Genomic DNA, 106,028 nt, shown 5'->3' on the forward strand with positions numbered 1-106,028 from the left:
CAGTCACGTCCCCCTGGTGCGCGACGTGAAGGCGAAGATGCGGGAGGCGGGGCTCGACCACGTACCCCTCGTCGTCGGCGGCATCATCTCGCCGGAGGACGAACTCGTCCTGAAGAATATGGGCGTCACGGCGGTCTATACGCCCAAGGACTACATCCTCGACACGATCATGATCGGCATCGCGAAGGTGGTGGGTCGCGCCCTCGACAAGCGCGCCGCCGAAAAAGCCGATGCCGCCGCCGGAATCGGCGGCTCCTCCGTCAGGAGTGGTGGCGAGACGGTATTCTAGCGCCGCATATCCCTGTTAGATTCGGGAGAGGGTGCCGGCGAAACGGGTGGAGGAGAGGTGCCGTTCCCGAAGACAGGGCACTTCTCTCCCGCGGTGAGGCGAAGTACGGCGTCCGTACGACCGGTCGACACCAGCGGAACCTCACACGACAATGCCCTTTGCGCCGCTCGTCGCCGTACCGCTGGCCGCCGGCCTCAGCGCGGTCCTGATCGTCCTTCTGAAACCGCTGCTGCAGCGATACGCGCTTGCGCGGCCGATCGCTCGGTCGAGCCATACCGTCCCGACGCCCCAGGGGGCGGGCATTGCCATCGTGCTTGCCATCCTCGCTGCCTGCGGGCTCCTTGCATCGCTGACACCGCCGATGCCGGACGCGATGGAGGCGCTCGTCCTCGCTCATGCGACGCTGATCCTCGCCGTGGTCGGCGCCGTGGACGACATCCGTCCGCTGCCGGCCTCCCTCCGCCTCGGTCTTCAGACGCTCGTCGTCGCCGGTCTTGTCCTGTCCGTGGATGGCCGGCTGCTTCCGGATGTCCCGCTCGCCGCCGAACGGGCTTTCGCGGTCCTGGCCGGCGTATGGTTCGTGAACCTGACGAACTTCATGGACGGGCTCGACTGGATGACGGTCTCCGCCATGGTGCCCGTCACCGGCGCGCTCATGCTCTTCGGGCTCATCGGCGGTCTGCCGCCGCTGCCGACCCTCGTGGCTGCATCCCTGCTCGGTGCACTGATCGGATTCGCGCCGTTCAACCGCCCGGTGGCCCGCCTGTTCCTGGGCGATGTCGGCTCCTTGCCCATCGGCCTCCTCGTAGCGTGGCTTCTGTATCGGTTGAGCCTGCAGGGCGGACTGGCGGCTGCCATCCTGCTTCCGCTCTACTACCTCGCTGATGCCACGCTGACGCTGGTGCGCCGTGCCGCAAAGGGCGAGCCGGTCTGGCAGGCGCATCGCAGCCACTACTACCAGCGCGCCACCGCGAATGGCTTCTCGGTGATGCAGGTCGTCACCCGGGTCTTCCTCCTCGACATCGCCCTGGCGGTCCTGGCGGGGGCGACCTTGCTTTGGCCGTCCTGGCTCGTCACGGTCGCGGCGATGGGGGCGGGAACGGCCCTCGTCGCCCTGGTCCTGCAACAGTTCTCGACGATGCGAAGAGGAAATGCCCCTTGAGCGGAAATGTCATCGCGCTCACCGGTGCCACCGGCTTCATTGGCCGCCATCTGCTGCGCTCGCTGTCCGACGACGGATATCGGGTCCGGGTACTGCTGCGCCGCCCGGTCGAGTTGCCACCCGGCGCCAGCGGGGCCGTGGTCGGGGATTTGAGCCGTCCCATGAACATGGCGGCGGCGTTGTCCGGCGTCGACGCCATCGTCCATTCCGCCGGCCTCGCCCATGCCATGTCCGGCACGCCGGAGGACGATTACCGTTCTTCGAACATCGACGCGACGCGACGTCTCGCCGAAGCCGCCGCCAAGGCGCGGGTCGGGCGCTTCGTGTTTCTCTCCTCGATCAGGGCGCAGACCGGAATCAGCGCGCCCGGCCCCGTCACCGAAGACGACCGGCCACATCCCACCGATGCCTATGGCCGCTCGAAACTCGCCGCCGAGGAAGCTTTGGCCGAGATTGGGATAGACTGGGCCGCCCTGCGCCCGGTCCTCGTCTACGGGGCGGGCGTGAAGGGCAACATGGCCGCGCTCCTGCGGCTCGCACGCACGCCCTATCCGCTGCCGCTCGCGAGCCTGACGGGACGTCGGTCGCTGATCTCGGTGGAGAACCTGTCGGCGGCCATCGTCACGGTGCTGCGCCATCAGGGGCCGCTCGGCCGTCCCCTGGTGGCCGCCGAACCTGACGCGCTCAGCTTGCCCGAGATGATCGCGGCGTTGAGGGCCGGTCTCGGCCGGCGCGCCGGCCTCATCCCGTGTCCATCGAGCCTGTTCGGCCTCGCCTGCCGTGTAACGGGTCGGAGGGAGGTCTTCGAGCGCCTGTCGGGCGACCTCGTGGCGCGTGCCGACGGGCTTTCGGCGCTGGGCTGGTCACCTACGCTGACATCCTCCGAAGGTCTCGCGGCCCTCGCCCGCATGGAGAATGCTGGCTAAGCGGGTACGGTCACCGGGTTAGGCTTCGGCCCGGGGACGCATTTCGGCCGGTTGCGATAATCCGGGATGGCGGTCTCGAACACCAGATCGGCAGCGGCCCTGTCATGGGTCTCCACCGCCCGCTTCAGCGCCGCGATCCAGGCTTCCAGCACGGACCTGTCGGCGAAGACGGGCTTGGCCGCCATGACGCCGTCGATCCCGTCGAGGGCGACACGCGGCTCTTCGCGGGCGAACAGGATCTCATTCAGGCGCTCTCCCGGCCGTGAACCGGTGAAAACCAATTCGATATCCTCGCCCGGCTCGAACCCGGCAAGGCGGATCATCCGCTCGGCGAGGTCGAGGATCCGCACGGGCTGGCCCATCTTCAGCACGTAGACCGCCGCGCGCTGGTCGGATTCTGGGGTGGTCAGGGAGAGGGAGCGTCCCTCGCGGTCACCGTGGGAGGCGGCGGTGAGAACGAGGTCGGCGGCTTCTCGCACGGTCATGAAGTAGCGAACCATCTCCGCATCAGTGACGGTGACCGGGCCGCCCCGCGCAATCTGCGCCTTGAACACCGGAACCACCGACCCCACCGAGCCCAGTACGTTGCCGAACCGCACGGCGATCAGCCGGGTCGGCTTCTCCTGCGGAGCGGCGGCCTGCTCGGCATCGAGAGCCTGAGCCACCATCTCGGCCAGACGCTTGGTGACGCCGAGTTGGGAGACCGGCTCAATCGCCTTGTCGGTGGAGATCATCACCATGGCGCGGGCGCGAGCCGCGACCGTCGCATCCGCCACGTTGATGGAACCGAGGACGTTGGTCTTGATGCCCTCGGACCAGTCCCGCTCCAGATACGGCACCTGCTTCAGGGCGGCAGCATGGAACACGTAATCCGGCCGGAAGGCGGCGAAGACGCCGTGCAGGCGTTCCCGGTCGCGGATGTCGCACAAGGCGCCGGTCACGTCCGCTGCCGCAATGGCGGGCTGGCTCAGGATGCCATGGAGGGCCGGCTCCGAATTCTCCACGACCAGGATCGATGCGGCACCGAAGGCGACGGCCCGGGCAACGATCTCTGAACCAATCGAACCACCGCCGCCGGTGACGATGACGCGCGTTCCCTTCAGAAAGCGCTCCAGACGCGGCCGATCGATGGAGACGGTAGGCCGAAGGAGCAGGTCCTCGATCTCCAGGGGCGCCAGTTCGGCATCGCGCATCCCCTCGCCGAGACTGGTGACCCGCGAGAGCGGAACGCCGAGGCGCCGGGCGCGGGCGATCAGGTCGTCGGGTCCGGCCTCGGGCGTCAGGGCGTTGGGCACGGCCACGAGACGCCGCACGGGGGTTCCCTCGGCAGAGAAATTCGCGACGACGCGTTCGAGATCCGAAAATCCACCCAGCACGGGGATTCCGCGCATGATCTGGCCGGTCTCGTTAATACGTGGCGACAGGATTCCCTTGGGGGAAAGCCGCCGCACAGAGCCCGCTTCGATGGCGCGGAGGAGGAGTTCGATATCCCTGCCGCGTCCCAGCAGCAGCGTCGGGGTCGTGGCGCTACGAGCCTGGCTCTGCCGCGAACGAGAGTATTTCAGGTAGCGAAAGGCGAGTCGGGTGCCGCCCAGCAGGAAGATCTGCAGCACCCAGTACAGGGCGATGGCGATCTTCCCGAAGAAGTAAAAGCCGTACAAGCTCGCGGAAACGAGTACGTAATCGACCACGAGGAGCGTCAGGGCGAGCACGCTCGCGGCCTTCACGATTCCCGCGAGGTCGGGAAGCGAGGCGAAACGCCACTTGGTTCGGTAGAGCTTGAACCAGCTGTAGATCAGCGCAGCGAAGGCGACGAAAGGCGGCAGAAGAATCGGGAGCGCGTGCAAACGCTCGGTGAGCAACTCACCGTTGAACCGAAAGACGAAGGTGAGGGTCACGGCCAGGACGGTCGCCACGCAATCGTGGACCACCATCACCGCCGACTTATAGATACGCTGCTGCATGGGCTCCGGGCCGGGCGCGGTATCGGCGACGGGATGCCTCTCTGTCAACGCGTCCACGGACAGCGAGGCAGCCCATCAGGTCAGGGACTGTACCGCCCGCCTAACCGCATCGTCGGTTTCGTCGAGGTCCGGCGCGTCGATGCGCCGATACCAGGCCTGGATGAGGCCGAACACGCCGAAAGCGAGATGCCCCGCCGCGACGATTCCCAGGAGAGCCGCGCCGTAGGTCTGAGACCGAAGGGCGGAGAAGGCGCCTGCGAGTCCCTTCACCTCCGAAGAGGCCTGGTACCACGCGGCAACCATCACGAAGCTACCGATGATGACGAACGCGATCCCGCGCGCAGCATAGCCGAACTGGCCAAGCGGCTTGACCCATCGGCAATGGGCTTCGTCGAGGGCGAGCCGGTCCGTGACATCACCCTTCCAGGCCTTCACGAGGAAGGCGATTCCTCCGCCGATGATCCCCAGGCCGATCAGGCCAACCAGCCACGGGCCGAAGGGCTTCGCCAGGAGCCAAGCGGTCCAATCCTGCAATCCGTCGCCGCCACCGGCGCGTCGCCCAAGGCCGAGGGCGAGGCTCGCCGCCGTGATGCCGAGGCCGACGGCGACGATGCCGCTGCCGAAATGCGCCAGTCGAACGGCGAGCCCTTTTGCCGAGGTGCCATGACGATCGGCGTCGGTGATAGATTCGACGAAGCGCCAGGTCGCGAAGCCGAACAGACCCAAAGCGATGAGGCCGACGAGGATCGCCCCGAACGGGCCGAGGAAGACCCAGCGGATCGCGCTTTCGCTGTCGCCCGCCCGACCGCCCTGACCCAGCGCAGCGAGAAGCGCCAGCCCGCCGACGATGCAGTAGACGATGCCCCTGGCACCGAACCCCATGCGCGCGAAACGCTCGATGGTATTGCGGCCCAGTCGCTTCACGAGGAGACCTTCACGATGGCATGCTTCGGAGACGGCTCGTTGTGCCGCGCCATCCCCAACGCCGGTGGGCCCGGACGGCTCCGGCATGGCCCTCACTTCATTGCCGACACAAGATCCGCTCGTCCTATTCGTTGGACCGCGTCGTCTTGCCGGCGAGGGCCACATAGAATCCCAGGCCGTCGCCAGCGGGAAGGGTCTGAAGCCGGTCGACAATGCCCTTGCGCTTCGCGTCGAGCAGCAGCCGCCCAACAGGCTGGAACAGGGTCTCGCCGCCCCCCTCCGGCGGGGGATCGAAGCGGATCGCCACCGTCTTGCTTTTGCCGAAGCGGCTGCGTTCGAGCATGTCGTTCAGGGATGCTTCGGCCGTTGGACGGTTCGTCCCGCGCAAGTCGAGAACGGATTCCGCATCAGTGACTCCCAGAGAACCGCGCAGCTTGTCGGCGTAGAAATCTTCAAAGTGGGGCAAGGGCGGGACCTGACGCGGCGAGGGCGATGGGAGGCTCAGAGGGGCAGTCCGGTATAGAGGGCGCCGACTGGCACGGCGCCACCGAGTTCGGGAAGAACGAGACTGTCGTCGCGATACAGGGCCTCCACCGTCCAACTCCCCGCCTCGGTCCGGCGCCAGGCCTCGACCCTGACCTCGTCCTGGGAAACGATCAGGAAGGTCCGCAGGCTCGGCACGGAACGGTAGAAATCAGTCTTGCGGCCGCGATCGAGACTCATCGTGCTGGGGGACAAGACCTCGGCCACAAGCAGGGTGTCGCTGGCATAGCCGTCCGGGCCGAGCGGGCCGCAGGTCACCACGATGTCGGGAATCGGCGCGAAATCGTCGACGGCGGCGCTGAGCACGCCGAGGCCGGGAAGCGCATTGCAGCCCCAACCTTCGGCGAATTCGTCGAGGCGTCTGATCAGGTTGGAGACGATGCGCTGGTGGCGCGCGGAGGGCGGCGACATCAGCAGGGGTATGCCGTCGATCAGTTCCCAGCGCTCCTCGTCGGGCCGGGGCTCGGCCCAGGGGCGGAACTCGGAGACGGTCATGCGGGTATCGCGGCGCGCGGCGACGGCCATGGCAGGGGCTCCCGATCGGATGCGGGATGGTAGCATCCCGCCGGGGGCCTGCAACATCCGTGCAGAGCGAGCCGCTATGCAGTCGTGCTCTGACAGCATCCCGGGTTCCGCAGCGCGGCCTCGGGACAGACGTGGCTTCGGTCCTCGCCGATCGTGGCCCGACGCTTGACATCAAGCAGAGGGCACGGAGCGCGGGGAGTACGATCCCGCGCTCCGTTCGTCGACTCAGCTCTGAACGAGGACGTTCCGGAACTGCCAGGGGTCGGTCTCGTCGATGTTTTCCGGGAACAGACCCGGACGGCCGGTGAGCGGCGTCCAGTCGGTGTACACGCCGACCACGGGGCCGAGATACGGCATCTGCACTTCGAGGCAGCGGCGGAAATCCATCTCGTCGGCCTCGACGATGCCGGCCTCGGGGTTCTCCAAGGCCCAGACCATGCCCGCGAGCACGGCCGAGGTCACCTGAAGGCCGGTGGCGTTCTGGTACGGCGCGATGCGGCGCGTCTCCTCGATGGAGAGCTGCGAGCCGAACCAATAGGCGTTCTTCTCGTGACCGTAGAGGAGCACGCCGAGCTCATCGATCCCGTCGACGATCTCGTTCTCGTCCAGGATGTGGTGCTTCTCCTGCACCGCGGCCGCCTTACCGAACATCTCGTGGAGCGAGAGCACGGCGTCGTTGCAGGGGTGGTAAGCGTAGTGACAGGTCGGGCGGTAGGCGGCGCGCTCGCCCTCCAGCACCGTGTAATAATCGGAGATCGACACGGCCTCGTTATGGGTCACGAGGAAGCCGAACTGGCCCTGGGCGGTCGGCGTCCAGGACCGTACGCGGGTGTCGGCACCGGGCTGGAGCAGGTAGATCGCGCAACGCGAGCCCTTCTCCTGATCGCGGGCATTGTCCGGGCGCCAGGTCTCATGGGTACCCCAGCCGAGCTCGGCCGGCTGATTGCCCTCGGAGACGAAGCCTTCCACCGACCAGGTGTTGACGAAGACGCCCATGGGCTTCGGGCCCTTGGCACGCTGGGTGTCGCGTTCGGCGATATGGATGCCCTTGACGCCAACTTCGCGCATGAGGGCGGCCCACTCGTCGCGGGTCTTCGGCTCCGGCGTGGTCAGGCCGAGATCGGAGGCGACGTTGAGGAGCCCCTGCTTCACGAACCACGAGACCATGCCGGGATTGGCGCCGCAGCACGAGACGGCGGTGGTGCCGCCGGGATTGGCGGACCGCGCGTCGAGGATGTCCTGGCGCAGGGCGTAGTTGGTGCGATCACCCTGGCTCTTGGACTTGTCGAAGTAGAAGCCGGGCCAGGGCTCGGCGACGGTATCGATGTAGAAGGCGCCGAGCTCACGGCACAATTCCATGATGGCGCGGGAATAGGTGTCCACCGAGACGTTCACGCAGAAGCCCTGGCCGCCGCCCTCGGTGAGGAGGGGGGTCAGGATCTCGCGGTAATTGTCCTTGGTGAGCGCCACCTGCTCGAAGCGCAGGCCGTGCTGGTCGGCAAGAGACTTATGGGCGTCCGAGGGCTCGACCACGGTGAAGCGCGTCTTGTCGTATTCGAAATGGCGCTCGATGAGCGGCAGGGTGCCGCGACCGATCGAGCCGAAGCCGATCATCACGATAGGACCGCTGATGCGGCCGTGGACGGGCCAAGTGGTGACGGCTTCGGTCATGCGGGCATTCCTTCTTCTCGGCCCCGCTCGAACTCAACGAGCGAGGCACGTCCTTAGTCGGCGGAAATGACGGTCAGGCGACGGGCTAGTGGCGGGTTGAGGGCGCGCGGTCAACCATATCGCTGCCTCCCGCCTCATGGACCACGAGTGGCCCAACCGAAAAGACCGTTAACATGGAGTTACGCCGACGCATGAATCATACGCGGGTCGGCTTCCCGATGGACGCCGTTGCGAACGGTACGCACCGCGCCGATATTGCAATGCAACAAATATGGTATCGACACGTTCAAGGGACGGGAAACGCCAGAACGCCATATGACGGAGTTCCGATGTTATCCTTGTTTATCGCCAACACCCCCGCGCCGGCCGAAGAGCCGATCGATCGCGATCCGGGCGTCATCACCCTCGCTGCGGCCCTGATCCGCGCCGTGCGCCGCCAGCACGATGCAGCTTTCCGCCGCCGTTGCGATCAGGCGACGACCACGACCGCCGTCTAGCGCTCATGCAGCCTGTCGTCGTGCACCCAATCTCTCCGAACAGGCAGCCTCTTCGAGGGTGCCTGAAGCGGAGAGAATGCCGGTGGCCCCATCCAGCGCCCCTCTGCGGAGATTGAGCCCGAGGAACCGGGCCCGTTCGAACGGACCGGGCATCGACAGCCCGGTCATGAGATCACCGGAAAAACCGAAGCGGGCATAATACGGCGCATCGCCGATCAGGACGATGGCGCCGTGACCGAGGGCACGTGCCCTGCCGATCGAGGCCCACATCAGGGTGCTGCCCAGGCCGTGGCCCTGAAGCAAGGGATCGACGGAGAGCGGCCCCAACAGCAGGGCAGGCCGACCGGGCCCCGCCTCCACGTGCCACAGACGAACGGTACCGACAACACGGCCGCTCAGTTCAGCGGTCAGTGACAGACCGTTGGCGGGCATGCGTCCCTCGCGCAGACGCTCGGACGTCTTGAGGAATCGCCCCGGGCCGAAGCAGGTATCGAGCAGTTGCTCCCGTGCCGATAGATCGGTCGGCCGTTCGTCACGAATTTCGATCAAGGCCGTGCCCTTTCCCAGGTCCTGCCGGGTAACCCGACTGACGTAACGGCGTGCGGTTCTGCGCCGGGGATGGGCGACGGAACCGTCCGCGTCCGCTGCCGAACGGCCGTGAAGCCGTTCGGCCGACGATTATATCGCGGTCAGATGACGTATTGCTGAAGAGGCGGGAAGCCGTTGAACGCCACCGCCGCATAGGTGGTGGTGTAGGCCCCGGCCCCTTCGATCAGCACCTTGTCGCCGATGGAAAGCGAGACGGGGAGCGGGTAGGGCACCTTCTCGTAGAGCACATCGGCGGAATCGCAGGTCGGCCCGGCGAGCACGCAGGGAGACATGCGATCCTCGTCGTGCTCGGTACGGATCGCGTAGCGGATCGACTCGTCCATGGTCTCGGCGAGACCACCAAACTTGCCGATATCGAGGTAGACCCAGCGGATCTCGTCCTCGGCATCGGACTTCTTAGAGACTAGGATCACCTCGGCCTCGATCATGCCGGCATTGCCGACCATGCCGCGGCCCGGCTCGATGATGGTCTCCGGCAGCTGGTTGCCGAAATGCTTGGTGAGCGCGCGGAAGATCGCGTCGCCGTAGGATTCGACCCCCGGAACGGCCTTAAGATACTTGGTGGGGAAACCGCCGCCGAGATTGACCATGGACAGGGTGATGCCCCGATCCGCACATTCGCGGAAGATCGTGGAGGCGGAGGCGAGCGCACCGTCCCAGGCTTCGGTGTTGCCCTGCTGCGAGCCCACATGGAACGACACGCCATAGGCGTGCAGGCCCTGGCGGCAGGCATGCTCCAGCACGTCGACGGCCATCTCCGGCACGCAGCCGAACTTGCGCGACAGCGGCCATTCGGCTCCGGCGCCGTCGCACAGGATGCGGCAGAACACCTGGACCTCGCCGGCTTCGATCCCGACCGCATCGGCCGCGCGAGAGATCTTCTCGACTTCGGCTTCGCAATCGACGGCGAACAGGCGCACGCCGAGCTTGAGTGCGCGGCCGATACAGCGCTCCTTCTTGATGGTGTTGCCGAAGGAGATCCGGTCGGCGGTGGCTCCCGAGGCGAGCGCCATTTCCACCTCGACCACGGAAGCCGTGTCGAAGCAGGAGCCCATCTCGGCGAGCAGGCGCAGCACTTCCGGAGCCGGGTTCGCCTTGACCGCGTAGAAGACGCGGGTATCGGGCAGCGCGCGGGCGAAGGCGGTGAAGTTGTCGCGCACGACATCGAGGTCGAGCACCATCACCGGGCCTTCGTCCTGGCCCATGTCACGGCGAGCGCGCAGAAAATCGCGGATACGATCGGTCATGGTCGTTCCAACCCACAGGTTCGCAAGCGCCCGGTCGCGGGGCGCGCTGTCGAAATCAGGACGGCGATCAGCCGTCCGGCGTCTGGGGGCGATGCGACGCGACAGGCGGCGTGCTTTGGAGACACGTCGTCGACCGCGGGCGCATCAACACCCGGAAGCTGCCGTGGATTGGAAGGGGGATCCCCACCGCACGCCGGGCAAAGAGAAACAAGCCTCTTCGGTGCCGGCCTTTGGAGGGCCGACGAGACCAAAAAAGCCCGTTCGTCGTTGCTTTAAGCTGCGTCCCCCGTGGAGAGCGGGGTTCGCCGGTTTCGCCTCCGGCTGCCGGTTGTTGTCGGGGTCCGGTGTTGCCACCTGGATGCCGGCCGGAGGGAATCCACCCTGTCGACCATCGATCCTTTAAGACCCCTGGCGGCTGTCCGGCAGTTGGCCGGATGCCCACCAACCGACACGCGGCCACAGGCACGTGCGAAATTGGGCAAGGCGCGTATACGTCTCATGCGCCTCCGCAACAAGGAAAAACGGTCCCGAGCCCGCAAAAAACCGGCCGTTCCCCGCCATTGTGACCGCGAAGGCTCACACGAGTTCGGAGGCCCTTTCCAATGCGTGACGAACGGGTCATTGAGCAGGCGGTTTTCATGCTGATCGAACCAGTCCAGTCCACCGCCTCATCCTGAGGTGCCGGAGCGTCGTGGAGGCCTCGAAGGAGGGCTCCAGCACGCATGGCGGCCTCTGGAGGGCTCCTTCGAGGCCCGCCGAGGCGGGCACTTCAGGATGAGGTGGTTGGATGGGACCGTGCGGGGAAGCCCGATCGTCCCTCACCACCGACCAGAGCCGCAGGATCATGACCGAGCCCACCCGCCGCGCGCTTCTCACTGCGATCGCCGCCCTGTCCGTCGCCGGCACCGCATCGACGGCGCAGGAAGGGCGCGCACCCAAACCCTTCGATTTCGAGGAGGTCGAGCGTCGCGCCGGAGAGCTTGCCAAGGTCGCCTACGATGCCCGCGTGCCGACTCTGCCGGCGCCCATCGCCAAACTCGATTACGATGCCTGGCGTGACATCCGCTTCCGACCGGACAAGGCCTTTCTCGGGGGCGAAGGCAGTCCGTTCCGGCTGCAGCTCTTCCATGTCGGCTTTCTCTATACGCGGCCCGTCACCGTGAACCTCGTGCGGCGCGGCATCGCGACGCCGATCGCCTATCAGTCGAGCCTGTTCGACATGGGACGGACGAAGCTCGACAAGCCGCTCCCGGTCGATCTCGGCTTCGCCGGCCTCCGCTTCCATAGCTACCTCAACAAGCCAAACCTGCTCGACGAACTCATCGTCTTCCTCGGTGCTAGTTATTACCGCTTCCTCGGCCGCGATCAGCTCTACGGTCTGTCGGCGCGGGGCCTCGCCCTCAATGTTGAGGGGGACGGTGCTCCGGAGGAATTCCCGGTCTTCCGCGAGTTCTGGGTGACGATGCCGGAGACGAACGCCGATGCCCTGCTGGTCCACGCCCTGCTGGACAGCCCCTCGGTGACCGGCGCTTTCGCCTTCACCGTGAAGCCCGGCGATGAGACCAGCGTCGCCGTGCGCTCGACGTTGTTCCCGAGGGTCGCGCTCCCCTCCGTCGGGCTCGCGCCGCTGACCTCGATGTTCTTCATCGGCGAGAACGACCGGCATCACTCCGACGATTACCGGTCGGAGCTCCACGATTCCGACGGGCTCCAGATCGCGGCCGGATCGGGCGAATGGCTTTGGCGCCCCCTGGACAATCCGAAGGCGCGACGCATCTCGTCCTTCGTCGATCGCGATCCCAAGGGGTTCGGCCTGATGCAGCGCGACCGTGCCTTCGAATCCTATCAGGATCTGGAAGCCTCCTACGACCGGAGGCCAAGCTATTTTGTGGAGCCCGAGGGCGGCTGGGGCGAGGGCGCCGTCACCCTGATGGAATTGCCCACCGACACCGAGGTCAACGACAACATCGTCGCCTATTGGCGTCCAAAGCAGCCCTATCCGGCGGGCGAACCGGTTCGGCTGTCCTACCGCGTGCGTGCCCTGAGTTCGGGGACTGACCTGCATCCGGGGGCGCGCGTGGTGAACACCTTCCTGGCAGCAACGAGCGCCAGCGGCGCCGCCAAGGAGGAGGAGCCGAAAGGTGCGTTGAGCCGACGCTTCCTCGTCGATTTCGCCGGTGGCGAATTGCCTTACTACCTGCCCGACCCGAGCAAGGTGGAGGTCATTGCCGGCGCGTCGCGAGGGCGGATTACCGCGACGTCGCTTACCCCTAACCCGCATACGGGCGGGCTGCGCGCGGCGATCGACGTCACCCTCGACACGGCGGACCCATCAACCGACCTGCGCGCTTTCCTGCGTGCCGGGGGCCGCACCCTCTCGGAGACCTGGCTCTATCCCTGGACCGCAGCGTGAGCGCCCTGGCCCGCAAGAGATCGACGGTCACCCCGGTCACGATCCGCCCGGCGACGCTGGGTGACCTCGACGCCCTGGTCGCCCTCGAACACGCCGCTTTCTCGGGAGACCGCGCGGAGAGGAGGGCGATCCGCCACGCCATCGGCTCTCCGTCGATGTCGCTGCTGGTGGCACTCGATGCCGAGGACAAGTCCATCCTGGTGGCGGCGGCGACGCTGGAGCGCCGCAAGGGAAGCCGAAGCTGCCGGCTTTCGTCCATCGCGGTGTCCCCGGGGCGCGCCGGCCAGGGGCTCGGCGGCATCATGCTGGACGCAGCGGAGGCCGATGCAAAAGCGCAGGGCTGCACGATGCTGCGGTTGGAGGTGAGGGCCGATAACGGCGCTGGCATCCGCCTCTACGAGCGCCATGGCTATGCGCGCTTCGCCGTCCTCGAAGGCTACTACGAGGACGGCATGGAAGCGTGGCGCTACGAGAAGGCCTTGTAGTTGGGCGTCACGGGCACCGACGATGTGCCTTCCTAGAAAGTCGTTCCGAGCCACATGGCGGGGCTCGGAACGACCGGCAATGGTTCGGTGTCACATCTGGGACGGCGAACGGTCCTGTGGCGGATCAGTCGCAGGATTCGCGGGTCACTGTCTTGCGGTCGCCTTCTTCGTTCTCGCGGGTCACCGATTTCACCCGGCAGCCGTCGCGCGTCTCACGGGTCTCGACGGTGCGGGTTTCGGATTCCGGCCGCTCGATGATGACGCGCTCGGGCACCTCACGTTCGATGATCGTGGTCTGGGCCTGGACCGCCGAGGCGCCGAAGAGGGTCAGCAGCGCGGCGGTGGTGAGGATCGATTGACGCATGGACATCTCCTTCGAAACCATGCGCCCCAACGACGGGGCGAGCTGGACCGTTCCCGTCCTCGATCCTGAATTGCCAAATTCTCCCACCCCCCTCACGCGAGGCTATCCTTCGATCTTCGAGAAGTCGGCGACTTCGCGGGTAGCTGCGCGCAGGGCGTTGAGTAGAGCGAGGCGGTTCTCGCGCAAGACCGGATCGTCCGCATTGACGATGACCTTCTCGAAGAACGCGTCCACCGGCGCGCGCAGGGTCGAGAGCGCCCGCATGGCCCCCGAAAAATCCTCCGCCGCCACGGCTGCCGAAACGGACTGACGCGCGGCCACGAGCGCCTGAGACAAGGCCTGCTCCTCTGGCTCGCCGGAGGCGGCGATGGCGGCGCGATCCGGCTCGGCCTCGTAGGAGCGCCCGTCCTTCTTCTCCTCGATCCGGAGGATGTTGGCCGCGCGCTTGTAGCCGGCGAGCAGGTTCTTGCCGTCGTCGGTCTCGAGGAACTGGCCCAGGGCCTCCACGCGGCGGACGACCATGAGGAGATCGTCCTGGCCGGGCAGGGCGAAGACGGCATCGATCAGATCGTGGCGGGCGCCCTGGTCGCGGAGATAGACTTTGAGGCGGTCGGCGAAGAAGGCGAGGAGATCGCCGGGAAGGGGATCTTCGAGACTCCCGTGGTTCTCCAGCGCGGCCAAATCGCGGTCGTCATCTCCGGAAAAGGTCATGATGACGACGTGCCGGTTCTTCTGGACATAAAAAGCGTCCTCCAACACATCCTCTCGGAGATTCAGACGCAATCCGTTCTCCAGAATCAGTCGGACCACCCCAAGGGCTGCCCTTCTGAGCGCATAGGGATCCTTGCTGCCGGTGGGCTTCTCATCGATAGACCAGAAACCGGCAAGGGTATCGAACTTGTCCGCCAAGGCCACAGCGATCGAAACAGGATCGGCCGGCACTCGGTCGGATGGACCGACGGGTTTGTAGTGCTCTTCCACCGCCGCACAGACGCTGGGATGCTCGCCTTGAAGCGCCGCATATTTGCGACCCATGAGGCCCTGAAGCTCCGGAAACTCCCCGACCATTTCCGTGACGAGATCGGCTTTCGCGAGCTGAGCGCCGCGACTGGCGAGTTGTACGTCGGCGCCAATAGTGGGTGCGATGCCACGCGCCAGCGACGCGATACGCGCCACCCGCTCACCCTGTGTCCCGAGCTTCTCGTGAAAGACGATGCTGTCGAGTTTTGCCAGACGGTCTTCGAGTCGGATCGCCTTGTCGGTTTCCCAGAAGAACTTCGCGTCCGAGAGGCGAGCGCGGACCACGCGCTCGTTTCCGCCGGTGATGGCGATGCCGCCATCGCTGGCGACGAGGTTCGAGACGAGGATGAAGGCGGGAGCCAGGGTGTCGGAGCCGGACTCGCGTAGCACAAAGCACTTCTGGTTGGCCCGAATGGTGGCGCGGATCGCCTCGGCCGGGATGTCGAGGAAGCTCGGATCGAAGGTCCCGAGGAGCACCACTGGCCATTCCACGAGGCCGGCGACCTCGTCGAGCAGGCCCTCGTCCTCCACGAGTTCGAGGCCACGCGCGAAAGCAAGATCGCGGGCATCGTGCAGGATGATGTCCTTGCGCCGATCCGGGTCGAGCACGACCTTGGCACGCTCAAGCGACTGGACGTAATCGTCGAAGCGGCGAACCTCGATGGCGTCCGGGGCCAGGAAGCGGTGGCCGTAGGTGGTGGTGCCGGCGGTGATCCCATCCACGGAGAAAGGCACGATCTCGGGCGTTTCGGTCTCGGGGCCGAAGGTCGCCACGATGGATTGCAGCGGTCGCACCCAGCGCAGGCTTCCCGGCTGGACCGAGGCCGCGCCCCAGCGCATGGATTTCGGCCAGGGGAAGCTCTTGATGATCGCCGGCAGGATTTCGGCCAGCACGTCGATCGTGTCCCGGCCGGGACGCTCGATCACGGCCACGTAGAACTCGCCCTTCTTCGGGTCGGTGACGGTGGTCGCCTGATCGAGGCTCGTCAGACCCGCGCTCTTGAGGAACCCTTGGATCGCCCCATCCGGTGCGCCGACGCGAGGTCCTTTACGCTCCTCGCGCACGTCCTTGCCGCGCGGCGGCAGGCCGGCCACGTGCAGGGCAAGCCGGCGCGGGGTGGAGAAGGCCTTGGCGCCCTCGTAGAGGAAGCCGCGCTCCACCAAGGCATCGGTGACGAGCTTCCGCAGGTCGTCCGCCGCGCGCCGCTGCATGCGGGCGGGAATCTCTTCGGAGCGCAGTTCGAGGAGGAGATCAGGCATGGGGTCAGGTCGCGTCCGAAATGATAGTCAGGATGTCGTTGGCGCGACTGTTGCGGCCATCGATTTTTAAGTGAGGATATAAAACTCAACGGGCATTTTACAGGAAATGACCGATCTCTATGAATTGCCTATCCTTTCAAACCACGCCGCCACCCGCCGTCTTCAGCCACGCCGCGCCACAGGCCTTCGCCAATTCCCGCACCCGGAGGATGTAGCTCTGGCGCTCGGTCACCGAGATGATGCCGCGGGCATCGAGCAAATTGAAGACGTGGCTCGCCTTGATGCACTGGTCGTAGGCCGGCTGCGCCATCCTGTGCCGGCCCGCGTCATCTTCCGGCGCGCCGGCAACGAGATAGGTGCGGCAGGCCTTCTCCGCGTCGGTGAACTGGCGGAACAGCATCGCAGTGTCCGCCGCCTCGAAGTTGTGGCGCGAATATTCCTGCTCGGCCTGGAGGAAGACGTCGCCATATGTGACCTTGTCGTCGCCCGTGCCACCGTTGAAGTTCAGGTCGTAGACGTTCTCGACGCCCTGGACGTACATGGCGAGGCGCTCAAGACCGTAGGTGAGTTCGCCGGCGACGGGTGAGCACTCGATCCCGGCGACCTGCTGGAAATAGGTGAACTGGCTCACCTCCATGCCGTCGCACCAGCACTCCCAGCCAAGCCCCCAGGCGCCCAATGTCGGGCTCTCCCAATCGTCCTCGACGAAGCGGATGTCATGGAGGCCGAGGTCGACGCCGATGGCGGCGAGGGAGGCTAGGTAGAGTTCCTGCAGGTTCGGCGGGTTCGGCTTCAGAATCACCTGAAACTGGTAATAATGCTGCAGCCGATTGGGGTTCTCGCCGTAGCGGCCATCCTTCGGGCGTCGCGAGGGCTGGACATAGGCTGCCTTCCAGGGCTTCGGGCCGAGTGCCCGCAAGGTGGTGGCGGGATGGAACGTGCCGGCCCCCACTTCCATGTCGTAGGGCTGGAGGATCACGCAGCCCTGTGCGGCCCAGAAATTCTGCAGCGTCAGGATCAGACCCTGGAACGAGGTCCTGGGTGCGAGATCGACAGCGCTCGGCAGGGCTTGTGCGCTCGACATGGGGAAGCTTCCGGTCAGCGGGAAAGGGCGGCAGCGTTTAAGAGGCGGGCTTGCGGAGTCAAGCCGAGCCGTTCCCCGAAAGCGGGTGCGCGGCGGCACACATTTTCGCCACGATTGAGTTTATCGCCGGAACTGTCCCGCTTGTCGCTGGTTCTAAGCACAAATCAAGGGATATGCCGGCTCACAAAAGAGCGGCGAGCATTGCGGAGGCCGGACCATGCGCAAGTCGATCACTGTATTCGCCGCACTTTTTGCAGCATCGCTGGCCGCCACGCCGTTCGTCGTCGGCGCCTCGAACGCACTGGCCACCACCGACAGGGCCGACATCGTCGCCATGCCCGCCCCGGTGACGGCGATCGAGGTTTCCTCCGTGCCGGCCCCCGCTGCGACGGAGACCTGCACACGCAAGGTCCGGGTGGTCTATTCGGGCTACGGTGCCCCGTCTTCGGCTTGCACGGTCGCGCTCCGCTGAGGTCTCACAGTCCGTAGCGCGCCCAGGCTCCCCGCTCCTCGATCGCGGCGAGGGCGTCCGCGGCAAGACTGGTGCCGGCAAGGGCGATCATCGTCGAGCCCGGCACGGCCCGCCGCAGCAGCCTCCCGACGAACGATCCCTGCTTCTCGGCGACGAGCTTTAGCACGACGTCGTCGCCGAAGCGGGCCCTCAGGGTCGTTCGCACATCTCCCAGCGCGTCGATGAGACCGAGGGGCAATGCTTGGCGACCCGTCCAGACGGCGCCAGTGAACAGGTTATCAGCGCCCGCCCTCACGGCGGGCCTGCGCTCGTTGACGAGCGAAGTGAAGAGATCCTGCACGTCGGCCTGGATCGCCTTCAAGCGCACGATGTCTTCTGGATTCTCAGGGCGGAACGGGTCGAGCATGGCCTTGGCCTCACCCTGGGTATGGACACGACGCTCGATGCCGATCCGTTCGATGAGCTTGTCGAAGCCGAAACCGGCGGAAACCACCCCGATTGACCCGATCAGCGACGTCGGATCGGCGACGATCTCATCCGCCGCGCAAGCGATCATGTAACCGCCGGAGGCGGCGACATCCTCGACGAAAGCGTAGACGGGCAGCTTCTTCTCCACAGCGAGCGCGCGGATGCGACGGTGGATGAGGTGGGATTGCGCCGGCGATCCGCCGGGCGAGTTGATGATGAGCGCCACCGCAGAGACGCCCGCCATCCCGAAGCCGCCTTCCAGGCTGGACGCCACCGTCGCCATGGAGAGACCGGACCGCAGAGGCGACACGGCACCGATGACACCGCTGAGGCGGATGACCGCCACGGTGGGCTTGCGGCCGCGCCACGCCTTCGGAACGATCGGGTGAAGGAAGCGCGGCAGGGCGAGGGGCATCGGTTTCGTCTCGGCTGAATGGGGAAGTGGCCAGCCCGGTCGCGAGGGACTGACCTCGTGTCCAAACCGGACATCACGAAATGGCGACGATCGAACCGTTTTACAGGCTTTGCCGTTTCACTCTGCCGGTATCGCAGCACTCGGCCGCAGGTCTGCGGTCGCCGAGATGCGATCCGCCGAAACAGGGAGACTGACCATCATGCGTATCGTGACGTGGATGATCGTTCTGGTCGGGGTGCTGGGAGGGGCCTACGGGTCCCTGTCCCAGGCACGCGCGGCGCCGCTACCCGTGGCCGCCGTCGCGGGCACCGCCGGAACGGAACTCGTGGAGAAGGCGCATTGGCGTCGGCACCACTGGCGCCGCCGGCATCATTGGCATCGGCGCCATTACTGGCACCGTCCGCATTACGGCTACCGCCGGCACTACTGGCGGCCGCGCTACTACCGTCCGATCTACGGCTACCACCGTTCGGCCTATGGATGGCGCCGGCCCTATTGGCACCGGCGTCATCACTGGCATCGCCATCACTGGCACCGCCGCCATCATCACTGGCGCCGGTTCTACTGAGCGGTCGATTCGAAGCGTATCCGTTCGCGGCGAGGACGCCCTTCCTCGCCGCAAAAACCTTCACGGTGGCCAGGACAGCCCGCGGTGAAGCGCGTCGGCCTCCGGCGTCATCGTTCCGTCGGCTCCCTGCAGGATGAGGGAAGGCGCTAGAGTGAACGGCGCGCGGCTCCCCTTGATGCCCGTCACCAGAACCCGGATCGCGGGCCGCTCGCTCCGAGCCTGGACCGGTCTCGTGACGATCCGGCCGAAACGCTTCCGCAGGGCGGCCAGGCAATCCGGCAGGGCATCGGCGCGATGTATCAGGCCGAGCGTCCCGCCGGGCTTCAGGAGGTCGAGACAGGCTTTGAGCCAAGATTCGAGATCGCCGCCGGAAAACGTATGGGCCGAGGCCTTTCCCGGGACGGGCGATGACCTGTGGCGCCCCGATTCGAAGAAGGGCGGATTGGTGAGGACCAGATCCGCCATGTTCGACGATAGTCCGGCCGCCCTCCGGCTCTCGACCGAGAGAATATCGGCGGCGGTCACCACGACCCGGCCATCGAGGCCGTTCCCCTGGATGTTCCTGCTTGCGAGGGCGGCGAGGTCCGGGTCACGCTCGACCAGGATGACCTTTGCCGTCGCCTCGTAGGTGGCCACCGCCAGCCCCACGGCCCCGGTGGCCGCGCCGACATCGATGATGACCGCCCCCGGTGGCGGCCGCACGGCTCGGCTCAGGAGCACCGCGTCCGTGCCGGCGCGATGGTCCCCGCGCGGCGGCTGATACAGGCGAAGACGGCCGCCGAGCCACAGATCGGCGGTCGCAGCCTCGGTGACCGCCTCCTCGGCGCTCACATCACGCATCGCGCAGTTCGTGCGCCAGGCCAGCATCCTCCAGAAGCCGTCGCGCATCGGACGCGTGATCGTCCGGAACGAGCAGCCGGCGGGCGAAAGCGCCGATCGAGCCTTCGAGCAGGCTCATATGTGTGTCGGCGATCAGGACCGGGATATCCGCCCCCTGCAGCAGCGACTCGGCAAAGCCCATCAGGACGATGTCGTTGCTCCGGATCAGCTCGGTCATGCGTCCACCCGCCCCATCGGCGGCCCCCTGCCGCCGCCCTTTGTATACAGGGAGAAACGCGGGATGTTGCAGCGCCTCGGCGCGCATGCGAAGGGGTGCCCGCGTGGATGTTGGTCACGGGAGATTGCCCGGTCGAGCGGATCGGCCCGAGCGGCGGGTGCGCCGCCGGAATCTGCCCGGTGTGAAAAAGCTCGGGAGGCATCGCGTTTGGGTGTCGTCGTTTCCTTCGATGAGGGCCGCTCCGATCCGGAGTCGAGTCTGAACGATCTTGTGGCCCTGGTCGCCAAGGGCATGGAGCGCGTGAACGCGACCATCCTGTCGCGGACCGGGTCCGACGTCGCGATGATTCCGGAGGTGGCTAACCACCTCATCGCCTCCGGGGGCAAGCGCTTACGCCCCATCCTCACCCTCGCCACCGCCGATCTCTGCGGATACGGAGCCGGGGAGGGGGCGGTGAAACTCGCCGCCAGCGTCGAGTTCATGCACACGGCGACCCTTCTCCACGACGACGTGGTGGACGAGAGCGACATGCGACGGGGCCGCGTGGCGGCACGGATCAAGTGGGGCAACGAGGCGAGCGTGCTCGTCGGCGATTTCCTCCTCGGCCAAGCCTTCCGCATGATGGTGGAGGTCGGCTCGCTCCGCGCCCTCGACATCCTCTCGGCCGCCGCGACCGTCATCGCCGAGGGCGAGGTGATGCAGCTCACCGCCGCCAAGAACACCGAGACCTCGGAGGACGAGTATCTCGCCGTCATCCGCGCTAAGACCGCGGAATTGTTCGCCGCCGCCTGCGAGGTGGGACCGGTGATAGCCGACCGTCCGAGAGCGGAGCAGGCGGCGTGCCGTTCCTACGGCATGAATCTCGGCATCGCCTTCCAGCTGATCGATGATGTGCTGGATTACGGCGGCACCAGCGCCTCCATGGGCAAGAATGTCGGCGACGATTTTCGCGAGGGCAAGATCACCCTGCCGATCGTCCTCGCCTTCCGACGGGGCAGCGAGGAGGAGCGGACCTTCTGGCGTCGCACGCTCCAGGACGGTCAGGTCGAAGAGTCCGATCTCGACAAGGCCCTCGCTATTCTGCGGAAGCACCGGGCTCTCGAAGATACGATCGACCGCGCACGCCATTACGGCGCCATCGCCCGCGACGCCTTAGCACTGTTCCCCAACGGGCCGATGAAGTCGGCCCTGCTGCAGGTCGTCGATTTCTGCATCGCCCGCGCGCATTGACCCGATGGCGGCCTACCGATCCCGGCTCGTCAGGCGAGCCGGGCGGGGGAAGGCGATCACCGCAGCAAGGCGGTCCGGACCCACCAAGATGGCTGCGTCGCGCGGATGGCAACCGCCGCCCGAACCGCATCGGATCGCGTGGCGAATAAGCCGAACACCGTCGCGCCAGAGCCGGACATGCGGGCAAGACGGCATCCCGGCCGGTCGCGCAGGGCCGAGAGCGTGTCGGCAATGACGGGCGCGACCGTGAGCGCCGGTGCTTCCAGATCGTTGCGAGCCGGCGTCACGGCGGCCAGGATCTCGCCGAAGCCGAGTCCCCGCGCAAGGATCGGATGGACCTCTCCGGCATGGCGCTGCCCCACCGTCAGCCCCAGTGCCTTGAAGACCGGCGCGGTGGCGACCGGTACGCCGGGATTGATCAGCACGGCCGGTAACGGCGCGAAAGTCAGCGCCGGCCCGACATCCTCTCCGGCGCCGCGCATCATCCGGCCGCGCAGATCGAGGCAGACGGGAACGTCCGCCCCGGTGGCACGGGCGGCCTCAACGACGGCGGGGTGATCGAGGGGAAGGTCGTTGAGACGCGCCAGCAGCCGCAGGGCGGCGGCGGCATCCGACGAACCGCCGCCGATCCCTGCCGCCACGGGCAGGCGCTTGATGAGGTGAAAGCGACCGAGACGTAGACCGGGGATTGCCTTTGCGAGCCCTCGGGCCGCGCGGATCACCAAGTTGTCGTCGAGGGGACCGGCCGGTCCGGCGGTGGGTCCTGACACGTCGAGAGTCAGCGCGCCGCCGGGCGCCAAGCTCAGCGTATCCCCCGATCCGGTGAAGGCAACGAGACTTTCGAGCTCGTGATAGCCATCCCCCTCACGACGGCCGAGGACGTGGAGGGTCAGATTGATCTTCGCCGGAGCGCGGGTGACAAGGATGGGCACGGCTTGCTCTGTCGAAGAGAGGCGGGTCTGTCGACCACGGGAACGCGCGGCCGGTCTGGCCCCGCGATCCCCTGCCCGTCAAGCCGGGTCTCAGCCGCCGGTCTTCTTGTCGGCCGCGCCGGGGGGCTCGCTCGGGGCCGGAGCACCCTTCGGCAGATCGGGATTCACCTTTTCCGCCTCGGGAGGATTCTCGGCGGTGGCGGCGGGCTTCTCGAGTTCCGGCAGGCCGTCCTTGAGCTTGGCGTTGATCTTGACGAGATCGTCCGGCTCTGGGTTCAGGTCTTTGGCGTGCTGCCACTGGAACTTGCCCTCGAGCCGCCGTCCCGAACGCCAATAGGCATCGCCGAGATGGTCGTTGATGGTCGGGTCGCCGGGCTTGAGCTCGATGGCCTTCTCCAGCTCGCGCACGGCATCGTCGTAGCGGCCGAGGCGGAAATAGGCCCAGCCGAGGCTGTCGATGATCATGCCGTCACGCGGACTCGCATCGACGGCCTGTTTCAGCATGGTGAAGGCCTCGTCGATATTCATGTTCTGGTCGACCCAGGAATAGGCGAGGTAGTTGAGCACCTGCGCCCGGGCCGCCGGCTGGTTCGGCGGGACTAGTTCTAGGGCCTTCTTGAGGTCGGCCTCGGCCTTCGGCCATTGCTTCGCCCGTTCGTAGGCGGTGCCGCGAAAGTAGAACGTCGTCCAGTAATTCGAGGCCGGCTGCTTGCCGATAAGTTCGATGGCGCGGCTGTAGGTGGCCGCCGCCTCCTCATACTTCTTGCGCGAGCGCTGGACGTTGCCGAGGGCGGTCACGACGTCAATGCTGTCGGGATGCTCCTTCATGGCGGCGTCGAGGAGCTGGGTCGCCTCTTCGCCCTTGCCGAGCTGCTCGAGATTGAGGCCGATCTGGATGTCCGCGTTGAGCTTCAGCGGCGAGGATGCCGGCATCTGCGCATAGGCATCGTTGGCGCGCTCGGTCTGCTTCATCCGGTCGAGCGTATCGGCCAGGGTGAGGCGCGCGAGGGCGTGTTCGGGAGCAAGATAGAGAGCGAGGCGCAGGTAAACCACGGCGGGCAGCTCGTCGCCCTGGGTCGATCCGGCAGAGCCGAGCCCGTAGAGCACCTCGCCGGCGCCTTCCTGCGCGGTGTTGACGAGGCGGGTTAGGGGCTTGCCGGCCTTGAGCTTGTCGAGGGCGTCGCGCACGATCGGGTGGCGCGGCAGCAACTGATCAAAGGTGGTATAGGCCTGGATCGCGAGATCCGTGCGCCCGGCCTGCGCTTCGAACCGGGCATAGGCATCGACGATGCGCAGGGTGTTCTGATCGGCGTCGTAAGCGGCCTTGAGCCGGCGCTCCGCCTCCGCCTGATCGCCGACGAGGTTGGCGATCAGGCCCGCATGGAAATCACGGAAGGTGTTGTAGGAGCGCTCGCCCTTCAACTTGTTGACCACTTCGAGGGCGCGCTTGCCGTCATTGGCACCGGCATAGGCCCAGGCCGTCAGGAGGGTGCTGGTGAGGTCGGCCGCCGCCCCCCGTCCGCTGCGGGAGAAGTTTTGACGAGCCTGCGCGAACTGGCCGGCCTTGATCTGACGCACGCCGAGGCTGAGCTGGGCGAGACCGTTCGATCCGTCGCGAGCGGTGAGGCGCTCGGCCGCGCGGAACGCGTCCGGCAGGGCGCCGTCGGCGAGCAGCGACACAAAGGCGCGCTCGAGCAATTCGGCATTGCGCGGATCAGCCTTCACCGCCTCGCGGTAGAAGCTCGCCGCAGCGGAAGTGTCTTTCGACGCGCCGGCGATATAGGCGGACAGGAAGTTGCCCTCCAGCGACTCGGCCGGCTCGTACTCCGTCACCGGGGCCGATTCCCGAGGCTGGGCGGCCAGCGCCGTGACTGACGTCGCCACGGAGGCGGCGAGGCACAGGGCGAGAGCCGAGAGGGTCCGGCGGGTCGCGGCGTTTCCGTTCATGGGCACCAGTCGCGTGTGTAGCGCATCGTCCGTAAGGGACCGATGCCGATCGGGCGGGGACACTGAACTCTTCCCGCCATCCTCGCAAGGCGAAAGGATGGCGGGCACTTGGCCTCCGGTGCGCCCTCACATGTTGGGATAGTTCGGCCCGCCCGGCCCCTCCGGCGTCACCCAGTTGATGTTCTGGTTCGGGTCCTTGATATCGCAGGTCTTGCAGTGGACGCAGTTCTGCGCGTTGATCTGATAACGCACGCCGCTGCCCTCCTGCACCCATTCGTAGACGCCCGCCGGGCAGTACCGTGCCGAAGGGCCGCCATAGACGTCGTGCTCCGAAGACTTCTGGAGCGCCGCATCTTTGACGTTGAGATGCGGCGGCTGATCCTCCTCGTGGTTGGTGTTCGAGAGATAGACCGAGGACAACCGGTCGAAGGTCAGCTTGCCGTCTGGCTTCGGATAGACGATCGGCGTCACCTCCGAGATCGGCTTCGTGGCGGCGTGATCCGGCTTGCCATGCTTGAGCGTACCGAACGGCGAGGCGTCGAGGATCGTCTGCGACCACATATCGAGGCCGCCCAGACCCACGCCGACGAGGGTGCCGTACTTCGACCAGAGCGGCTTGACGTTGCGGACGCGCTTGAGATCGCGGCCAATGTCGCTGTCGCGCCAGCCGGCTTCGTAATCGGTGAGCTCGTCGCCCTGCCGGCCGGCGGTGAGGGCCGCGGCGATGGCCTCGGCCGCCTGCATCCCGGAGAGCACCGCGTTGTGCGAGCCCTTGATGCGCGGCACGTTGACGAAGCCGGCCGAGCAACCGACGAGACAGCCGCCGGGGAAGACGAGCTTCGGCACCGACTGCCAGCCGCCCTCCATGATCGCGCGGGCGCCGTAGCCGATGCGCTTGGCGCCCTCGAACACGTCGCGGATCATCGGGTGGGTCTTGAAGCGCTGGAACTCGTCGAACGGCGACAGGGTCGGGTTCTCGTAGTTCAGATGCGTGACGAAGCCGACCGAGAGCAGGTGGTCGTCGAAGTGGTAAAGCCAGGAGCCGCCGCCGGTCTTGTTGGAGAGCGGCCAGCCCATGGTGTGACGCACGAGGCCGGGCTCGAACGTCTCGGGCTTGAGCTGCCAGAGTTCCTTGACGCCGAGACCGTATTTCTGGTGGTCGCTGTCCCGGTTGAGCTCGAAGCGGTCGATCAGCGTCTTGGTCAGCGATCCACGCGCGCCTTCGCCGAAGATCGTGTACTTGCCGCGCAGCTCCATGCCGCGGGTATAATCGTCACGCGGCTCGCCGGAGCGGCCGATGCCGAGATCGCCGGTGGCGACTCCGATGACCGTGCCGGCATCGTCGTAGAGCACTTCCGAGGCCGGGAATCCGGGATAGATCTCGACGCCGAGTTCCTCGGCCTTGGCGCCGAGATACTTCGTCATGTTGGAGAGCGAGCCGACGAAATTGCCGTGGTTGCTCATGAATTTCGGGAAAGCGAAATTCGGCAGTGAGATGCCGCTGTTCTTGGTGAGGAACAGGAACTCGTCGCGCTCGACCTCGGTCTTGAGCGGCCGGGCCTCGTCCTGGCGCCACTCGGGAAGCAGGCGGTCGAGACCGAGCGGGTCAATCACCGCGCCGGAGAGGATGTGCGCACCGACTTCGGACCCCTTCTCGACCACCACGACGGCAAGATCGGCGGCGATCTGCTTGAGGCGGATCGCGGCGGCGAGGCCGGCAGGCCCCGCGCCGACGATCACCACGTCGAAATCCATACCCTCGCGTTCGGGCAACGCCATCCTCTGAACTCCTCCTGCCGCGGCAGCCTCGACCGATCGAGACCGGTCAGCACGTGCGCAATGTTATGATTGCGAACACTCTCAACCGATTCCAAGCTAGGAACGCAAGCCTGCCAATGGTCTCAGCATGGTTTGGGCCGTCTCGCCGCCATCCCGATGGCCGGGTAACGTGTCCCGCGAAGTGTTGTCCACAGGCTCGTCAGGGGCCACATCGAGAACCATGAGCCAAGGCCCCGACCATCAGCGCGACGTGATCGCCGAACTGGACTTCCACGTGGAAGCCGGTGTCGATCTCTGTCTCGACGAGCAGCCGCACGACCGCTTCTCCGAGACCGGGGAGGCGTCACCCTGGCGCCCGGCACCAACGCGGCGCGGCTCGCAATCACCGGAATCATTGCCTCGGGTCGAGCAGCCGGGCGATGCTCCGCAAACCGATCCGGCGCCTCTTCGTCGCGAGTTGCCTCCTCGGGGTCAGGCGCCGGCAGCCCCTCCCGCCCGGACCTATGGACAATCCGCGTCGGCGAAACCCGGGGAGGCCGCGGGCGATGCGAGGGCGCGGGCGCGGGATGTCGCCACTCTCGAAGAACTGGAAGCGCTGCTCGCCAACTTCGATGGGTGCCCGCTGAAGTTCACGGCCAAGAACCTCGTCTTCGCCGACGGCAACCCGGCGTCGAAACTGATGTTCATCGGCGAGGCGCCGGGAGCCGACGAAGACCGCGTCGGCAAGCCGTTTATGGGCCGCTCGGGCCAGCTCCTCGACCGGATGATGGCGGCGATCGGCCTCGACCGGACGAAAGCCTACGTCACCAACATCGTGCCCTGGCGGCCGCCGGGGAACCGCAATCCGACGCCTCAGGAGGTGTCGATCTGCAAACCGTTCATCGAACGCCAGATCGAGCTCGCCAACCCGCACGTTATCGTCTGCCTCGGCAGTCCGGCGACACAGGCGATCACCGGCACGAAGGACGGAATCCTGAAAGCGCGCGGACGGTTCTATCCCTATCGGGTGGGCGACCGGGAGGTGAAGGCGCTGGCCACCCTGCACCCGGCCTATCTCCTGCGCCAGCCCCTGCAGAAACGTCTCGCCTGGCGGGATTTCCGGCTGTTGAAGGCGACCCTCGACGGCAAGGCCTAGGGCGAAAGGCGGCGCGGAAGCGGAACCGTATCTTTCACCGCGGTATTAGTTCGGGCACACGGGGCTCACGACAGAGATGAGCGTGGCGGCCGGGTTCCGGCGGAGTCCACGCCACCAAGGGTGACGAGATCATGCGCTGGGAAGATTTCCGCTCTTCTGACAATGTCGAGGACCGGCGGGGCGAGGGCGGCGGCGGAGGTGGCGGCTTTCCCGGTGGTGGCGCCGGCGGGCTCGGCATCGGCACTATCGTCATCCTCTGCATTATCGGCTGGGTCACCGGCATCAACCCTGCCATCCTGATCGGCGGTGCCGAACAGATGAGCGGTGGCGGACAGCCGCGCCAGGAACGGGTCGACCCGCAGACCCAGGCCCAACGCAAGAGCAAGCCGACGGACGAGAGCGGGCGCTTCGCCGCCGCCATCCTCGGAAACACGGAAGACGTCTGGAAAGAGATCCTGCCCAATCAGACCGGTAAGCAATACCGTCCCACCGGCATGGTGCTGTACACCGGTGGAACGCGCAGCGGCTGCGGCTCCGCTCAGGCGGCGATGGGCCCCTTCTATTGCCCGCTCGACAAGAAAGTTTACCTCGACACGTCGTTCTTCAAGGAGATGGAACAGAAATTCGGCGTGAAGGGCGATTTCGCCTACGCCTATGTCATCGCCCACGAGGTCGGTCACCACGTCCAGGACGAGCTCGGCATCCTGGGCAAGGTCCAGGGTCGCCAGCAGGCGGCATCGAGCAAGGTCGAGTCGAACCAGCTCTCCGTCCGCGTCGAGTTGATGGCCGATTGCCTTGCCGGTGTGTGGGCCAAGAACTCCAACGACAAGTACAATTCGCTGGAGCCCGGCGACATTGAGGAAGCCATGCAGGCGGCCAGCGCCATCGGTGACGACAAGCTGCAGAAGCAGTCCCAGGGCTACGCCGTCCCCGATTCCTTCACACACGGCTCGTCGGACCAGCGGATGCGGTGGTTCATGACCGGCTACAAGAGCGGCCAGACCAAGTCCTGCGATACGTTCCGGGCCGCGCGGAACTGAACCGGTGCTTCGTAGCGGGAGCGTTGCGGTAACCGGTCTAGGGACTTAGGCGGACATGTCCCATCGAGTGGGGATCGACCTGCCCCCTGGTTCACGGCTAGAACCGTAGGGCATCGCCGAGCCGAGAGCCGCCAGCCATGGTCGCCGCAGACAAGACCCGTAATTTCATCCCGCTTTCCATTGCGGTGCTGACCGTCTCCGACACCCGCGTCGCCGAGGATGACCGCTCCGGCGACACCTTGTGCGAACGGCTCGTCGCGGCCGGCCACAGTCTAGCGAGCCGGGCCATCGTCCCCGACGAGGTGGTTGCGATCCGAGTTCAGGTGGAATCCTGGACGCGGGATCCGGCGGTCGATGTAGTGATCACCACCGGCGGCACCGGCTTCACCGGGCGCGATGTAACCCCTGAGGCCATCGAACCGCTGTTCGAGAAGCGGATGGACGGGTTCTCGGCGGTCTTCCACCGCATTTCCTACGACAAGATCGGGACGTCCACCCTCCAGTCACGGGCCACGGCGGGGCTCGCGAACGCGACCTTCGTCTTCGTCCTGCCGGGTTCGCCCGGCGCCTGCCGCGACGCCTGGGATGGCATCCTGTCGGCGCAGCTGGATTACCGGCACCGGCCCTGCAACTTCGTCGAGATCATGCCGCGTCTGGACGAACACCTGAGGCGCGGTGCCTCGATCCCGGTCTGATCACCCTCGGTTGAGCCGCACGTTCACCCGCCGGGGATGCAGGCGGGTCGAGAAGACGGCGCTCGCGATGAGGCGGTCCCGGCGTACGAGGTCTCCGGCGCGCGGCGTGCGCACGCCGATGACAGACTCGCCCTGCGCCGCAAGGCGCGACGGCAAACCCGCATGGGGTCGGCGCAAGCGCCCGAGGACCATCTCCGGCCGGGCGGTGCCGATGAACCGATCGATGGTGCGGATCCAGCCCTCGGCCGGCACGTCGCCGGCCTCGAGGCACAGCACCCACTCCCGCCGTGCGGCCCTAGCCCCGTCCGACCAGGGTGGCGTCCCGCCCGAACGGACAACAAAGGTCGCGCCGGTCGCCTCGGCGACGGCATCGATCGCCGCGTCATGAGCCGGGGCGATGATAACCGCATCACCGATAAGCCCGGCCGCAACGCCCTCGACGAGAGCCCCCAGGGTATCGGCGAGATGGTCGACCGCATTGGGGCCGACCGGCATCGCTACATAGATCAGAGCCGAAATCATGCGCGCGCATACCGTATTTTCGGCCGGGGAAAAGCCGAATGGCGCCGAAAGCACGACGAGAACCCGCGCCCGACCAGGATATCCGATCGATTGCTCTAAAATACAGCAGGGATATCCCTTCCGTTCCTGATATGTTCGCAACCCGAACGGAGGGGCATCGCGCAGCGTGCCGCACGTCCCTGCGTCACATCGTCGAAGCGGATGGGGAGCAAGGCATGCGGCAGGATGGCAAGATCGATTACCTCGAATTGCCGGGCGGCGACATCGACCGGGTGAAAGCCTTCTACGGGACGGCCTTCGGCTGGAGCTTCGTCGATTACGGCCCACGCTATGCCGCCTTCGATGAGGGACTCGAGGGCGGGTTCGATGCAGACGCACCGAGAGCGGTGCCGTTGCCCGTGCTCTACGCGCATGATCTCGAAGCGATGCTGGCAGGGGTCGAGGCGGCGGGGGGTACGATCGTGGCGCCGATCTTCGCTTTTCCCGGTGGCCGCCGCTTCCATTTCAAAGATCCGGCCGGAACGGAACTCGCGGTATGGTCCGAGCGGTGAAGGCCGCCAGTGAGGGGGATGACGAGGCGTTCGGCGCGCCCGACCGGCGGCTTGGCGGGAGCACCCCGTTGGCGGATGCGAGAAAGGGGCGGGGGGCGACGGCCAACCCCTGCGGCCGCTACGAGCCGGCACGGCGGGAGGCCTTCGATGACGGCTGGACCTCGGATGACACCGCTCAGCGCCTGCGCACCGAAGACCGGCCCGAGCAGGCACGCACCATCCTGACGCGGAACACCTCTCCGGACCTGCCGTTTGATCGCTCGATCAATCCCTATCGCGGCTGCGAGCACGGATGCGTCTACTGTTTCGCCCGGCCCAACCACGCCTATGTCGGCTTGTCCCCCGGCCTCGATTTCGAGACGAAGCTGTTCCACAAGGCCAACGCGGCCGAGTTGCTGGAGCGCGAACTCTCCGCGAAGGGCTACGTACCGGAGACGATCGCCCTCGGGACCGCCACGGACCCGTATCAGCCGATCGAGCGCGACCACGGCATCACCCGCGCGGTGCTGAGCGTCCTGGCGCGTTTCCGGCACCCCGTGGGCATCGTCACCAAGTCGAATCTCGTCACCCGCGACATCGACATCCTGGCGCCCATGGCGGAGCTCGGCCTCGTCAAGGTGGCGATGTCGGTGACGACCCTCGATCCCGTCCTGGCCCGCCGGATGGAGCCACGTGCTCCCCATCCGCTCCGTCGCCTCGAGGCGATCCGCCAGCTCAGTCGCGCGGGCATCCCGGTCATGGTGATGATGGCCCCGGTCATCCCATCCCTGAACGACCACGAGATCGAAGCGGTACTGGAGCGGGCGCGGGAATGCGGGGCCGTCGAGGCGCGCCATGTCCTGCTGCGGCTGCCGCTCGAACTCGACGACCTCGTGAATGACTGGTTCGCTGAGCATTATCCGGGTCGACAGCGCCACGTGATGTCGCTCGTGCGCGAGGCCCGTGGGGGCAAGGCCTACGATGCGACCTTCGGCCGGCGGATGATCGGCAGCGGTGCCTATGCCGATCTCGTCACCCAGCGCATGCGGCTGGCAAAGCAACGCCTCGGCTATGCCGATGAGCGTATCACCCTGCGCACCGATCTCTTCGATCCTACAGCGGCGCCCGGGGCACAGCTCAGCCTGTTGTGACCGCAGAGGGTGATGAAGCGAAACGCCTGGTGAAGCTCACCCGGTGATGCGCCGAGCGGCCGAGGCTCGCCAAACCGGCGAGATGAGCCGCGGTGCCATAGCCGACATTGCGATCCCAGGCATAGGCCGGATGACGGCCAGCCAAAACCCGCATGAGGTCGTCCCGCAGGGTCTTGGCGACGATGGAGGCCGCCGCGATCTGGGGCACCAGCCGATCTCCGCCGATCACCGCCTGGCACGGCAGGGAAAGGCCGGGAATGTCGTCGCGCCCATCCACGGCCACGGGCGCTTCAAGGCCGAGCTTCTCCACCGCTCGCCGCATGGCGTCCAGGGTCGCCGCGCGGACATTGATCCGGTCCACGAGTTGCCGGGATCCGGCCGCCACCGCCACCTCGGCATGTTCGCGAATCAGAGGCGTGAGGCGCTCGCGCGTCGCCCGGTCGAGCTTCTTGCTGTCGTCGAGGCAGGACAGCACGGAGGCCGGGAACACAGCCGGATCGAACCAGACCGCCGCCACAACCACGGGGCCGCAAAGGGCACCGCGCCCTACCTCGTCGCAGCCGATGAGTGCGGGGAGAGTGCTGGCGACGGGGTCGGCGAACGGTCTGGTCATAGGCCCGATGGATTACACCTCGGCCAAAGGCCGGTCACCGGGCCTGGCCCGAGAAACATGTGGGAGTGTGCCCGAGCCAACTGGGGGCGGGGGCAGGGGCATCCCCACCGCCCCGGCTACACCGCCGGTGCTGGCCGGAACGCCCGGCGCCGGGGCGTGGGAAGGCCGGTGCCGTGAGCCAGCGAAATGTTGGTGAAGAACTGGCGCGCGCTCTCGCCCCAGGTGTAGCGCAGAGCCTCCGCGCGGCAGCGCTCGCGGGGGATCGACAGGGCGGCGAGCGCGGCCTCGCGCAGGTCGGGGCCGAGGATTCCGGCACCGGTCCCGCCGATGACGTCGAGGGGGCCGGTTACCGGATAGGCCGCCACGGGAACGCCGCAGGCGAGGGCTTCGAGCAGGACGATGCCGAACGTATCGGTGAGGCTGGGGAACACGAAGACGTCCGCCGCTGCATAGATGCGGGCGAGCGCCGCGCCGGTCAGGGTGCCGAGGAAGCATGCCTTCGGATGCAGGCCGGCGAGGCGCGTCCGGTCCGGGCCGTCTCCCACCACGATCTTGGTGCCCGGCAGGTCGAGATCGAGGAATGCCGAGACGTTCTTCTCCACCGCCAGCCGCCCGACGAAGAGGAAGAACGGGCCGGCCAAGCCTGCCAGCGCCTCCGGCACGGCGGCATCCGGGGCCGCCGGGCGAAAGAGATCGGTATCGACCCCCCGGGTCCACCGCATCAGGTTGCCGAAGCCGCGGGAGGCGAGGTCGCGCTCCAGGGACGGGGTCGAGACCATCGTCCCGCTCGCAGCGCCATGGAAGCGCCGCAGCCAAGCATAGCTCCAGCTTTCGGGAACAGGCGCACGAGCGGCGAGGTACTCAGGAAAGCGCGTGTGATAGCTCGTGGTGAACGGGCGGCCATGGGCGAGACAATAGCGTCGGGTCGCGTAGCCGACGGTCCCCTCCGTGGCCACATGGACATGGGTCGGGGCGAGATCGGCCCACAGACGGGCGACCTTGCCCTTGGTGGCATAGGACAGCCGAATCTCAGGGTATCCCGGCAGCGGCACCGAGGTGAAATCCTGATGGGTCAGGAACACGGTCTCGAAACCGAGTTCCTGACCGGCCGCGGCCATGTTCTCGAGGGAGCGGACGACCCCGTTGACCTGCGGGTGCCACGCATCGGTAGCGATCAGCAGCCTCACGCGACCGCCCGCGCCGGACTGGCGGCCACCGCGCTACGCTCCGCTTCTTCCGCGGCGGCGCGCGCCCGCAACACGCTCGGGTAATGCAGCACCTCCATGGTACCGTCGTAATGCTCGACGATGGCGGTGCAGGATTCCACCCAATCCCCGGTGTTCAGATAGGTCAGCCCGGCGATCTGGCGGTGGGCGGCATGGTGGATATGCCCGCAGATCACGCCGTCGGCGCCCACGCGCTTGGCCTCCGCGCTCAGCAACTCCTCGAACTTTCCGATGAAGTTGACGGCGTTCTTCACCTTCAGCTTGGCCCAGGCCGAAAGTGACCAATAGGCGAGGCCGAGGCGGCGCCGGAGGGTGTTCAGGTGGGTGTTGACGAAGAGCGCGAAGGTGTAGGCGCCGTCGCCGAGGAAGGCGATCCATTTGGCGTGCCGCACGACCATGTCGAACTGGTCACCGTGGATCACGAGGTAGCGCTTGCCGTCCGCGGCGACGTGGATCCGGTCGTCCACCACCTCGATCCCGCCGAAAGTCATGCCGAGATAATCGCGCAGGAACTCGTCGTGGTTGCCGGGGATATAGATCAGCGCCGAGCCCTTGCGCACTTTGCGCAGCAGCTTCTGAACCACGTCGTTGTGGCTCTGCGGCCAGAACCAGCCCGATTTGAGCTGCCACCCGTCCACGATGTCACCGACGAGGTAGATCTCGTCGGCGTCGTAATCCCGCAGGAATTCCAGCAGCAACCCTGCCTGACAGCCCTTCGTGCCCAGATGCATATCGGACAGGAAGAGCGTCCTCACGCGGATCGTCTTCTCTGTATCTTCGCCCACGACCCACTCCGAATGGCTTCGGTGCGTTGAGCCAAACCGGATTCCCGTATCAGTTTGATGACGTGCGCCGTCTCGTCCCAAGGTCCGACTTCCGGCGCGAGTACTTCAAGCGCATCGTGGGAATGCTGCGCTGCGCGACAAATTTTTTGAGTGGCCGGGAAGTTTTTTGCGTTTTCCTTCGGAAGCGAACCCCGGCATAGTCCCGATCAAGGTGACCCACCGGATCGCGTTGGAAGGCGCGTGTCCGGAGCCCATGCGAGGCGGAATCAAGGTTGCCGACGAGGTGAGAAACGACGTCCAAGGCCTTGGGAGTGTGCGATATTTGCGCGCCCCGGCCAATGGAGAGAGGCTTGATCCAGTCGAAGGCAGTCGCATCGAGCGTTCTGGAACTCGTAGTCATCGGTGATGGAACGAGGCGGGCCTCGCGCCTTCCACCGACGATCGCGGACCATGCCTTCTCCTCCAGGCGGACGCGCGGCAGCCGGGCCTCCTGGCAGCGCCGCCGTTTCTTCCCCAAAGCTTAGGAACCGCCCCGGCAGCCCATCAGGCCGGATCGCGACCTCGGACCACCGTATTCGATCCCAGCGTCGCACGATGCGTGCGCGCGAACCGAAGAAGAACCGGAGACACAACATGGCGGCAACGAGACGGCCGGGTCGGAATCATCTGTTCGTTCCGGGCCCGACGAACATCCCCGACCGCGTGCAGCGGGCGATGATCGTTCCCTCCGAGGATCACCGTTCGGTGGATTTCCCGACGCTGACCAAGCCCCTGTTCGAAGAGACCAAGGCCGTGTTCGGCTCGACCGAGGGCACGATCTTCCTGTTCCCGGCCTCGGGCACCGGCATCTGGGAATCGGCGCTGACCAACACCCTGCATCGCGGCGACACGGTTCTGACCTCGCGCTTTGGCCAGTTCAGCCACCTCTGGATCGACATGGCCCAGCGCCTCGGCCTGAACGTGATCGTTCAGGAAGAGGAGTGGGGCACGGGTGCTAACCCGCAGCGGATCGAGGAGGCGCTGCGCGCCGACACGAACCACGAGATCAAGGCCGTCATGACGGTCCATAACGAGACCGCCACCGGCGTCACCAGCGACATCGGCGCCGTGCGCAAGGCGATCGACGCCGCCGGCCACCCGGCCCTGCTGTTCGTGGACGGCGTGTCCTCGATCGGCTCGCTGCCGTTCTACGCCGACGAGTGGAAGGTCGATTGCGCCATCGCCGGTTCGCAGAAGGGCCTGATGCTCCCCGCCGGTCTCGGCGTGATCTGCGTCAGCCAGAAAGCTCTGAAGGCCGCCGAATCGTCGTCGGGTCCGAACGACCGTCTCGCGCATGTCTACTTCGACTGGGCCGACCATCAGAAGCAGAACGGCGCCGGCTACTTCCCCTACACCCCGGCACTGCCGCTTCTCTACGGCCTGCGCGAGGCACTCGCCTGCCTGCGCGAGGAAGGCCTCGAGAACGTCTACCACCGCCACGCCGTGCTCGGCGAGGCGACCCGCCAGGCCGTGGCGGCCTGGGGTCTTAAGACCTGCGCCAAGGAAGCCAAGTGGAACTCGGACACGGTGACCGCCATCCTCGTCCCCGAGGGTGTCGACGCCGCCGCGATCATCAAGCACGCCTTCGTGCGCTACAACCTCGCCCTCGGCGCTGGTCTGAGCCAGGTGGCCGGCAAGGTGTTCCGCATCGGCCACGTCGGTGACCTGAACGAGCTGTCGCTGCTCGGCGCTATCGCCGGTGCTGAAATGGCCATGCTCGACAACGGCGTGAAGGTGCAGCCGGGCTCCGGCGTCGCCGCCGCCTCCAGCTACCTGCGCGAAAACCCCCTCGCGAAGTCCTGATCGAAGCTGTTTTCCGGGGCCGGCATCTCGCCGGCCCCGGGCATCGTCTATAGAAGCGTGTATCGCGTAACGTTGCGCTCGGCGCGGAACGTCGCTTGAGGGTTCCAATGGCGCACAAAATCGTCTTCCTCGATCGTGAATCCCTCGACGCCAAAGTGCGTGAGTTCAGCTTCCCGCACGAATATACCGAGTACGAATCCACGTGGACGCCTGAGGAGATCGTCGAGCGCCTAAAAGGCGCCGAGATCGCACTGATCAACAAGGTGCCCATGCGCGCCGAGACGTTGAAGCAGTTGCCCGACCTCAAGCTCATCGCTGTCGCCGCAACCGGCACCGATGTCGTCGACAAGGCCGCTGCCAAGGAACTCGGCATCACCGTCGTCAACATCCGCAACTACGCCTTCAACACCGTGCCTGAGCACGTGATCGGCCTGATGTTCGCCCTGCGGCGCGCCATCGTGCCCTACGCCAATTCCGTGCGCCGGGGCGATTGGGCGAAGTCGACCCAGTTCTGCTATTTCGACTACCCGATCCACGACATCGCCGGCTCGACGCTGGGCATCGTCGGCTACGGGGCACTGGGCAAATCCATTGCCAAGCGGGCGGAAGCGCTCGGCATGAAGGTCATCGCCTACGACGTGTTCCCGCAGGAAGGCCTCGTGGATTTCGAGACGATCCTGACCGAATCCGATGTCATCACCCTGCATGCGCCGCTGACGCCGGAAACCCGGAACATGATCGGCGCCGAGCAGCTGGCGAAGATGAAGAAGCACGCCATCCTGATCAACACGGCGCGTGGTGGCCTCGTCGACGAGGAGGCGCTTGCCGAGGCGCTCAAGGCCGGAACGATCGGCGGAGCCGGCTTCGACGTCGTGGTCACCGAGCCGCCCAAGAACGGCAACATCCTGTGCGAGCTCGACCTGCCGAACCTCATCGTCACGCCGCATGTGGCGTGGGCGAGCAAGGAAGCCATGCAGATCCTGGCCGACCAGCTCGTGGACAACGTCGAGGCCTATGTTGCGGGCAAGCCGCAGAACGTGGTGTGAGGCTCCGGCTTCATACCCGAAGGCCTGAACGGCGGAAGCCGATGTCGTTCCAGGGCCGCAGAGCGGATTCAGGACTCCGAGACCGCAGACACTGATCGTATCTGCGCCGATCGAGTGTCTGGATGACAGCCTTGCCAGCGCCCCCCCGGAACGACGGGAAACGATCCTCGCGCGGCTCTTCGCAGACGCGCCAATCATACGAAAACCGCGCAGCGACGCGGACAGAGGAAACGACATGACGAAGAAGCTGCTGTTCCAGTTCGACACCGATACGGTCCCGAGCGTGTTCGATGTGGTCGTCGGTTATGATGGCGGAGCCGATCGCATCACCGGTTACGGAAACGTGACACCGGACAATGTCGGTGCCTTGGTGGACGGTACGATCTACACCCGGGGCGGCTCCGAGAAGAAGTCCACGGCGATCTTCGTCGGCGGCGGCAGCATGGCGGCCGGCGAGGCCGTGTTCGAAGCCGTGAAGAAGCGCTTCTTCGGTCCCTTCCGCGTCTCGATCATGCTCGATTCCAACGGCTCGAACACCACCGCCGCCGCCGGCGTCGCGCTGGTGCAGAAGGCCGCCGGGTCGCTCCAGGGCAAGAAGGCCGTGGTTCTCGCCGGCACCGGTCCGGTGGGCATGCGCTCGGCCGCGCTCCTCGCGCAGGAAGGCGCCACGGTGGTCCTGTGCGGTCGCTCGCTCGACAAGGCTCAGGCCGCCGCCGATTCTATCAACAAGCGCTTCAAGGTCGAGATCAGCGCCGCCGCGACGCCGGATGCCGCCTCGCGCGCCGCCATCGTCAAGGGCCAGAACCTCGTCTTCTCGGCCGGCGCCATCGGCCTGGAACTTCTCGCCGAAGCCGACTGGAAGGACGAGGCCAGCATCGAGTTCATCGCCGATTACAACGCCCAGCCGCCCCTCGGCTTCGGTGGCATCGACGCCATGGACAAGGGCAAGGAGCGCCACGGCAAGAAGGTGTTCGGCGCGCTCGGCATCGGCGGCCTCAAGCTGAAGCTGCACCGCGCCTGTGTCGGTCAGCTCTTCGACAGCGCCGAGAAGGTGTTCGACGCCGAGGAGATCTACGCCCTCGCCAAGACGATGGCCTGACCCATGACCGAGAAGACGTCGCCTGCCAACGAAACCATCCAGGGCTTCCTCGACGGGCTCGCGAGCTCGGCCCCGACCCCCGGAGGCGGCGGAGCCGCCGCCATCTCCGGTGCCATGGGCGCAGCACTCCTCAGCATGGTGTGCAACCTCACCATCGGAAAGAAGAAGTACGTCGAGGTCGAAGGCGAGCTGAAGGAGATCCTTGGCAAGTCGGAAGCGCTCCGGGCGGAACTCACCGGCATGATCGCCGACGATGTCGAGGCCTTCGACGCGGTGATGGGAGCCTACGGCCTGCCGAAGGGCACCGACGAGGAGAAGGCGGCGCGCGCCGCCCGAATCCAGGAGGCCCTCAAGGTCGCCACCGACGTGCCGCTCGCCTGCTGCCGCGCTTGCCGCGAGGTCATCGACCTCGCCGAAGCCGTGGCCGACAAGGGCAACCTCAACGTCATCTCCGATGCCGGTGTGGCGGTCCTGTCGGCCCATGCCGGCCTGCGCAGCGCCGCGCTCAACGTCTATGTCAACGCCAAAGGCCTGGACGATCGCGGCTTCGCCAATGAGCGACTGAAGCAACTCGAAGAGTTGCTCGGGCCGTCAGGACCATTGAACGAAAAGATCTACGAGGTCGTCAAGGCCAAGGTGAACTAAGATCAACGACAGGCCGGCGAGAACAAACTCAGCCGGCCTTTTCGTCTAAAAAATACATTCCGGCCGCCGTTAAAGGCGGAGTGAAAGAGAATGTAAAAAAATATTACAACAGAAGCTCTTTCCGTGAAGTGAAATTTACGAGAGTGTCTGTCCCAGGGAAAAACGCCGAGGAGAACGCACATGGACGTGCATGAGTATCAAGCCAAGGAGCTGCTCGCCGGATTCGGCGTTGCGGTCCCCAAGGGCGCGGTGGCCTTCAGCCCCGACCAGGCGGTCTATGCCGCCACCGAGCTCGGTGGCTCGTTCTGGGCGGTGAAGGCCCAGATCCATGCCGGCGCCCGCGGCAAGGCCGGCGGGATCAAGCTGTGCCGGACCTACAACGAGGTCCGCGATGCCGCCAAGGATCTCCTCGGCAAGCGTCTCATCACCCTGCAGACCGGCCCCGAGGGCAAGCCCGTCCAGCGCGTCTATATCGAGACCGCCGACCCGTTCGAGCGTGAGCTCTATCTCGGCTACGTCCTCGACCGTAAGGCCGAGCGCGTCCGCGTCATCGCCTCCCAGCGCGGCGGCATGGATATCGAGGAGATTGCGGCCAACGAGCCCGAGGCCCTGATCCAGGTCGTGGTCGAGCCGGCCGTCGGCCTGCAGCAGTTCCAGGCCCGCGAGATCGCGTTCCAGCTCGGCCTGAACATCAAGCAGGTTTCGGCGGCCGTGAAGACGATCATGAACGCCTACCGGGCGTTCCGCGATTGCGACGGCACCATGCTGGAGATCAACCCTCTCGTCGTCACCAAGGACGACCGTGTCCTGGCGCTCGACGCCAAGATGTCCTTCGACGACAACGCCATGTTCCGCCGGCGCAACATCGCCGATATGCACGATCCCTCGCAGGGGGATCCGCGCGAGGCCCAGGCCGCCGAGCACAATCTCAGCTACATCGGCCTCGAGGGCGAGATCGGCTGCATCGTCAACGGCGCAGGATTGGCCATGGCCACCATGGACATGATCAAGCATGCAGGCGGCGAGCCGGCGAACTTCCTCGATGTCGGCGGCGGCGCCAGCCCCGACCGCGTGGCGACGGCCTTCCGGCTCGTCCTCTCGGACCGCAACGTCAAGGCGATCCTCGTCAACATTTTCGCCGGCATCAACCGCTGCGACTGGGTCGCCCAGGGCGTGATCCAGGCGGCCAAGGAAGTGAAGATCGACGTGCCGCTCATCGTCCGGCTCGCCGGCACGAATGTCGAGGCGGGTAAGAAGATCCTGGCCGAGAGCGGCCTCGACCTCATCACCGCCGACAGCCTGTCGGACGCCGCCACCAAGGCCGTCGCCGCCTGCGACGCCGCCAAGCGCAGCCACTGAGACGAGGGGAGGATACGTCATGAGCATTCTGATCGACGAGAAGACCCCGATCATCGTCCAGGGCATCACCGGCGATAAGGGTACGTTCCACGCCAAGGAGATGATCGAGTACGGCTCGAACATTGTCGGCGGCGTCACCCCGGGCAAGGGCGGCAAGACCCATCTCGGCGTGCCGGTGTTCAACACCGTCAAGGAAGCCGTGGAGGCCACCGGGGCCACCACCTCGATCACCTTCGTCGCCCCGCCCTTCGCGGCGGACGCGATCATGGAAGGCGCCGATGCCGGCCTCGCGCTGATCTGTTCGATCACCGACGGCATCCCGGCCCAGGACATGATGCGGGTGAAGCGGTATCTGCGCCGCTACCCCAAGGACAAGCGCACGATGGTGGTGGGCCCGAACTGCGCCGGCATCATCTCGCCCGGCAAGTCGATGCTCGGCATCATGCCCGGCCACATCTATCTGAAGGGGAATGTCGGCGTGATCTCGCGCTCGGGCACCCTCGGTTACGAAGCGGCCGCTCAGATGAAGGAGAAGGGCATCGGCATCACCACCTCGGTGGGCATCGGCGGTGACCCGATCAACGGGTCGTCCTTCCTCGACCATCTCGCCCTGTTCGAGCAGGACCCCGACACCAAGGCCGTGCTGATGATCGGCGAGATCGGCGGTCCGCAGGAGGCCGAGGCCTCCGCCTGGATCAAGGAGAACATGTCGAAGCCCGTTATCGGCTTCGTCGCCGGTCTCACCGCCCCGAAGGGCCGCCGTATGGGCCATGCCGGTGCCATCATCTCCGCCACCGGCGACAGTGCCGCCGAGAAGGCCGAGATCATGCGCTCCTACGGCCTCACCGTGGCCCCCAGCCCCGGCGATTTTGGCTCCACGGTCGAGCAGGTGATGCGCAAGCTCGCCGCCTGAACGCGTCAACCCTCCCCCCTCAGCGGGGGAGGGTAGTCGCGGAGCGACCGGGAGAGGGGCTGGGCCGCCCGGCCGCCGACGGACCCAACCGCAAAAACCACCCCTTGATCGCCCCGACGCTGCGTTCCATGCTGCCGGGGCGGCCGCACCCTTACCGTTGCCCGCGCGTCCCCAGCGGCCATCGGCTCAACTCTGTTCGAGGTGGCCATCCGATGACCGATACCCTCCACGCCCCGGTCGGGACCCTCGACCATCCCTTCGCGCCACCGGTCATCACCGGCACGTCGTCGAAGGAGGCGCTCGACATCCTGTTCCACGCCCTGCTCGAAGTCGCCCGCCGGCATGAGCCGGAACTGGAGGCCGTGCTTCTTGGCAAGGCCAACATCTCGGAATTCTCGCCCGAGCTCCTCGCCCGCGCCCTCCAGGTGCAGGGCATCTGGTTCCAGCTGCTCTCCATCGCCGAGCAGAACGCCGCCATGCGCCGGCGCCGGCATTTGGAGCGCACCAAGGGACGGGCGGAGCTCGGCGGCAGCTTTAGCGCGGTTCTGGCGGAAGCGGTGAAGAACGGCATTAAGGCGCCCGAGATTCACGCGCTGCTGAAGGATCTGCGCATCCGCCCGACGATCACGGCGCACCCCACTGAGGGCAAGCGCGTGACGGTGCTGGAGAAGTTCCGCCGCATCTATCTCGTTCTGCGCGAACTCGAACTGCCGCGCTGGACCGAGCGCGAGCGCAACGGTCTGATGAACGAGTTGCGCGACCAGATCGAGCTCGTCTGGATGACCGGCGAACTCCATCTGGAGAAGGCCACCGTGGAGCGCGAGGTCGCCTGGGGCCTGCACTTCTTCGACGAGACCTTGTTCGAGATGCTCCCCGAGGTGCTCTACTCGTTGGAGGAGTCGCTCGCCGAATACTACCCGGACGAAAAGTTCGAGGTGCCGGCCTTTTTCCAGTTCGGCTCCTGGATCGGCGGCGACCGCGACGGCAATCCCTACGTCACCTCGTCGGTGACCCGCGCCACGCTCCAGCGCAACGCGCTCGCCTCCCTGCGGCGCTACCGCGACGGGGTCACGGCCCTCGGCCGCACGCTGTCGCTCACCGAGCGCTCGCTGCCGGTGCCGGCGACGTTCAAGTCCGAACTCGCGCAGCTTCTCGCGGAGAGCGGCGACGGGCGCGCCATCGCGAGCCGCAATCCGGGCGAGGCCTATCGGCAGTTCCTCACCTGCATCCTGCGCAAGCTCGAAGCCACCATCGCGCGCAACAAGGGGCAGCGCACGAGCGGCCCCGACTACCCGAGCGCCGACGGGCTCATCAACGACCTGCGCCACCTCGAAGCCGGTCTCAGCGACGCGAATTGCCCGTCGCTGGCCATCGACCTCGTCCGGCCGGTGCGCCGCATGGTCGAGATCTTCCGCTTCTCCACCGTGCGCCTCGACTTGCGCGAGAACACTACGCGCACCACGAAGACGCTCCACGCCCTGTGGCAGCAGAGCCACGGTCAGAACAAGACGCCGCCCGCCCTCGAATCCCCCGAGTGGAAGAGCTGGCTGCTCTCCGAACTGGCGAAGCCGATGCACGGGGAGCGCTCGTTCGAGAGCCTGCCCGACGATGCCCGCGAGACGCTCGAGACGTTCGCGCTCGTCGGCGAAATGCGCGAGCAGCTCGACCGCGAGGCCTTCGGCTCGTTCATCCTGTCGATGACCCGCTCGGTCCCCGACATCCTCGGCGCCTATCTCCTCGCCAAAGAAGCCGGCAACTTCCTCGATGCCGCCGGCACCGAGATCTGCTGCCTGCCAATCGTACCCCTGTTCGAGACCATCGACGACCTGCGCGCCGCGCCCGCCATCATGAAAGAGCTATTCTCGATTCCCGTCGTGCGCCGCTCCACCCGCTGGCAAGGCGGGATGCAGGAAGTGATGATCGGCTACTCGGATTCGAACAAGGATGGCGGCTTCGTCGCCTCGAACTGGGAATTGTACAAGGCGCAGGACAAGCTGACACAGCTCGGCAAATCGTCCGGCGTCCCAATCGCCTTCTTCCACGGTCGCGGCGGCTCGGTGAGCCGTGGCGGGGCGCCCACGGCCCGGGCCATCGCAGCCCAGCCGCCCGGCTCGATCAACGGTCGCTTCCGCACCACCGAACAGGGTGAGGTCGTCTCGTTCAAGTATGCCAACCGCGGCACCGCCGCCTATCAGATGGAGCTCCTCGCCTCGTCGGTGTTCGACCACGCGCTGAAATCGGAGCGCGAGGCGGCCAAAGTCCCGCGCAACGAATTCGACGACACGTTGGAGGCGCTGTCGGGCGCCTCGCGCGCGGCCTACGTCAACCTGATCCAGCACCCCGATCTCGTGACCTATTTCCAGGCCGCGAGCCCGCTCGACGAGATCGCGCTCCTCAACATCGGCTCGCGCCCGGCGCGGCGCTTCGGCGCCCGCTCGCTGGCGGATCTGCGCGCGATTCCCTGGGTCTTCGCCTGGTCGCAGAACCGCCACGTCATCACCGGCTGGTATGGCGTCGGCTCGGGCCTGAAGAGTTTCCTCGACGTACGCGGGGCGCAGGGCGAGGCACAGCTGAAGCGGCTTTTTGCCGAATCGAAGCCGTTCCGCCTCATCCTCGACGAGGTCGAGAAGACACTTCTCATGGTCGATCTCGCCATCGCGAAGGATTACGCCGGTCTCGTGCCCGACGAAGCCGCCCGCAACAGTATCTTCCCGCTGATCGAGGCTGAGTACGAGCTGACCCGCGAGATGGCCCTGCGTGTCAGCGGCGACCGCGAACTGGCCGAGCGCTACCCGCAGTTCCGGGACCGCCTCGTCGGCCGGCTGCCGACGATCAACCAGGTCAGCCGCGAGCAGGTGGAGCTGCTCCGCCGCTTCCGGAGCGAGGAAGACGAGGACAAGCGCGAAGCGGTGAAATCCGCGTTGCTGCTCTCGATCAACTGCATCGCCGTCGGCTTCGGCGCGACGGGCTGAGGCATTTGTAAGGATACCGAGGGTCGGACACGGCCCTGGGGCTGGCGTGCGAGCGCCCCACGACCGGTATGGTGAACCGCGTTTTGCGGCCTCACCACCCACAACGAACCCAACCAAGGAAGGATTTCCCGATGAGCTTTACCCTGATCCAGCAGGCGACTCCGCGCCTTCACCGCTCGGAACTCGCCGTTCCCGGCTCCAACCCGACCTTCATGGAGAAGTCCGCCTCCTCGAAGGCCGACGTGATCTTCCTCGACCTCGAAGATGCCGTCGCTCCCGATGACAAGGAGCAGGCCCGCAAGAACATCATCCAGGCGCTCAACGACCTGGATTGGGGCACCAAGACCATGATGATCCGCATCAACGGTCTCGACACCCACTACATGTACCGCGACGTGGTCGACATCGTCGAAGCCTGTCCGCGCCTCGACATGATCCTGATCCCCAAGGTCGGCGTGCCGGCGGACGTCTACGCCATCGACGTGCTGACGACCCAGATCGAGCAGGCCAAGAAGCGCGAGAAGAAGATCGGCTTCGAGGTGCTGATCGAGACCGCTTTGGGCATGGCCAACGTGGAGGCGATCGCAACCTCGTCGAAGCGCCTGGAAGCCATGTCCTTCGGTGTGGCCGACTACGCCGCCTCGACCCGCGCCCGTTCCACCGTCATCGGCGGCGTGAACAAGGACTTCTCGGTGCTCACCGACAAGGACGAAGCCGGCAACCGCGAGACCCATTGGCAGGATCCCTGGCTGTTCGCCCAGAACCGCATGCTGATCGCCTGCCGCGCCTACGGCCTGCGCCCGATCGACGGCCCCTTCGGCGACTTCTCCGATCCGGACGGCTACACCTCCGCCGCCCGCCGCTGCGCCGCTCTCGGCTTCGAGGGCAAGTGGGCGATCCACCCCTCGCAGATCGACCTGGCCAACGAGGTGTTCACCCCGTCGGAAGCCGAAGTCACCAAGGCCCGCCGCATCCTCGAAGCCATGGAAGAAGCCGCCAAGGCCGGCAAGGGTGCCGTCTCGCTGGACGGCCGCCTCATCGACATCGCCTCGATCCGCATGGCCGAGGCCCTGATCGAGAAGGCCAACGCGATGTCGGCGAGCTGATCCGCTCACTTCGTACACATCGCTAAGCAGGACGGCCGCTTCCGGAAGGGGCGGCCGTCCTCGCTTTAGGCCTGAAATGTCCTATCGTTCACGGTGTGTCGCCGTGAGAACAGGCGCCGGGGCCACTCTCTTCCGCTACGCGAAGACGGCCACACGGCTCCGATCTCGTCGACCGACAAGGGAGAAACCATCATGCACGTGACCATCGAAGACGCTCACAAGGCCATCGAGGCCGCTCGCGCCAAGGCGGTCGAGCTCGACACCCAGATGTGTATCGCCGTCGTCGATTCCGGCGGTAACCTCAAGGCGTTCTACCGCATGGATGGCGCCTGGGTCGGTTCCATCGACATCGCCCAGAAGAAAGCCAAGACCTCCGTGTTCTTCGGCATGATGACCGGGCAGATCGGCCAGCTGTCGCAGCCGGGCGGTCCGCTCTTCGGCATCGAGCATTCCAACGAGGGCCTGATCACCTTCCCCGGCGGCATCCCGATCGTCGACAAGGACGGCGAGATGTCTGGCGCCATCGGCGTCAGCGGCTCCAGCGTGGAGAACGACCACGCCGTGGCTCTCGCCGGTGCGAGCACGATCGGCGCCACCGAACTGCCCGCGCATCCCTGGCGGACGTAAGACCGCATGACGGACACGGTTCATTGGGTGCGTCGCACCCGATGAACACCGTCGGTTAAGCATGCGCGCCCTATCACGGTCCCACCACCCCGAGCCGTGACAGGAGCGCCGATGACCCGGGACCAACTCGCCGCCGAACTGAAGCGCATGGCCACAGCGCAGGTCGCCGACATCGAGCGTGCGGTCAAGGACGGCCACCGGACCATCGCCCTCAACGAACTGGCGGATCTGAACCGCCAGCTGAAGGCGCTGGCCGCAGCCGTGAAGGCCCGGCCCGTCGTACGAGCCTGATACCTCAAAGTCCGACGCGACCGCCTCAGTAGCGCGGATCGCGTCCGCGCTCTTCCAACGGCGGCCCCTCCAACGGCGCCTCTTCGGACAGGCGCTCGTTGCGGGCGAGCCCCTCCGCCGGGCGCTCTTCCCCTCGATCGATCCCTCGCCCGGGACGCGCTTCATCCACGAAGGGAATATCGCGGGGAGGCAACGGGGGCCGCCGCAAGGGTCTCGCCTCGCCGTATGCGCCATCCGGCTCCGGCGGCAAGCGGTCCGAACGCTCCTCACAGATCGTCACCCGTTTCACGATCTCCTCCCCATCGGGCGTGATCCGACGTCGGACCACGGCCCGGCATGGCGCGATGAGACGCGCCGCTCCGCGCTCCGGGCCTAACTCCTCGATCGAAGGCGGGGGGCGCCGCTCGACGGGGAAGTCGCGCGGCGCTCCATAGGGCTCGGGGAAATCGGCGGCGAGAACGGGCACGCCGCAGAGCGCGAAGACCACGAATCCCGACAGGATCGGTGGCATGCGGAGCTTGGCAAAGGACGAAAACGGGTTTTCGAGCACGGAACGCTCCGGAGGGAGGACCGCCCCCGCCATGGGGTTGCGGCACGAAACCATCCTGCCATCGTGCCGCTGAACCGGAGTATCCGTGAGCGCTCGGATAGTGTTCATCTCGGTGCGCGCGGCCTCGCTGCCGGTAATCCCCGCCTCGATACGGTCATGCCTTGCCGTCGACGGCCTTCAATTGCGCCACGAGGTCGGCGATCTCGCCCCGGGCCCGGGCCACCGCAACGGAATCCTTGCCGCGCACCACGATCCGGTTGGCAAACCCCTGCTGCGTCATCGACGGATAGGAGCCGATGGAGACGCCGGGGTGAGCCTTCGCAATTTCGCTCAGGCCCGAGGCGTAGTTGCCCTCGGGCAGGTTCCCGGCCTCGATCGTCTCCGACAGAACGCGGGCGCCCGTCGCGAGGGTGGGGCCGATCTCATCGAGCATGGCCTGCATGATCGCTGGCACCCCGGCCATGACGAAGACGTTGCCGATGCGAAAACCGGGGGCCTTGGAAATCGGGTTGGCGATGAGGTCCGCCCCCTGCGGGATACGCGCCATGCGCAGCCGCGCCTCGTTGAGGTCTTCCGGCTTGTGCCGCTCAAGCAGCATGGCCCTGGCGCGCGGATCGATGTCGATCGTCACGCCGAAGGCGACGGCCACGCAATCGGCGGTGATGTCGTCATGGGTTGGGCCGATCCCCCCGGTGGTGAAGAGGTAGGTGTAGCGGGTCCGCAGTGCGTTCACCGCCTCGACGATCTCCGCGGCCTCGTCGGGAACGATGCGAACCTGCCGCAGGTCGATGCCGACGGCCGTGCAGTAGTCGGCGATGGTGCCTATATTCTTGTCCTTGGTCCGCCCGGACAGGATCTCGTCGCCGATGACGAGGATCGCGGCGGTGATGGGGGAGGGAGTGGCGTCGGTCATCAGAATCCGTGGCGGTCGCGAGGTGATGGAGCACGACGTAGCGCGACGATGCCCACCTGACCATGGCGGCTCCCTGGTCCGGCAGGCGGGCTACTGATAGGTGCGGGACATCCGCTCGGATGTGGAGTTTCGCCCGATGAAGTTCGCAGCGCCGCTGATCGAGGGCCGGCTCGTCCAGCGCTACAAGCGGTTCCTCGCCGATATCGAGTTGGCGGATGGCAGCCTCGTCACCGCGCATTGCGCCAATCCGGGCGCCATGCTCGGCCTCGTCGTGCCTGGTTCACGCGTCCTGCTTTCGGCCTCCACCAACCCCGCGCGCAAGCTCGGCTTTTCATGGGAGCTGGTGGAGGCTGACCTCCCCGGCGGTCCGCAATGGGTCGGCATCAACACCATGCGGCCCAATGCCCTCGTCGCCGAGGCCTTCGCCGAGGGCCGTCTCCCGCCGTTGGCGGGATACGCTTCGCTGCGTCCCGAGGTGCGCTACGGTCGTGCCAGCCGGGTCGATTTCCTGGCCACGGGCGAGGGCGTGCCGCCCTGCCACGTGGAGGTGAAGAACTGCCACCTTCTGCGCCAGCCGGGTCTCGCCGAGTTTCCCGATTGCGTCGCCGCCCGTAGCGCGCGGCACATGGACGACCTGACGGAGGTCGTCGCCCAGGGCGGCCGGGCGATGCTGATCATCGTGGTGCAGATGCAGGCCGAGCGGTTTGACGTGGCGAGGGACCTCGACCCGGCCTTCGACCGGGCCTTCTCCAGGGCGGCGGCGGGCGGGGTCGAGATCCATGCCCATCGCTGCCGCATCGATCCGACCGGGATCTCCATCGCCGACGCGATCCCGATTATGCCGTGGAGCGGCAGAGGTGCGTGAGCCGCCATCGTCGACGCCGCGCGATTTCATGGCCCCTGCGGCCGAATCCGTGGCATGCTCGTGTCCCGACGATCCAAGGAGACGATCATGGCGAGTGAGAAACCACGCGGTGGCCGCGAAGCGAAGAAGCCGAAGAAGCCGGTCGTCAAGACGATCGCCGCAGCCCCCTCGACCAAGGGCACCGTAAGCATCGGCGCCAAGAAGTAGCGCCACGTCAGGCGGGCGGCGCTGCCTCGACTGACGTCGGCGGCGCCACGCCCCCGAGTTCGAGAAGAACGATTTCCGGCGGCACCCCGATCCGGATCGGGACACGGCTGACGCCGAAGCCGCCGGAGACGATCATATGCCGTCCGCCGAGGACGACATGGCCGTAGGTCAGATCCTTGTCGCGCGCGAACGGGCTGAGCGGCGACATGCCGAAGAGCCGAACCTGGCCGCCATGCGTATGCCCGGACAAGGTCAGCGAGACGCGCCCCGGCACGGCGGGAAAGATGTACGGCTCGTGCGCCATGAGAAGGATCGGAGCTTCGTCGCTCACCTGCGCCAGGGTGCCGGACAGATCGTCGCGGCCGCGCCGATCGCCCCGCGGCAGGAACGGTTCCTGATCTCCGAGACCGGCGATCCAGAACGGGTGACCGTCCTTCACGAGCCTGAGAACCGTGTTCTCCATCACCGGAATGCCGCGCGCCTCCAGCACGCGCTGCGCTTCGACGGGTCCGCGCCGCGTCGCCTGGGCAAACTCGTCGTCCCACCAATCATGGTTGCCGAGGACGGCGTGGACTCCGAGCGGGGCTCGCAGGCCCGCGATCACCCGGGCGAAATCGACGAGCGGCACCTTGCGCGTGGTCACGCTGGGGCCGGACGGATAATCTCCCAGGAGCAGGATGAGATCGGGTTCGAGCCGGTTCGTCGCATCGACGATCTCGGCGATCCGGTCGAGCGGCATGGTCGGCTCGCCGACGTGGAAATCGGCGAGGACGGCGACTTTCAGTCTCAAACCCGTAGTCCAGCCGGGCAGCACCGGAGCGTATCGCGTCACCACGAGGCGATGGCGCGGCTCGATCACGAAGCCATAAGCGCCCGTCGCGGCCATTAGCGCCGTGCTCGCACCGGCTCCGGTGAGGAACTGCCGTCTCGTCGGCAGGATCAACATATCATCGTCCTCGACCGCGGAGTGGATACGAATTCATTGCCCTGGGGCGGTTACGAATCCGGCGCAGTCAGATTCCGCTGAATGTGTCTCGATGACCAAGCCCGTGAGGGCTTGGTCGCAATGTCTCGCTGAAAGGCGCTCGTCTCGGGAAAGAACGGCCTCAAACGAGGGGCGCATCCTCGTGCTGGAAGCGGGAGAGCTGCCGGCGGGCGGCGAGTTTCCGGGCCGCCTCTTTCGCGGCGGATGCCGAGACGTGAACCGCTGCGGCGAGGGCGGGCAGTGCCACGGGGCGGAAACCTTCGCGATCGGTTACCAGACCGGACGCGCGGGGCGTCGACGAAATGGCTGCGCGCTGGTTCAGTTCGGGGCGGGACATGGGAACGGGTCCTGTTTCACGGTGTCGGAACGCCACCAGATCCTCGTTTGTCTGGTTGGCGATCACGCCGGTCTCTCGGGCACCCTCGAAGAGGTTCGACCCGGACCGGCGCTGAGCGGCACAAGATCCATATGCGGCGAAGGATCATGAACGGGAGCTTAAGGATAGGCGAAAGTTCAGCAGGGTAGAGTTCCATCTCGCCGCGCTGCGTGTCTTGCGACACACGCAAGCAATATTGGAAAAATAAAAAATACCATTCCGCAGCGCAATCTGACCTTCATTGCGACGCGGAAGATCTAGACTTTTATGTGGCAGCGCCGCCCTAAAGCGCCGCCTTCAGGCCTTCCGATGCGATCCAGGCCTCGGTCCGGTCGAGGGCACGGGTGAGGCGGTCGAACAGCGTGTCGATCTCGTCGTGCGAGATGACCAGGGGAGGGCAGACCGCCACCCGGTCACCGGCGAGGAACCGGACGATCAGACCCTCGGCCTGCGCGAAGGCGACGCAGCGGGCCGCAACGCCGGCCTTCGGTTCGTATTGACGCTTGGATGGCTTGTCGGCGACGATCTCCAGGCCTCCGATGAGACCAAGTCCCCTTGCCTCGCCGACGATGGGGTGTTCGGCCAGTGCCGTAAGCCGGGCCTGGAAATGCGGAGCCTTCTCGGCGACGCCTTCAACGATGCGATCGCGCTTGTAGATCTCGATGGTCTTCAACGCCACGGCACAGGCGACGGGGTGACCGGAATAGGTGGTGCCGTGGCCGAACGTCCCGAGCTTGGCGCTCTGCGTCACCAGCGCCTTGTAGAGCGGCTCGTCGATGCTGATGCCACCCAGTGGCATGTAGCCCGATGTCACAGCCTTGGCGAAGGACAGGCTGTCGGGCCGCATCCCCAGGGCTTCGGAGCCGAACCACGTGCCGAGACGCCCGAAGCCGCAGATCACCTCGTCGGCGATGAAGCGCACGTCGTAGCGGTCGAGCACGGCCTGGATCTTGGCGAAATAGCCGGCCGGTGGGGCGATGGCGCCGCCCGCACCCATCACCGGCTCAGCCACGAAGGCGGCGACGGTATCGGGCCCCTCGCGCAGAATCAAGGCTTCGAGCTCGTCAGCGAGGCGTTGCGAGAACGCCTCCTCGGTCTCGCCGGCCTCGGCGAAGCGGTAATGATGCGGGCAGCCCACATGCAGGAAGCCCGGCAGCGGCAGGTCCCAATCAGCGTGGTTGGCCGTGAGGCCGGTCATCGAGGCCGTGGCGACGGTGACGCCGTGATAGCCCTTGATCCGCGAGATGATCTTCTTCTTGGCCGGGCGCCCGAGTGCGTTGTTGAGATACCAGGTCAGCTTCACCTGGGTGTCGTTAGCCTCCGAGCCGGACGAGGTGAAGAAGATCTTCGACGTCGGGATCGGCATCAGCTCCTTCAGCGTTTCCGCGAGCTCGATGGCCGGGTCGTGGCTGCGGCCCGAGAACAGGTGGGTGAAGGGCAGGCGCGACATCTGCTCGGTCGCCGCCTCCACCAGTTCCTCGTTCGAGTAACCCAGCGCCGTGCACCACAGGCCGGCCATGCCTTCGAGATAGGGCCGACCGTCGCTGTCGTAGACCCAGACACCATGGCCGCGCTCCAGCACCAGGGGGCCGGTCTCGCGGAAGGTGGAGAGGTTGGTGTAGGGATGGATCAGCGTTTCGACGTCGCGGGTCGCGAGGTTCGAGAGCATGGGCCTGCCGTTACCTGTGGAAGCGGGCCGGTTCGGCCCCGTGTTCATGCGATGCCACACTAGCGACCCGGCGCGCCTTCACAAACCCATCCCGTCACCGCAGCGCCTCGCACGGATCGTCAGGACCATGCTCGACCCCGCAACCTTCGTGGCCCATCCGGCGCCCGGCCGCTCATGCGGAACCTGCACCCTGTGCTGCAAGGTCTACGACGTGCCCGCGGTGGAGAGCGTCGCCGGCCAATGGTGCCGCCACACCAAGCAGGGCAGGGGCTGCGCCATCCATCCGACGCGGCCGGACCATTGCCGCGCCTTCCACTGCCTCTGGATGACCGAAGCCTGGCTTGGCGCCGAGTGGAAGCCGGAGAAGGCCAAGATGGTGCTCGCCCTCGATCCGGTAACGAAGAACATGAACGTCCAGGTCGATCCCGGCCAGCCGAATGCGTGGCGGCGCGAGCCGTATTACGCACAGTTGCGGCGCTGGGCCGCCGCATCGCTGGCGCAGGACCGTCTCGTCCTCGTCCATCTCAACATATCCACCACCGTGATCCTCCCCGACCGCGACGTCCCCCTCGGCGTGTTCGAGCCCGGCGACAGGATCGTGCGGCGAGATCGCGCCGGCACCTTTGATGTCGAGAAGGTGAGGGCCGGCGCGTGAACCAGACCCGCCAACGCCGTCTCGTCGGCATCCTGTTCGACAAGGACGGCACCCTCATCGATTTCGACCGGACCTGGGGGCCGGCGGCCCATGCGGTCATGAATTGTCTGGCCGGGGGCGACCGGGGGCGCCTGGAAGACCTGATGGCAGTGAGCCACTACATCGAGGAGGAGCGCCGTTTCCTGCCGACGTCGCCTCTCATCGCCGGTTCCTCGGCCGCCTATGGCCCACTCTGGGCGAAGGTCCTGGGCCAGCCTGCGGGACCGGATTTCTACGGGGAGATAGACCGGCTGTTCCGGCGCGAGGGTCTCGCGCATCTGTGTCCCATCGGCGAACCGGCGGGAGTGGCACGCGACCTCGTCGATCGGGGATACGACCTCGGTATCGGCACCAATGACGCCGAAGCCTCGGCCCGGGCGCAAGGCGATGTTCTCGGCCTGACACCGCATCTAAGCTACGTCGCGGGTTACGATTCCGGTCACGGATCCAAGCCGGAACCCGGCATGGTCAGCGCCTTTGCCGCGCATCTCGGCGTCGCGCCGGGGCGGATCGCGATGGTCGGGGATTCACCCTACGACCTCGTCGCCGGCCGCTCGGCCGGGGCCGTGACCATCGCCGTCCTCAGCGGCCCCCTGGGGGAGGGAGCCCGTGAAGTCATGGCACCGCTCGCCGACCATGTGATCGCCTCGATCGGCGATCTGGCCGCCCTGCTCGACCGGATCGCCGATGAGGAGACGTCATAGGCGGCCGTCCCAGGGCGGATGGAAGGGGAATTTTTACCGGTACGCGACCATAGTTCGGACCGCCATCGAGAGGCCCTTGGTTGCGCCATGCGTCATCCCATCCGGCAGAGCGATGGCGCAACAATGATGGGGCGATGGCGCATCGCGGACGCTTCGCCGTCGCGCCACCCTCCCTGCTTTTGCGGTGAGTACCCGACGATGATCCGTGACGACCGCACCGGCTTCAAGGGCGGCAGCCTTGCGGCTCCGACGAAGCGCGACATTCTCCGCGGCGTCGCCGGCACGGCCTTCACGGCGGCGCTACCCTTCATCGCCTCGCCCGCCCTCGCGCAGACGGGGAAGGCGCCCAAACACGTGCTCGTTCTCGGGGCCGGCATGTCCGGGCTGACGGCGGCGCTGGCACTCCTGCGCCGCGGCCACCGCGTCACCGTGATCGAGTATCAGGACCGCATCGGCGGCAGGCTCTTCTCCCTCCCGCTGAAGAACGGGCAGTTCACGGAGGCCGGCGGCGGGCATTTCCGGTCCAACATGCCCTATGTGCTGAGCTACGTCCGGCGCTTCAACCTGCCGCTCCTCAGCCTCAACGACGGTCTTCCCCGCTACATGGTCGGCGGGCAGACCGGGACGGGCGCCGACCTCGCCAACTGGCCCTGGGCTGTCTCGCGGGAGGAGCGCAACGTCAGCGTCGCGACGAGCCTCAACCGCTATCTCTACCGGGCCGGACTCGACACCGATTCGGTGCTCGATTCCCGCTGGCCCGACCCGGATTCCCTGGCGCGCTACGACAACGTCACCGTGGGCGACCTCGTGAAGGGCGTCGGCGCCTCGGACGCCTTCTGCCAGCTCCTCGACGCCCATGGCGGCACCTTCACCAGCCGCTCGCAGGCGCTGGGTGCCATTCCCGACCTCGCCTATCATTTCGGCGACCAGAACGTGTTCCGCATCGAAGGTGGCAACAACCGTCTGCCCATGGCGCTGGCGGGGGCGATCGGCCCGGCCAACATCGTTCTCAAGGCCGAGGTGGTCAGCATCGAGCAGACCAACGGCGGCGTCCGGGTCGGCACCCGCGACGGCCGCGACTTCTCCGGCGACGCGATCGTATCGACGATCCCCTTCAGCGTCCTCGGCGGCATCGATGTGAAACCCGGCTGGTCGGAGGGCAAGCGGCGCATGTTCGCCGAGATGGAATGGGACAAGACCGTGAAGGTCATCGTCCAGACCAGGACGCCGTCCTGGCTGTCCAAGAACGTCCATGGCTGGCCGATGGCCGGCGGCGACCGGCCCTGGGAGCGGGTCATCGACATCACCGGCAACGAGACCGGCTCGCATGGAAACGTCTTCTTTTACCTCAACGGCGCCAATGCGGAGGCGATCCTGGCCCGCCCCCGCGAGACGCGGGCTCAGGTGACCGTCGATCAGTTCCGCGCCGACATGCCCGACCTGTTCGACGAGGTGATCACGGTGAAGGATTTCGCCTGGACCGAGCAGCCCTGGATCAAGGGCTCGTTCGGCTCGCCGCCCCTGGGCGGCGGCTGGATGATCCGGGAATGGACGACGCCCGAGGACCGCCTCCATTTCGCCGGGGACTTCACCAGCCTGAAGACCGGCTGGGTCGAGGGCGCGATCGAGGCGGGCCTGCGGGCCGCCCGTCAGATCGACCCGCTGGTGGAGGCCGAGGGCCGACCGGTTATCCGTCAGTCGCTCTGACCATTCGGGATTTGGCACGTGCGGCGGACGTCCGCCGTTGTCTGGTGTCAGGTCTCCGAATCGGCGCGGGCCACGTCGCGCCACTTTAGAACGAGCTGCTCGAAGGCCGCGATGTCGTCCTGTGGCAGTGTGCCGAGGGTGCGGGCGACATAGGCCTTCTGCGCGGCGATGCCACGGGCCGCGATCTCGGTCCCGGCCGGAGTGAGGCGGAGGGCGTGCGAGCGCCGGTCGCCGGGAATGGCGTGGCGCTCGACGAAACCGGCCTGCACGAGCCGGTCGATCAGCCCCGAAACGTTGCCCTTGGTGACGTAGAGGCGGGCGGCCAAATCCTGTTGCGTCAGCCCCTCGCGTTCGGTGAGCGTCGAGAGCACGTCGAATTGCGGGATGGACAGCCCGAGGCCGCGCAGCTCGGCCGCCATCGCGGCGGTCACCCTGCGGTTGAGGCGGATGAAGCGGAACCAGACCCGCAGTGGGTCGTCCGATGGGGCATCGGTCACGGGATTTTCGGGCGCTGCGGTCGGATTCATGGCGACGCCGCTATAGCAGAAGCAGGCGGCATCGAAAGCGCGGCCATCTCGCGGGTGGCGTCGGAAAGCGAGGCCCGGTAAAGCTTTGGGCTCAAGCGCGCGGGCACCACCTCCCGATGGCGCGGCGATCTCCCGGACAGCGATTTCACCCGTATCATGCGTCGTTCGCTTATCGAGGAGCCCATCACCCGCGCCGGTCCGCTCTCGCGCGGGACCGCGATCCTGTCGGTCCTCGTGACGCTGTTCGCCCTGGTTCTGGTGCGCGACCCACGGGCGGAGGAGGGGCCCGCCCTGGTGACGCTGGCGTCCGGCCTCGTCCTGGCGGTGATCGCGATCGCCTTTGCCGTCTACGCCTTCATCCGGGTCTGGCGCGAGGGAGCGCGCGGAGTGGGAAGCGCTCTCGCCGGTCTGTTCCTCGCCGCGATCACCCTCGGTTATCCGGTCTTCGTCGGTCTGCGCGGCCTGCGGCTCCCCGCCATCATCGACGTGACCACCGATACCGACAACCCGCCCGCCTTCTCGCGCTCGCATGCTGCCTTCGCGGCGCGCGAAGGCCATTATCCCCCCGATCCGGGGCCACAGGCACGGAGCGCGCAGCGCGCCACCTATCTGCAGATCGCCCCGCTCACCCTCGACCTCGACGCCAACGCCGCGTTCGAACTCGCCCGGAAGGCCGCGGTGAACCGCAAATGGCAGATTGTGGAGGCGATCCGCCCCGGGGGCCGCGTCGGCAATGGCCGGATCGAGGCGGTGACGCGCGGGCTCATCCTGAACCTCGCCAGCGACATCACGGTCCGTGTGCGACCGAGGGCGGACGGAGCCCGGATCGACGTGCGCTCCGCCTCCCGCATCGGCGACCGCGATTTCGGCGCTAATGCCGACACCATCCGGGCCTATCTCGACGAGGTCGCCAACCTCGCCATCGCCGTCAAGTGAGCGGTCGGGCCGGCCCTCGTCGCCCTTGTGGGGCGGAGTTGGAGGTCGGGGTAGTCGGGCGACCCTCAGCTTGCGGAGGCTGGCGGAGCCACCTCCGCTCCTAAACTCTCCCCACAAGGGCTACGATGTTCACACATCGCGCGGGCAGCGCGGGTCCCCTCTCCTGGAAGGAGAGGGACAGGGTGAGGTGTGTGACTTCTCCGGAGATGGACCACACCTCACACCAACCCTCTCCTTCCAGGAGAGGGAGCCGGTCGCGCCTCATGCCGAGCTCTCTTGGATAGAGCAGCAGCCGTCGCGCAAATGCGTGAATCCAACAGCCTTCGTGAGGAGGAGTTGGAGGTCGGGGTGGTCGGGCGACCCTCCCGCTGCGGAGGCTGGCGGAGCCACCTCCGCTCCTAACCTCTCCCCACAACGGCTACGATGTTCACCTATCTCGTGGGCAGCGCGGGTCCCCTCTCCTGGAAGGAGAGGGACAGGGTGAGGTGTGTGAATTATCCGGAGATGGACTACACCTCACCCCAGCCCTCTCCTTCCAGGAGAGAGAGCTGGTCGCGCCTCATGCCGAGCTCTCTTGGATAGAGCAGCAGCCGTCGCGCAAATGCGTGAATCCAACAGCCTTCGTGAGGAGGGGTTGGAGGTCGGGGTGGTCGGGCGACCCTCCCGCCGCGGAGGCTGGCAGAGCCACCCGCGCTCCTAACCTCTCCCCGCAAGGGCTACGATGTTCACACATCGCGCGGGCAGCGCGGGTCCCCTCTCCTGGAAGGAGAGGGACAGGGTGAGGTGCGTGACCTCCCCGGAGATGGACCACACCTCACCCCAACCCTCTCCCTCCAGGAGAGGGAGCCGGTCGCGCCTGACGTCGAACTTTTTTGGATAGACGAACAGCCGTCGAGCGAATGCGTGAATCCAACAGCCTTGGGGCGGGAGTGGGAGGTGGGGGTGGCCGGGTGACCCTTAGGCTGCGGAGGCTAGCGGCGCCACACTCACTTCTGCCCTTTCCCCAAGAGGGGGAGAGAGACGCGGGATGCCTAAAAAGGGCAGAGGTGTGAATCCAGTCGCCAGACGGGGGAGGGGGCCTAGCGCGACCGCCCGATCCGGGTCCGTCACACGAAGCCGGTTTCAGGCCGGCCTGTAGGTGCTGTCGAGGCGCGGCGGGCCGTCGGTGACGACGAGTCCGCGCTCCACCAGATCCTCCAGATGGGCGAAGACCGAGAGCGCCGCCGCACCCTGGAGGGGTGCACTGAGTCCCTGATAGATCACGCCGACGATGGAGCGGATGTCGCGGTCCCCGGCCTCGATCCGGCTGCGGATCGCGCTCTCGCGCTGGCGCCGGTGGGCGGCGAGGCCGCGGACGAAGCGGCGCGGATCGCGCACGGGGCCGCCATGACCCGGCCAGTAGATCGTCTCGTCGCGCCCGCGCAACGCTTCGAGCGACGCCATGTAGGCGCGCATCGAACCGTCGGGGGGGGCCACGATGGTGGTGGACCAGGCCATCACGTGGTCGCCCGAGAACAGGGACGCTTCCTCCGGCAGGGCGAAGGCGAGGTGGTTCATGGTGTGGCCCGGCGTTTCCACCGCCCGCAGGGTCCAGCCCGGCCCGTCCAGCGTGTCGCCCTCCGCCATCTGGCGGTCGGGCCGGTGGTCCCGGTCGGCGCTGGCGTCGAGATGCGGGAACTCGCCCTCCGCGAGGAGTCTGGCGGCGCGATGCGGGCCGCAGCCGACGATAGGCGCGCCGGTTTCCGCCTGCAGCAGGCGGGCGCCGGGCGAGTGGTCGCGATGAGTGTGGGTGACGACGATGGCGGTGAGCCGCTCGCCGGCAATGGCGGCGATCAGCGCCGCCACGTGAGCGGCATCGGCCGGGCCGGGATCGATGATCGCGACCTCGCCCCGTCCGACGATGTAGCTGCAGGTGCCGCTCGACGTGAACGGACTGGCATTGGGACAGATGCGCCGGCGCACCAGGGGCGACAGGCTCACGGTCTCGCCGTTTGCCGGCGCCGCACCGTCGAAATTGGGATCCGCCGCGGTGTCGCCGTCGTCGCTGGTCTTGGTCATGCGGCACCTGGGAACGATCACACTCGCGTCCGCCCCTAAGCCATCATGGGGCGGGCCACAACGGAAGCCCCCGCCATGAGTGACGTCAGCGGGTGAAGGGCGAGGACACCACGACGCGGACGACGGCGAAACCCGCACCGGCGTCCTGCCGGCGCCGAACGTCGCCAAAGCCTCCGGTCCCATCGCCGGCGCCCATCTGGGCGACGCGGATGCGCGGAGCGCGGTCGACCGCTCGGCCGGCCTGACGGACATCCTGCTCGGCGGCGCGGGCATCGGCCTCGCGCCGGACGACGTCGATCTTGCGGTCGATGCTGCGGCGCTCGCGCCGGGAGAGGAGACCGGCCTCGCGAAAATCCACCACCGTGAAGCCGCCGGGCCGGGTGGAGACCACCACACGGGCGCTCGATGGGGTGGCGACCACGTCGCCCACCCGCGCGGTCGGGTCGCGCTCGATCGGCAGAGGCGCCGCCGCCACGCCGTCGGGCTGGCAGGAACACTGCTCGACACGCCTGGTGCGGTAGAGATTGGCGACCTCGAGGGCTCGGTAGGGACGCCCGTCGAGGCTGACGGCCCGGTCGAGATCGTTCTGCTTCGCACCCAGCGTGTAGAGGCTGGTGGCGGCGTTGGGGCAGGCCGCGGCACAGGCCGCCTCGTGCAGGGGAACATCGGAGCGGGACACCAATCGCCCGAGAGGGAACAGGTAGCCGTCGCAGGCCCGGACGCAGACCGTGCGGGCTCCCAGCGCCGAGGCGGTCCGCGCGGCGGAGGCGACGCGGCTCGCACGGGCGGGGGAGGGTCGCGTGAGACGAGCCAGGCGTGGCGTCTGGCGCGGCGCCTGGGCCGCCGTGATGCGGCCCGCTTGGGGAAGGGAGGCGTAGCGGGGCCGGGCAGGACGCGGCATCGAAACGGGCGCGGGCTGCGGCTGGACCGCCGGCCCGCGAAAGATCTCTTCGAAGAAACTGAAGATGCCCCCCTGCTCGGAGGCCTGGACGAGGCTCGATCCGGCAACGACACCGCCGAGACCGAGGATCAGCCGGGCCATGACCGGGGCGGCGATCTGCGTCTGTGACGCGAAACTCGTCCGTCTCCTGCCGGGGTTCGTCGACCGCATCGTTTTCTTAATCCCTCGGCAACCATCCGTTAGGACGCCCGTCCTGCCTAAAGCCGAGGCGTGCGCCTTCGCAACGGGGGTAGACCACCGAGTCTCACCGATCGGCGACCGACCGGTCCCACCCCATCCCGGTCCACGCATTTCGCCGGCGGGCGGATCTGGGGGGAGGGAGGACCCGGTCCAATCTCGACCACGATCCACTCGCGACCACGATTGTTTCGTGCCCTCGACACAACACGCGCGCGGCAGAGCCGAACCTCAGCGCCGACCGCTATCTTAGCCTTTGTTTTCCATTATAGCCGATGCTATACGCCGTTTTGGGTGCGGTGCGGTACCCACGACTCAGCTCGACGGAAGACGCGGCATGGACAGGCTCGACGAAGACCGGGGGTGGCGCTTCAGCCGCGAAACCAACGAACAGCCGAGCCTCGGGCGCATGAACGCCAGCATTCCCGTGCTGTCCCAGGGAACCTGGCTGCGGCGGCTGCTGGCCTTCATCGGGCCGGGCTACATGATCTCCGTCGGCTACATGGACCCGGGCAACTGGGCCACCGACATCGCAGGCGGTTCGCAATTCGGCTACACGCTGCTGGCCGTCATCCTGCTCTCGAACCTCATGGCGATCGTGCTGCAGGCCCTCTCGGCCCGGCTCGGCATCGCCACCGGCCGCGACCTCGCCCAGGCCTGCCGCGATCATTATCCCCGGCCGGTCAGCCTCGTCCTGTGGGTCGCCTGCGAAGCGGCGATCATCGCCTGCGACCTCGCCGAGGTCATCGGCACCGCCATCGCCCTCAAGCTGCTCTTCGGCATCCCCCTCGTCATCGGGGCGATCATCACCGCCCTCGACGTGTTCCTGATCCTGCTGCTGATGCGGCGCGGCTTCCGGGCGCTCGAAGCCTTCGTCATCGCGCTGCTGCTTGTGATCTTCGTGTGCTTCGGCATCCAGATCGCGCTCGCCGCGCCTCCGATCCAGGCGGTGCTCGCGGGCTTCATCCCCTCGTCGCAGATCGTTACCAATCCGGCCGCCCTCTACATCGCCATCGGCATCATCGGCGCGACCGTGATGCCGCATAACCTCTACCTGCATTCCTCCATCGTGCAGACGCGGGCCTATCCCCGCACCGAGGACGGGCGTCGGAGCGCCCTGCGCTTCGCGGTGACGGATTCGACCATCGCCCTGATGCTGGCGCTCTTCGTCAACGCCGCGATCCTGATCATGGCCGCCTCGGTGTTCCATTCCACCGGGCGCACCGACGTGCAGGAGATCGAGCAGGCCTACGAGCTGCTGTCGCCGCTGCTCGGGGCCGGGATCGCCTCCACTTTGTTCGCCGTGGCGCTCCTCGCCTCGGGGCTCAACTCCACCGTCACCGCGACGCTGGCCGGCCAGATCATCATGGAAGGCTTCCTGCGCCTGCGCATTCCCGATTGGGCGCGGCGCCTGATCACGCGCGGCATCGCCATCGTGCCCGTCGTCGTCGTGACCGGGCTCTACGGCGAGGATGGCACGGCGCGCCTGCTGGTGCTCAGCCAGGTCGTCCTGTCCATGCAATTGCCCTTCGCGGTGATCCCCCTCGTCCGCTTCGTCTCGGACAAGCAGAAGATGGGAGCGCTCGTCATTCCCGTCTGGCTAAAGCTTCTCGCCTGGGTGATCGCCGGCATCATCGTCGTCCTCAACGTCAAGCTCCTGGTGGATACCGTCACCGGCGCCTGACGCTCACGGTTCTCCGTCCGCGGTCCTGAGGGCAGCGGGCGGACACCGCACAGAACACCCCCACCGGGCCGCGTCGCGGCATCGGACGGGAAAGCTTTGCCCACATATATAGCATAGGCTATACTATCGAGATGAGGCGTCGATGATCAGCATGCGGATGATCGCGCGGTGGCGATTGGGGCCGGCCCGGATGGTCGCCGCGGTTGTCGCTCTCCTGGCGGCCAATCCCGCACGCTCGGATCCCGTTGACACCGGTGCCGTGGACGATCGTCCGGCGCAATCGGCTCCCTTGGAGCCCGATCGTCCCCCCTCCATCCAAACCTCGCTCGGCACGTTCGGCGATCCGGGCGGAGTCCGCAGAATGCTGGCGGCGCGGGGCATCGACTACAACCTGCTCTATACGAACGAGGTCCTCGGCAACGTGTCCGGCGGGGTGAGGCGGGGCGCGATCTATGCCGGCAAGTTCGAGACCGCCGTCACAATCGATTTCGACCGGCTCGCCGGTTGGACCGGCTGGAGCGGGTTTGCCAACATCTTCCAGATTCACGACACCGGCGGCCTGCGCGACCGGAGCTTCCAGCGGCTCATCACGGTCAGCAACATCGAGGCCTATCCCTCGACGCGCCTCTCGGAACTCTGGCTGGAACGGGCCTCGGACGACCGGCATCTGAGCCTGCGCATCGGGCAACTCGTGGCGGACGGCGAGTTCTTCTCGTCGGAGACCGGCAAGATCTTCCTGAGCAACGACTGGCCGACGATCACCGGGGCGAATCTTCCGAGCGGCGGTCCCGCCTACCCGATCTCGACCCCCGGCATGAGGCTACGCTGGACGCCCAATGCTTCGGTGAGCGGCCTGTTGGCGATCTTCAACGGCGATCCCGGTGATCAGGCACGCGTCAACCGAACCGGTCTGAATTTCCGACTGAACGATGCGCCCCTGGTGATGGGAGAGGTTCAGTTGCGCACATCGGCGGGTCCGGACGGGCTCGGCCGAAGCCTGAAGCTCGGCGGGTACCGGCATTTCGGGCGCTTCGACGATTACCGCTACGACCGGACCGGGCTTGCCCTGGCAAATCCCCGCAGCAGCGGCGCGGCTCACCGCCATACCGGCACGAGCGGGGCGTATGCGGTCATGGACGCACACCTGTACCGGCCCGCAGGCGGCGACGAGGCCGATGGGATCGCCGCCTACGCCCGTCTCTCCACGAGCCCGTCCGACCGCAACCTCATCGATCTCTGGGCGGATGGGGGTATCGTGGTCACGGGCATGGTGCCCGGCCGACCGAAGGATGTCTTCGGCCTGAGTTTCATTTACGCGCGGATCGGCGGGAACGCCCGGCGCTACGACCTCGACCGGATCTCATTCGACACGGAGTTCCACGTTCCGCGCAGCTACGAGGCGACGATCGAGGCGACGTATCAATTCGCAGTGGCACCAGGTTGGACGATCCAGCCGGACATCCAGTACGTCTTCAATCCCGGCGGCGGGACCAGCGACCCGCTTCGCCCGGGCCGGCGCATCAAAGGCGGCGCCGTGTTCGGCCTCCGCTCCACACTCACCTACTGATCAGGCGCGATCAGCGCCGGCGCGCATCACGCACGCGAACCGGCACCAGCTGGGGAGTGGGTGAAGTGCCCTCGACCGCCTGGGCGAATCCGCGAGCGGCAGCAGCGACCGCGTCGAGGAAGCGTCGTGCGAGGGATGCGGCCAGCGACTCTCTCATCAGAATGTATCCGTGCTCGGGAACAGGTGACGAACGCCACATGGGACACCGGGTTCCACACTAAGGTCAATCGCTATGTGGGGCTTTCCTCCGGGCACCGGCAAGAGACCCGTCGATATGACGCATGTTAGGGATGCGGACACGTCGGGATGCGCACCCCCGTGAAGACCCGCACGTGCGGCCAACGGGTGAATTGCGGGAGACGGCGTGGGCGGAAAAACGAGAATCCCGATGGAGCCAGTCCCGGTCGACCGGTGCCGCACAGCAATCGTGACCGCTTTGTGTCAAAGTCAGGAACCGGCCTGACAACTTGGCGTTATTGCTGTCATGAGGTCGCGGCACAGGTCGCGCCAGCTTCAAAAGGATCCGGACCATGCTTGGTTGGGCTGTAACATTCCTCGTCGTTGCTCTCGTGGCCGCTCTGCTTGGCTTTGGTGGTATTGCCGGCACCGCCATGGAAGCCGCGAAGCTCGTCTTCTTCGTCGCGATCGTCCTGTTCGCCATCTCGGCCGTGATTGGCCTGATGCGCGGTCGTTCACCGACGCTCTGACCGAAAGATCTGTCGGCGCAGTCGCGCCACGACAGACTGAAACGCAGGAAGCCGCCGGATAGCCCGGCGGCTTTTCTTCAATCAACACTCACCTCAATGCCTGCCATCGTGCCGATTCACACCTCAGGCGCGGCATACATGGGGTAACTCACGCTTCATCGCGGGTTTGATTGGAGGATTCGTCCATTCGGGCGATCAGATCGCGGAAGCGGTCCGGAACCGGTTGTTGAACGATGGTGTCGTACATGGCTCGGAGATGCAGACCGATCCGTTTTTGAGTGAGATCACTCAGGCGGTGGGAATCGAGACCTTCTGGCTTCGGTTCATGTTCCTGCTCCGATCGCGTCTCCGTTGCGGAGATGCGGTCCGTCTCGTCATCGTCCATTCGGTTATCCCCTTGATGCCACGTGGTGGCATCGCCGCGATTGTTTTGCGGCTTGACATAAGTCATGGCTGCACCTGCAACGCAGCGCCATACAATCGGTTCCGGGCTTAGCGGAACACAGCCCATCGATCCGCGTTGTGGCGGTGGCGATCACAAAGAACGGCAGAGCCTAAGGGGATCTAATGTCGACAGCTCAACTCGTCGTGCAACATCTGCCGTACCTGCGCCGCTACGCGCGGGCGCTGACCGGCAGCCAGGTCGCCGGCGATGCCTATGTGGCCGCCACCCTGGAAACGCTTGTGAACGAGCCCGATACGCTGGGGCGCAGCACCAACGTCAAGGCCGACCTGTTCCGCGTCTACACGCGCATCTGGAACTCCCTTTCGGTGAATGGCCAGAGCGATCATGTTCAGCATGATCTGCCGGCCGAAGTGCGTCTCGGCCAGATCACGCCGTTGCCGCGCCAGGCCTTCCTGCTGTCCTGCCTCGAAGGTTTCTCCGAGGAAGATGCCGCCGTGATCCTCGAGGTCGACGTCAGCCAGGTGCGTGACCTCGTCGACGAAGCGGGTCGGGAGCTGGCGGCCGACATGGCGACGGAAATCCTCATCATCGAGGACGAGCCGCTGATCGCCATGGACCTCGAAGCCCTTGTGGAAGGCCTCGGTCACAACGTCATCGGCGTGGCGCGCACTCGCACCGAGGCGATCAAGATCGCGTCGGAAGGTTCGCGTCCCGGCCTGATCCTGGCCGACATCCAGCTCGCCGACGGCTCGTCCGGTCTCGACGCGGTCAACGATCTACTGAAGACTTTCGAGGTTCCGGTGATCTTCATCACCGCCTATCCCGAGCGGTTCCTCACCGGAGAACGTCCGGAGCCGGCCTTCCTCATCGCCAAGCCGTTCCAGCCCGCCAACGTGTCGGCCGTGATCAGCCAGGCGCTGTTCTTCCAGCAGAGCGCCCGTCGGCGCGAGAAGACGGCCTGACGCACACAGCGTCACAACGCGAACGAAGCAAAAAGCCCCGGTCTCGGACCGGGGCTTTTCTTATGGAGATTTGCCTCGTCCGGGCATGAAAAAACGGGCCGGACAGGGTCCGGCCCGTAAAAAAGTTTCCGGCCAATGCACAAGGGGAATGCGGGGGAGGACCAGGCGGCCGGGTGATCTGACAACGAGCCGGATGCCACACGGTTCCGAAAAATGCACCGCTCTTCATTTTGTGGATTGACGTGATTTTTATGCCACGCGCGGCAGCGAACGGCTCGCCATCAACCGAAAATTTTTCGCAACAAAGAGCGTCTCGTTCACTAGTCATAAAGTTTTTAGACCAGTCGAGGAACTCGTGACCAGCTCGTTTCGTTGTCCGGCATCCTGTCAAGCTCCGTTTGGAGATTACGACAATGCTTCGGTCCGGTTTGATCCTGAGTGTCGGTGGACCTGCAGCCCTCTTGACGATGCTCGTGCATCCCCTCCTGCAGCGCGAAGCGGATCTCCGGTCGCCCCCGAGCGCGGTTACGCAGCAAGCGCCCGTGAGCGTCATGCCTGCGATCATCCTCGCCCCGTCCGGTCTCAACAAAGCCGAGGGCACGACAATCAGGATCTCGACGGCGCTCGCCGTCGAGCGCCGGGTGCCTGCGATGGCGTCCGATCAGAATTCAGCGCTGACGGACAAGCCCGTGCTCAAGCCACGCCGGACAATGCGAGATGGCTGCGAGGGAGCGATCAGTTCGCTGGCAGGCCCCGAAGCGCGCCGCATGATCCCGGGGCGTTGCATCGCCTGAACACGCTCCTCCCTCCGTCGTGCACAGCAAAAAACCCTTCGCGAAAACGAAGGGTTTTTTGCTGCGGAAAGTCATTGTCGGAAAAAGGGACCAGATCGCCGTAGATCGCCCTCAACGAGAAAGGCGCGCACCGGCAAACGGCACGCGCCTCATCTCGATATCGATCCAGGCTTTAGTCTTCGCCGTGGCGCCCGGGAGTGGTCGACTGACCACCTTTGCGACCGGCCGACGAGGCGAGTTCGCGATCCTGGGAAAATGAACGCTTTTCCGCGGGAACGCTCCGTCCACCCTTGCTCGCGATCTCGCGTTGCCGCTCCAGATCCATCGATGCAAAACCTCGCTTTGAGGTAGAATTTCCTGATGCCATCAGCGCCTCCTCAGCATGTGGTTCTCTGACAGAACAACCTTCGCCAATATCGATGGTTCCTCGGCCGGCGTTGCCGAAGACAAATGGCCGCCTCCATCTGGCCAGGCACCGTCCATCACTGTCGTCGCGTGCCTCGGCGCGGGAAAAAACGGATTGGAAAGCCGGCTGGTCGCTCCTGTGGATCGGAGGTGCCGGACCGCCCCGGCGATCCTGGTGATGCGGAGGTATGCGCGAGGATGGGGCAGGGCTGGACAATGGATGGGCAAACCGCATGGATGCGCGGGACGTAAAGGCGCCCGGCGGTCGGCGTCTGCGAGCGGAGCGCTCAGAATGGTCCAAGCATCATGACCCTCGACACGGAGGTCTCTTCGCTACGACAGGTGCCGTTGTTTCGCGGTGTCGAGCCGTCGCGCCTAAAGCTCCTCGCCTTCACCAGTGACCGGGTTCATTTCGAGGCCGGCCAGCAGCTCTTCGCCCGCGGCGATGTGGCGGATGCCGCCTACCTTCTCCTGGAAGGCTCGGCGGCCGTGACCATCGATGGATCGTTCGGCCCGTTCCGGCTGGCGCTTCTCGGGCCGAATGCCCTCGTCGGCGAGATGGGCATCCTGGCCGATCAGCCGCGCTCGGCCACCGTCCAGGCCGAGACCCCCGTCATGGCACTCCGCATCGATCGGACCGTCTTCCTCGAGCTCCTGGCTCAGTTCCCGCAGATCAGCATCGCGGTCATGCGCGAACTCGCGCTTCGACTCGAACATACGAATCAGCAGCTGGCGGAACGCCGCGCCTGAATCGGAACCGTCATTCCGTCGGGTAGGTGATGAACTCCATCAACGACCCGTCCGGATCGCGAAAATAGACGCTGATCCCCGTGCCGGCCGCCCCGTTACGCTCGACGGGGCCGAGTTCGATCGGAACGCCCTGCGCCGCCAGATGCGCCACCGCGTCGTCGATGGAGCCCGACCAGCGAAAGCAGAGATCGCTTCCGCCGGGCATCACCGGCCGTTCGGCCAGGGGCGTCGGCGACAGGCCCGGGCCATGGACGTTCAATTGCACGCCGCCGAACCGGTACGCGACACCCTTCCCACGGGGGATCACCTCGGCCCCGAGCACGTCGCGATAGAAAGCGGTGGAGCGCTCCCAATCCGAGACATGGATCACGCAATGGTCGAGATGAATCGCCGGCCCGAGATCGGCGAGGGGTTCTTCGATCTGCGCGACCGTGAGCGTCTCAGTATCGGCCATCGCCCCTGCGCCTTGGTTTCCGGCGGCCGAGCCGCGTACCCGCCACCATGCCTCCTGCGGCCTGAGGGAGCAACGCGACGTCGAACCATCCTCGGCGGAATACAGACCTGAGATTATCTTTATGATCTCAAGTTGCATTATGGGCGGTCTCGCCGAGATCATCGTCGGGGCTCACCCTGGGGCCGGGGCCCGGAGCGACGTTGTCCCTGGTCAGGCTGCGCGCCGCCGGGACGCCGGGCGAGCGCGAGGGCCGATGGCGCAGCGTTGGCGTGCTGAACGCGCAAGATCAGTCGATCCGACCGGGCTGACTACGACCACGACCTCTCGTGAATCCGGCAGGATGGGCAGGTTCCCTCATGCTGCGACGTGAAAGACACAACATCAGAGGCCATCGAACGGTAGTCATGAGGGCAATGATCCGCCCGACGACCACTTTCGTGGAGCCCTCGATGCCTATTCGCCGCGTCCTTCTCAGCCTGCTCGTCATCGCTCCATTGGCCGCGTGCAATTCCCGTGGCCCGATGACGGTCGCACAGGACGACGAGGCGGCTTGGTATACCGGCTCGATGCCCGACAAGCCCTACGACGTGCCCCTGGTGGACACGTCGCGGCTGGATCCGAAGTATCGCCGCCAGGTCGTGCGCTACACCGGCGCGGAGCAGCCGGGCACCATCGTCGTCGACATCGACAACCGCCAGCTCGCCCTGGTGCAGGAGGACGGGACAGCCCGTCAGTACGGCATCGGCGTCGGCAAGCTCGGCTTTTCCTGGAAGGGCGAGGCCAAGGTCGGCCGCAAGGGCGTGTGGCCGGACTGGAGCCCCACCACCACGATGGTCTCCCTCAACCCCGACCTGCCGCGGACCCGCAAGGGCGGCGTCGACAATCCGCTGGGCGCGCGCGCGCTCTATCTCTACCAGAACAACCGGGACATCCTGTTCCGCATCCACGGCACCAACGAGCCGTGGAGCATCGGCGAGCAGATGTCGTCCGGCTGCGTGCGCATGCTGAACGAAGACATCGTCGACCTGTTCGAGCGCGTTCCCGTCGGCACGCGGGTGCTGGTCAGGCGCAACGGCAAGTATCGGGTCTGAGACGAGGACCGAGGCCGCGGCATCAATGTGTCAAGGCCCCGCTGACATCGCATCTCGATCCTCGGGCGAGGTCCGCCGGGAGCGATGATGGCTCACGCTCCGGCGGAACCGTCCGGCGCCCTCTCGTCGGGGTGATCCGCGACGCCTGGACCGGAGGTTCGTCCGGGCTTGCAGTCCATCCCCCCGCTTGGGTGATGCATATTTGTCACGTCCGGGTATGACAAACCGGGGCTCTCGTTACAAGCAACGTGCCTCGAACGGCCGTTCATCTTGCGTTGCAGCATGCAATGGTCCAACGCGGCATCTAGGGGTATGATATCCCGAAGTGTTGCAAGCGGATCAATGACGATGGCGAAGTGGGTCTACTCGTTCGGCGACGGCAAGGCGGAGGGTCAGTCCTCCATGCGCAACCTCCTCGGAGGTAAGGGCGCGAACCTTGCCGAGATGTCCAATCTCGGACTCCCAGTCCCTCCGGGCTTCACCATCACCACCGAAGTCTGCACCTGGTACTACGACAACGGTCGCCAGTACCCGGCGGAGCTGAAGGCCGAGGTCCAGACCGCCCTCGATGCGGTCGGCGCGCTCACCGGGCGCGGCTTCGGCGATCCCAAGAACCCGCTCCTCGTCTCCGTCCGTTCCGGTGCCCGCGCCTCCATGCCGGGCATGATGGACACGGTGCTGAACCTCGGTCTCAACGACACCACCGTCGAGGCCCTGGCCGAGGGCGCCGGCGATCCGCGCTTCGCCTACGATTCCTATCGCCGTTTCATCACCATGTATTCGAACGTGGTCCTCGATGTGGAGCACCACGCCTTCGAGGAGGCGCTGGAGCATTACAAGGAGACCAAGGGCTTCAATCTCGACACCGAACTCGGTGCCGAGGACTGGAAGCACATGATCGGGCTCTACAAGAAGATCGTCCGCGACGAGCACGGCTCGGACTTCCCGCAGAACGCGGAAGACCAGCTCTGGGGCGCCATCGGCGCGGTGTTCAGCTCCTGGATGATCCCGCGCGCGAAGAAATACCGCGAGCTCAACAGCATTCCCGAGAGCTGGGGCACGGCGGTCAACGTCCAGGCCATGGTGTTCGGCAACATGGGCGACACCTCGGCCACCGGCGTCGCCTTCACCCGCAACCCCTCCACCGGCGAGCGGGCGCTCTACGGCGAGTTCCTGATCAACGCCCAGGGCGAGGACGTGGTGGCGGGTATCCGCACGCCGCAGGACATCACCGAGAAGGCGCGGATCGAGGCCAAGTCCGACAAGCCGTCGATGGAGCGGGCGATGCCCGAATCCTACGCCGAGCTGGTGCGGATCTACGGCCTGCTCGAGACCCATTACCGTGACATGCAGGACATGGAGTTCACCATCGAGAGCGGCAAGCTCTGGATGCTCCAGACCCGCAACGGCAAGCGCACCGCCAAGGCGGCTCTGCGCATCGCCGTGGATCTCGCCGCCGAAGGCCTGATCACCGAGGAGGAGGCGATCGGCCGGGTCGAGCCCGCCGCCCTCGACCAGCTCCTCCACCCCACCATCGACCCGAAAGCCGAGCGCAAGATCATCGCCTCCGGCCTGCCGGCCTCGCCGGGTGCGGCCACGGGCGAGATCGTGTTCAATTCCGAGGATGCCGAGGCCGCCCGCAAGGCCGAGCGCAAGTGTATTCTTGTGCGGATCGAGACGAGCCCCGAGGACATCCACGGGATGCACGCCTCCGAGGGCATCCTCACCACCCGCGGCGGCATGACCTCGCACGCCGCCGTGGTCGCCCGCGGCATGGGCAAGCCCTGCGTCTCGGGCGTCGGCACGATCCGCGTCGACTACAAGGCCGGCACCCTCACGGTGGCGGGCACGACCCTGAAGGCCGGCGACAAGATCACCATCGACGGCTCCACCGGCCAGGTGCTCCTCGGCGAAGTGAAGATGCTGGAGCCCTCGCTCTCCGGCGAATTCGCGACCCTGATGGGCTGGGCCGACAAGGTCCGCACCATGAAGGTGCGCACCAATGCCGACACGCCCACCGACGCCCGCGCCGCCCGCAATTTCGGAGCCGAGGGGATCGGCCTCTGCCGCACCGAGCACATGTTCTTCGAAGGGGACCGGATCGTCGCCGTCCGCGAGATGATCCTCGCCGACGACGTCGAGGGCCGCCGCTCGGCCCTGGCCAAGATCCTGCCCTATCAGCGCCAGGACTTCGTCGAGCTGTTCACGATCATGTCCGGTCTGCCGGTGACGATCCGCCTGCTCGATCCGCCCCTGCACGAGTTCCTGCCCCATACCGATGCGGAAGTGCAGGATGTCGCCAAGAGCACCGGCGTGTCCGAGGAGAAGCTCCGCCGCCGGATGACCGAGCTGCACGAGTTCAACCCGATGCTCGGCTTCCGCGGCTGCCGCCTCGCCATCGCCTTCCCCGAGATCGCCGAGATGCAGGCCCGCGCCATCTTCGAGGCCGCCGTCCAGGCCGCCAAGGAGACGGATGCCCCCGTCACCGCCGAGATCATGGTGCCGCTGGTCTTCACCCAGATGGAGTTCGACATCGTCAAGGCGCGCATCGACGCCATGGCGAAGGCCGTCACCGAGGAGACCGGTGCGACGCTGTCCTATCAGGTCGGCACCATGATCGAACTGCCGCGCGCGGCCCTGCGCGCCGGCGACATCGCAAAGACCGCCGAGTTCTTTTCCTTCGGCACCAACGACCTGACGCAGACCGCCCTCGGCATCTCCCGTGACGATGCCGCGACGTTCCTCGGGGCCTATACCCAGAAGGGCATCCTCTCCGCTGATCCGTTCATCTCGATCGATCAGGAAGGCGTGGGCGAGTTGGTCCGCATCGGCGTCGAGCGGGGCAGGGCGGTCCGCCCCGACATCAAGCTCGGCATCTGCGGCGAGCATGGCGGTGATCCGGCCTCGATCCACTTCTGCCAGGAGGTCGGGCTCGATTATGTGTCGTGCTCGCCCTACCGCGTGCCGATCGCGCGTCTCGCCGCGGCTCAGGCGGCGCTCGCGATGCGGGACAAGACCAACGGCTAGGTGCCTGACCTCCAGACTTTGAAGACCTGAAAGGGCGGCCAGTGGCCGCCCTTTTTCGTGACGCGGCGCCACTGGAAATGTTGTTGAATAATTCTCCGGAAACCCCTTGAACCGATGTCGCTTCGGCACGTTGAGTGCTAGTGCCAGACCAAAGCGCGACGACGCTCCCGGCTGGGTGGGATGGCATTGAACGCGCGGGAACGCCGACCATGAGCGACTCGAGCCAACCTCCTGTATTCCTCTCCGAAACCTCGCATGCCGTGCCCGTGCCACGGGTCGTTCAGCAGGCCTATTTCTGGGTCGTCTCGGCGCTCGGCGGTCTTGCGACCATCGCTCTTCTCGTCTTTGCGGTCGCGACACAGAGCAGTGCCGATGCGGAGCGCATTGCCGAGACCAAGGGACGCTCCAGCGTCAATGCTCTCGTGGGCGCCCTGGCGGTGACACACGGTCGACCCGGCAACCTCTGATCGCCTGCGATACGTCAGTCCGTCTTCGTGGGACCGGTTGAGGTCTTCGCGAGACGCGACCACGCGCATCGTCTTAAGACACTCGCAACCATAACGCCCGATAGTTTGGATCATCCCTTCTGGTCAGCCCTGCGCGTGACCAGCGAGGCCAGGTCCCTAACCGGGTTGTTTGGTCGTGAGTACGAAACGCGTTCGCCGCCCCTGCCAACGGCCCTGGTTTCGCGCCTCCATGGTGCCATGGACCCTTGCCCTTGGCGTCGTCGTCTCCTTCACGGCGAGCGCCGGAACCGATCCTTCCGCGTCGGGCCTGACGGGGCAGGGCGGAGCGCGGATCGCCTTGCGGCTCCCCCACGATACACCGGGGGTTCGTCGCAGGGTCGATGCGAAGGCGACGGAGCGGCTCTATCCGAACCATGAGGCAGGCGCCGGCCAGGACCTGAAGGCGCCCGTCGTCAAGGTCGGCCTTTCCAGCGCCGATACCGGCCTTCTGGTCCCCGGATCCGCGATCTGGTCGCCCGGCCTGGAACCGGCTTCGGGTTTCACGCCACCGCACGAGATGGCCAGCGAAGAAGAGACCGACGAGCCCTCGGACGGCGCCACACCCGCCATTCCGCGCGCCATCGCCCTGTCGTCCACGACACCGGCCCCGGCGGATGCCACCCCGATCGAAGTCGCGGCGGCGAGCCTGATGATCCCCGGCTTCTCGCCGCGAAAGGATCTCGGCGCCGGCATCGCCGAGATCGTCCCCGAGGACGCCCGGCACCGCTATGCCGACCTGATCGTCCCCGATTCCATCGACCGCGAGCAGCGCTGCCTCGCCGAAGCGGTCTATTTCGAAGCCCGGAGCGAGCCCGAGGACGGCCAGGCGGCCGTCGCCCAAGTCGTGCTCAACCGCGTGAAAAGCGGTCTCTACCCGTCGAATGTCTGCGGCGTCGTCTATCAGAACCGCCACCGCTACATGGGCTGCCAGTTCTCCTTTGCCTGCGAGGGCAAGTCCCTGCGCATCACCGACGGTCCCTCCTGGCAGAGCGCCACCCGCATCGCCAGCGCGGTGATCGAAGGCCGCACCTATCTCAGCGAGGTCGGAGGCGCCACGCATTACCACGCCGATTACGTGAAGCCGGGCTGGTCCCGGCGCCTGAAGAAGATGGACGTGATCGGCCGTCACATCTTCTACCAGCTGAAGCGCGGCCAGACCTGAGACCGGTTTAACGGGCCATGAATCGAACGCAGGCGCTTTACTTAAGCAGAATGAAAATTGCGTAGTCTTAAGCCAGGGTTAATTTTACCCTGATCTGCGATAGAGCTTGCTCCGAGCGCAACTTGACCGCCTCTAATGCGTCGAAGGGTGCACGCCAACGTCAGGCGTGCGCCAATCACATCGCATTTCAGTGTCGAGGATTCGAGCATGACCGCGCCGGTCACCCATTTCACGTTATCCGTCTCCGCCCTTGCCGGCGCCCTGCTCGGTGCATCGATTCTCGCGACATCGGCTCAGGCCGGAGGCTGCGGCGGCGCCGAATGCTACCGGCATGTCACGACGCCTCCCGTCTACGACACCGTGTCGGAGCGCGTACTCGTCCGCCCCGCCCGCACCGTCTACCGCTCGATTCCTCCGGTCTACGAGACCGTCTCCGAGCAGGTCCAGGTGTCGCCCGGCGGTCGCGTCTGGCAGACCCGGCGGGATGCCTATGGCGAGATGATCGGCTGCTGGGTCGACATCCCGCCGCGTTTCGCCGTGCGCCATCGCCGGATCCTGGCTCAGCCCGGCCAGACCATCCCCGAGACGATCCCCGCCGAATACGCCAGCGTTCAGCGCTCGGTCCTGGTCTCGCGCGGCCGGTCCGGCTGGGTGCCGACCCATGGCGGTTCAGGTTTTGGCGGCTCAGGTTTCGGCGGCCCAGTTTATGGCGGTCCCGGCTATGGCGGCTCCCACCGCGCTCCGCTCATCGGCTCGATCCCCGACGCCTTCGGCATCACCGGAGCCAGTTCGGCCGATATCGGAGTCGGCCTCGGCTTCTCCACCGGCAGTATCTACGAAGGCTACTGATCGACCGCGAGGCGATACCTCCCCGGCCCCGGGTGCATCCGCGCCCGGGGCCGGCTTGATTCACGCCGGCCCCGCCACAGGTCATCACCCAGGCGTGAGGAGACCGACGGACATGGCGACGTTCAAGGCATGGGTGGTCGAGAAGGGCGAGGCGGGCCAGGTCCTCCGCTTCACCGATTTCGACGAAGCGGACCTGATGGACGGCGACGTCACCGTCCGGGTCACGCACTCGACCCTCAATTACAAGGACGGATTGGCGATGACCGGGCGCTCGCCCGTGGTGCGCCGCTTTCCCATGATCCCCGGCATCGATTTCTCCGGCATCGTCGAGAGCTCCGAGCATCCGGACTACAAGCCCGGCGATGCCGTGGTGCTCACGGGCTGGGGCGTGGGCGAGAGCCATCTCGGCGCCTACGCCGAGCGTGCGCGGGTAAGGGGCGATTGGCTCGTGCCACTGCCGGACGGGCTGACCCCCGAAGAGGCGATGGCGGTCGGCACCGCCGGCTACACCGCCATGCTCTGTCTCATGGCCCTCGATGCCCACGGCCTCAAACCCTCCGATGGATCTGCCATCGTGACGGGCGCCTCCGGCGGGGTCGGATCGGTGGCGGTGGCGCTTCTCGCAAAAGCCGGATGGCACGTCATCGCCGTCACCGGCCGCGCCGGTGAAGCGGATTACCTCACATCCCTCGGCGCATCCGAGATCCTGGACCGGGCCGAACTCGCCAATCCCGGCAAACCTTTGGCGAAGGAGCGCTGGGCGGCCGGAATCGATGCGGTGGGCTCGACCACCCTCGCCAATCTGCTTGCCGCCACCAAGGCCGACGGGGCCATCGCGGCCTGCGGATTGGCCGGCGGCATGGACCTTCCGACATCGGTGGCGCCCTTCATCCTGCGTGGCGTCACCCTGTTCGGCATCAACAGCGTCACCACGCCCCTGCCCAAGCGCAAGGAAGCCTGGGCGAGGCTTGCGAGGGATCTCGATCGGGACCTCCTTGCCAGAATGACGAGCACCGTGCCTCTCTCGGAAGTCGGGGCGCTCGCGGACGACATCCTCGCGGGACGGATTCGGGGCCGCACCGTCGTCACCGTCGGCTGAAGGAAAGCGGAACCGTTTCAGTCCCGGAGCATTGCCGTTTCCATGAGCAGTGCATTCGTCAAAGAGCGTGAGGGCGGCGAAGCCTTCGAAGATCTTCCCGATCGTCCGATCTCGCCCCACCCCAATTTCGTCACGCCCCAGGGTCTTGCCCAGATGGAGGCCGAGGTGGCGCGTCTGCAGTCGGAGTTCTCCGCGCTGACGCCGGGGGCCAAGGCCGACGAAGCCCGTGTCACCCGCGATCTGGCCTACTGGACCGCCCGTCTCGGCTCCGCCGAACTGGTCGAGCCCATGAGCGGCGACACCGTGCATTTCGGCTCGACCGTCTCGCTCGTCAAAGAGGACGACAGCAAGCAGACGTTCCGCATCGTCGGCGAGGACGAAGCCGATCCTGCGAAAGGGTCGATCTCCTACGTGTCGCCGATGGCCAAGGCGCTCACCGGCAAGAGCGTCGGCGACACTGTCGAAGTGAACGGGCACGAGGTCGAGATCGAGTCGATCGCCTGATCGACGCGCGGCCGGCTTTCATCCCGGCCGCCTGATCGATAACGCGTCGGGCACGACGACAGCCGCCGGCCGCGCGGCTTGCGATCGGCGGGCTCCCGTTCTTCGCAAACGCCGCGACGGCCCTTGTAGAGCGTACGGCTGCTTTCCCGAACCAATCCACTTCCGGGCACGTTGCGCGGGCCGATATATCGCCCCGCATTGGGTCGCGTTCCGGCTTTCATCGATGGAGTGAGTACGATGGCGAAGGTTCTGGTTCTCTACTACTCGTCCTGGGGACATGTGGAGCAGATGGCGCATGCCGTCGCCGAGGGCGCCCGCGAGGCCGGGGCCGAAGTCAGCGTGAAGCGCGTACCGGAACTCGTCCCCGACGAGGTCGCCAAGCAGTCTCACTACAAGCTCGACCAGCAGGCGCCCATCGCCACCGTGGACGAACTCGCCGATTACGACGCGATCATCTTCGGTACGCCCACACGCTACGGCAACATGGCCGCCCAGATGAAGCAGTTCATCGACCAGACCGGCGGTCTCTGGGCCCAGGGCAAGCTGATCGGCAAGGTCGGTTCGGTCTTCACCTCCACCGCCTCCCAGCATGGCGGACAGGAGATGACGCTCACGAGCTTCCACACCGTGCTGTTCCATCACGGCATGGTCGTCGTCGGGCTGCCCTACTCCTTCGCCGGGCAGAACGGGGTCGAGCAGGTGAAGGGCGGCACGCCCTATGGCGCCTCCACGATCGCCGATGGCGATGGAAGCCGCCAGCCGGCCGGCATCGAGCTCGATGGCGCCCGCTACCAGGGCAGGCACGTGGCCGGCATCGCCGCCAAACTCGCCGGCTGAGCTCGCCTGACCACGTGTTAAGTCCCGCGCATCACGCGGGACCTTTCCGTCAGCTAATGATGGGCACCCAAGAAAAAAGGCTCGGATAAATCCGAGCCTTGAAAGGAGGAAGGTCATTTGGGGGCTGAACCGACCTTCGTGACTGGGAAACGTGCTCGTCCCGGGTGGGTTCCACGAACTCGCAAAGAAAATTTCAGCGGGGTGCCGCGGCCCGGCGAAGCCGGTCGTTGATCGCATCGCCGAGCCCCGTCCGAGGGATCGGAGCGACGGCGATGATCCCGGTCCCGGCCTCGTCCAGACGGCGCAACGCCGAGAACAGGCCGGCGGCCGCCTCCCGCAGGTCGCCGGCCGCACTCAGATTCAGGCGCGCCGTCGCCGTATCCGTTCCCGGCGGGTCCACGGGGCCGAAGAGCAGGACCGCTTCGTGCGGCTCGACCCGTGACGCGTCCAGGCGCACGGTCGCTCTCGGCGCGTAATGCGAAGCGAGGAGGCCGGGACCGATCGGGGCCGCGCCAGCCTCGTGACCGGCGTCGAGGGAAAATCCCAGAACCGCCTCGAGCGCCTCCCGCGTCACGCCGCCGGGCCGCAACAGGTGTGCGCGACCGTCGAGACAGGCGATGACCGTCGATTCCAGGCCGACCTGAGTGCTTCCTCCATCGAGTATCGCGGCGATGCGGCCATCGAGATCGGCGAGGACGTGTTCGGCACAAGTCGGGCTCACACGGCCCGATCGATTGGCGGAGGGCGCCGCCACCGGCCGCCCGACTTTTCGGAGCAGGGACAGGGCGACGGGATTGGCCGGGACGCGCAGGGCCACGCTAGGGAGCCCGGCCCGCGCCAGGTCGCTGACGGTTCCGCCCGACGCCACCGGGACGACGAGCGTCAGCGGACCGGGCCAGAACGCCTCCGCGAGGCGCAGGGCGATCCCATCAAAGACGCCCTCGCGCCGGGCGGCGTCGAGAGCGGGCACATGGGCGATCAGCGGGTTGAAGCTCGGCCGCTCTTTGGCGGCATAGATCCGCGCGACGGCTTCGGCCTCGGAGGCATCGGCGCCAAGCCCGTAGACCGTCTCCGTTGGAAAGGCGACGAGCCCACCGCTCCGCAACACTTGCGCGGAGCGCGCGATTCCAGCCTCGTCCGTGTCCAGCCTCAGCGTCTTGCCGGGGATTGACCCGAGATCGTTCATATCTAAACTATCCCCTGCCTGAAGGGCGTCGGGCTCGGTGCCGCATCCGCGACGGGGACTGCCTATCCCCGCGAACCCGTCTTGCCTATGCCTGGGGGCACATGGCGCGACGGGCCGTATCGCCGGGTCGGCGCGCGCGTCAAACTCAGGGTAAGCGTCGCTCAAGACGACGCGGGAGGAGCATCCATGACCTATCGCACGCCGGTTGCCGACATCAGCTTCGCCTTGCGCCACGTGGCGGGGCTCGACGCCGCCATCGCCTCAGGCGCCCATGGCGACCTGACGATGGAGGATGCCGACGCGATCCTGCAGGAGGCGGGCCGGGTGGCGGATGCGGTGATCGCGCCGCTCAACCCGGTGGGGGACCGCCACGGCGCCCGTCTCGCCGACGGCGCGGTGACCACGTCACCGGGCTGGCGCGAAGCCTATCGCACCTGGATCGAGGGCGGTTGGAACGGTCTCAGCGCCGAGACCGGTCACGGCGGCCAGGGCCTACCCCTCCTGCTGAACGCGGCCTGCAGCGAGATGTGGAATGCCGGCAGCATCAGCTTCGCCCTGTGCCCTCTGCTCACCGCCGGCGGGATCGAGGCGCTGTCGAAACACGGCTCCGACGACCTGAAGGCGCGCTACCTCGAAAAGCTCGTCTCCGGCGAATGGACCGCCACGATGAACCTCACCGAGCCGCAGGCGGGCTCGGACCTGTCGCTGCTGCGCAGCCGGGCGGAGCCCGCCGGCGACGGCACCTACCGGATCGTCGGCTCAAAGATCTACATCACCTACGGTGAGCACGACCTGACCGACAACATCGTCCACCTCGTCCTGGCCCGGCTGAAGGATGCGCCGGCCGGCACGCGCGGCATCTCCCTGTTCCTGGTGCCGAAGATCCTCCCAGACGGCAGCCATAACGACCTGCGCTGCTCCGGCCTGGAGCACAAGCTCGGTATCCACGGCTCGCCGACCTGCTCCATGGCCTTCGGCGACCAGGGCGGCGCCACGGGCTGGCTCATCGGCGAGGAGAACCGCGGCCTTGCCTGCATGTTCACGATGATGAACTCCGCCCGTCTCAATGTCGGACTGCAGGGCGTCGGGGTGGCGGAGCGCTCCTACCAGCAGGCGCTGGCCTATGCCCGCGACCGGCGCCAGGGCAAGGCGGCGGGCTCCGCCGATCCCGTCAGCCCCATCGTCGAACATGCCGACGTGCAGCGCATGCTGCTGACGATGAAGGCCTATACGGCGGCGGCGCGCGGCATCTGCTACCTCACGGCGCAAGCCCTCGACGCGGCGCGCGGGGCCGAGGGCAGGGCCGGGCTCGACCGGGCGTCGCTGCTGACCCCCGTGGCCAAGGCCTTCTCCACCGACATCGCCAACGAGGTGACGTCGCTGGGCGTCCAGGTCCATGGCGGCATGGGCTTCGTGGAGGAGACGGGCGCCGCCCAACACATGCGCGACGCGCGCATCCTCGCCATCTACGAGGGCACCAACGGCATTCAGGCTATCGACCTCATGGCGCGCAAGCTGCCGCTGAACGGCGGGGCGACGGTGCGGGCGCAGCTCGCCGCGATGCGTCGGGTCGTGGAAGCCGTGCAGAAGGACGCGACACCGGCCTTCGGCCATCTCGGGCCGCGCCTGCGCGCCGGAATCGAAAGCCTCGACCGGGCGACGAGCTTCCTCCTCAAGGCGCTAGCCTCGAACCGGCCGGAGGAGGCGCAAGCGGGAGCGACGCCGTATCTGCGCCTGTTCGGCCTCGCGCAGGGAGCGACCTGCCTCGCCCGCGCGGCTCTGGCCTCGAACGCCGCCCTGCGGGTCGGCGAGACCGATCCGGCCCATGGCGCCCGCATCGCGCTGGCGCGGTTCTTCGCCGAGAACCTCCTCACGGCGGCGGGCGGGCTGGAACAGAGCGTCGTCGACGGCGGCGGGTTCACGCAGGACGGTATGCTGGCTTTGGCGGGGTGAGCGCGCTGGGCGCTCCTCCCCACGGATCTAGGGCTTACCCGTGCTTCTCATCCCAGGCGCCCAACTCGGGAAGGCCCGACTTGGGTTTAGAGGGAGCACTTGGAGGTGAAAGGGGAGGATGCTTCAAGCGGAGCGACGGGTTACGCATCCCCTCGCCCCGCTTGCGGGGAGAGGGCCGCGACGACCTTGTCGTCGACGCGGCGAGGCGGCAGCCGACGGTGAGGGGGCGGACCCGAAAGAGTCTCATCCGGAATCACCCCCTCACCTTCGCTTCGGCTCCGCCTCTCGCTCATCGCGGACACAGCAAGGTGTCCGCGATCCTCTCCCCGCCTGCGGGGAGAAGGGGGCTCTCTCCTCCGTTCGAGATGGAGGTCACAAGCGATACCCCTGCCTTAACGGGGAAGGGGCGGGCGCGCGGAAAGCGGGGACAGACATGACCGAGCACATCGTGATCCACGACACACCGGAGGGCGTCCGTCTCATCCGTCTCGACCGGCCGGAGAAGAAGAACGCGCTCACCGGCGCCATGTACGATGCCATGCGCGACGCGCTCGCGCAGGCGGATTCCTCCGACGCCATCGGGGCGGTCGTCTTTGCCGGGGCGCCGGGCGCGTTCAGCGCCGGCAACGACATCGCCGATTTCGTCGCCGGCGCGCGAACACCCTTCACCGAGGCGCCGGCCCTTCACTTCATCCGCCAATTGGCCCGGACGACGACACCGATGGTGGCGGCGGTGGACGGGATCGCCGTGGGGATCGGCACGACGCTGACGCTGCATTGCGATCTCGTCTATGCGAGCCCGGCGGCGCGGTTCAGGATGCCGTTCGTGGAACTCGGCCTCGTCCCGGAAGCGGCATCGTCCTACCTGCTGCCGCGCCGGGTCGGGATCCTGAAGGCCACCGAACTCCTCTTGCTGTCGCAACCGTTCGATGCGGAGGAAGCCCTGCGTCTCGGCCTCGTCAACGCCATCGCGCCGAGCGACCTCCTGCTCGATCACGCCCTGGCCCAGGCGGCGCGCCTCGCCGCGCTTCCCCCCGGCGCGGTCGCCGCGACCCGCAGGCTCATTCGCGGCAATCAGGCCGAAGTCGAGGCGGCGCTCGAAGCGGAGGCCGTGGCCTTCGAGGCGCGGCTGCGTGCGCCCGAGGCGCAGGAAGCCTTCGCGCGCTTCCTCGGCAAGTCAAAGGCCTCATGAGCGGGCGCGCCTCCGTCCCGGATCTGAGCCGGACGATCTGCCTCGTCGCCGGCGCCTCACGCGGCGTCGGCCGCGGCATCGCCCGCGGGCTGGGGGAGGCCGGAGCAACCGTCATCGTCACCGCCCGGTCGAGCGAGACGGGGCCGCGCACCGAGGGCAGGTCCGAGACCATCGAGGACACCGCCCGCGAGGTCGATGCCGCCGGGGGCGAGGGCCATCACTACCTCTGCGACCACACCAGCGAACGGGCGGTGGACAGGCTCGTCCACTGGGTGCTGCGGCGTTTCGGCCGGATCGACGTCGCGGTCTCCAGCGTCTGGGGCGGCAACGAAGGGTTCGACGGCGAGCGCTACGCCGACGGAGTCGAATGGGGCACGCCGTTCTGGCGCCGCTCCGCTGAGACCTATTCGCAATTCGTCGAGACCGGTCCTTATCCGGCACTGCTCCTCGCCAGGGCCGTCGCGCCGGCGATGGTCTCGGCGAAACGCGGCCTCATCGCCTTCGTCTCGTTCGACACCGAGACCGGCTACCTCGGCGATGTGTTCTACGATCTCGCCAAGGCCAACACCAACCGCCTCGCCTTCGCCTGCGCCCAGGAGCTCGCCCCTCATGGGGTCACCGCGCTCGGCCTCTCGCCCGGTTTCGTCCTCACGGAGCGGGCGCAGGACAACGGCCACGCCGATCGGGCGACCGAGAGCCCGCTTTATGCCGGACGGGCGCTGGCGGCCCTGGCCGCCGATCCCGATGTCCATGCCCGAGCCGGGCGCATCCTGCACGCGGGCGATCTTGCCGCCGAATACGGCTTCACCGACGCCGACGGCACGACGCCGCCGCGTTTTCATCTCGGATCGTGAGGAGACGGCCATGACGGATTCGACGTCCCTGAAGGGCAAGACCCTCTTCATCACCGGCGCCTCGCGCGGCATCGGCCTCGCCATCGGCCTGCGCGCCGCCCGCGACGGGGCCAACGTTGCCATCGCCGCCAAGACCGACACACCGCACCCGAAGCTCGACGGCACGATCCACACGGCGGCGGCCGCCATCGAGGCGGCGGGCGGCCGCGCCCTGCCGCTCCTCGTCGACGTGCGCGACGAGGACGGCGTCGCCTCGGCCATCGCGCGGACGGCGGAGACCTTCGGCGGCATCGACATCGTGGTGAACAACGCGAGCGCGATCTCGCTCACCCGCACACCGCAGACGGAAATGAAGCGCTTCGACCTGATGCACCAGATCAACACGCGCGGAACTTACATGGTCTCGAAATACGCGATCCCGTATCTCGAGAAGGCGCAGAACCCGCATATCCTGATGCTGTCGCCGCCCCTCGACATGGCGGAGAAGTGGTTCGCCCCGCATCTCGCCTACTCGATGGCCAAGTTCGGCATGTCCCTCTGCGTCCTCGGGCTTGCCGGCGAGCTGCGTCGCCAGGGCATCGCGGTGAACGCCCTGTGGCCGCGCACCACCATCGCCACGGCGGCGGTGCGGAACCTCCTCGGCGGCGAGGCGCTGATCCAGGCGAGCCGGACGCCGGAGATCATCGCCGACGCCGCCCATGCCCTGTTCCTGAAACCGTCCCGCGACATCACCGGTCGCTTCCTCATCGACGATAGCTTCCTCGCCGAACAGGGTGTCACGGACTTCACACAATACCGCGTCACACCCGGCATACCCCTTGCGCCGGACTTCTTCGTGCCGGATGCGAACACACCGCCTTCCGGGGCCCTCGCCTGAGACGTAAAGCGTGATCTTCATCCATCAGCCGATCGCCGGCCCCGGGCACATCCTGCTCGACCGCCGTCCCCTCGAACTGCAGGACCCCATTCCCGACGAGACCGTCTGGCTCGACATGATCCGCCCGACGCGGGAGGAGGATCTCAAGGTCGAGGCCTTCATGGGCATCTCGGTGCCCACCCGCGAGGAGATGAAGGACATCGAGCCGTCCGAACTCCTCTACGTAGAGGACGGGGCGCGCTACATGACCGGCCGGGTGCTGAGCAAGGTCAGCGACGCGGACGAACCGGGGCTGGCCGGCATCACCTTCATCCTGCGCGGCAACCGCCTGGTGACGGTGCGCTACGAGGAGCCCCAGGCCTTCCGCATGTACACCCAGCGGGCGGGGCGCTCCACCGGCAACGGCCCATCGGCCGCGCCCTCGGGCGAGACGATCCTCGCCGGGCTGATCGAGACTGTGATCGACCGGGCGGCGGACGTGCTCCAGCTCCAGGGCGAGCGGATCGACCGGCTCTCGGGCAAGATCTTCGAGGAGAAGGCGGACCCGTCCGCCCGCAACACCGCCCTGCAGGACACGCTGCGGGCGCTCGGACGCCTGGGCGACCTGATCTCGAAGCAGCGCGAGAGCCTGGTCTCGATGGAGCGCATCCTGCTCTCGCTCTCGGCGACCTATCGCACCACCAAGGCGCCGCGGGAGTTGCGCGAGGACGTGCGCTCGACCCTGCGCGATCTGCAATCGCTGGAGGAGCACGCGACCTTCCTCTCGTCCAAGATCCAGTTCCTCCTCGACGCGACGCTGGGCCTCGTGAACCTCGAGCAGAACAACATCATCAAGCTGTTCTCGGTCATGGCGGTGGTGTTCATGCCGCCGACGCTCATCGCCTCGATCTACGGCATGAACTTCAAGGCAATGCCCGAGCTCGATTGGACCTTCGGCTATCCCATGGCCGTGGTGATGATGGTGGTGGCCGCCGTGCTGCCGTATGTGTTCTTCCGCTGGAAGAAATGGCTGTAGGGCAGGATGGATCTCGTGCGTCCCCTGACCCTCGGAACCGCTCCTCGGGCCGTCCTGCAACGGACGGCTGGCTAAGGTAACCACATGTGCGGCCGTTTCCTCATCCAGCAGGATCCGAACGTCTTCCGGTCGTTCTACGGCTATCCCGAGCAGCCGAATTTCCCGGCCCGCTACAACGTGGCCCCGACCCAGCCGGTGCCGATCGTGCTGGCGGAGCGCGGGGAGCGGCATTTCCGTCTCATGCGCTGGGGTTTCCTGCCGGGCTGGCTGAAGGACCCCAAGGGCTTTCCGCTCATCATCAACGCGCGCGTCGAGACGGTGCAGGAGAAGGCGACGTTCCGGGGGGCCATCCGCCACCGCCGCTGCGTCTTCCTCGCCGACGGGTTCTACGAATGGCGCCGGGAGGGAACCGGCAAGGCCATGACGCGCACGCCCTACATGATCCGCCGGGCGGACGGGGCGCCGATGGCCCTGGCGGGCGTGTGGGAGAACTGGCTCGGGGCCGACGGGTCCGAGATCGACACCGCCGCCATCGTCACCACGGGCGCCAACGGCACCATGGCGGCGATCCACGACCGGATGCCGGCCATCCTGCCGCCGGAGGCCATCGAACCCTGGCTCGACCATCTCGGCACGGGACCGGGGGATGCGGTCGCGTTGTGCCGGCCGTGCCCGGACGAATGGCTGACCCTCGATGTGGTGGGCGCGCGGGTCAACGATGCGCGCAATGAAGGCGCGGACCTCGCAATCCCGATCGGCCGGCCCAGACCAGAGAGGGTTTCGGCGATTCCGCCGGAGGAGCGCCCGTTATCCAGCGACGAGGACGCTCAAGGGACGCTGTTCTGATCAAGGGGCGAAGACGGTCAGGGTTGGACGGTCAGGGTTGGGCGCTCAGGATTGGGGGCGGGACGAGGAGCGCTCTTCGGCTCCGCGACGAAAATCGTTGTAGACGTCGAGGAGGGCCCAGCCGGCGGTCAGCAGGGAGAAACCGGCGACGGCCGTGACGATGGCTGCGGAAACCAGCAGCTTGGCGGTGAAAACGTCCACGACGAGGGTTCCTGAATGGGGTGACATTTGGCTTGTCCCCAACATGGCCATGACGAGGTATGCCGGCCATGGGATTTCGAGCGCGGCTGCCATGACCGCGCGAAGCCCTGCGGCGTGCTGCAGCGCACTGCGACCCAAAAACGTAGGGGCCGTACGACAGATGGAATCCGGCTCCTACCGCAGCGAGGGCCTGCGCTTGGCGACATCCTTGCGGAACACACCCACCATTTCGAGATGGCTCGAATATTTGAACTGATCGACGGGGACGACCCGTTCCAGGCGATAGCCGCCTTCGATCAGGGTCGCCGCGTCGCGGGCGAACGAGCCGATGTCGCAGGCGACGCCGATGACCAGGGGCACCTTTGACTCCGCGATGCGCTTGGCCTGGGCCTGGGCTCCGGCGCGCGGCGGATCGAACACCACGGCGTCGAAGGTCTCGAGTTCGATGGGCAGGAGCGGCCGGCGGAAGAGGTCGCGGGTCTCGCTCGTGACCCGGCGCAGGCCGCGCGTGGCACGAAACGCCCGGTCGAGGCTGGCGATCGCCGCCGCCTCGCCCTCCACCGCATGGACATCCCGCGTGCGGGCCATGGCGAGGGTGAACGGGCCGGCCCCAGAGAACAGGTCGACGACGCGCTTCACGCGCTTGTCGAGGGCGGAGACCACGAGCTCGGCGAGCATCGCCTCGCCCGCTTCCGTCGCCTGCAGGAAGCCCCCCGGCGGCGGTACGAGGCGGGTCTCGCCGGTGGTGATCGCGGGCGCGCGGCGCTCCACCACGATGTCGCCGTGCAGGGACAGGCGCGCGAGGTCGAGTTCGCCCGCGAGCCGCACCAGCGTGGCGCGCAGGCCCTCGCTCACCGGGCCGTGCCCGCGCAGGTCCACGTCGAGACCGGCTTCGGTGGCGGTGAAGGCGACGTCGAGGGGCTTGCGGCCATGGCCGAGGGGAGCGCTCAGCGCCCGCGCGACGGCCGGCGCCCGGTGGAGCTGCTCGACGGTGATCGGGCAATGGTCGATGGCCACGAGGGCGTGGCTGCGCGCCTCCATCAACCCGGCGACGCCCTTGCCCTCGATCTCGCGCACATGGAGCGTGAGTCGGCGGCGGCCCGATCCATGGGCATCGCGGGCAGGCTCGCACGGCACGTCGATTCCGGCCTGGGCCAGTCCCTGCGCGAGGTTGCCCCGCTTCCAGGCGGCGTAGGGCTCGGGCGCGAGATGCTGGACCGCACAGCCGCCGCAGGTGCCGAAATAGCCGCAGAACGGGTCGATCCTGTCCGGGGAGGGCGTCTCCACCGCGACGAGGGAAACCCGTGCCCCGTCGCTGCGAATCGAGACGCGCTCGCCGGGCAGGGCATAGGGCACGATGGTGCCGTCCGTCGCCATGCCGTCGCCGCGCTGCCCGAGGCGCGCGATCTCGACGGTGCGAAGGTTGTGTTGTTCGGTCATGGTCGTGTCCGTCATGGGCGCACCTGGGAGCGTGCCCCGATGAGGAACTCGCGATTGCCGTCGCCACCGGCGACAGGGGAGGGGATGAGGCCGAGGACCGACAGGCCGAGATCGGCGACGAGGCTCGTCACTTCCTCGCAGACCGCCTGGTGCACGGCTTCGTCGCGCACGATGCCGCCGCGCCCGACCCGGTCGCGCCCCGCCTCGAACTGCGGCTTGATCAGTGCCGCAAGGGCCGCACCGGGGGCCATGAGCGGCACGATTGCGGGCAGGACAAGGCGAAGGGCGATGAAGCTGACATCGATCGCAACCAGGGACGGCGCGCGGGGGATCGCCACCGCGTCGAGGCCGCGCACGTCCCGGCCCTCGAGGCTGGTCACGCGGGGATCGCCGCGCAGGGAGGCATGAAGCTGGTCGCGTCCGACATCGACGGCATAGACATGCCCGGCCCCGGCTTTCAGCAGGACATCGGTGAAGCCGCCGGTGGACGCCCCCACATCGAGGCAGACGAGACCGGCCGGATCAAAGCCGAACGCCGTCAGCGCGGCCTGCAGCTTCAGCCCGCCCCGCGAGACGAAGGGATGGGGCGCGCTCGCCACGATCCGCGCCCGAGGGTCGAGCCTGTCGGAGGCGCGGGTCACGGGGCGGTCGTCGGCGGTGACGAGGCCCGCCTCGATCGCCGCCTGGGCCCTCGCCCGACTCTCGAAATGGCCGCCCTCGACCAGGAGCCGATCGGCCCTCACCCGGTCCACCGTCATCGTACCCTTACGATCCCGTGCCCATAATCTCTTGCCTAAGGTCCCGTGCCCCGGATCGAAGCCCGGCCGGGCGGGCCATCCCGTCCCAGCTACGGGAATTCTCGGGTTTGTCCATCCGGGCAAGGGCATGGCGCGCTTGCGCGGCCGCGGAAGCCCATGGATGATCCACACCCGGTCCTCGGGCGTTGGCGCCCGTCATACCGGATCAAGGAACAGGACGAACGATGGGTACCCCGAGGGAAGTCGAGCTGAAGCTGGATTGCGGCGCCGCGGAACTGCTGGAACTGGCGCGCCACCCGCTGCTCGCCGTCGAGCAGCCGACGGAGGCCGAGTTCCTGTCCGCCACCTATTACGACACGGCCGACCGGGCTCTTCATCGCAAGGGAGTAACCCTGCGGGTTCGCCGCCATGGGGAGCGCCACGTCCAGACGGTGAAGGCCGCCTCCTCGGCGGCCGGCCTGTTCGACCGCTCGGAATGGGAATGGGCCGTGGACGGCCCGACTCCGGACCTGTCGCTCCTCGAGAACACGCCGGTCCCGGACGTGCTCGGCAGCGCGTCCTCACCCGACCTTGCCGCCGTCGTCACCACCGTCATCGAGCGCACCACCCGGGTCGTCGCCCATGGACACTCGCGCATTTCGGCGACCCTCGACCAGGGGCGGGTGGAGACGCCCGTCGGCGATGCGCCCATCTGGGAACTCGAACTCGAACTGATCGAGGGCGATCCGGCGGACCTGTTCTCCCTGGCGCAGAGCCTCGCGGAGACCGTACCCCTGCGTCTCGGCGTGCTGTCGAAGAGCGAGCGCGGCTTCAGGATCCTCAGCGAGACCCTGCGGCGGCCGAGCAAGGCCGGGGCGGTCAAGCTCGACCAGGACGCGTCGGCGGCCACAGCCTTCCGCACCATCGCCATCGCCTGCCTCACGCAACTGCGGCTTAACGAGGATGTCTTCCTCAAGACGCGCGACCCGGAAGGGCTGCACCAGATCCGCGTCGCCCTGCGGCGGCTGCGGTCGGCCTTTACCCTGTTCAAGCCGATTCTCGCCGCCGATCCCACCGCCACGACCCTGCGCGAGGAGATCAAGCGCGTCACCGAGCCGTTCGGGCATGCCCGCAACCTCGACGTCTTCCTCAGCGAGACCCTGGCCGACGAGATGGCGCGCAGGCCGGACGAGGCGGGGCTCGACGACCTGCGGATCCGCCTCGAAGCCGAGCGGGACCGCGCCTACGGGACCGTATTCTCGATCCTCGAATCGCAAGCCTGGCGCGGCCTGATCCTCGATCTGTCCGCCTGGATCGAGACCGGGCCGTGGCGCGGCGATGCGAAGCGGGAGGCGGTCTCAGCCCGCGATCATGCGGAAGCCACGCTCGACAAGGCCCGCCGGCGCATCCGCAAGCGCGGCCGCCATCTCCAGCGCCTCGACGCGGAAGCCCGCCACGAGGTCCGCATCGAAGCCAAGAAGCTGCGCTACGGCGCGGAATTCTTCGCTTCGCTCTACGGGGAGAAGAGGGCGCAGAAGCGCCACAAGGCGTTCGTCTCGGCCCTCTCGGACCTGCAGGACCATCTCGGCGCGCTCAACGACCTCGCCACCGCCCATTCGGTCCTCGCGAGCCTGGCCTCTACCGGCACGGGCGAGACCGCCGACGGCGACGGGCGGGCACTGTTCGCCGCCGGCCTCACCGCTGCCGACGGCGAAGCCCGCACCAACGACCTGCTGAAGGCGGCGGGACAGGCGCACGAGGCCCTGCTCGACGTGAAGCCGTTCTGGCGCTGAATCGCGGCCTCATACCGGACGGTGGTGAGTGGACCTCATCACCGTCCGCCCGCGCGACCCATCGGTCGGAATCAATCGCCGCGTACGCTCAAGGCATAGAGCGTGATCGCGGCGGCGTTCGAGACGTTGATGCTGCGGATCTCGCCGCTGAAGGGAATGCGGGCGAGGACATCGCAATTGTCCCGCGTGCGCTGGCGCAGGCCCTTGCCCTCGGCACCGAGCACGATCACCGCCGGACGCTTCGGCCCGACAGCATCAAGGGTGGTATCTCCCTCGGAATCGAGGCCCACGCGGGTGAAGCCGCGCTTGCCGAGGTCGATGAGCGCATCCGACAGGTTGCGCACGATCACCAGGGGCACGTGTTCGAGCCCGCCCGACGCGGATTTGGCGAGCACGCCGGTGGCGGTGGGCGAATGCCGCGCCGTGGTGATGATGCCCGCGACTCCGAAGGCCGCGGCGGTGCGGACGATGGCACCGACATTGTGCGGGTCGGTGATCTGGTCCAGCGCCAGCAGCAGGGCATCGTCCGGCAGGTCGTCGAGATCCGGGCCGGGGAGAGGATCGGCCTCGAGATAGAGGCCCTGGTGCACGGCATCCGCCCCGAGCAGGGCGTTGATGGCATTGGGACGCACCAGTTCGGCGTCGATCCGGAGCTGGCCGAGTTCCTCGGTCAGGCGCGCCAGGGCGTTCTCGGTGGCGAGCAGCCGATGCAGCCCGCGCCCCTCATTCGCCAGCGCCTGCGACACCGGGTGCCACCCGTAGAGCACGACATGATCGCCGCTCACGCCGCGCGGCCCGGAGGAGGGCGGACCGTGACGGAATCGGTCGCGCTGGCCGCCGGGGCGGCTCGTGCGGGGCCCGCCCGGCCCGTCGCGTCGCGTATTCATGGTGTGATCCACTGTCTGACGGCACGATCGAAACGCCGCGCCGATGCTGAGCAGCGACAAAGCGACCGCCATGCCGTTCGTCAAGCGTGAAACACCGCGAAACACCGGTTGCCCTGCCGGGAGAAGCCGCCTATAGAACCCTCGCTCTCGAGCAAGCGCCCTTCGTCTATCGGTTAGGACGTCAGCCTTTCACGCTGAAAAGGCGGGTTCGACTCCCGCAGGGCGCGCCATTAGGCTTCTAAGCCATTGCTTGGGCCTAAATAGTGCGTAAATCAGTACCTTAGCAGACGCCGGTCATACAGTCCGGTAGTGTAAACCACTCATGGCCTTGATGTCATACCCCCTCCGCGACAGGCTGGGCTCGTACTACCTCCGCCACGTGATTCCAGGGGACCTAAGGTCCTTCGTCCCACCCCATGGGCGGGGAAGGCAAACTGGAAGTTGAGCCTCAGGACGCCCCCCTGGCCATCGCGACGCAAGTAGGCTCGCGCGTCCCAAGGGACTGTATGGCGCACTTCGCGGCTGCGGAGCGGCTCAAGCGCGGTGAGCGGCCTACCCTCCACGTTGCGCAGTCGGTCATGCCCAAGGATGCGGAGATCGAGGCGGACGAACTAGCTCGGCTCCTCACCGAGGACGATGCGGTTGCGGCCGGCCGCTGCTCTCCAGCAGGACCACCGCCTCGCGTTTGAACTCTGGCGTGAACTCGCGCCTCGTCTTGGCCATCAAACACCTTCCCGGCCCGCAAGGAGCGTATCAAAGGTGTCCGCGAAACCGGGGGAGGATCAGTATGCCGATGCTAACCCTTACGAACGGCCTTAAGAACGGTCGCCGAGCTGTACGCTGCGGTATACCCTTGCGGACAACAACGTGTCGCTACTGCCGGGCGAGCGGGCACGATCAACGTGGCAACGCCACTGACGGCCCCTTTCGGTAAGAGCATGAGGCTGGATCACAGTTCCGCAATCGGTCAAATATAACAATCGCAAGTGCGACCAAGACCGCAAGGATTAAAATCTGTGTCTTACTATCCATCGCTCAGCCCCTCACCAATAGCGCGGCGATAGCATGGATCACAGTCGCTCCGCCTACGGGTGCTACAAAGAGGAGCAACACATTCACCCCGATGATCCAGACCACCGCTCGTTCCTGGCCTCTGGTTAGCGGAGGCTTGCGAGCTGGCGGCTCCCACGATGGTTTTCTCGGTGGCTTCCAACCTTCGTCCACGAACATGAGGGGACCTCATCCGGGCCGAGACCGCATGACCTCGCGGCTGGCACGGAGATGGTAGGGCTCGTTGGTGGGCCGGCGCAATCATTCGCATGACGGGAGGTGGCAGGGGCCATCAGCTTCGGCCCGAGGGAAATCCGGCGGCGGGCATAGGGGGGAAATGCTGATCCGCCGGTACGAGTATGACCTTGCCAAAAGGTATCCGCCGACATCAGCGATGATGTTCAGGGTGAAGTGCCGGTCGACGGCGGCTCATCGATTCAACGTTCAGCCTTATCGACGTCAGGCCCCGAGGCCGACCTGCATGGCGGCCGGTTCGAGACTGTCAGCGGCGATCTGGCCCAGGGGCGCCTTCGGGCGCACCTCCATCCCGAGGTACCCGACCAGGGACGAGCGTGCGCGGCTCACACGGCTCTTCATCGTACCGACCTGACAGCCGATGAGTTCCGCGGCGGCCTCGTAGGTCATCCCCTGCGCCGCGACGAGAATCAGGGCCTCCCGCTGAGACGGCGGCAGCTTGCCGAGATGCTGCCAGACACGCTTGAGGTCGCTGCTCGCCTCTTGAGATGCCGGCGCGGCCACCTGCCCCGCCATGGCGCCATCCGCGTCCTCGACCTCCCGTTTCCGCTTGCGACACTCCGTATAGAAGTGGTTTCGCAGTATGGTGCAGAGCCAGGCCATCAGATTGCTGCCAGGCTCGAACCGATGCCGGTTCTGCCAGGCTCTCAAAAGCGTCTCCTGCACGAGATCGTCCGCCATCGTCGGATTGATGGCGAGCGACAGGGCGAAGGCCCTCAAACCCGGCAGAGCCGTGAGCAGATCGGCGCTGAAAGCGGCATACGCGGCGTCGCCGCGCCCGGCGGATGCATGGGTGAGCCGGGCGATCAGATCCAACAAAGCCGGCGGCTGATCTTCAGCGACGATGCAAGCGTAGAACGCCCTCAGTTCAGCCCCCAGATGCACGCGCACCGCCTCCGGTATCTCTCCTCTGGCGGGGCGCTCCAACGACTGAACGTCAGCCTCAGGCGCTTGCGGCGATTGCGCCATTCCGGGTTTGCGAACGTCCATCCATCCCCCCTCGGCAGTCGACACGCCGTGCGCGCCGGGCTCATTGGGCAATGCCAACGGGAGCTTTTGGCAAATGAATGCTGAACACAGGCTAAAGGAATTCTAAACTGCTACCGAAATCGCATCGCCCGATGCCGAGCGATATCCTACGGAGGCCGACTGCCAAGCTTTGCTGTGTTCATCGCGGATGCAGGGAGACGAATGCGCGGCTTCGCTCGTCGGAGGGCCGGCAAGGCGGCGGAACGCTCAGGCGCCGCGCTCTCGGTGTGAGGCGTCGGAGGATACACCCTGCGGCGAAACACGCTCATTTGGGATCGCGGCGGCCGGGCCCCGCTTTTCCCTCACACGACGGTCGAAATGGCGCCGGGCGGGTGTGCCAGCAGGGTCGCCAGAAGGCCGAGGCCGTATCGCAGGGCCTCGCCGTCGGGGGCGGCACCGAGGGAGACGCGGATCGCATCGGGCGCCGGGCCGACGGCGAAGGCATCGCTCTGGATCACCGACACTCCGAGTTGGCGCGCATGCGCCCCGAACTCGCCTCGCCGCCATGGTGCCGGGAGCGGAAGCCAGAGATGCTGCCCGCAGGGATGAGCATGGACCTCGAGGCCTGCGAGCGCCTCCCGCGCCACGATCTGACGGCGGCCGTTCTCGCGCCTGATCGACGCGACGATCGCATCGAGCTCTCCCTGAGTGATCCAGTGAGAGGCGAGGGCGGCGGCCAGCGGTGACGCCATCATGCTGATGGCGCGCAATTCCGCCGCGACGCGGACCGCTTCGTTCGTGCCCGGCACGGCGAGATAGGCGATGCGCAGGCCCGGGGTGACGCATTTGGACAGGGTCGCCACATGCCAGGTGATGTCGCCGGCCAAAGCCGCGAACGGGGCCGGAGCGTCGGGCGGCAGGGCGCCATAGGCGTCGTCCTCGATGATCGCGACCCCGTGGGACCGGGCAATCTCGGCGATCCGCTCGCGACGGGCCAGCGGGATCGTCGCCGTCGTCGGGTTGTCGAGGGTCGGCACTAGGTAGAGGGCAGGCGGCCTCTCGGCCCGGCAGTGTTCGAGGAAGGAATCGGGATCGATGCCGTCGCCGTCCGTCACGACGGGAAGCAGCCGGGCTCCACGCCGCTCGGCCGCCATGCGCAGGCCTGGATAGGTCAGAGCAGGAACGCACAGCGCGTCGCCGGGCCTCAGCACCACGGCGAGAATGGCCGTGAGGGCCGCCTGCGCCCCGCCGGCCACGATGACCCGCTGCACCGGCACGGGTCCCAGTCGGCGAGCGAGCCATGCCGCCCCTGCCGCGCGATCCGCCAGATTGCCCGCACTGTCCTGATACTGCATGCGGTCGAGGAAACCCGGCGAGGCGGATAGCCGCGCCAGGCCCGCCTCCATGCGCTCGGCGAGCCGCGCTTCCGCCGGCTGGGGCGGCATGTTCATGCTGAAATCGACGCTCGCCGATGGGTCCGGCGCCCGGACGCTCGGAAACGGTGGTGCGGCGGCGCGGACGAAGCTGCCTCGCCCGGCCGAGGCATCGATCAGCCCGGCCCTCCGCGCCTCGTTGAACGCCCGCGTGATCGTGGTGAGATCGACGTCGAGATGCTTGGCCAAGCTGCGCTGCGGCGGCAGCCGCATGCCGGGGACGAGCCGCCCGGTGCGAATGTCGTCCGCCAGAACCCGAACGATGGCCAGATATTTCGGGCCGATCTCGTCCCGGATTGTAGGGCTCCATGCTTCCGTCATTGACCATACATTCTACAGACAGATATACATACACAGAACGGCGAGACACCGTTCACATACTCACCGTCGAACAAACACGGGTCGCGTTGCCAGCTATTGTATGGATTTTGATACCATACAATCTCGAACACGCAAACCGGAGCCGCTGCTGCCGAGTGGGGGACCGAAGACCAATGCGAGGAACCTCGACCATGGACGGAACGACGGATCGATCCCTGTTGTCGGTCGGCCTGCGCTGCCGCTGCCCGCGCTGCGGCGAGGGGCAGCTGTTCGATGGTTTCATCACTCTGAAGCCGGGATGCGAGGCCTGCGGCCTCGATTACGGTTTCGCCGATCCGGCGGACGGCCCCGCCTTTTTCATCATGATGTCGATGGCATTTCCCGTCACCGCATTCGGTATCTGGCTGGACCTGTCCTACGATCCGCCGCTCTGGATCCATGCGGTGCTCACGCTTCCGCTGCTTCTCCTGGCCTGCGTGCCGATCATCCGCCCCCTCAAGGGGCTCTTCATCGCGAGCCAATACATCAACAAGGCCGAGGAAGGCCGCTTCGCCGTTCGGGTCTCGCCGAGGCCCGAACATGAGAAGGGGCGTTGAGCGTGACGGGACGATGGGGCAGGGTTCCGCCCACATCGAATTGCCGAGTCGCGTTCCCGCCCATTCCCCGTCGCCATCCAGGTTGATCGACATGCTGTCGGACGTTGACGCCCTCCTGCTCGCGCGAATCCAATTCGGGTTCACGGTGGCATTCCACATCGTGTTCCCGGCATTCTCCATCGGGCTCGCCAGCTTTCTTGCCGTGCTGGAGGGCCTCTGGCTGGCGACGGGCCGGCAGGTCTTCCTCGATCTGTTCAAGTACTGGATCAAGATTTTCGCCATCGCCTTCGCCATGGGCGTCGTGTCCGGTCTGGTCATGTCCTACCAGTTCGGCACGAACTGGTCGGTCTTCTCGGACAAGACGGGGCCGGTGCTCGGGCCCCTGATGGCCTACGAGGTGCTGTCGGCCTTCTTCCTCGAGGCCGGCTTCCTCGGCGTCATGCTGTTCGGCATGTCCAGGGTGGGACCGAAGCTGCATTTCTTCGCCACCCTCATGGTGGCGATCGGCACCTTCTTCTCGGCCTTCTGGATCCTGTCGGTGAATTCCTGGATGCACACGCCGCAGGGCTACGGCACCAATGCCGCCGGCCAGTTCATTCCGGAGGATTGGTGGGCGATCGTCTTCAATCCCTCCTTCCCCTACCGTCTCGTCCACATGGTGCTGGCCGCCTACCTCACCACGTCCCTCGTGGTCGGGGCGGTCGGCGCCTGGCACCTGCTGCGCGACCGCTACAATCTCGGGGCGCGGACGATGTTCTCGATGGCGATGTGGATGGCCGCCATCGTCGCACCGCTGCAGATCCTGGCTGGCGACGCCCACGGGCTGAACACCCTCGAGCACCAGCCCGCCAAGGTGATGGCGATGGAGGGGCATTTCGAGAGCCATCCGGACGGCGCGCCGCTGATCCTGTTCGGCCTGCCGAACCAGACGGAAGGCCGGGTCGATTACGAGATCTCCATCCCGAAACTCTCCTCGCTGATCCTCAAACACGGGTGGAACGAGCCGCTGAAGGGGCTCGATACGGTGGACCGGAAGAACTGGCCGCCGGTTCCGGTCGTGTTCTGGTCCTTCCGCGTGATGATCGGCCTCGGCATGCTGATGCTGCTCCTCGGCGTCTTCAGTCTGTACGCGCGCTACAGGAAGGCACTCTACGAATGGGCGCTCCTGCACCGCTTCGCCATCGCCATGGGTCCGGCCGGCTTCGTCGCGGTGGTGGCGGGCTGGATCACCACGGAGGTGGGGCGGCAGCCCTTCACGGTCTACGGCCTGCTGCGCACGGCGGAATCGGCGTCACCCCTGTCGGCGCCGGCCGTGGGCTCCTCCCTCGTCGCCTTCGTGCTGATCTATTTCGCGGTGTTCGGCATGGGGATCCTCTACATCCTGCGCCTGATGGCGAAATCCCCGCATCTCGGCGAGCACGGGATCGAGCCCGGCGTTCCGATCCGCACCGCGGGCATCACGCCTGCCCCCTCGGTCGATCCCGGCCGCTCCCTCCATCCGGCCGAGTGAGGACGCCGCCATGCTCGCGAGCATCGACCTGACCGTCGTCTGGGCCTTCATCATCGCCTTCGCGGTCTTCGCCTACATCGTGATGGACGGGTTCGATCTCGGCCTCGGGATCCTGTTCCCGGCGTTCCGGCCGGGGCAGGAGCGGGACACCGCCATGAACTCCGTGGCCCCGGTCTGGGACGGCAACGAGACCTGGCTTGTCCTGGGCGGGGGAGGCCTGTTCGCCGCCTTTCCGCTCGCTTACGCGGTGATCATGCCGGCCCTCTACGCGCCGATCATCGCCATGCTGCTGGGCCTGATCTTCCGCGGCGTCGCCTTCGAGTTCCGCTGGCGCGACCCCGGCCACCGCGCCCTGTGGGATGTCGCCTTCACCGGCGGATCGGTGGTGGCCACCTTCGCCCAGGGCGTCGCCCTTGGCGCCCTGCTGCAGGGCATCAAGGTCGAAGGCCGGGCCTATGCCGGCGGCTGGTGGGATTGGCTGTCGCCCTTCAGCGTCCTCGTCGGACTCGGCCTGGTCTGCGGCTACGCGCTGCTCGGGGCGACCTGGCTCGTCATGCGCACGGAAGGGTCGCTGCAGGCCCGTGCCCGCACCCTGTCCCTCTGGCTCGGCGCGGCGACGATTGCCGCCGTGGCTATGGTCAGCGCGGCGACGCCGTTCCTGACAGGACAATACTGGGAGCGCTGGTTCTCGATGCCGAACGTGCTGCTCACGGCGCAGGTGCCGATCCTGGTCGCCGTGGCCTCGTTCCTGTTCTTCCACCTGCTGAGGAAGGGGGCCGAGACCGCGCCGTTCCTCCTGGCCCTCGGCCTGTTCCTGCTGTCCTTCACCGGGCTTGGGATCAGCATCTTCCCGGATATCGTGCCCGGCCGCATCACCATCTGGGAGGCTGCCTCGCCGCATTCGAGCCAGGCCTTCCTCCTGGCCGGCGCGTCCGTGCTGATCCCGATCATCCTCGCCTACACGGCCTACTCGTACTGGGTCTTTCGCGGAAAGGTCGACGAGGCGGGGTACCATTGATGGAGCCCGCCGCGTCTCCCCGAAGCCCCCTTCCGCTGTGGCGGCGTCTCCTCTGGTTCGTGGCGATCTGGGCGGCGAGCATCGTCGCCCTCGGGATCGTCTCCTTCGGTCTGCGCGCCTGGCTCAAGGCCGGTTAGCGCAGAGCGACCGAATCCATCGCGACATGCGAAGCGGCTACCTCGATCACGACGAACGGTTCGCATGCGACATGAAGAACCGGACCATCTCCCGGCTGGCATCGGGGCCGCGCGGATCGGTGTAGCTTCCGTCGCTGCTTCCGCCGGACCAGGCATGGCCGGCGCCGTGAAGGGCCCAATGTTCGAGCATGGCGCGCCCGGATGCATCCGTCCGGACCGTTCGGGTGAAGCCCATCCCACCCTCGCTCTCCCCGCGCGTGGCCATCCGCGCCAGCGACGCGTTCGGCATGGCGAGGGCGATGACCTGATCGCCGTTGACCGGTTTCACCGTCGAGTCGGCATCCCCGTGGAAGACGATGGTCGGCACGCCCGCGCCGTTCCGCGGCGCCTTGAAGCTGCCGCTGCCATTCATGGCGGCGAAGGCGGACGGCATGTCGCTGGCCGCTCCGCATGGCAACCCGGAATGGACGCCGATCGCCGCGAAGACATCCGGATAAGTCGCCGCCATGATCGCCGCCGCCGCCCCGCCGGCTGACAGGCCCGCCGCATAGACCCGGCTCGAATCGGCGGAAAACTCCTTCACCACCTCCAGGGCGATACCGGCGATCAGGGAGGGTTCGCCACGGCCCCGCTGCTGGTCAGCGGCGTTGAACCAGTTCCAGCACTTCTGCATGTTGGCTGATTGCGGCTGGCCGGGATAGGCTACGAGGAACGTCTGCTCCTCGGCGAGTTCGTTCATGCGGGTTCCGGCGGCGAAATCGTCCGGGTTCTGGGTGCAGCCATGCAGCATGACGACGACGGGAAGCGCCTGGCCCTGGTAGCCGCTCGGGACATAGACCTTGTACGCCCGGCTGCCCGCTTCATTGCTGAAACTGCGCTCCTCGAACCGTGCCCCTTCCGGAACGGCGACGGTGACGCCTCGCGCCGAGCCGATGCCCCGTCCGAGGTCGGGCATCGCGCCCATCTTGGGAAAACGCTCGCGCAGGGTCTGAATCGTCTCCGCGAGGCCCGGCCGTGCGAAGGCGGCTTTCGCCGCGCTCACCGCCTCATCGGCGCCGGTACGATCGATGCCGGGCGCGGTCCAGGCCCCGCCGGACATCGCCGGCGCCACCATGTCGATGGTCCCGGCACCCCCCTGGTCGCCGGCTTGCGCCGCCCCCGGTGAGACGGACTTGCCCTGGAGCAGGGCCATCGCCTCGCTCAGTTGGCCCGCGCGGGTGAGACGGGTCACCTCAGCCATGTCGATGGTCGAGAAAGCGGTCATGGTCATGATCCTGGATGGGGTGGCGGCGCGGAACGGCGTTCCGCGCGGGTAATGGCGAATGGTCAGGCGATGCGGTCGGCCAAGGCCGCCTTGACCTCGGGGCTGGCCTGGAAGGCTCCGAGAACCTGCACCGAGGCGATGGCCTGTCGGGCCAGCTCCGGCGTCACATCGAACGCGATGCTGGCAAGGCCGAGCACCTGAATATGCAGCGGCGTCCCCGCATCCCTGGCGGCTTCGAGGTCGCGGACGGTGTAGTGGGACAACCCGAGGCTGAGCTGCTTGCGGGCAACCGACTGCTTGACCGCGTCGCCCTGCCGGTCGAGCTGATTGCGCACGGCCGTGCGGATGAAATCGGCACGGTTGGCGTAGAACCCGTCCCGAACGAGAAGGTCGATCTGGCCGAGGTCGACGAAGCCGAGATTGAGGGTCAGCTTCTCGCTATCGGGTGTTTTGGGACGAAGCTCACGAACCGTACCCGACATCAAAACCATCCCCTTACCATCTCGTTGGATGGTCTATAGATGGTGCATCGCAGCACGAGCGCAAGAGCCGACGGCGACTGATGCCACGCGAATGAGGGAGTTGGGGCGATCGCCCAGGGTGTGCCACGCGGCGAGCCCGTCACTCACAGCGAGGGGGCCCTTCGCATCGCGGGCACCGGGCGCGTTGCGTTGCATTCCAAAGGCGCGCGGTGCTTCGTGCGCCCCTGCGGGTGACGGCGGGCATCGTCGCCCGCACTCTGGAACACCGCATGCGTCTTTGCTCACGCACCGCTCATCACGGCCGCCGCCACCGGCCCGGATCACCCACGATGCTCACGTTCTGGCTCGATCAGCCGATCTGGCTGATCTTCGGGTTTCTCGCGCTTCTCGTCTCGGCCTGGTGCCTGATCCTGATGGTGCTAACAAACACGAAGCGGACCCGACCCGTCGTCATGGCGGTCGCGACCGGGATCGCCCCCGCCTTCGTGGGCGTCCTGTCGGTTCTGCTCTCGCTCCTGATGGGCTTCGTCGCCAACGATGCGTGGGAGCGCCAGAGGCAAGCCTCCCGCGTCGTCCAGACGGAGAGCGCTCAGGCGCGGGCCGTGTTCAACCTGAGCCGGTCCGTATCCAAGGATCTGCCGGATATCCGCATGATGCTCGCGGATTACATCGAATTTATCGTCGTCGAGGAATGGCCGGCCATGGCCAATGGTGGAAGGGCATCATCGAAAGCGGATCTGGCGTTCGGCCGGCTGCTGCAGGCCGTGGTGGCGCCGAACTTCGACATCGTCGTCGGACGGGCCAATCACTCCGCTCTCCTGGCCGCCACCCTCGCCCTGCAAACCGCCCGCAGCGAGCGGCTCGCCCTCAGCGAGGTGGAGGGGGACGACAGCAAGTGGGTGACCCTGCTCGCGCTTCTGGCCCTGACCTTGCTGTGCATCGCCGCGATCCACACCGAACGACCCTTGTCGCAGGCCGTGACGCTGGCGATCTTCGGCCTGGCGATGGTGATCACGCTGGGCGTCGTGGCGATGCACGAACGTCCCTTTGACGGACCGCTGGCGCTCCGTCCGACATTGCTGGAACAGGTCCGCACGATCATCGAGCCGGCGAGCTGAAAACCTCGCTTCCCGCGACGGACGCGGCCCTACCGCAGGGTCGGGGACTCACCGGCGTGAAGCGCACGCCCTTCATCGGGACCGCTGACGGCGTTCAGGCGCTCGAGATGCTCGAACACATGCGCGAAGGCTTGCGTGACGGCCTGCTCGAACGACCCGTCGCCCTTGCCCTGCGCGGCCTTCAACGCGGCCAGGAGAGCCTGATGTTTCTCGGTGTCGCTCGACATGGCCGTCTCCTCGGCCGGGCGAAATGCCGGCTCGTGAGGGCAAGCGCGGGGGCCGGGGTCGGGTTCCCATGCGGCCGGAGGTGGTCAAAGATTGGATCTGGGATCGGTCTTGCCGCCGGCTCCCACGATGGCGTCACCGAGCGTCGCGTTGAACCAGGCGACGACCCGATCGATTACGGGCTGCTGAAACCAGGGCAGGTCGCGACGGCGAAGTGGCGAAAGGCTGGTCCGGTGACCAGAAGCGCCTCGGTCACCACAGGCGATTGCTGCATGAGTTGAACCGTCGGCGAAAATCCCTCGCCGATGTTGAGGAGGTTCGAGATGCCGAAAAGGGTGACCGCCGCCTGCACATCGGAGGGCTGAACGCAAAGATCCCTCCCGCGACCGACGCGCTCGGGCTTCCGATGCATCGCCTAGCCAGTCCCGGCCAGCGCAAAGATATCACCTTGGCCGGAGGCCTGTCAGAACTCAGTGTTTCGTCACCCGCCCGCCCCGGCTCGGCACTCTCATCGACGTGCATCGATCAGAACCTGGATATCGCCCCCCTCCCTGCGGGTCGGGTAGGTGCGGAGATCGCGAAAGGACCATCCAGCCGAGACGGCACCGTTCGCGAGCGCGAACCATGCCAGGTGCCGCGGGCAGAACAGGCGCCCTCCGGAGCAATGGCCCAGGGCGAGATCCGCCCCCTCATGCGGGCAGGCCCGTTCCGCGGCAAAGATCCCGTCGCCGTCCTGAACGAGCACGAGATGATGGCCTGCCACGAAGACCGGGATGATCGCACGGCCCGCGAGCGCGTCGATACGGCAAACGTGAACCCAGCGTCCGCTGTCAGCCGCCGAGATAGGCTTGGCGCACATGAGGATCCGCGATCAACGTCGAGCCTTTTCCAGCCAGCACGATGCGGCCGGTCTCCAGCAGGTAAGCGTAGTCGCAGAGTTCCAGGGCCGCGAAGGCGTTCTGCTCCACCAGGAGGACCGTGGTGCCGGTGTCGCAGATTGCCCGAATGACGGCGAACATGCGCTCGACGATATTGGGGGCGAGGCCCAGGGAAGGCTCGTCGAACAGGACGAGCCGGGGGCGGGACATCAGCGCGCGGCCGATCGCCAGCATTTGCTGCTCGCCCCCCGAGAGGGTGCCGGCGGCCTGGTGCCGGCGCTCGGCGAGGCGCGGGAACTCGCCATAGATGCGCGCGAGATCGGCGGATACCCGGGTCGGGTCGCGCCGCAGGTAAGCGCCCATGGCGAGGTTCTCCGCGACGCTCATCTGCGGAAAGACCCGCCGCCCCTCCGGGCAATGGGCGATGCCCTGAGCCAGCACCTTGCGCGGGTCGGTGCCGGTGATGTCCCGCCCGTCGAAGTGGATGCTGCCCGAACGCGCCGGGATCAGCCCCGAGATGGCGCGCAGCGTCGTCGATTTGCCGGCGCCGTTGGCACCCACCAGGGCCACGAGCTGTCCTTCTTCGACGGTCAGGGAGAGCCCCTTCAGGGCCGTCACCGCGCCGTAGCCACAGACGAGATCGCGGATCTCAAGCATCGATCGTCTCCCTGGCGGCCTGTGCCGCTTCGCGGGCGGCGCTGCCCTGGCCAAGATAGGCCTCGATCACGGCCGGATCGGATCGGATCGCCGCCGGCGGCCCCTCGGCGATGAGGCGGCCGTAATTCAACACCACGATCCGGTCGGAGACCTCCATGACCATCGGCATGTCGTGCTCGACGAGGAGGATGGTAACGCCGCGCTCGCGGATCGAGCGGATCAGGCGCACGAAGACCTGGGTCTCGGAGGCGTTCATGCCGGAAACCGGCTCGTCGAGGAGCAGCATGGCGGGCTCCGTGGCCAGTGCCAGTGCGACCCCGACGAGGCGCTGTTCGCCATAGGCCAGCGACCCCGCCTTGTCCTGGGCCCGGCCGGCAAGTCCGACCCAGTCGAGGAGTTCACGGGCCCGGTCCCGGAGAGCCGCCTCGCCGGTGCGGTCCCGCCCGAGCAGCGTATCGACCAGCCGTGCGCGGCCCCGGCGATGGAGGCCGATCATCACGTTGTCGAACACGGTGTCGTCGGGAAAAACGCTGGTGCGCTGGAACGTACGGCTCAGGCCGAGCCTGACGATCTCGTGCGGCGGCAACCCCTGGAGACTGGTGCCGCGGAAGCGGACCTGACCCTGGCTGGGCTTCAGAAAGCCGGTCATCACGTTGAAGGCCGTCGTCTTGCCGGCTCCGTTCGGGCCGATCAGGCTGACGATCTCGCCGGGATGGACGTCGAAATGCAGATCGGCGATGGCGACGAGGCCGCCGAAGCGGACACCGACATGGTCCACCGAGAGGATGGGAGCGCCAGCGCTCATGGCCTTACCTCCACGGGAACGCGGGCGGGTGCCGAGGTGCGGCGGAGCGTGGCGAGGCGGGCGAGCCCCGGCACGATGCCCCGGGGCATGACGAACTGGATCACGATCAGCACGAGACCGAACACCATCCACTGCGCCTCGGGCACCATGACCGGCCGCAGGGCGACGGGCAGCAGGCCGAAGATCAGGCCGCCAACGACGGGGCCGAGCAGCGTACCCTTGCCGCCGCCCACCACCATGATGACCATGGTCACCGTCGTTGAGAACAGGAACACGTCGGGGTCGATAATGCGCAGGTAATGGGCGTAGAGGCTGCCGGCCGCCCCGGCCATCGCCGCCGAGATCACCGCCGCGAGGGTCAAGGTCCGGGTGGCGTTGATGCCCACCGAGAGGGCCAGGGATTCGTTCTCCTTCAGGCCCCGCATGGCCCGGCCGAAGCGCGAGCGCACGAGACGCGCAATGAGCGCGTAGCAGAGCGTGCCGACGACGAGGACGAGATAGTAGTTCGGCAGCTTCGTCCGCAGCGGCGTCGTGCCGAGGCCGGGGAGCCAGAGGCTGAACGGCGGGATGCCCGTCAGCGCCAGGGGCCCCTGCGTCAGTTCCACCCAGTTGAGGGCGACGAGGCGCACGACCTCGGCGAAGGAGATCGTCACGATGACGAAATAGGCGCCCCGCACCCGGAACGAGAGGCGCCCGACGAGGTAGCCGCAGGCGCCGGTCGCCAGCACGGCGAGACCGAAGCCGATGGCCGGCGGCCAGGGCTCGTGCACGACGCGAAAGCCCCCGAGCAGTTCCACGTCGAAGCCGAGGCTCGTAAGGGCGCTGACATAGGCACCGATACCGAAGAAGGCGATGTGCCCGAGGCTGAGCTGCCCGGTGAAGCCGAGCAGCAGGTTCAGGCTCATGGCGGCGATGGTGACGATGCCCGTCGTGATCACCGCGTTAAGCAGGTAGGGCTCGTTGCCCAGCGCCAGCGGCAGGGCGACGAGAGCAGCCAGGAGGGCGAGGGCGGGGAGATGCCGATTCATCCGATGCGCTCCGCCTTGGCAAAGAGGCCGGTCGGCTTGAAGATCAGCACCGCGATGATGATCAGGAAGCCCATGGCGTCCCGGTAGCCGGACGAAATGTAGCCGGCACCCAGTTCCTCGGCGAGCGCCAGGATGAAGCCGCCGATGGCCGCCCCTGTGACGTTGCCGAGCCCGCCGAGAATCACGATGGCGAAGGCCTTCAGCTCGGCCATGCCGCCCATCTGCGGGAACACCACGTAGACCGGCCCGAGGAGCGCGCCGGCCGCCGCCGCGAGGCTGGATCCGATGGCGAAGGTCGCGGTGTAGATGAGCCGCACGTTGACGCCCATCAGCGAGGCCGTGTCGTGGTCCTGGAAGGTGGCCCGCATGGCCAGCCCGAGGCGCGTGCGGTTGATGAGCCAGTAGGTCAGCCCGATCAGCGCCAGGGCCGCGCCCAGTACGAACAGCCGCAACCACGACACCGAGACGGCCCCCAGCTGGAGCGGCGCGTCCGGGAACGGCGTGGGGATCGATTTCGCGACGCCGCCGAACAGCCAGAGCGTGCCCGATTGCAGGACGATGCCGGCCCCGATCATCACCAGCATGGTCGTGTCCATGTCGGCGCCGCGCAACGGCCGCAGCAGCACGAGGTCGAGGATTGCGCCGAGGAGGAGTCCGCCGAGGATCGCGGTGGGCAGGGCGGCGAAGAAGCCGAGCCCGAGGGCGGTGACGGCGAGGTACATGACGTAGGCGCCCACCGTGTAGAGCGCCCCGTGGGTGAAGTTCACCACGTTCATGATGCCGAAGATCAGGGTCAGCCCGATGCCCAGCAGGGCATAGGTGCCCCCGAGGACCAGGGTGTTGAGGAGGTGCTGCAGGAATTCGGTCATCGCGGCCTCGCCTGTTGCGACGGTTGGACCCGGTGGCCCGGTCACCGGGCCGCCGGGAGGCTTGCGCGCGGCTAGAGTTCGGGCACCACGACTTTTCCGCCGTCGATCTTCACGAGGTAGACATCCGGCTTGCTCTGGCCGCTCTCGGACCCGGCGGGGCCGGCCTTGGCGAAGCGGATCGGGCCGTTGAGGCCGGTCAGGTCCACGGACCAGAAGCCCTTCCTGATGGAGGCCGCGTCGGTGCCGCCGCCCTTCTCGATGGCCGCCGCGATGGTGCGGATGCCGTCGTAGCCGCGAAAGCTCTCGGTGACGCCGGCGAACTCGAAACCGCGCTTCTTCCACTCGGCGATGAAGTAGGCGGTGGCCGCCGGGTTCGGAGTCTTCTCGGGATACCAGGGGAGAAAGGTGGTCAGGTGCATCGTCCCATCGGCGGCGGCACCCGCCTGGGCGATGATCTGGTCCGGGTTCTGGGAGCCGCCGGTGGTGATGATCCGCTTCTTGAGGCCAAGGGCCGCCATCTGCTTGAACAGCAGGGTGAGCTGGTCGACGGCGGCCGTGATCAGAAGCGTGTCGGCATCCGAGCCCTTCAGCTTGGACAATTGGGCGCTCATGTCCTGCGCGCCCTGGTCCATGGTCTCCACGAGGCCCACCGTGACGCCCTTGCCCTTGAGCATCTTGCCGAAATCGGCCGCCGCTCCCCGACCCCAGTCATTGTTGATGGCGAGGAAATCGACCTTCTTCAGGCCGAGCCTCTCCACCATCGGCGCGAATGCTTCGGCCTCCAGGGCCGAGGGCGGCGAGATGCGGAAGACGTATGGGTTGCCCGAGGTGGTGATCTTGCCGGACGACGAGGTCTCCACCAGCATCGGGGTCTCGTAGTCGGCGAGCTTGGGCATGACCGCGAGGGTCAGGCTCGAACCCCAGGCGCCCATCAGCACCGGGGTCTTGTCGCTGGTGATGAGTTTCTCGGCCACCGCCGCCGCTTCTGTGGGGTTGCTCTTGTTGTCCTCGACCACGAGTTCGAGCTTCTTGCCTAAGACGCCGCCCTTGGCGTTGATCTCGTCGGCGGCGATCCTGGCGCCGTTGACCACGTAGGTGCCCGACGCAGCGAAGGGCCCGGTCAGGGGCTCGTTGACGCCGATGCGGATCGCCTGCGCATGGGCCATCCCCGCCGAGAGGACGAAGGCGAGGGTCAGAGCGGGGAACGTGTGGCTGCGCGTCATGGTGGTCTCCGGTCTTTGGCAGGATCTCGGGCAGGATCGCGGGGAGGAGGCGATGGTCAGGGACGGCGGCCCCACGCGGCGAGGCGCCGGCGCAGGGAGGTCGTCAGCATCGTGAGGAGCAGGCGCAGGGGGTTGAGGCCCGCGGCGGCCGGGGCCGGGGCACCCGAGAGGCGGGCTTCGAGATTCGCGGCGAACTCGGCCCCAAGGCGCCCGGCGAGGTCGCGCACGAGCCCCGGCCGCCCGAACTGCGCCAGCGGCCCCTTGAGGGTGTAACCGACGGAAAGATCGATCCGGGCCGTACCGGGGGCCTCGCCCGGTCCGACGCTGTAGCGGATCTCGCCCTGGGTGGCGGAGCGGCCGCCCGCGTCGCTGCCCGCACCGAGGATGCGTCCCGTGCAGGCCGTCTCATCGCGAACAATCCGGGCACGGCCGCGAAAGCGCGCGGCGATGGGTCCGATCCGCACTTGCAGCGCGCCCTCGACAGCATCCGGGGTCGGCTGGCCCGTCAGCATGGCGCCGGGCAGGCAGGCCGCCACCGCCTCCACGTCGCCGAACAGGGCGAAGACGGTGTCGGGCGGGTGCGCCACAGTGAAGGCCTGCTCGAAGCGATGGGCGGGCACGAAATCGCCGTCGAGATCGGCGATCCGCGGCGCGGCCTCGGCCTGGTCGACGGGCCTCAGGGGCGTACGGGCCGCCTCCAATGCCGGGCCGGACGGCGTGCCGAGGCGCGCGCCGACGGGGCCGAGGCCGCGCTGTCCGCCGGGCATCGGCGCGATGCCGCGGGCGCGGCGCTCGGCGATGACGCTACGGACCGCCCGGACGATGCCGACATAGCCGGTGCAGCGGCACAGATTGCCCGAGAGGCCGGCGCGGATGCGGCGCTCGTCCGCGTCGGGCAGGCGCAGGACGAGGTCACGGGCGGCGATGAGCATGCCGGGCGTGCAGTAGCCGCACTGAAGGGCGTGCTCGCGGTTGAACGCCGCCCGCAACTCACCGGCGACCGGGTCGTCGTCGAGCCCCTCGATGGTGGTCACCTCGGCGCCCGCGCAGGCGCCGGAGAAGGTCAGGCAGGCCCGTGCCGGCTCGCCGTCGAGAAGCACCGTGCAGGCGCCGCAGATGCCGTGCTCGCAGCCGAGATGGGTTCCGGTGAGGTCGAGGGTGTCGCGCAGGACGTCGGCGAGATGGGTGCGCGGCTCGGCCCGCAGGCTCCGCGCCCGGCCGTTGACGGTGAGGTCGAGGGGCGGGCTCTCGTCGCGGAGGGCGGACGATGCGGTGCTCATGCGGCCTCGCCGACTGTGCGTGTGAGGGAGGGCGGCGCGGAGGCCGCCTGCGCGATGGCGCGCGCCAGAACGGTGACGTGGACGTGGCGGTCGACGGCGTCGGACATCCCGGCCTCGCGCAGGAGCGCATCGGCCGCCCGGGCGTCGAACCGGTCGGCGAAGTCGGGGCCGATCCGGCCGCCGAAGAGGTCGCGCGGTTCCGCGACCACGAGGGGGGCGCGCTCGATGGCGCCGATCACCACGCGGCCGCGCCCGGCTTTGGGCTCGATCCGCACGGCCCCGATGGCGTGGGCGAACTCGCCGATCTTGGAGCAATGCTTGACGTAGCCCCAGGCAATGCCGGGGGGG

104 protein-coding genes, 1 tRNA gene and 1 pseudogene (1 of these 106 running past the window's edge) are annotated in these 106,028 nt (G+C 67.0%); 56 read left to right on the forward strand and 50 right to left on the reverse strand.

From position 1 onward, the window contains the following. The 3 genes from FPV16_RS03360 to FPV16_RS03370 all read left to right on the forward strand — a co-directional run. Positions 1–289 carry the 3' end of a protein meaA gene (locus tag FPV16_RS03360; RefSeq protein ID WP_413629164.1) on the forward strand. The gene continues 1,775 nt to the left of window position 1, outside the view, so only the last 289 of its 2,064 coding nucleotides appear in the window; its start codon lies beyond the left edge, outside the window; the stop codon is at positions 287–289. 151 nt (positions 290–440) lie between these two features. Further along, positions 441–1,451 (forward strand): MraY family glycosyltransferase, encoded by a 1,011-nt coding sequence (locus FPV16_RS03365; protein WP_227436090.1) that lies wholly within the window; start codon positions 441–443, stop codon positions 1,449–1,451. Then, positions 1,448–2,377 carry an NAD-dependent epimerase/dehydratase family protein gene (locus FPV16_RS03370; protein WP_227436092.1) on the forward strand — a complete coding sequence of 310 codons (930 nt, stop codon included), beginning with the start codon at positions 1,448–1,450 and terminating at the stop codon, positions 2,375–2,377. The genes FPV16_RS03365 and FPV16_RS03370 overlap by 4 nt, the downstream gene beginning before the upstream one ends. On the opposite strand, the gene FPV16_RS03375 is transcribed toward FPV16_RS03370, so the two are convergent. The 5 genes from FPV16_RS03375 to FPV16_RS03395 form a co-directional block, all read right to left on the reverse strand. Continuing rightward, a complete protein-coding gene (locus FPV16_RS03375) occupies positions 2,374–4,341 on the reverse strand; it encodes an SDR family NAD(P)-dependent oxidoreductase (protein WP_227436094.1) in 1,968 nt (655 codons plus the stop codon). The two genes, FPV16_RS03370 and FPV16_RS03375, sit on opposite strands and share 4 nt — an antisense overlap. Before the next feature lie 75 nt (positions 4,342–4,416). Then, complete coding sequence (locus FPV16_RS03380; protein WP_227436096.1) at positions 4,417–5,265, reverse strand: DUF1206 domain-containing protein; 849 nt, start codon at positions 5,263–5,265, stop codon at positions 4,417–4,419. A gap of 124 nt (positions 5,266–5,389) precedes the next feature. After that, positions 5,390–5,731 carry a hypothetical protein gene (locus FPV16_RS03385; protein ID WP_227436097.1) on the reverse strand — a complete coding sequence of 114 codons (342 nt, stop codon included), beginning with the start codon at positions 5,729–5,731 and terminating at the stop codon, positions 5,390–5,392. Between the two features lie 35 nt (positions 5,732–5,766). Beyond that, positions 5,767–6,333 carry a Uma2 family endonuclease gene (locus tag FPV16_RS03390; RefSeq protein WP_227436098.1) on the reverse strand — a complete coding sequence of 189 codons (567 nt, stop codon included), beginning with the start codon at positions 6,331–6,333 and terminating at the stop codon, positions 5,767–5,769. Positions 6,334–6,558: 225 nt separating this feature from the next. After that, positions 6,559–8,004 (reverse strand): homospermidine synthase, encoded by a 1,446-nt coding sequence (locus FPV16_RS03395; RefSeq protein ID WP_227436099.1) that lies wholly within the window; start codon positions 8,002–8,004, stop codon positions 6,559–6,561. A 329-nt stretch (positions 8,005–8,333) separates the two neighbouring features. On the opposite strand from FPV16_RS03395, the gene FPV16_RS03400 reads away from it, so the two are divergent. Next, positions 8,334–8,501, forward strand: a complete 168-nt coding sequence (locus FPV16_RS03400; protein ID WP_227436100.1) for a hypothetical protein — start codon at positions 8,334–8,336, stop codon at positions 8,499–8,501. Between the two features lie 3 nt (positions 8,502–8,504). Here FPV16_RS03400 and FPV16_RS03405 read toward each other — a convergent pair whose 3' ends face one another. Continuing rightward, on the reverse strand, positions 8,505–9,050 hold the full coding sequence (locus FPV16_RS03405; protein ID WP_227436101.1) for a GNAT family N-acetyltransferase: 546 nt from the start codon (positions 9,048–9,050) through the stop codon (positions 8,505–8,507). Positions 9,051–9,190: 140 nt separating this feature from the next. Further along, positions 9,191–10,357 carry a type III PLP-dependent enzyme gene (locus FPV16_RS03410; RefSeq protein ID WP_227436102.1) on the reverse strand — a complete coding sequence of 389 codons (1,167 nt, stop codon included), beginning with the start codon at positions 10,355–10,357 and terminating at the stop codon, positions 9,191–9,193. Between the two features lie 844 nt (positions 10,358–11,201). Here FPV16_RS03410 and FPV16_RS03415 point away from each other — a divergent pair. Together FPV16_RS03415 and FPV16_RS03420 are read left to right on the forward strand one after the other, a co-directional pair. Next, positions 11,202–12,770 (forward strand): glucan biosynthesis protein, encoded by a 1,569-nt coding sequence (locus tag FPV16_RS03415; RefSeq protein WP_227436103.1) that lies wholly within the window; start codon positions 11,202–11,204, stop codon positions 12,768–12,770. Then, positions 12,767–13,255 carry a GNAT family N-acetyltransferase gene (locus tag FPV16_RS03420; RefSeq protein WP_227436104.1) on the forward strand — a complete coding sequence of 163 codons (489 nt, stop codon included), beginning with the start codon at positions 12,767–12,769 and terminating at the stop codon, positions 13,253–13,255. Before FPV16_RS03415 ends, FPV16_RS03420 begins: the two co-directional genes overlap by 4 nt. Positions 13,256–13,379: 124 nt before the next feature. Here the strand turns inward: FPV16_RS03420 and FPV16_RS03425 are convergent, their stop codons facing one another. The 3 genes from FPV16_RS03425 to FPV16_RS03435 form a co-directional block, all read right to left on the reverse strand. Then, the gene (locus FPV16_RS03425; protein WP_227436107.1) at positions 13,380–13,619 is read right to left on the reverse strand and encodes a hypothetical protein; all 240 of its coding nucleotides are present in this window, start codon (positions 13,617–13,619) and stop codon (positions 13,380–13,382) included. Between the two features lie 102 nt (positions 13,620–13,721). Then, positions 13,722–15,899: a glycine--tRNA ligase subunit beta gene (glyS, locus tag FPV16_RS03430; RefSeq protein ID WP_227436108.1), complete on the reverse strand. Its 2,178-nt coding sequence runs from the start codon at positions 15,897–15,899 to the stop codon at positions 13,722–13,724. Positions 15,900–16,035: 136 nt separating this feature from the next. Then, positions 16,036–16,983 carry a glycine--tRNA ligase subunit alpha gene (locus tag FPV16_RS03435; protein WP_227436110.1) on the reverse strand — a complete coding sequence of 316 codons (948 nt, stop codon included), beginning with the start codon at positions 16,981–16,983 and terminating at the stop codon, positions 16,036–16,038. A gap of 217 nt (positions 16,984–17,200) precedes the next feature. Here FPV16_RS03435 and FPV16_RS03440 point away from each other — a divergent pair, with 217 nt between their 5' ends. Then, complete coding sequence (locus tag FPV16_RS03440) at positions 17,201–17,455, forward strand: hypothetical protein (protein ID WP_227436113.1); 255 nt, start codon at positions 17,201–17,203, stop codon at positions 17,453–17,455. Between the two features lie 4 nt (positions 17,456–17,459). Here FPV16_RS03440 and FPV16_RS03445 read toward each other — a convergent pair whose 3' ends face one another. Beyond that, positions 17,460–18,338, reverse strand: coding sequence for a S49 family peptidase (locus FPV16_RS03445; protein WP_227436115.1), 879 nt, complete (start codon positions 18,336–18,338; stop codon positions 17,460–17,462). Between the two features lie 199 nt (positions 18,339–18,537). Here FPV16_RS03445 and FPV16_RS03450 point away from each other — a divergent pair, with 199 nt between their 5' ends. After that, entirely contained in the window at positions 18,538–18,906 is a 369-nt protein-coding gene (locus FPV16_RS03450; RefSeq protein ID WP_227436117.1) for a hypothetical protein, read from the forward strand. Between the two features lie 60 nt (positions 18,907–18,966). Here the strand turns inward: FPV16_RS03450 and FPV16_RS03455 are convergent, their stop codons facing one another. Continuing rightward, entirely contained in the window at positions 18,967–19,746 is a 780-nt protein-coding gene (locus FPV16_RS03455; RefSeq protein ID WP_227436119.1) for a tRNA1(Val) (adenine(37)-N6)-methyltransferase, read from the reverse strand. Then, positions 19,739–19,963 (reverse strand): DUF2007 domain-containing protein, encoded by a 225-nt coding sequence (locus FPV16_RS03460; protein ID WP_227436225.1) that lies wholly within the window; start codon positions 19,961–19,963, stop codon positions 19,739–19,741. Before FPV16_RS03460 ends, FPV16_RS03455 begins: the two co-directional genes overlap by 8 nt. Before the next feature lie 207 nt (positions 19,964–20,170). Between FPV16_RS03460 and FPV16_RS03465 the strand changes: the two genes are divergently transcribed. Beyond that, positions 20,171–21,193, forward strand: a complete 1,023-nt coding sequence (locus FPV16_RS03465; RefSeq protein WP_227436120.1) for a polyprenyl synthetase family protein — start codon at positions 20,171–20,173, stop codon at positions 21,191–21,193. Positions 21,194–21,249: 56 nt separating this feature from the next. Here the strand turns inward: FPV16_RS03465 and FPV16_RS03470 are convergent, their stop codons facing one another. The 3 genes from FPV16_RS03470 to FPV16_RS03480 all read right to left on the reverse strand — a co-directional run bounded on the left by FPV16_RS03470 (position 21,250) and on the right by FPV16_RS03480 (position 25,851). Beyond that, positions 21,250–22,125, reverse strand: a complete 876-nt coding sequence (locus tag FPV16_RS03470; protein WP_227436122.1) for a 4-(cytidine 5'-diphospho)-2-C-methyl-D-erythritol kinase — start codon at positions 22,123–22,125, stop codon at positions 21,250–21,252. Between the two features lie 90 nt (positions 22,126–22,215). Further along, positions 22,216–24,072 carry a tetratricopeptide repeat protein gene (locus FPV16_RS03475; RefSeq protein ID WP_227436124.1) on the reverse strand — a complete coding sequence of 619 codons (1,857 nt, stop codon included), beginning with the start codon at positions 24,070–24,072 and terminating at the stop codon, positions 22,216–22,218. 126 nt (positions 24,073–24,198) lie between these two features. After that, a complete protein-coding gene (locus FPV16_RS03480; RefSeq protein ID WP_227436125.1) occupies positions 24,199–25,851 on the reverse strand; it encodes an electron transfer flavoprotein-ubiquinone oxidoreductase in 1,653 nt (550 codons plus the stop codon). Between the two features lie 220 nt (positions 25,852–26,071). Between FPV16_RS03480 and FPV16_RS03485 the strand changes: the two genes are divergently transcribed. The 3 genes from FPV16_RS03485 (at position 26,072) to moaB (ending at position 28,721) form a co-directional block, all read left to right on the forward strand. After that, complete coding sequence (locus tag FPV16_RS03485) at positions 26,072–26,986, forward strand: uracil-DNA glycosylase (protein ID WP_227436127.1); 915 nt, start codon at positions 26,072–26,074, stop codon at positions 26,984–26,986. A gap of 131 nt (positions 26,987–27,117) precedes the next feature. After that, positions 27,118–28,026: a neutral zinc metallopeptidase gene (locus FPV16_RS03490; RefSeq protein WP_227436128.1), complete on the forward strand. Its 909-nt coding sequence runs from the start codon at positions 27,118–27,120 to the stop codon at positions 28,024–28,026. 137 nt (positions 28,027–28,163) lie between these two features. Beyond that, the gene (moaB, locus tag FPV16_RS03495; RefSeq protein ID WP_227436129.1) at positions 28,164–28,721 is read left to right on the forward strand and encodes a molybdenum cofactor biosynthesis protein B; all 558 of its coding nucleotides are present in this window, start codon (positions 28,164–28,166) and stop codon (positions 28,719–28,721) included. Here moaB and FPV16_RS03500 read toward each other — a convergent pair whose 3' ends face one another. Continuing rightward, positions 28,722–29,243 carry a hypothetical protein gene (locus FPV16_RS03500; RefSeq protein ID WP_227436130.1) on the reverse strand — a complete coding sequence of 174 codons (522 nt, stop codon included), beginning with the start codon at positions 29,241–29,243 and terminating at the stop codon, positions 28,722–28,724. It abuts the gene before it with no gap. A 215-nt stretch (positions 29,244–29,458) separates the two neighbouring features. On the opposite strand from FPV16_RS03500, the gene FPV16_RS03505 reads away from it, so the two are divergent. Further along, a complete protein-coding gene (locus FPV16_RS03505; RefSeq protein WP_227436226.1) occupies positions 29,459–29,794 on the forward strand; it encodes a VOC family protein in 336 nt (111 codons plus the stop codon). Beyond that, entirely contained in the window at positions 29,779–30,924 is a 1,146-nt protein-coding gene (locus tag FPV16_RS03510) for a PA0069 family radical SAM protein (protein ID WP_227436131.1), read from the forward strand. Before FPV16_RS03505 ends, FPV16_RS03510 begins: the two co-directional genes overlap by 16 nt. Here the strand turns inward: FPV16_RS03510 and FPV16_RS03515 are convergent. The 3 genes from FPV16_RS03515 to FPV16_RS03525 form a co-directional block, all read right to left on the reverse strand. Further along, complete coding sequence (locus FPV16_RS03515; RefSeq protein ID WP_227436132.1) at positions 30,911–31,537, reverse strand: ribonuclease HII; 627 nt, start codon at positions 31,535–31,537, stop codon at positions 30,911–30,913. The two genes, FPV16_RS03510 and FPV16_RS03515, sit on opposite strands and share 14 nt — an antisense overlap. Positions 31,538–31,653: 116 nt before the next feature. After that, positions 31,654–32,724 carry a glycosyltransferase family 4 protein gene (locus tag FPV16_RS03520; RefSeq protein WP_227436133.1) on the reverse strand — a complete coding sequence of 357 codons (1,071 nt, stop codon included), beginning with the start codon at positions 32,722–32,724 and terminating at the stop codon, positions 31,654–31,656. Then, positions 32,721–33,548: a UDP-2,3-diacylglucosamine diphosphatase gene (locus FPV16_RS03525; RefSeq protein ID WP_227436134.1), complete on the reverse strand. Its 828-nt coding sequence runs from the start codon at positions 33,546–33,548 to the stop codon at positions 32,721–32,723. Before FPV16_RS03525 ends, FPV16_RS03520 begins: the two co-directional genes overlap by 4 nt. Before the next feature lie 633 nt (positions 33,549–34,181). Here FPV16_RS03525 and FPV16_RS03530 point away from each other — a divergent pair. The 10 genes from FPV16_RS03530 to FPV16_RS03575 all read left to right on the forward strand — a co-directional run bounded on the left by FPV16_RS03530 (position 34,182) and on the right by FPV16_RS03575 (position 45,448). Beyond that, positions 34,182–35,390, forward strand: coding sequence for an aminotransferase class V-fold PLP-dependent enzyme (locus FPV16_RS03530; RefSeq protein ID WP_027172630.1), 1,209 nt, complete (start codon positions 34,182–34,184; stop codon positions 35,388–35,390). Between the two features lie 107 nt (positions 35,391–35,497). After that, complete coding sequence (locus tag FPV16_RS03535) at positions 35,498–36,436, forward strand: D-2-hydroxyacid dehydrogenase (RefSeq protein ID WP_027172631.1); 939 nt, start codon at positions 35,498–35,500, stop codon at positions 36,434–36,436. Between the two features lie 235 nt (positions 36,437–36,671). Continuing rightward, positions 36,672–37,535 (forward strand): NADP-dependent methylenetetrahydromethanopterin/methylenetetrahydrofolate dehydrogenase, encoded by an 864-nt coding sequence (locus FPV16_RS03540; RefSeq protein WP_056158646.1) that lies wholly within the window; start codon positions 36,672–36,674, stop codon positions 37,533–37,535. 3 nt (positions 37,536–37,538) lie between these two features. Continuing rightward, on the forward strand, positions 37,539–38,180 hold the full coding sequence (gene fchA, locus FPV16_RS03545; protein WP_227436136.1) for a methenyltetrahydrofolate cyclohydrolase: 642 nt from the start codon (positions 37,539–37,541) through the stop codon (positions 38,178–38,180). A gap of 180 nt (positions 38,181–38,360) precedes the next feature. Further along, on the forward strand, positions 38,361–39,539 hold the full coding sequence (locus tag FPV16_RS03550; RefSeq protein WP_227436138.1) for a malate--CoA ligase subunit beta: 1,179 nt from the start codon (positions 38,361–38,363) through the stop codon (positions 39,537–39,539). Positions 39,540–39,558: 19 nt separating this feature from the next. Beyond that, positions 39,559–40,452: a succinate--CoA ligase subunit alpha gene (gene sucD, locus FPV16_RS03555; protein WP_018042400.1), complete on the forward strand. Its 894-nt coding sequence runs from the start codon at positions 39,559–39,561 to the stop codon at positions 40,450–40,452. 212 nt (positions 40,453–40,664) lie between these two features. Beyond that, complete coding sequence (locus FPV16_RS03560) at positions 40,665–43,424, forward strand: phosphoenolpyruvate carboxylase (RefSeq protein WP_227436140.1); 2,760 nt, start codon at positions 40,665–40,667, stop codon at positions 43,422–43,424. Positions 43,425–43,555: 131 nt separating this feature from the next. After that, complete coding sequence (locus FPV16_RS03565) at positions 43,556–44,530, forward strand: HpcH/HpaI aldolase/citrate lyase family protein (RefSeq protein ID WP_018042403.1); 975 nt, start codon at positions 43,556–43,558, stop codon at positions 44,528–44,530. A 192-nt stretch (positions 44,531–44,722) separates the two neighbouring features. After that, the gene (locus tag FPV16_RS03570; protein ID WP_227436142.1) at positions 44,723–45,157 is read left to right on the forward strand and encodes a GlcG/HbpS family heme-binding protein; all 435 of its coding nucleotides are present in this window, start codon (positions 44,723–44,725) and stop codon (positions 45,155–45,157) included. A 111-nt stretch (positions 45,158–45,268) separates the two neighbouring features. Continuing rightward, the gene (locus FPV16_RS03575; RefSeq protein WP_018042405.1) at positions 45,269–45,448 is read left to right on the forward strand and encodes a hypothetical protein; all 180 of its coding nucleotides are present in this window, start codon (positions 45,269–45,271) and stop codon (positions 45,446–45,448) included. Positions 45,449–45,473: 25 nt separating this feature from the next. On the opposite strand, the gene FPV16_RS03580 is transcribed toward FPV16_RS03575, so the two are convergent. Continuing rightward, positions 45,474–45,998 (reverse strand): hypothetical protein, encoded by a 525-nt coding sequence (locus FPV16_RS03580; protein WP_227436143.1) that lies wholly within the window; start codon positions 45,996–45,998, stop codon positions 45,474–45,476. 154 nt (positions 45,999–46,152) lie between these two features. Continuing rightward, on the reverse strand, positions 46,153–46,911 hold the full coding sequence (locus tag FPV16_RS03585) for a competence/damage-inducible protein A (RefSeq protein ID WP_227436146.1): 759 nt from the start codon (positions 46,909–46,911) through the stop codon (positions 46,153–46,155). A gap of 136 nt (positions 46,912–47,047) precedes the next feature. On the opposite strand from FPV16_RS03585, the gene sfsA reads away from it, so the two are divergent. Continuing rightward, positions 47,048–47,776 carry a DNA/RNA nuclease SfsA gene (gene sfsA / locus FPV16_RS03590; RefSeq protein WP_227436148.1) on the forward strand — a complete coding sequence of 243 codons (729 nt, stop codon included), beginning with the start codon at positions 47,048–47,050 and terminating at the stop codon, positions 47,774–47,776. A 214-nt stretch (positions 47,777–47,990) separates the two neighbouring features. Here sfsA and FPV16_RS03595 read toward each other — a convergent pair whose 3' ends face one another. From FPV16_RS03595 to FPV16_RS03605, 3 genes are all read right to left on the reverse strand, one after another. Beyond that, positions 47,991–48,929, reverse strand: coding sequence for a metallophosphoesterase (locus FPV16_RS03595; protein ID WP_227436150.1), 939 nt, complete (start codon positions 48,927–48,929; stop codon positions 47,991–47,993). Positions 48,930–49,089: 160 nt separating this feature from the next. Further along, positions 49,090–49,305 carry a hypothetical protein gene (locus FPV16_RS03600; protein WP_227436151.1) on the reverse strand — a complete coding sequence of 72 codons (216 nt, stop codon included), beginning with the start codon at positions 49,303–49,305 and terminating at the stop codon, positions 49,090–49,092. A gap of 322 nt (positions 49,306–49,627) precedes the next feature. After that, complete coding sequence (locus FPV16_RS03605) at positions 49,628–51,013, reverse strand: aminotransferase (protein WP_227436154.1); 1,386 nt, start codon at positions 51,011–51,013, stop codon at positions 49,628–49,630. A 127-nt stretch (positions 51,014–51,140) separates the two neighbouring features. Here FPV16_RS03605 and FPV16_RS03610 point away from each other — a divergent pair, with 127 nt between their 5' ends. The 3 genes from FPV16_RS03610 (at position 51,141) to FPV16_RS03620 (ending at position 54,118) form a co-directional block, all read left to right on the forward strand. Continuing rightward, a complete protein-coding gene (locus tag FPV16_RS03610) occupies positions 51,141–51,668 on the forward strand; it encodes a hypothetical protein (RefSeq protein ID WP_227436155.1) in 528 nt (175 codons plus the stop codon). Then, positions 51,665–52,411: an HAD family hydrolase gene (locus tag FPV16_RS03615; protein WP_227436157.1), complete on the forward strand. Its 747-nt coding sequence runs from the start codon at positions 51,665–51,667 to the stop codon at positions 52,409–52,411. Before FPV16_RS03610 ends, FPV16_RS03615 begins: the two co-directional genes overlap by 4 nt. Positions 52,412–52,609: 198 nt before the next feature. Beyond that, complete coding sequence (locus tag FPV16_RS03620; protein ID WP_227436159.1) at positions 52,610–54,118, forward strand: flavin monoamine oxidase family protein; 1,509 nt, start codon at positions 52,610–52,612, stop codon at positions 54,116–54,118. Positions 54,119–54,165: 47 nt separating this feature from the next. On the opposite strand, the gene FPV16_RS03625 is transcribed toward FPV16_RS03620, so the two are convergent. Continuing rightward, positions 54,166–54,645 carry a MarR family winged helix-turn-helix transcriptional regulator gene (locus FPV16_RS03625; protein ID WP_413629166.1) on the reverse strand — a complete coding sequence of 160 codons (480 nt, stop codon included), beginning with the start codon at positions 54,643–54,645 and terminating at the stop codon, positions 54,166–54,168. 156 nt (positions 54,646–54,801) lie between these two features. Between FPV16_RS03625 and FPV16_RS03630 the strand changes: the two genes are divergently transcribed. Next, positions 54,802–55,581, forward strand: a complete 780-nt coding sequence (locus FPV16_RS03630; RefSeq protein ID WP_227436161.1) for a DUF1499 domain-containing protein — start codon at positions 54,802–54,804, stop codon at positions 55,579–55,581. A gap of 1,122 nt (positions 55,582–56,703) precedes the next feature. On the opposite strand, the gene FPV16_RS03635 is transcribed toward FPV16_RS03630, so the two are convergent. Then, on the reverse strand, positions 56,704–57,639 hold the full coding sequence (locus FPV16_RS03635; protein WP_227436163.1) for an MBL fold metallo-hydrolase: 936 nt from the start codon (positions 57,637–57,639) through the stop codon (positions 56,704–56,706). An 85-nt stretch (positions 57,640–57,724) separates the two neighbouring features. Further along, positions 57,725–58,750, reverse strand: a complete 1,026-nt coding sequence (locus FPV16_RS03640; RefSeq protein WP_227436166.1) for a DUF2865 domain-containing protein — start codon at positions 58,748–58,750, stop codon at positions 57,725–57,727. Between the two features lie 364 nt (positions 58,751–59,114). On the opposite strand from FPV16_RS03640, the gene FPV16_RS03645 reads away from it, so the two are divergent. Further along, on the forward strand, positions 59,115–60,461 hold the full coding sequence (locus tag FPV16_RS03645) for an Nramp family divalent metal transporter (protein WP_227436167.1): 1,347 nt from the start codon (positions 59,115–59,117) through the stop codon (positions 60,459–60,461). Positions 60,462–60,651: 190 nt separating this feature from the next. Beyond that, positions 60,652–62,028 carry a carbohydrate porin gene (locus tag FPV16_RS03650; protein WP_227436169.1) on the forward strand — a complete coding sequence of 459 codons (1,377 nt, stop codon included), beginning with the start codon at positions 60,652–60,654 and terminating at the stop codon, positions 62,026–62,028. 10 nt (positions 62,029–62,038) lie between these two features. Here FPV16_RS03650 and FPV16_RS03655 read toward each other — a convergent pair whose 3' ends face one another. Continuing rightward, on the reverse strand, positions 62,039–62,185 hold the full coding sequence (locus FPV16_RS03655; RefSeq protein WP_227436171.1) for a hypothetical protein: 147 nt from the start codon (positions 62,183–62,185) through the stop codon (positions 62,039–62,041). A 373-nt stretch (positions 62,186–62,558) separates the two neighbouring features. Between FPV16_RS03655 and FPV16_RS03660 the strand changes: the two genes are divergently transcribed. Then, entirely contained in the window at positions 62,559–62,735 is a 177-nt protein-coding gene (locus tag FPV16_RS03660; RefSeq protein WP_003599466.1) for a DUF1328 domain-containing protein, read from the forward strand. A gap of 148 nt (positions 62,736–62,883) precedes the next feature. On the opposite strand, the gene FPV16_RS26250 is transcribed toward FPV16_RS03660, so the two are convergent. After that, positions 62,884–63,186 carry a NepR family anti-sigma factor gene (locus FPV16_RS26250; RefSeq protein WP_319802215.1) on the reverse strand — a complete coding sequence of 101 codons (303 nt, stop codon included), beginning with the start codon at positions 63,184–63,186 and terminating at the stop codon, positions 62,884–62,886. A 116-nt stretch (positions 63,187–63,302) separates the two neighbouring features. Here FPV16_RS26250 and FPV16_RS03670 point away from each other — a divergent pair, with 116 nt between their 5' ends. Both FPV16_RS03670 and FPV16_RS03675 read left to right on the forward strand, forming a co-directional pair. Further along, complete coding sequence (locus tag FPV16_RS03670; protein ID WP_227436173.1) at positions 63,303–64,103, forward strand: response regulator; 801 nt, start codon at positions 63,303–63,305, stop codon at positions 64,101–64,103. 551 nt (positions 64,104–64,654) lie between these two features. Then, positions 64,655–64,897 carry a hypothetical protein gene (locus FPV16_RS03675; RefSeq protein ID WP_227436175.1) on the forward strand — a complete coding sequence of 81 codons (243 nt, stop codon included), beginning with the start codon at positions 64,655–64,657 and terminating at the stop codon, positions 64,895–64,897. Between the two features lie 172 nt (positions 64,898–65,069). Here the strand turns inward: FPV16_RS03675 and FPV16_RS03680 are convergent, their stop codons facing one another. Next, complete coding sequence (locus FPV16_RS03680; protein ID WP_027172650.1) at positions 65,070–65,264, reverse strand: general stress protein; 195 nt, start codon at positions 65,262–65,264, stop codon at positions 65,070–65,072. Between the two features lie 344 nt (positions 65,265–65,608). Here FPV16_RS03680 and FPV16_RS03685 point away from each other — a divergent pair, with 344 nt between their 5' ends. Then, the gene (locus tag FPV16_RS03685; RefSeq protein ID WP_227436178.1) at positions 65,609–66,052 is read left to right on the forward strand and encodes a cyclic nucleotide-binding domain-containing protein; all 444 of its coding nucleotides are present in this window, start codon (positions 65,609–65,611) and stop codon (positions 66,050–66,052) included. Between the two features lie 10 nt (positions 66,053–66,062). On the opposite strand, the gene FPV16_RS03690 is transcribed toward FPV16_RS03685, so the two are convergent. After that, positions 66,063–66,506 carry a VOC family protein gene (locus FPV16_RS03690; protein ID WP_227436179.1) on the reverse strand — a complete coding sequence of 148 codons (444 nt, stop codon included), beginning with the start codon at positions 66,504–66,506 and terminating at the stop codon, positions 66,063–66,065. A 449-nt stretch (positions 66,507–66,955) separates the two neighbouring features. Here FPV16_RS03690 and FPV16_RS03695 point away from each other — a divergent pair, with 449 nt between their 5' ends. From FPV16_RS03695 to wrbA, 8 genes are all read left to right on the forward strand, one after another. Further along, positions 66,956–67,597, forward strand: coding sequence for a L,D-transpeptidase (locus FPV16_RS03695; RefSeq protein WP_413629169.1), 642 nt, complete (start codon positions 66,956–66,958; stop codon positions 67,595–67,597). A gap of 348 nt (positions 67,598–67,945) precedes the next feature. Then, entirely contained in the window at positions 67,946–70,624 is a 2,679-nt protein-coding gene (gene ppdK / locus FPV16_RS03700; RefSeq protein ID WP_227436181.1) for a pyruvate, phosphate dikinase, read from the forward strand. A 209-nt stretch (positions 70,625–70,833) separates the two neighbouring features. Continuing rightward, positions 70,834–71,091 (forward strand): hypothetical protein, encoded by a 258-nt coding sequence (locus FPV16_RS03705; RefSeq protein WP_227436182.1) that lies wholly within the window; start codon positions 70,834–70,836, stop codon positions 71,089–71,091. Positions 71,092–71,266: 175 nt separating this feature from the next. Beyond that, on the forward strand, positions 71,267–72,292 hold the full coding sequence (locus tag FPV16_RS03710) for a cell wall hydrolase (RefSeq protein ID WP_413629170.1): 1,026 nt from the start codon (positions 71,267–71,269) through the stop codon (positions 72,290–72,292). Positions 72,293–72,499: 207 nt separating this feature from the next. Then, on the forward strand, positions 72,500–73,141 hold the full coding sequence (locus FPV16_RS03715; RefSeq protein ID WP_227436184.1) for a hypothetical protein: 642 nt from the start codon (positions 72,500–72,502) through the stop codon (positions 73,139–73,141). A gap of 112 nt (positions 73,142–73,253) precedes the next feature. Beyond that, a complete protein-coding gene (locus tag FPV16_RS03720; protein WP_227436185.1) occupies positions 73,254–74,240 on the forward strand; it encodes an MDR family oxidoreductase in 987 nt (328 codons plus the stop codon). Between the two features lie 42 nt (positions 74,241–74,282). Further along, on the forward strand, positions 74,283–74,744 hold the full coding sequence (gene greA / locus FPV16_RS03725; RefSeq protein ID WP_227436186.1) for a transcription elongation factor GreA: 462 nt from the start codon (positions 74,283–74,285) through the stop codon (positions 74,742–74,744). Positions 74,745–74,981: 237 nt separating this feature from the next. Further along, positions 74,982–75,581 (forward strand): NAD(P)H:quinone oxidoreductase, encoded by a 600-nt coding sequence (gene wrbA / locus FPV16_RS03730; protein ID WP_227436187.1) that lies wholly within the window; start codon positions 74,982–74,984, stop codon positions 75,579–75,581. Positions 75,582–75,774: 193 nt separating this feature from the next. Here the strand turns inward: wrbA and FPV16_RS03735 are convergent, their stop codons facing one another. Continuing rightward, positions 75,775–76,767 carry an L-threonylcarbamoyladenylate synthase gene (locus FPV16_RS03735; protein ID WP_227436188.1) on the reverse strand — a complete coding sequence of 331 codons (993 nt, stop codon included), beginning with the start codon at positions 76,765–76,767 and terminating at the stop codon, positions 75,775–75,777. A 186-nt stretch (positions 76,768–76,953) separates the two neighbouring features. On the opposite strand from FPV16_RS03735, the gene FPV16_RS03740 reads away from it, so the two are divergent. From FPV16_RS03740 to FPV16_RS03765, 6 genes are all read left to right on the forward strand, one after another. Beyond that, on the forward strand, positions 76,954–78,720 hold the full coding sequence (locus tag FPV16_RS03740; RefSeq protein WP_227436189.1) for an acyl-CoA dehydrogenase: 1,767 nt from the start codon (positions 76,954–76,956) through the stop codon (positions 78,718–78,720). A gap of 433 nt (positions 78,721–79,153) precedes the next feature. Further along, entirely contained in the window at positions 79,154–79,912 is a 759-nt protein-coding gene (locus FPV16_RS03745; RefSeq protein ID WP_227436190.1) for an enoyl-CoA hydratase-related protein, read from the forward strand. Continuing rightward, positions 79,909–80,766 carry an SDR family NAD(P)-dependent oxidoreductase gene (locus FPV16_RS03750; RefSeq protein WP_227436191.1) on the forward strand — a complete coding sequence of 286 codons (858 nt, stop codon included), beginning with the start codon at positions 79,909–79,911 and terminating at the stop codon, positions 80,764–80,766. Before FPV16_RS03745 ends, FPV16_RS03750 begins: the two co-directional genes overlap by 4 nt. A 10-nt stretch (positions 80,767–80,776) precedes the next feature. Further along, entirely contained in the window at positions 80,777–81,643 is an 867-nt protein-coding gene (locus FPV16_RS03755) for an SDR family oxidoreductase (RefSeq protein WP_227436192.1), read from the forward strand. A 10-nt stretch (positions 81,644–81,653) separates the two neighbouring features. Beyond that, entirely contained in the window at positions 81,654–82,658 is a 1,005-nt protein-coding gene (locus FPV16_RS03760; protein WP_018042441.1) for a magnesium transporter CorA family protein, read from the forward strand. An 84-nt stretch (positions 82,659–82,742) separates the two neighbouring features. Next, positions 82,743–83,504: an SOS response-associated peptidase gene (locus FPV16_RS03765; RefSeq protein ID WP_227436193.1), complete on the forward strand. Its 762-nt coding sequence runs from the start codon at positions 82,743–82,745 to the stop codon at positions 83,502–83,504. 45 nt (positions 83,505–83,549) lie between these two features. Here FPV16_RS03765 and FPV16_RS03770 read toward each other — a convergent pair whose 3' ends face one another. The 3 genes from FPV16_RS03770 to FPV16_RS03780 form a co-directional block, all read right to left on the reverse strand. Continuing rightward, positions 83,550–83,732, reverse strand: coding sequence for a hypothetical protein (locus tag FPV16_RS03770; RefSeq protein ID WP_227436194.1), 183 nt, complete (start codon positions 83,730–83,732; stop codon positions 83,550–83,552). A gap of 147 nt (positions 83,733–83,879) precedes the next feature. Then, positions 83,880–85,145 (reverse strand): class I SAM-dependent RNA methyltransferase, encoded by a 1,266-nt coding sequence (locus FPV16_RS03775; RefSeq protein ID WP_227436195.1) that lies wholly within the window; start codon positions 85,143–85,145, stop codon positions 83,880–83,882. A gap of 11 nt (positions 85,146–85,156) precedes the next feature. Further along, the gene (locus tag FPV16_RS03780; RefSeq protein WP_227436196.1) at positions 85,157–85,903 is read right to left on the reverse strand and encodes a TlyA family RNA methyltransferase; all 747 of its coding nucleotides are present in this window, start codon (positions 85,901–85,903) and stop codon (positions 85,157–85,159) included. A gap of 224 nt (positions 85,904–86,127) precedes the next feature. Here FPV16_RS03780 and FPV16_RS03785 point away from each other — a divergent pair, with 224 nt between their 5' ends. Then, positions 86,128–87,675, forward strand: coding sequence for a CYTH and CHAD domain-containing protein (locus FPV16_RS03785; RefSeq protein ID WP_227436197.1), 1,548 nt, complete (start codon positions 86,128–86,130; stop codon positions 87,673–87,675). Positions 87,676–87,746: 71 nt separating this feature from the next. Here the strand turns inward: FPV16_RS03785 and rlmB are convergent, their stop codons facing one another. Further along, positions 87,747–88,562, reverse strand: coding sequence for a 23S rRNA (guanosine(2251)-2'-O)-methyltransferase RlmB (gene rlmB / locus FPV16_RS03790; protein ID WP_227436199.1), 816 nt, complete (start codon positions 88,560–88,562; stop codon positions 87,747–87,749). 155 nt (positions 88,563–88,717) lie between these two features. On the opposite strand from rlmB, the gene FPV16_RS03795 reads away from it, so the two are divergent. After that, positions 88,718–88,792 (forward strand) — tRNA-Glu (locus tag FPV16_RS03795). A 1,279-nt stretch (positions 88,793–90,071) separates the two neighbouring features. Here the strand turns inward: FPV16_RS03795 and FPV16_RS03800 are convergent. Both FPV16_RS03800 and FPV16_RS03805 read right to left on the reverse strand, forming a co-directional pair. Continuing rightward, entirely contained in the window at positions 90,072–90,836 is a 765-nt protein-coding gene (locus tag FPV16_RS03800) for a sigma-70 family RNA polymerase sigma factor (protein ID WP_227436230.1), read from the reverse strand. 362 nt (positions 90,837–91,198) lie between these two features. Then, positions 91,199–92,590, reverse strand: a complete 1,392-nt coding sequence (locus FPV16_RS03805) for a PLP-dependent aminotransferase family protein (RefSeq protein ID WP_227436201.1) — start codon at positions 92,588–92,590, stop codon at positions 91,199–91,201. Positions 92,591–92,781: 191 nt separating this feature from the next. On the opposite strand from FPV16_RS03805, the gene FPV16_RS03810 reads away from it, so the two are divergent. The 4 genes from FPV16_RS03810 (at position 92,782) to FPV16_RS03825 (ending at position 95,851) form a co-directional block, all read left to right on the forward strand. Then, a complete protein-coding gene (locus tag FPV16_RS03810; RefSeq protein ID WP_227436203.1) occupies positions 92,782–93,186 on the forward strand; it encodes a DUF983 domain-containing protein in 405 nt (134 codons plus the stop codon). Between the two features lie 91 nt (positions 93,187–93,277). After that, the gene (locus FPV16_RS03815) at positions 93,278–94,696 is read left to right on the forward strand and encodes a cytochrome ubiquinol oxidase subunit I (RefSeq protein ID WP_227436205.1); all 1,419 of its coding nucleotides are present in this window, start codon (positions 93,278–93,280) and stop codon (positions 94,694–94,696) included. Positions 94,697–94,706: 10 nt separating this feature from the next. After that, the gene (gene cydB / locus FPV16_RS03820) at positions 94,707–95,714 is read left to right on the forward strand and encodes a cytochrome d ubiquinol oxidase subunit II (RefSeq protein ID WP_227436207.1); all 1,008 of its coding nucleotides are present in this window, start codon (positions 94,707–94,709) and stop codon (positions 95,712–95,714) included. Beyond that, positions 95,714–95,851, forward strand: a complete 138-nt coding sequence (locus FPV16_RS03825; RefSeq protein WP_227436208.1) for a DUF2474 domain-containing protein — start codon at positions 95,714–95,716, stop codon at positions 95,849–95,851. The genes cydB and FPV16_RS03825 overlap by 1 nt, the downstream gene beginning before the upstream one ends. A 46-nt stretch (positions 95,852–95,897) precedes the next feature. On the opposite strand, the gene FPV16_RS03830 is transcribed toward FPV16_RS03825, so the two are convergent. Further along, a complete protein-coding gene (locus FPV16_RS03830; RefSeq protein WP_227436209.1) occupies positions 95,898–97,115 on the reverse strand; it encodes an alpha/beta hydrolase family esterase in 1,218 nt (405 codons plus the stop codon). 62 nt (positions 97,116–97,177) lie between these two features. Next, positions 97,178–97,597, reverse strand: coding sequence for a CopG family transcriptional regulator (locus FPV16_RS03835; protein ID WP_227436211.1), 420 nt, complete (start codon positions 97,595–97,597; stop codon positions 97,178–97,180). A gap of 329 nt (positions 97,598–97,926) precedes the next feature. Here FPV16_RS03835 and FPV16_RS03840 point away from each other — a divergent pair, with 329 nt between their 5' ends. Next, entirely contained in the window at positions 97,927–98,715 is a 789-nt protein-coding gene (locus tag FPV16_RS03840; protein WP_227436213.1) for a DUF4239 domain-containing protein, read from the forward strand. A 29-nt stretch (positions 98,716–98,744) separates the two neighbouring features. Here FPV16_RS03840 and FPV16_RS03845 read toward each other — a convergent pair whose 3' ends face one another. The 9 genes and pseudogenes from FPV16_RS03845 to FPV16_RS03885 form a co-directional block, all read right to left on the reverse strand. Next, positions 98,745–98,942 (reverse strand): hypothetical protein, encoded by a 198-nt coding sequence (locus FPV16_RS03845; protein ID WP_056255447.1) that lies wholly within the window; start codon positions 98,940–98,942, stop codon positions 98,745–98,747. A gap of 506 nt (positions 98,943–99,448) precedes the next feature. Then, a complete protein-coding gene (locus tag FPV16_RS03850; RefSeq protein WP_227436216.1) occupies positions 99,449–99,799 on the reverse strand; it encodes a Rieske (2Fe-2S) protein in 351 nt (116 codons plus the stop codon). Further along, on the reverse strand, positions 99,771–100,475 hold the full coding sequence (locus tag FPV16_RS03855) for an ABC transporter ATP-binding protein (RefSeq protein ID WP_227436218.1): 705 nt from the start codon (positions 100,473–100,475) through the stop codon (positions 99,771–99,773). Before FPV16_RS03855 ends, FPV16_RS03850 begins: the two co-directional genes overlap by 29 nt. Then, a complete protein-coding gene (locus tag FPV16_RS03860) occupies positions 100,468–101,280 on the reverse strand; it encodes an ABC transporter ATP-binding protein (RefSeq protein WP_227436220.1) in 813 nt (270 codons plus the stop codon). The genes FPV16_RS03855 and FPV16_RS03860 overlap by 8 nt, the downstream gene beginning before the upstream one ends. Beyond that, complete coding sequence (locus FPV16_RS03865; RefSeq protein WP_227436221.1) at positions 101,277–102,308, reverse strand: branched-chain amino acid ABC transporter permease; 1,032 nt, start codon at positions 102,306–102,308, stop codon at positions 101,277–101,279. Before FPV16_RS03865 ends, FPV16_RS03860 begins: the two co-directional genes overlap by 4 nt. After that, positions 102,305–103,177, reverse strand: coding sequence for a branched-chain amino acid ABC transporter permease (locus FPV16_RS03870; RefSeq protein WP_056255814.1), 873 nt, complete (start codon positions 103,175–103,177; stop codon positions 102,305–102,307). Before FPV16_RS03870 ends, FPV16_RS03865 begins: the two co-directional genes overlap by 4 nt. Before the next feature lie 71 nt (positions 103,178–103,248). After that, positions 103,249–104,400, reverse strand: coding sequence for an ABC transporter substrate-binding protein (locus FPV16_RS03875; protein WP_413629171.1), 1,152 nt, complete (start codon positions 104,398–104,400; stop codon positions 103,249–103,251). A 56-nt stretch (positions 104,401–104,456) separates the two neighbouring features. Continuing rightward, positions 104,457–105,680 (reverse strand): xanthine dehydrogenase family Fe-S subunit, encoded by a 1,224-nt coding sequence (locus tag FPV16_RS03880; protein WP_227436222.1) that lies wholly within the window; start codon positions 105,678–105,680, stop codon positions 104,457–104,459. Continuing rightward, positions 105,677–106,028: pseudogene (locus FPV16_RS03885) on the reverse strand (carbon monoxide dehydrogenase); the annotation flags it as partial. The pseudogene FPV16_RS03885 and the gene FPV16_RS03880, both read right to left, overlap by 4 nt.

This window comes from Methylobacterium sp. W2, assembly GCF_020662345.1.
Taxonomy (GTDB): domain Bacteria; phylum Pseudomonadota; class Alphaproteobacteria; order Rhizobiales; family Beijerinckiaceae; genus Methylobacterium.

Coding starts and splice junctions, on each gene's coding strand:
- FPV16_RS03875 (WP_413629171.1), bottom strand. CDS start 104,400: ATGACGCGCAGCCACACGTTCCCCGCTCTGACCCTCGCCTTCGTCCTC.
- FPV16_RS03390 (WP_227436098.1), bottom strand. CDS start 6,333: ATGGCCGTCGCCGCGCGCCGCGATACCCGCATGACCGTCTCCGAGTTC.
- sucD (WP_018042400.1), top strand. CDS start 39,559: ATGAGCATTCTGATCGACGAGAAGACCCCGATCATCGTCCAGGGCATC.
- FPV16_RS03640 (WP_227436166.1), bottom strand. CDS start 58,750: ATGCGGTCGACGAACCCCGGCAGGAGACGGACGAGTTTCGCGTCACAG.
- glyS (WP_227436108.1), bottom strand. CDS start 15,899: ATGCCTGATCTCCTCCTCGAACTGCGCTCCGAAGAGATTCCCGCCCGC.
- FPV16_RS03485 (WP_227436127.1), top strand. CDS start 26,072: ATGAGCCAAGGCCCCGACCATCAGCGCGACGTGATCGCCGAACTGGAC.
- FPV16_RS03800 (WP_227436230.1), bottom strand. CDS start 90,836: ATGGCGCAATCGCCGCAAGCGCCTGAGGCTGACGTTCAGTCGTTGGAG.
- FPV16_RS03695 (WP_413629169.1), top strand. CDS start 66,956: ATGCCTATTCGCCGCGTCCTTCTCAGCCTGCTCGTCATCGCTCCATTG.
- FPV16_RS03680 (WP_027172650.1), bottom strand. CDS start 65,264: ATGGCATCAGGAAATTCTACCTCAAAGCGAGGTTTTGCATCGATGGAT.
- FPV16_RS03815 (WP_227436205.1), top strand. CDS start 93,278: ATGCTGTCGGACGTTGACGCCCTCCTGCTCGCGCGAATCCAATTCGGG.
- FPV16_RS03745 (WP_227436190.1), top strand. CDS start 79,154: ATGACCGAGCACATCGTGATCCACGACACACCGGAGGGCGTCCGTCTC.
- FPV16_RS03685 (WP_227436178.1), top strand. CDS start 65,609: ATGACCCTCGACACGGAGGTCTCTTCGCTACGACAGGTGCCGTTGTTT.
- FPV16_RS03560 (WP_227436140.1), top strand. CDS start 40,665: ATGACCGATACCCTCCACGCCCCGGTCGGGACCCTCGACCATCCCTTC.
- FPV16_RS03535 (WP_027172631.1), top strand. CDS start 35,498: ATGGCGCACAAAATCGTCTTCCTCGATCGTGAATCCCTCGACGCCAAA.
- FPV16_RS03860 (WP_227436220.1), bottom strand. CDS start 101,280: ATGAGCGCTGGCGCTCCCATCCTCTCGGTGGACCATGTCGGTGTCCGC.
- FPV16_RS03855 (WP_227436218.1), bottom strand. CDS start 100,475: ATGCTTGAGATCCGCGATCTCGTCTGTGGCTACGGCGCGGTGACGGCC.
- FPV16_RS03365 (WP_227436090.1), top strand. CDS start 441: ATGCCCTTTGCGCCGCTCGTCGCCGTACCGCTGGCCGCCGGCCTCAGC.
- FPV16_RS03440 (WP_227436113.1), top strand. CDS start 17,201: ATGCGCAAGTCGATCACTGTATTCGCCGCACTTTTTGCAGCATCGCTG.
- FPV16_RS03585 (WP_227436146.1), bottom strand. CDS start 46,911: ATGACCGACGCCACTCCCTCCCCCATCACCGCCGCGATCCTCGTCATC.
- FPV16_RS03690 (WP_227436179.1), bottom strand. CDS start 66,506: ATGGCCGATACTGAGACGCTCACGGTCGCGCAGATCGAAGAACCCCTC.
- FPV16_RS03785 (WP_227436197.1), top strand. CDS start 86,128: ATGGGTACCCCGAGGGAAGTCGAGCTGAAGCTGGATTGCGGCGCCGCG.
- FPV16_RS03830 (WP_227436209.1), bottom strand. CDS start 97,115: ATGACCGCTTTCTCGACCATCGACATGGCTGAGGTGACCCGTCTCACC.
- FPV16_RS03400 (WP_227436100.1), top strand. CDS start 8,334: ATGTTATCCTTGTTTATCGCCAACACCCCCGCGCCGGCCGAAGAGCCG.
- FPV16_RS03660 (WP_003599466.1), top strand. CDS start 62,559: ATGCTTGGTTGGGCTGTAACATTCCTCGTCGTTGCTCTCGTGGCCGCT.
- FPV16_RS03450 (WP_227436117.1), top strand. CDS start 18,538: ATGCGTATCGTGACGTGGATGATCGTTCTGGTCGGGGTGCTGGGAGGG.
- FPV16_RS03735 (WP_227436188.1), bottom strand. CDS start 76,767: ATGAACGATCTCGGGTCAATCCCCGGCAAGACGCTGAGGCTGGACACG.
- FPV16_RS03490 (WP_227436128.1), top strand. CDS start 27,118: ATGCGCTGGGAAGATTTCCGCTCTTCTGACAATGTCGAGGACCGGCGG.
- FPV16_RS03810 (WP_227436203.1), top strand. CDS start 92,782: ATGGACGGAACGACGGATCGATCCCTGTTGTCGGTCGGCCTGCGCTGC.
- FPV16_RS03595 (WP_227436150.1), bottom strand. CDS start 48,929: ATGTTGATCCTGCCGACGAGACGGCAGTTCCTCACCGGAGCCGGTGCG.
- FPV16_RS03475 (WP_227436124.1), bottom strand. CDS start 24,072: ATGAACGGAAACGCCGCGACCCGCCGGACCCTCTCGGCTCTCGCCCTG.
- FPV16_RS03505 (WP_227436226.1), top strand. CDS start 29,459: ATGCGGCAGGATGGCAAGATCGATTACCTCGAATTGCCGGGCGGCGAC.
- cydB (WP_227436207.1), top strand. CDS start 94,707: ATGCTCGCGAGCATCGACCTGACCGTCGTCTGGGCCTTCATCATCGCC.
- FPV16_RS03570 (WP_227436142.1), top strand. CDS start 44,723: ATGCACGTGACCATCGAAGACGCTCACAAGGCCATCGAGGCCGCTCGC.
- FPV16_RS03630 (WP_227436161.1), top strand. CDS start 54,802: ATGCGTCGTTCGCTTATCGAGGAGCCCATCACCCGCGCCGGTCCGCTC.
- FPV16_RS03780 (WP_227436196.1), bottom strand. CDS start 85,903: ATGACGGTGGACCGGGTGAGGGCCGATCGGCTCCTGGTCGAGGGCGGC.
- FPV16_RS03435 (WP_227436110.1), bottom strand. CDS start 16,983: ATGTCGAGCGCACAAGCCCTGCCGAGCGCTGTCGATCTCGCACCCAGG.
- FPV16_RS03530 (WP_027172630.1), top strand. CDS start 34,182: ATGGCGGCAACGAGACGGCCGGGTCGGAATCATCTGTTCGTTCCGGGC.
- FPV16_RS03565 (WP_018042403.1), top strand. CDS start 43,556: ATGAGCTTTACCCTGATCCAGCAGGCGACTCCGCGCCTTCACCGCTCG.
- FPV16_RS03850 (WP_227436216.1), bottom strand. CDS start 99,799: ATGTGCGCCAAGCCTATCTCGGCGGCTGACAGCGGACGCTGGGTTCAC.
- rlmB (WP_227436199.1), bottom strand. CDS start 88,562: ATGAATACGCGACGCGACGGGCCGGGCGGGCCCCGCACGAGCCGCCCC.
- FPV16_RS03415 (WP_227436103.1), top strand. CDS start 11,202: ATGACCGAGCCCACCCGCCGCGCGCTTCTCACTGCGATCGCCGCCCTG.
- ppdK (WP_227436181.1), top strand. CDS start 67,946: ATGGCGAAGTGGGTCTACTCGTTCGGCGACGGCAAGGCGGAGGGTCAG.
- FPV16_RS03845 (WP_056255447.1), bottom strand. CDS start 98,942: ATGTCGAGCGACACCGAGAAACATCAGGCTCTCCTGGCCGCGTTGAAG.
- FPV16_RS03550 (WP_227436138.1), top strand. CDS start 38,361: ATGGACGTGCATGAGTATCAAGCCAAGGAGCTGCTCGCCGGATTCGGC.
- FPV16_RS03620 (WP_227436159.1), top strand. CDS start 52,610: ATGATCCGTGACGACCGCACCGGCTTCAAGGGCGGCAGCCTTGCGGCT.
- FPV16_RS03670 (WP_227436173.1), top strand. CDS start 63,303: ATGTCGACAGCTCAACTCGTCGTGCAACATCTGCCGTACCTGCGCCGC.
- FPV16_RS03750 (WP_227436191.1), top strand. CDS start 79,909: ATGAGCGGGCGCGCCTCCGTCCCGGATCTGAGCCGGACGATCTGCCTC.
- FPV16_RS03840 (WP_227436213.1), top strand. CDS start 97,927: ATGCTCACGTTCTGGCTCGATCAGCCGATCTGGCTGATCTTCGGGTTT.
- FPV16_RS03880 (WP_227436222.1), bottom strand. CDS start 105,680: ATGAGCACCGCATCGTCCGCCCTCCGCGACGAGAGCCCGCCCCTCGAC.
- FPV16_RS03765 (WP_227436193.1), top strand. CDS start 82,743: ATGTGCGGCCGTTTCCTCATCCAGCAGGATCCGAACGTCTTCCGGTCG.
- FPV16_RS03755 (WP_227436192.1), top strand. CDS start 80,777: ATGACGGATTCGACGTCCCTGAAGGGCAAGACCCTCTTCATCACCGGC.
- FPV16_RS03480 (WP_227436125.1), bottom strand. CDS start 25,851: ATGGCGTTGCCCGAACGCGAGGGTATGGATTTCGACGTGGTGATCGTC.
- FPV16_RS03870 (WP_056255814.1), bottom strand. CDS start 103,177: ATGACCGAATTCCTGCAGCACCTCCTCAACACCCTGGTCCTCGGGGGC.
- FPV16_RS03500 (WP_227436130.1), bottom strand. CDS start 29,243: ATGATTTCGGCTCTGATCTATGTAGCGATGCCGGTCGGCCCCAATGCG.
- FPV16_RS03865 (WP_227436221.1), bottom strand. CDS start 102,308: ATGAATCGGCATCTCCCCGCCCTCGCCCTCCTGGCTGCTCTCGTCGCC.
- FPV16_RS03375 (WP_227436094.1), bottom strand. CDS start 4,341: ATGCAGCAGCGTATCTATAAGTCGGCGGTGATGGTGGTCCACGATTGC.
- fchA (WP_227436136.1), top strand. CDS start 37,539: ATGACCGAGAAGACGTCGCCTGCCAACGAAACCATCCAGGGCTTCCTC.
- FPV16_RS03705 (WP_227436182.1), top strand. CDS start 70,834: ATGAGCGACTCGAGCCAACCTCCTGTATTCCTCTCCGAAACCTCGCAT.
- FPV16_RS03610 (WP_227436155.1), top strand. CDS start 51,141: ATGCTCGACCCCGCAACCTTCGTGGCCCATCCGGCGCCCGGCCGCTCA.
- FPV16_RS03510 (WP_227436131.1), top strand. CDS start 29,779: ATGGTCCGAGCGGTGAAGGCCGCCAGTGAGGGGGATGACGAGGCGTTC.
- FPV16_RS03600 (WP_227436151.1), bottom strand. CDS start 49,305: ATGTCCCGCCCCGAACTGAACCAGCGCGCAGCCATTTCGTCGACGCCC.
- FPV16_RS03460 (WP_227436225.1), bottom strand. CDS start 19,963: ATGACCGAGCTGATCCGGAGCAACGACATCGTCCTGATGGGCTTTGCC.
- FPV16_RS03720 (WP_227436185.1), top strand. CDS start 73,254: ATGGCGACGTTCAAGGCATGGGTGGTCGAGAAGGGCGAGGCGGGCCAG.
- FPV16_RS03425 (WP_227436107.1), bottom strand. CDS start 13,619: ATGCGTCAATCGATCCTCACCACCGCCGCGCTGCTGACCCTCTTCGGC.
- FPV16_RS03825 (WP_227436208.1), top strand. CDS start 95,714: ATGGAGCCCGCCGCGTCTCCCCGAAGCCCCCTTCCGCTGTGGCGGCGT.
- FPV16_RS03775 (WP_227436195.1), bottom strand. CDS start 85,145: ATGACCGAACAACACAACCTTCGCACCGTCGAGATCGCGCGCCTCGGG.
- FPV16_RS03455 (WP_227436119.1), bottom strand. CDS start 19,746: ATGCGTGATGTGAGCGCCGAGGAGGCGGTCACCGAGGCTGCGACCGCC.
- FPV16_RS03650 (WP_227436169.1), top strand. CDS start 60,652: ATGGTCGCCGCGGTTGTCGCTCTCCTGGCGGCCAATCCCGCACGCTCG.
- FPV16_RS03715 (WP_227436184.1), top strand. CDS start 72,500: ATGACCGCGCCGGTCACCCATTTCACGTTATCCGTCTCCGCCCTTGCC.
- FPV16_RS03645 (WP_227436167.1), top strand. CDS start 59,115: ATGGACAGGCTCGACGAAGACCGGGGGTGGCGCTTCAGCCGCGAAACC.
- FPV16_RS03575 (WP_018042405.1), top strand. CDS start 45,269: ATGACCCGGGACCAACTCGCCGCCGAACTGAAGCGCATGGCCACAGCG.
- FPV16_RS03395 (WP_227436099.1), bottom strand. CDS start 8,004: ATGACCGAAGCCGTCACCACTTGGCCCGTCCACGGCCGCATCAGCGGT.
- FPV16_RS03770 (WP_227436194.1), bottom strand. CDS start 83,732: ATGTCACCCCATTCAGGAACCCTCGTCGTGGACGTTTTCACCGCCAAG.
- wrbA (WP_227436187.1), top strand. CDS start 74,982: ATGGCGAAGGTTCTGGTTCTCTACTACTCGTCCTGGGGACATGTGGAG.
- FPV16_RS03740 (WP_227436189.1), top strand. CDS start 76,954: ATGACCTATCGCACGCCGGTTGCCGACATCAGCTTCGCCTTGCGCCAC.
- FPV16_RS03605 (WP_227436154.1), bottom strand. CDS start 51,013: ATGCTCTCGAACCTCGCGACCCGCGACGTCGAAACGCTGATCCATCCC.
- FPV16_RS03635 (WP_227436163.1), bottom strand. CDS start 57,639: ATGACCAAGACCAGCGACGACGGCGACACCGCGGCGGATCCCAATTTC.
- FPV16_RS03625 (WP_413629166.1), bottom strand. CDS start 54,645: ATGAATCCGACCGCAGCGCCCGAAAATCCCGTGACCGATGCCCCATCG.
- FPV16_RS03675 (WP_227436175.1), top strand. CDS start 64,655: ATGCCTGCGATCATCCTCGCCCCGTCCGGTCTCAACAAAGCCGAGGGC.
- FPV16_RS03540 (WP_056158646.1), top strand. CDS start 36,672: ATGACGAAGAAGCTGCTGTTCCAGTTCGACACCGATACGGTCCCGAGC.
- moaB (WP_227436129.1), top strand. CDS start 28,164: ATGGTCGCCGCAGACAAGACCCGTAATTTCATCCCGCTTTCCATTGCG.
- FPV16_RS03655 (WP_227436171.1), bottom strand. CDS start 62,185: ATGAGAGAGTCGCTGGCCGCATCCCTCGCACGACGCTTCCTCGACGCG.
- FPV16_RS26250 (WP_319802215.1), bottom strand. CDS start 63,186: ATGACTTATGTCAAGCCGCAAAACAATCGCGGCGATGCCACCACGTGG.
- sfsA (WP_227436148.1), top strand. CDS start 47,048: ATGAAGTTCGCAGCGCCGCTGATCGAGGGCCGGCTCGTCCAGCGCTAC.
- FPV16_RS03805 (WP_227436201.1), bottom strand. CDS start 92,590: ATGACGGAAGCATGGAGCCCTACAATCCGGGACGAGATCGGCCCGAAA.
- FPV16_RS03445 (WP_227436115.1), bottom strand. CDS start 18,338: ATGCCCCTCGCCCTGCCGCGCTTCCTTCACCCGATCGTTCCGAAGGCG.
- FPV16_RS03515 (WP_227436132.1), bottom strand. CDS start 31,537: ATGACCAGACCGTTCGCCGACCCCGTCGCCAGCACTCTCCCCGCACTC.
- greA (WP_227436186.1), top strand. CDS start 74,283: ATGAGCAGTGCATTCGTCAAAGAGCGTGAGGGCGGCGAAGCCTTCGAA.
- FPV16_RS03410 (WP_227436102.1), bottom strand. CDS start 10,357: ATGACCGATCGTATCCGCGATTTTCTGCGCGCTCGCCGTGACATGGGC.
- FPV16_RS03835 (WP_227436211.1), bottom strand. CDS start 97,597: ATGTCGGGTACGGTTCGTGAGCTTCGTCCCAAAACACCCGATAGCGAG.